The following is a 113,239-nucleotide window of genomic DNA, read 5'->3' as shown; positions in this document are numbered from 1 at the left end:
CACGCCGAAGTGCTCGATCGACCACAGCTTGCCGGTGCGCCAGAAGCCCATCTGGATTTCATCGACGACCATCAGGATGCAGTACTTGTCCAGCACGCGCTTGAGGCCGGTGAAGAAGTTGCGCGGCGGGATGACGTAGCCACCGGTGCCCTGGATCGGCTCGACGTAGAACGCGGCGTACTCGGCCTGGCCGACCTTGGGATCCCACACGCCGTTGTACTCGCTTTCGAACAGCCGCTCGAACTGCCACACGCAGTGGTCGGAGTACTCGTCCGGGGTCATGCCCTTCGGGCGGCGGAAGGGGTACGGGAACGGGATGAACATCGCGCGCTCGCCGAAGTGGCCGTAGCGGCGGCGGTAGCGGTAGCTGGAGGTGATCGACGACGCACCCAGGGTGCGGCCGTGGTAGCCGCCCTCGAAGGCGAACATCAGGCTCTTGCCGCCGCGCGCGTTGCGCACGATCTTCAGCGAGTCCTCAATGGCCTGCGCACCGCCGACGTTGAAGTGCACGCGGCCGTCGAGGCCGAACTTCTCGTGCATGTCCACGGCAATGGTCTTGGCCAGCTGCACGCGGGTCGGGTGCAGGTACTGGCTGGCGACCTGCGGCAGGGTGTCGATCTGGTCCTTCAGTGCATCGTTCAGGCGCTTGTTGCTGTAGCCGAAGTTGCACGCCGAGTACCACATCTGCAGGTCGAGGTAGGGCACGCCCGCGCCGTCGAACATGTAGCTGCCTTCGCCGCGCTGGAAGATCTTCGGCGGATCGACGTAGTGGACGGTGTCGCCGAAGGAGCTGTAGCGGGCTTCGTCGGCCAGCAGCTGCGCATCGGAGGCAGCGGCGTCGGCGTTCTTGTCAAAAATATTCATGCAGTTCGGTTCCGTGAAGGACGTTCGAAAGGGGTAACAGGGGAGCGCGCATGGAAGGGAGTGCTCAGGCGGTGGCAAGCAGCAGGGGCAGTGCGGCGGGCTGCGGGCTGGCGTCGGGGTGACGTGGCTGCAGCAGGCTGCCATCGAGCAGGCGCGGCAACAGTGCGATTGCATCGTGGAAGGTATCGATGGCGGCATGCGCGATGCCGGCCTTCGTGCAATGGGTAATCAGACGGCGCTTGGCGAACACGAAGTCGGCGTCTTCAGAGACGCAGAAGTCCGAGCTGCCGTCGCCGATCATCAGCACGCGCGGTGCTTCGTTGGCGCGCGCCTGCGCGGCGCAGGCGCATTTGCAGGTGCCACTGCGGCAGCCTTCGGCCTGGTAGGGCGATTCCAGTTCCCAGTGGTCATCGCACCAGCGCAGGTGGTTGGCCACCACCGGCAGCTGCGCCAGGCCGTGGTTGGCGAGGATGCGATGGATCGCATAGTCCAGGCCGTCGCTGACGATGCGCAGTGGCAGGCCCAGCTGCTCGGTGCGAGCGACGAAGGCGACGAAACCTGGATCGATCTGCACCTGGTCCAGATGGGCATCAAGCGTGGCCGGATTCAGTTCCAGCAGCCGCACCTGGCCCTGCATGCATTCACGCGAGCCGATCTTTCCCGCCTTCCACTGGTCTTCCAGTTCCTGCCAGCCCGGCTGGCCGTACTTTTCCAGCAGCGAGTCGATGACATCTTCGAGGCTGATGGTGCCGTCGAAGTCACACAGGATGCTCCAGTGCATGGGCAGGTCCGTCGATGAGAAAGGCGTCCGGCACATTGCCGGGGCAGGCTCAATGTAGGCAGGCCGCCTTTCTCGTTCCTTTCCTGTTGAAAGGCGCTTTTGACGGGCTGGGAAAGCGTTCAGGAAAGTACATGGATGAATGCGCGGAGCGCAGGCCACGCATGCACGTGCCGGTCAGGCGCGGGCCAGGACCTGCAGTATTTCGCCCGTCTCCTCACGGGTCTGCCAGGCGCTGTTGCCAAGGGTGAGCATGCGTGCGGCGAAGTCGCGTGCGTTGGGCATGTCGTCCTGCGGCACGATGCCGCGCAGGTACGCGTAGTCGGGCAGGGCATGGATGAACATGCGGCTGGCGCCGAGCCCGCGTGGCCACAGGTCTTTCAATACGGCATCGCGGGCGCGCTGACTGGGCAGCAGCAGCATCAGCATCGGCCAGGTGCCACCGCTACCGGCAAGGCCGTCGACCACCTCAACGGCTGGCAGCTGTGCCAGCTGCACGCGCAGCTGCAATGCACGCAGGCGCCCTGCCTGCAGGAAGGCCGGCAGGCGCCGCGCGGCATGGGCACCGATGTTCTGCCGCCATCGGCTGACCTGGTGCTGCGGTATGTCCAGCGGGAAAATGTCACCGACCGCGTCTTCCAGATCGCCACGCTGCAGTGCGCTGCGCAGCGGATTGCCGTACACCAGCGACAGCAGCGAGGGGCGATAGCAGGCGGCAAGGCCAAGCAGCTGCACACTGCGAAGCAGCTCCCAGCGCAGGTTGAAGCGCACGTGTTCGGCGGCATGCTCGGCCAGTTCGGCGCGCAGTTCGTCATCGCGGCTGACCAGCAGGCCGCCTTCGTGCAGGCTCAGTCCCTTCCCTGCAGCGAGGCTGAAGAATCCGATATCGCCACGCAGGCCGACACTGCTGTTGCCCACCCGTGCACCCAGCGCCTGTGCGGCATCTTCGATGACCCGGGTGCCGGCGCCGCGTGCGATGTCGCAGGCCTGTTCGACATCGGCGATGCGCCCGCCCAGGTGGGTCGGCAGGATCGCCAACGTACGCGCATCGGCCAACCGTTTGAGCTGGCCGGGATCGAAGTCGAAGTGGCCGTGCCGGGTATCGCACAGCTGCACGCGCAGGCCGAGGCTGTGCACCGCGATCGGCACCAGCGGGCAGGTGTAGGCCGGCATGATCACTGTGTCGCGCTTTGGCGCACGCTTGCGCAGCGTGCGCAGCGCGATCAGCAGCGCGTGGGTACCGGAACAGGTCAGCTGCAGCGGCGGTGTGCCGAGCTGGTTGGCCAGGATCTCGCGCAGGTCGCCGCCACCGGGAAGGAAGTCGCTGGCCTGCATCGGCAGGCCAGCCGTCGGCGGCAGTTCGCGCGCGAACAGGCTCATCGCCGCGCGCTCATGGCGTGCTTGCGGCGGGGCTGTGCGGATCGTCTGCTTCGGCGCGACCGAGGCAGGCGATGCCGGCCACGATCAGGACCGCACCGACCAGGTGGTGCAGAGTCAGTGGTTCGTTCAACAGCCACGCCGACAGCAGCAGCACGCTGATCACTTCCAGGTGCGAAGCCGCGAACGCCGGACCGATCGGCGCATGCCGCAGCAGGCTCATCCAGGTGAAGAACGCCCCCACGTAGCCGAGGATGGCGCCGTACACCCACGGCTGCGACAGCACGCGCAGCAGCCACGCCGTGTTGGCCTCCACCGGCAGCGCGGCGTCGCCGGCGTATTTGAAGCACAGCTGGGCCAGTGTGTCGAAGGCCATCAGCAGCGGGAAGCCGATTACATACAGGCGCCTCATGAGCCGGCCCCCACCACCGCCACGCCCGCCGTGACCAGCAGCATGCCGGTCACCCGCAATGGCGTGAGCTTTTCGCGGAACAGGATGCGGCCGGCGATCATCAGCGCGACGATGTTGATCGAGCCAAGCAGCACGCCCTTGGACAATGGAACCAGCGACAGGAACGCAATCCAGGCGACGAACTCAAACACGTAGCAGGCGATGCCGATCCACAGCCAGGGGCGGCTGAGCATGTGTTTCCAGCGTTGCAGTCCCTCACCCTCCTGCGGATCGCTGGCGGCGGCCTTGAAGGCGAGCTGGCCACCGGTATCGAGTACCACATTGGCCAGCCACAACAGCGTGGCAAGTGCCCCCATCTCAGGCCACCGCCTTGAGCGCGCCGCTGCGTTCGCCGATCCCGGCGAAGAAGCGCGCGCTGCGGCGGATCACCTCTCGACGTTCGCGGTCGATGGTGATCATGTGGTAACTGTCCTCCAGCACCACCAGTTCCTTTGGGCCGCTGACCCGCGACATCACCAGTTCGGCATTTCCCATGCTGGCCACGTCGTCCTCGCGGGCGTGCATCACCAGGCATGGTGCGGTGACCTGGTGCAGGTGGCGGCGGGTCCAGTTGCTCAGCGCACGCATCTCGGCCAGCGCGTGCCAGGGATTGCCCGGCAGGCCGGCGGCGGCGCTGTCGCCGGACAGCATGGCGGCGCTGACCTGCGCACGCAGGCGCTCGTCGCGCAGGCCGTACGGCGGTTCTTCCATGAACATGCGGTCGCGGCCGATGTTGAAGCGTTTGAACCAAGGCAACAGGAACGAGAGGCGGGCGACGGCGGGAATGTTCCAGCCGTCGTAGCGGAACGTGGCGCCATATACGCCGACGCCGGACACCCAGTCCGGTCGTCGGGCAGCAAGTGCCAGCGACAGCACCGCGCCCATCGACAGGCCACCGACGAACAGCTGGTCGACCTTGCCGCGCAGGCTTGCCGCCGCATCTTCCACGCCCTGGTACCACTGTTCCCAGGTGGTCGCCAGCAGGTCATCCACGGTGCCACAATGGCCGGGCAGCTGCACGCCGTGTACGGTGAAGCCGGCGTTGTTCAGCCCTTTGCCCAGCATGCGCATTTCCGCCGGGGTACCGGTCAGGCCGTGAACCAGCAGCACGCCCTGCGGGCCACCGGGGAGGAAGAAGTCGTGCGAGTCGGTCACCTGGCGGCTCCGGGACGGCAGTGGAGAGGGTCAGGATCGCAAGCGCGATTTTCGCCAGCCTTTCAGCGTCCCGGCCGGGTCAGGATGCCTTCAGCAGCGGCAGCGAGATGGCGACCTTCAGTCCACCACCGGGCCGGTTGAGGAAGCTCAGGCGGCCGCCGAAGTGCTCCACCGCCTCGTGGGCGATGGCCAGGCCCAGGCCGGTGCCGCTGGCGGTGGTGCCGGGGGCGCGGAAGAAGCGCTCGCCCAATCGTGGCATCAGCTCCTCGGGTACGCCGGGTCCGTTGTCCTCCACATACAGTTCGACGTCATTGTCATCCAGCGCATGCACGCCGACGGTGACGGTCGCACCGCGGCCGGCATAGCGCAGCGCATTGTCGATCAGGTTGTCCAGTGCCTCCTGCAGCTGGGCACCGTTGCCGAGCACGCGCAGAGGGTGGGGACTGCCGAGGTAGCCCAGGTCGATGCCGTCGCGGATCGCTTCGGGCACGCGCATGCCGACCCACTGTGGCACCCGTTCGCACAGGTCCAGTGCCTCCACGGTATCGGGCACGGTCTGCGCCCGGCTCAGCGCCAGCAGCTGGGTGCTGACCCGCGCGGTGCGCTGGTTGAGCCGACGGATGTGCTGCAGTGCCTCGCGCACCGTGTCCGGGTCGCCATGCGCCAGTGCCTGGTCCACGTGCAGGGCCATGCCGGCCAACGGCGAGCGCAGCTGGTGCGCAGCGTCGGCGATGAAACGGTTCTGCAGGGTGATCATTTCCGCCTGGCGGGCAAACAGATCGTCGATGGTGCTGATCAGCGGCTGGATCTCCTCCGGCACGTCGGCGTCGGAGATCGGCGCCAGTTCGCCGCGGCGCTGTGCCAGGCGGGTCCTCAGCGGGGTCAGGATGCGCAGGCCATGGGTCACCCCGAACCAGACCAGCGCGGCGGTGCCCAGCGCCAGCATGGTCATCAGCGGGATGATGATCATCAGGATCTCTCGCGCGCGCTGGCGTCGTTCGGCCATGCTTTCGGCCACCGTCACCGCCAGCTGGTCCTGCGGATCGTTCATCGCACGCGTGCAGACGGTGGCCATGCGCACCGGCTGGCCGTTGAGAATGCCGTCGTACAGGGTGGGGTCCACGCCGGTGCATTCCTGCGAAGGCGCGTAGGCACTGAAATCCGCATTGCCGCTGAGTGTCCCCTGGCGGCTGCTGTCGACGTTGAAATAGCGATGGCCGTCGGGCTCGTACTCGATCAGGAAGCGCGCCTGCGGTGACAGCTCGCTGGTCACCGGCATGCCGCTCAGCATCTGCGCGAAGGAGTGCGTGTCGTCGATGAGGTTGCGGTCGTGGATGCGGTTGGAGTAGTCCAGCGCAACGTAGTAGGCCAGGATCGTATTGAAAGTGAGCAGGGCCAGCATCGGCAGCGCCAGGAAGGCAAGCAGGCGCCGGCGCAGGCTGGGCGGTCCACTGATCACGGGGCGCTGTCGTCCTGCGCGTCTTCCAGCATGTAGCCCAGCCCGCGCACGGTGCGGATGCCCATGCCGCCGGGCTGCAGCTTGCGGCGCAGGCGGTGCAGGGCGATGTCCAGGCCGTTGTCGGTCAGGTCCTGGCCCCAGTCGCACAGCGCTTCCACCAGCTGCGCGCGCGATACGATGCGCTCGGCGCGAACGGCCAGCGCCGACAGCAGGCCGAACTCGCGTGCGGTCAGTTCAAGTGATTGGTCGTCGATCCAGACGCGGTGCCCGGCCAAGTCCAGGCGCAAGCGGCCGACGCGCAGGTCCGGATTACCGTTGCTGGTGACCCGCCGCAGCTGTGCTCGCACGCGGGCTTCGAATTCGTCCAGTGCGAACGGCTTGACCAGGTAGTCGTCGGCACCGAGGTCGAGCACGCGCACCCGCTCGGCCAGGCCGTCACGCGCGGTCACCACCAGCACCGCCAGGCCATCGCCACGCTGGCGCAGTCGTTGCAGCACGTCGCGGCCATCCAGTTGCGGCAGCCCCAGGTCCAGCACCAGCAGTGCGTACTGGGTCGAGCCCAGTGCTGCATCGGCGTGCGCACCGTTGTCGACGTGGTCGACCACGTGCCCCTGCCGGCGCAGCGAGGCGCACAGGCCGGAGGCGATGTCCGGGTCGTCTTCAGCAATCAGAACGCGCATGCGCGGGGGCTCCTGTAACGGTCAGGCCCACCGGCTGGGCGGGGTGGGCCTCTCGGCTGCCGAAGGGTAGCCGCAAACCGGGTGAAGGTGGAGCGCGCCGGCACCTCCCGGCGCCGTCGCGCTGTCCCTCCATTCAGTCCTGCAGGCCCGGCTCACCCAGCGCCAGCGGCACCCGCGAACCATCCAGCAGGCCACGGCTGAGCTTGCCCTCCTCGATGAACAGCAGTTCGCCGTTCTCGCCGTTCTTGATGCTGCTGTCGATCGCGATCACGCGGTCGCCGTGGAAGCTGCTGACGTGTGGCATCGAGGTATGGCCGACCACGATGCGCTTGAGCTGCAGGCGGTCGAGCACGGCCTGCACACCCGCAGTGTCGAGGCGGCCATCGAAATAGCCGCGGTACCAGATCGGGCTGGTCTTGCCGTCATACAGCGGTGCCGTGGCCGGGTCGGCCTTCACTTCGGCCTTGGGCAGGCCCAGCGAGGCCTGGTAGGCCGCGTTGGTGCGTGCCGGGTCCAGCGCCAGCTGCACCGCCTCGGGCGAGATGCCGCCATGCAGGAACAGGGTATCGCCGATCTTCAGCAGCACCGGGCGGGTGCGCAGCCACTGCCCGATCACCGAATCGGCACCATACAGCTGCGGGTAGCTGCGGCCCAGCAGCTGGGCGCTGCGCAGGTACTTCGGGTTGACGTAGCGCAGGTCGTCGTACAGCACCATGGTTTCGTGGTTGCCGAGCACGAAGTGCACGGCGCCACCGGCGGCGGCCGCCTGCTGCTGCAGGCCGTAGAGCAGCCAGAACGCCTCGGTCACCTGCGGGCCGCGGTCGAACACGTCGCCGGCGATGACCAGTGTGTCCTTGCCCAGCGCCCAGCGATCCTCCGCGTCGATCACGTGGTGGGCGCGCAGCAGGCGCACCAGCAGGCCGTACTGCCCGTGGATATCGGACAGGGCAACGATGCGCGGTACCGACGGCAGCACGGAGACCGACGGTGCGTTGGGTGCGGCGACATGCACGGTGTGTTCGTAGCCGCAGCGCGGCGGGATATCGGTGCTCGCCGCGTTGATCGGCAGCGCGCGCGACTCGACCTTGTCCGCGCAGATCCATTTCGCCTTCAGCTGCTTGCCGTCGCGGAACACGTACGGGCCATCGGCCTGTACATGGTCAGCAGGCGCGGCGACCTCGCGGGCCTGCGTGGCTCCAGCGGCACAGGCCAGCAGGGCCAGCGGCAGCAGGCGGGCAAGGCGGAACAGGGCGCGATGCGGCATGGGATGTTTCCTTGGCGGGCAATGAAGAGGCAGGCCCGAAGGCCCGCCCTTGATGCTACGCCGTCGCTGCGCCAGCCGCATTGCCGTTCCGGTCTGCCCGGCATGCGGCCGTCGGCTCAGAACTTCGCGCGCAGGTTGAACAGCACGCGGCGCGGTTCGCCCCAATAGCCGGAGTTGAAGAAGCCGACGTTTCGGTAGTAGACCTTGTCAAACAGGTTGGTGACCGTCACGCCCACGCTCAGGTTGTCGTTGATGCGGTAGCGGCCCATCAGATCGAACAGCACGTAGCCGCCCTGGCTCATCCGACCGGTGGCCGTGACCGGCGCACCGCTGGCGGTGAAGCGGCCGGTGGGAATGGGCTGCATCTGGTAGATCTCGCTCTGCACGCTGACACCGCCGCCCAGCGTCCACTGGCCATGGGTCCAGGTGGTATTGAAGCGGGCCAGGTGCATCGGGCTGGTGCTGGCGAAGCGGCTGCCATCGGGGTTGCTGCTGTAGCTGTAGGTGTAGCCGCCGGTCATGCTCCAGTGGTCGTTGATCGAACCGGAGACTTCGAACTCACCGCCCTGGGTGGTAATGCCACGGCTGGCGATGTACGGCGAACTGCCATCGGGCAGCTTGATCTCGCCACCGTTCGGGTCCAGCTCGGCCACGTTGTCCTGCTTCATGTAGAAGCCGTTCAACGCCGCGTACAGGCGGCCGCCGAAGAAGTCGGCCTTCAGGCCGTACTCGTAGTTGCCACCGGTGGTGGGGGCCAGCAGCTGGTTGTTGATGTCGCGCCGCGCGGTGGCCTGGAACACGTCCGAATAGCTGGCAAAGGCGGTGATGGTGCTGCTCAGATCATACAGCACGCCCACGTATGGGGTCAGCTCATGGGCGGTGGTGCGCGCGCTGCGGCTGGTGAACACGCCGTCGGTGTTGTAGTTGTCGGTGGTGGTGCGGTAATCGGAATAGCGCGCGCCGGCGATGATCTTCAGCGGATCGATCGGGTTCAGGCGCACGGCGGCGTAGTAGCCGGTCTCGGTGGTGTTCACCGTGCTGGACGGAATGCCGTAGTTGTACGTGGTCGGCTTGCCGATGTTGCCGTCCCAGCTGAAGATGCTGGGGAAGGCGGCCACGTTGTACGGGCGCGAGGTGATGCCGGCGCGGATGGTGTCCAGGTCACGGTCGTAGTGGTTGATGCCCACCACCAGCTCGTGCGAACGGTCGAACAGCTGGAACGGACCGGACGCGTACAGGTCGAAGGCATCCTCGCGGGTTTCCGACACCGAATAGGTATCGGCAATGCGCAGGCCCAGACCGGTGACCGGGTCGGCCCAGTTGCCGGTGTTGGAGCCGGCCAGCAGCAGCGAATCGGTATCGGTGGCGCGGTGGTTGTACGCCAGGCGGCCACTCCAGCCGGCGCCGAACTGCTGTTCCAGGGTGGCGAAGTAGTTGGTGCTTTCGCGGTTCCACTCGTTCCAGCGCGCTGCGGCGCTGTAGGAACGCGGCATGTGCGCGCGGCTGCCATCGCGGAAGTACAGCGGCGAGGCGCTCCAGGCGCCGCCATCGGAACCGGTCTTCAGGTAATCGATGCCAGCACGCAGGCGGGTGCTGTCGGTCAGGTCGGCTTCGATCACCCCGTACAGGCTGGGCGACTTGTCATGCTGGAAACGTACCCAGCTTTCCTTGTCGGTGTAGGCGCCGACGAAACGCCCGCGTACGCGGCCACTCTTGCTGAGCGGGCCGGACACATCCACTTCGGCACGCTTGTAATCCCACGAACCGGCGCTGAGGCTGGTGCTGGCCTGGAAGGTTTCGGTCGGGCGCTTGCGCACCATGTTCACCGTGGCCGACGGGTTACCCGAGCCGGTGACCAGGCCGCTGGCACCGCGCACCACTTCAATGCGCTCGTAGATGGAGGTGTCGCTGAGGATCGAGTTGCCGCCGGCACCGGTGGTGTAGTTGGTGGGAATGCCATCGAACATGAAGTTGTTGATGGCAAAGCCGCGCGCATTGAACAGCGTGCGGTTGCTGTCATACGACTGGATGGTCACGCCGGGCGTCTGCTGCAGCACCTCGGAGATCGTGATGAGGTTGAAATCCTCGATGCGCTGGCGGGTGAACACGGTCAGCGACTGCGGGGTCTCGCGCAGGGTCAGCGGCAGCTTGGTGGCGGTGTTGGTGCCATAGACCTGGTAGCCCTCGGTGCGCTGGGTCACCATCACCCGGTCCAGTTCGGTGGTGGTCGGCGCACTGTCCTGGGCAAATACCGGCGCGGCGGCGCAGGCGAGCGACAAGGCGAGGGCGTTCCGGCGCAGGGCGCCAGAGTGCGTGTGCTTCATGCAATGACCTTTCTAGTTCAGGAATGGGAAGACGGGCGTGGCGCCGGCTTGGCCGGGCTGCGGAAACTGAGCCAGAGCACCATGGCCCCGGCGCCTGCGGCGAGCACGCCACACCAGCCCACGAAGCCCTGGGCAACGCCCCAAGCCGCGATGCTCGGTGCCAGGCTGGCCGCCAGCGCGGCCGCGCCCAGCAGGCGCAGCAGGCGGCGGCGCGGCGCGGCGGGGGCATGACCGGTGACGTCGCGATGGTGGCGTTCCATCGCCAACGCCAGACATACGAAGCCGACGGTCGCCAGCAGCAGGGCGAGCGCGCTCATGCGCTGGCCTCGGCAGCCGGGGCGGCGCGTGGCTTGCGTTGCGCCGGCACGAAACGATGCACCTTGCGCGCTGCCCACAACAGGCTGGCGCCGATCAGCAGCAGGCCGATGTCGATGCCGGCCCGGGCGCCATCACCGTTGGCCAGCGCAGTGACCGCGCCCCCCTGCCAGGCCGCCAGGTTGTACAGCGGCAGGCCCAGCGCCAACACGCCGGCCAATGCCAGTTGTTCCACCCAGCCGCGACGGGCCGGACGGAATAGCGCGTGCAGCAGGCAGGCCGCCCACGCGTAGAAGAACACCTTCACTTCGGCATCGCTGCGGTTGGCCAGCTCCACCGGCCGCAGGCGGTTGCCCCACAGGAATGCCAGCATGGCGACCGGCAGGCCGCTGACGAAGCCGATGTTCAGGCGTTCCACGATGCGGAAACCCAGATGCGGACGCGCGGGGTCGGGCAACTGGGTGCGGCGCTTCACCGTCCACAACACCAGCCCGGTGGCGACCATCAGCGTGCCGGCCACGCCGGACAGGAAGAACAGCCAGCGCATCGTGGTGGGCGCGAAACGTGCCGCGTGGAGTCCGATCATGCCGTCGCGGGTGACCACGGCGGCCGAGCGCGGCGGGGCAGCATCGAGCAGTTCGCCGCGCGCGTCGAAGGTGAGGGTGTCGTTGGCCCCGGCAATCTGGTCGGCCTGCTGGCGGCGCACGGCAATGCGCATCGACGCATCGCCTGGCTGGTCGATCTGCAGCGACGCGGCATGGCCACCGCCCCACTGCAATTCCGCACGGCGCAGGACCTGGGCCAGTGCGGGCGGCGCAGCGGCTACGCCACTGGGTTCGACCTTTTCCGCGCGCGGGAACAGGTCGGCGAAGAACGCATCGCGTCCACCGGGGTAGTTCGCGTCCACCGCCCACGGCATGTACAGCGTCATCAGGGTGATCAGGCCGGTGTAGGTGATCATCAGGTGGAACGGCAGCGACAGCACCGCCAGCGCGTTGTGGCCGTCCAGCCAGGTGCGTTGGCCCTTGCCGCGGCGGAAGGTGAAGAAGTCGGTGAAGATCTTCTTGTGGGTGATGACCCCGCTGATGATCGCCACCAGCATCAGCATGGAACAGGCACTGATGAACCAGCGCGCCCACAACACCGGTACGTAGTGCAGATCGGAATGCAGGCGATAGAAGAAGTTGCCACCGCGTGTCTCGCGCACCTGCACCGGGGTGCCGTTGGCATCCAAGGTGGCTTGGTTGGGATTGCGCTGGCCACGCCGGCGTTCCTTTTCGCCCTTCGCCTGCCAACTGACGGTGGTGGCACTGCTGCGCGAATCGGGCAGTTCGATGCTCCAGCGCTGCGCGTCCGGTGCAGTGCGGGCCAGGAACTGCTGGGCCTGGGTGACGGCGGTCGTGGCCTCGGCGGGCAGGCCGATTTCTGGCTGCATCCAGCGGGTCAGTTCTTCCTTCCAGTACGATGCGGTACCGGCAATGAAAATCAGGAACAGCACCCAGCCGACCACCAGGCCCGACCAGGTGTGCAGCACCGATTGCGATTGGCGGATGCCGCCCAGGTTGTCGGCGCTGCTCATGCGTAGTTCCCGCGCAGCAGCCAGGCGATCAGTGCAGCGAGGGCGCCCGCGGCCAGCAGGCCCACAGCGGCACGCAGGGTGCTGCGCGCGGCGTAGGCCCAGATGGCGGCCAGTGCGTAGACCACGAACGCGGCCATGGTCGCCACCAGGGTGGCATCGGCCTTGGCGCCCGGCAGCAGACGCGCCAGTGCGGCGGCCCAGCAGGCAGCCACGGCGTAACCGCCCAGCAGCGCCAGCAGACCGCGCGCCCACAGCAGGCCATGACCGTTACCGCGCGCCACGCGCTTGGCCGGCGCAGCGCCGGCAGCAGAAGGAGAGGTAGGAGCGGCCATCGCCGATGTCAATGAGAACCGTGTGCAATTGCAATTGAATGCTATTTGACACCGGTGACCCTGTCGAGTCCCCCATTCGGGGGGGGGCGCCGTTTACAGCTTGCGCACCACGGTAGCGTGCGCCGGCAGTGGCTGTCCGTGGGTGTCCAGCGGTTGCATGTAGGGCACGGTTGAGCCGTTGTCACGCTGGACCAGGGAAGAGTGGGCTTCGCCAGCGCCGAAGCGATGGCGTTCGCCCCACTGGCGCAGCGCGACCAGCAGCGGGAACAGCTCCTGGCCGGCGGCGGTGAGCACGTATTGCTGGTAGGCCGAGCCATCGGAGGCCGGTTGCAGTTGCAGGATGCCGGCCTCGACCAGCCTGCGCAGGCGATCGCTGAGGATGTTGCGCGCCGCGCCGAGGCTGCGCTGGAAGTCGCCGAAGCGGGTGATGCCATCGAAAGCATCGCGGATCACCAGCAACGCCCAGCGGTCACCGAGCAGGTCGGCGCTGCGGGCGACGGGGCAGGGGCTGTTGGCGTGCATGCTGGGGCCTCCGAATGTGGTTGCAGTTTAAAACCAATGGCGATAGCCTGCATCAAGTTTCAAATTGCAACTACATCATGAGCGCATTGATGTCCCGCCCATTGCTGACCCTGCTCGCGGTCGCGGCCGGCGCCAGCGTGGCCAACGTCTATTACGCGCAACCGCTGCTGGACCAGCTCGCGCGCGCCTTCGCGCTGGACCGGGCGGTGGCGGGTGCGGTGGTGTCTGCCACCCAGGCCGGCAGCGTGCTGGCGCTGCTGGGCCTGCTGCCGCTGGCCGATCGTGGTGACCGTCGACGCCTGCTGCGGTTGCAGTTGGTGGCACTGGTGCTGGCGTTGCTGTGGCTTGCCGCGGCACGCACGGCAGTCTGGTTGTTGTCGGGCATGCTGCTGGCCGGTTTGCTGGGCACGGCGCTGACCCAAGGACTGATCGCCTACACAGCCACGCTGGCACCGCCCGAGCAGCGCGGTCGCATGGTTGGCGTGGTGCAGGGTGGGGTGTTCATCGGGCTGCTGCTGGCGCGTGTGCTGTCCGGCACGGTGGCGGCCATTGCCGGCTGGCAAGCGGTCTATCTGCTTTCGGCAGCGCTGATGGCGGCCTTGGCCGTACTGCTGTGGCGGCGCCTGCCGGCCGTGCCGATACCCGCAGTGCCGCCGCGCTGGCGCGACCTGATCGGCTCGATGCTGGGCATGCTGCGCCGCGATCGAACGCTGCGCGAGCGCGGGCCGCTGGCATTGCTGCTGTTTGCCGGCCTCAATGTGTTCTGGGCGGCGGCACCCTTGCCGCTGTCGGCACCGCCGCTGCACTGGTCGACCGCAGCCATCGGTGCGCTCGGCCTGGCCGGGGTGGCAGGTGCATTGATGGCGTCGCGGGTCGGGCACTGGATGGACCGCGGTTTCGCGCATCGGGTCAGCCTCGGCGCGCTGTTGTTGATGCTGGTCGCGTGGTGGCCGCTGCTGGGCCTGCCGCGTTCGCTGTCCTTGCTTTTGCTGGGTGTGGTCGTGCTCGACCTCGGCGGCCAGGCACTCCATGTCTCGAACCAGGCATTGTTGCTGCGTGCACCGGCAGAACAGCATGGGCGCCTGGTGGCGTTGTACATGTTGTTCTATGCAGTTGGCAGTGGGGCGGGTGCGGCTGCGGGGCCTTGGGTGCAGGCCCGGCATGGCTGGCCAGCAGTGTGCCTGTTGGGCGCCGGCATCGCGCTGCTGGCGCTGCTGTGGTGGGCAGCATGGCGGGTGGTGGCGTTCAACGCATCGGCTGGCGCGCGAACCGGTAGAGTCGACTGTCGGTAGAGTCGACTGTCAGTCGACTGCTCTTCGCCCCGCGTGCGAAAAATCCCGCGCTGCGCGCGATAGTCGACCAGCGGTCGACTCTACCTGTCCTGTCGTCATCGCTGCAGTGCACGCCGCCCCGGGGCTTCCTGCAGGTCCGCGCTGGCCACCACCACGCGGTTGCGGCCGCTGCGCTTGGCCTCGTACATCGCCGCGTCGGCACGTGCCATCAACCGTTCGTAGTCCGGATGACCATCGTGACCGGCCACGCCGATGCTGGCGGTCAGCTCCAGCACCTGGCCATTGGCTAGTGCTACCGGTGATTGTGCGATCTGCCGGCGCAGGCTCTCGGCGATCACCGAGGCCTGTGACTCGCTGGCGGCCACCAGCACCACCACGAATTCTTCGCCGCCATAGCGGAACAGGTAGTCACTGCCGCGCGTGAGCTGGCCGAGCAGGCCGGCCACATGCTGCAACGCGCGGTCGCCGGCGTCGTGGCCATGGCCGTCATTGATCGCCTTGAAGTGATCCAGGTCGAGCAGCAGCAGCGAGAACGGTGTGCGGTTGCGCGTGGCCAGCTCGATTTCCCGGCGCAGCACGGTGGGCAGGAAGCGGCGGTTGAGCAGGTTGGTCAATGCGTCGCTGCCGGCATCGAGTTCACCGATACGCTCGAACAGCAGCGTCATCAGGGTGCGGATGCTGGCCAGGTCTTCACGGATGGCCGGCAGCACCGCCAGCCGCTGCGCCGGGACATCGTTGCTTGCCTGTTGCAGGTTCCCGTCGATGCGGGCCATCAGCTGGCCGACCTGCTGGGTTTCGCTGCTCTCGCCGAAGCTGGGGATGCCCTTGTGGGTGAACCACAGGCCGAATTCGGAGGTGGCCAGGCTGGCACTGTCGCTACCCTGCACGTGGCCGGCCAACGCGTAGAGCAGGGCGTTTTCCCAGTCCAGCAGCAGTGCACGCTGGCGCTCGCGTTCGGTGCTGACATTCTGCACCAGCGAAAACAGCCGGTAGGCCGCATCGGCACGGGTGGATCGTTCGCGCGCATGGGTGTAGGCCAGGGTCATGCCTTCCATGGCGATGTCCATGATCGCGCTGAGGCAGTCGATGGCGGCGAACGCGGTGGCACTGTCGGGTGCGTCGTCGCGCAGGCGCACGAACAGCTCGTGCTTGAGCACGCGCGCGCCGCGGGTGACCAGGTCGACCGGAATGCCGACCCGGGCATGCACATCGCCGATCACCCGTTGCGAGGCCACGGCACTGGCGATCCTGTCGCGATCAGTGGTCAGCAGTTGCACCAGCCAGCGCTGCATGGCCGGCTGCAGGCGCTGCTTGACCTGGTCGTGGGACAGGAAGCGGCGTGCACGCCCGTCCTGCAGCAGCACTTCGTAAAAGCGCTGTGCCAGCACGGCTGGGGCATCGGTGGCAGCGGCCTTGAGCAGCGCGGTGGCGGCAGGGCCAGCCTGTTGCAGGCAGTGCTGCCAGGCTTCGGCCAGCGGCTGGCTGGCATCGTCCAGTTGCGGTGTTTCCACGTCGATCTCTGACTGCGTACGACAAACCACGGGTATCGGCCGTGGCGGCGTGCGGTTGATGGCGGGTTAGCCGGCCAGTTTACGCGCGGTGCAGCGTTGCACGGTGCGCAAAGCACATCCGTGCCCCTGCGGCAATGAGTGAACGCATTTGAGAATCACTCGCATTGATGGGAGAATGTACGCACGGATCGGGCCGCAGGCGACTGCAGCGACGCTCCGCCTCCCCCTTGTCGTTGCCTCAAGCCCTTTGCCAGAGGCCCCGTTGCCCTGCCAGAAGGTCCAGATCATGTCTCCTGCCGTTGTCCTTTCGCCGCGCCCGCTGGCGCTTGCCGTTGCCGCCCTGCTGGCGGGCAGCGCCCTGACCGCCCAGGCCGGAACCGACGCCACCGATATCGACACGGTGCATGTCACCGCCTCGCAGATTGCCCGCCAGGCGTTGGGTACCTCGACCATCACCGCCGAGGACATCGCCAAGCGCCCGCCGGCCAACGACATCGCCGAACTGCTGCGCACCATGCCGGGCGTCAACCTCACCGGCAACAGCGCCTCGGGCCAGTACGGCAACAACCGCCAGATCGACCTGCGTGGCATGGGCCCGGAGAACACCCTGATCCTGGTCGACGGCAAGCGCGTCGGTGCGCGTGATGCCGTGCGCATGGGCCGCAGCGGTGAGCGCAATACCCGCGGTGACACCAACTGGGTGCCAGCGGAAATGATCGAGCGCATCGAAGTACTGCGCGGCCCGGCGGCGGCGCGCTATGGCTCCGGTGCGTCCGGCGGCGTGGTCAACATCATCACCAAGCGCCCGACCGGCGACCTGACCGGTGCGGTCGACCTGTATGGCCTGGTGCCCGAGCACAGTGCCGAAGGTGGCAGCGAGCGTGTCGGCCTGCAGCTGAGTGGGCCGATGACCGACACCCTGTCGTTCCGCCTGTACGGCAACCTCAACAAGACCGACGCCGACTCACTGGACCTCAACCGCCAGTACGCCACCAACCCGAACGCAGTGCCGCCAGCTGGCCGCGAGGGCGTCAAGAACCGCGACGTCAACGCGCTGCTGCGCTGGGACGTGACCGCCAACCAGGTGGTGGAGTTCGAAGCCGGCACCAGCCGCCAGGGCAACATCTACGCTGGCGATCGCGCGGTCAGCACCACCGGTACCTCGACCGGTGTCGACCTGGCGGCACTGGCCGAAGGCCAAGCGGAAACCAACCGCATGTACCGCAACACCGGCGCGATCACCCATCGCGGTCGCTGGGGCGACGTGACCTCGCGGGTGACCGCCGCGGTGGAAGCGGTGAACAACTCGCGCATCAACGAAGGCCTGGCCGGTGGCCCGGAAGGCAGCTTCAACGGCACCGACTGGTCGACCTCGCGCCTGCGCAACTACCAGCTGGATGGCGAAGTGAGCTTCCCGACCGCGCTGGGCGGCGCAGAGAACATCTGGACGCTCGGCTTTGAATACCTGGACAGCCGCCTGACCGATCCGTATTCGATGAGCCAGTCCAGCAGCAGCGGCGGCGGTATTCCAGGGTTGTCGGCCGACCGTGCGCGGGGCAAGGCCGACGCGCAGACCACGGCGGCGTTCGTGGAAGACAACATCTACCTGGGCGAGCGCTGGATCGTTACCCCGGGCCTGCGCTTCGACCACCACAGCCAGTTCGGCAACAACACCAGCCCCAGCCTCAATGCGCAGTTCCGCATCAACAGCGACTGGGTGGTGAAGGGCGGCATTGCCCGCGCGTTCAAGGCGCCGAACCTGTACCAGTCGAATCCGGACTATCTCTACTACACCCGCGGCAACGGCTGCCCCAATGCGCTGCCGAGCCTGGGCGCTGGTTGCTACATGCGCGGCAACGCGGACCTGAAGGCGGAAACCAGCCTGAACAAGGAACTGGGCATCGAGTGGGCACCGCAGAGCGGCTGGCAGGCGTCGTTGACCTACTTCCACAACGATTACAAGGACAAGATCCAGGCCGGATACACCCAGATCGGGTTGACCGCCGACACCAAGGGCCGCATCTTCCGCTGGGAGAACGCGCCGAAGGCGATCGTGCAGGGGCTGGAAGGCAACCTGGTGATCCCGTTGCTGGGCGAGCAGGGCAGCCGCCTGAAGTGGAGCAACAACTTCACCTACATGGTGGAGAACGAGAACAAGACCACGCGCCAGCCGCTGTCGGTGATTCCGAAGTACACGATCAACACCATGCTGGACTGGCAGGCCACCGACAGGCTGTCGCTGCTGCTGACCGGCACGTTCTACGGCAAGCAGGAACCGGCCACCACCAACATCAACAATGATCCGCGCTGCACCGGCAGCTGCGATGCATCGATCGCGCTGCAGGACCGGGGTGCCTACAACATCTGGGGCGTGAGCGCCCGCTACAGGGTGACCGAGACCGTCAGCTTCGGCTTCGGCGTCAACAACCTGGCCGACAAGCGCCTTTTCCGCGAGGCCAACAGCAGCGATGCCGGCGCGGCGACCTACAACGAGCCGGGCCGCGCATACTGGGCCAGCCTGCGCTTCGGCTTCTGACCGCGGGCGGTCGTCGGTCTGCAGCCCTCGCCGGGCCATGCCCGGAGGGCTCGTGTGGCCTGCAATGTTATAAACATCGTAATAGTCTCCCCCGCCGGCACCGCGTAGCCTGCACCGCATCGCAAAGGAGCTGTTGCCATGGGCCACGACCACGACCACCTGCCATCCCAGATCCGCCACGAGAAACCCCTGTGGTGGGCACTCGGCCTGACCACCACCTTCCTCGTCGTCGAAGTGGTGGGCGCGTTCTGGACCAACAGCCTGGCGCTGCTGTCCGACGCCGCGCACATGGCCACCGATGCGCTGGCGCTGATGATCGCGCTGGTCGCGGTGCGGCTGAGCCGGCGCCCGCCGGATGCGCGCCGCACCTACGGCTATGCACGGCTGGAAGCGTTGGGCGCGATGATCAACGGTGCCATGCTGTTCGTGGTCGCCGCCTACATCCTGTGGGAGGCGGTCGGCCGTTTCCGCGAGCCGCAGGAGATTGCCTCCTCCGGCATGCTGGTGATTGCTGCGGCGGGCCTGGTCATCAACCTGATCTCGATGCGCCTGCTGCAGGCGGGCAGTGGCGAGAGCCTCAACGTGAAGGGCGCCTACCTGGAAGTATGGGCCGACATGCTCGGCTCGGTGGCAGTGATTGCGGGCGCATTGTTGATCAAGTGGACCGGATGGAAACCGATCGACCCGATCCTGGCGGTGCTGATCGGCCTGTGGGTGCTGCCGCGTACCTACGTGCTGATGCGTGAGGCGATCAACGTGCTGCTGGAAGGCGTGCCCAAGGGCATGGATGTGGCCAGGGTGCGCGACAGCCTGGCCGGCCACGCCGCAGTCCTGGACGTGCATGACCTGCACGTGTGGGCGCTGGCTTCAAGCACGCCGGCGCTGACCGCGCACATCGTGATGCGCGACGGCACCGACGCCGATGCATTGCGCCGCGAGCTGGGCGGTCGCCTGCATGATGACTTCGGTATCGAGCACGTGACACTGCAGATTGAAGCGGACCATTGTGGCGAAGCCTGTGGCGGGCCGGCGCCGGCCAAGGGCGGCGGACACGAGGGCCACGAGGGCCACGACCATGGCGAGGACGCGCAGGGCCATCGTGGCCACGTGCATCGTTGAATGAAAATGAAGGCCGCACCGGGGAATGCCCGGTGCGGTCATTCGTCGCGTCGCGAGGCCAGCCGATCCGCCAGCCGGGTCGGTTCCGGCAGCCGGTAACCGCGCAGCGTGCGCTGCACCCAGTCCAGCGCGGTATCGGCACTGACCCGATGGCCACCGGCCACGAACAGCGGCTTGCAGCGCACCTTGCTGCGCAGCACCCAGCCCAGTTGCTCGTCGCCATCCAGCAGCGGTGTATGCGCACCAGCTTCGGCGGCCGGTTCGACGAACCTTCCCACCAGTTTCGATTTCGCCACGCCGATGCTCGGCAGATCGGTGACCACGCCAAGATGCGCGGCGACGCCAAGCCGGCGCGGATGGCTGATGCCGTGGCCATCGACGAACACCAGGTCCGGCGTTCGTGGCAGCAGTGCCAGTGCGGCCAGCAATGCCGGCAGCTCGCGGAAGCTGAGCAGGCCCGGGATATAGGGCATCAGTGTGGGAACCCGCGCGATCTCCTGCGCCACGGGCTGCAGCGTCTTTGCATCCAGCAGCACCGCCGCGGCGCGGGTAATGGCACCGTTGTCCTCGAAGCCGACGTCCAGCCCGGCCAGCCAGCGCACGTCACGGAGCAGGCGGTCCTGGCGTTCCACGCGGGCGGCCAGTTGCAGCTGTTGCGCGCGGGCAGCGGTGACGCTGCCTTCCCAGCGCCCGGGATCGATCACCGTATTCATGGGTCACAGCATCGCACGGGCGGCGCCACGGCCCGGTGAGCGGCGGCCGGGCTACAATGGCGGCCTGCCTATCCTCGCGTTGGAGACCCTGCAGTGACCCGTAGACTCGTACTGTTGCGCCATGGCCAGAGCCAGTGGAACCTGGACAACCGCTTCACCGGTTGGGTCGATGTTGACCTGACCGAGCAGGGGCGTCGCGAAGCGGCCGCCGCCGGTCGCCTGATGCGCGAGGAAGGCCTGCAGTTCGACGTCGCCCATACCTCCGTACTGAAGCGCGCCATCCACACCCTGCAGGGTGCGCTGGCCGAGCTGGAGCAGGACTGGCTGCCGGTGAACAAGTCCTGGCGCCTCAATGAGCGCCACTACGGCGGCCTGCAGGGCCTGGACAAGGCCGAGACCGCGGCCAAGCACGGCGAGGAGCAGGTCAAGGTGTGGCGTCGTTCGTACGACATCCCGCCGCCGCCGATGGAACTGGAAGATCCGGGCCACCCGATCCATGACCGCCGTTACGCCGGTCTGGACCGCAACGCGCTGCCGGGCACCGAGTCGCTGGCCACCACCCTGGATCGCGTGCTGCCGTACTGGCACGACGCCATCGCCCCGCAGCTGAAGGACGGCAAGACCGTGCTGGTCACCGCCCACGGCAACTCGCTGCGCGCGCTGTACAAGTACCTCAACAATGTCTCGCGCGAGGAAATCCTCGAGCTGAACATCCCGACCGGCATCCCGCTGCTGTTCGAACTGAACGATGACCTGACCGTGCAGTCGTTCCGCTACCTGGGCGACCCGGAAGCGGCGCGCAAGGCCGCCGAAGCCGTGGCCAACCAGGGCAAGGCGAAATAAGAAGCAGAAGGCCGGCGCAAGCCGTCCTTCGCTTTTGTAGAGCCGAGCCCACGCTCGGCTGCTTTGGGCTTTTGCCGCACGAAGCATGAACCCGGAACGGAGAGCAGTCGCGCATGGCTCGACTCTACAGAAGGCCGCTCTGTGACCTTTGGCCGGTCCCCAACCTCACGCCCCCGGCTACCCTGTGAAATTACCCGCAGGAGAGCCTCATGAACGTCCGCAACCTGGTCCCGCTGGGCCTGACCATCGCCATCGCTGCTTCGCTGGCGGCCTGTGGCAAGAATGACGCCGCACCGGCGGCCAGCGCCGACGCCAAGCCAGCCTTCGACCTGTCGCAGATCAAGACGCCGCTGATTTCGCTCAACAGCGCTGATCTCGATCCGTCCATCTCCGCCTGTACCGACCTCAATGGCTTCGTCAACAGCAAGTGGCTGAAGGCCAACCCGGTGCCGGGCGATCAGACCACCTGGGGCAGCTTCGAGATTCTGCGCGAGCGCTCGTTGGAAGTGCAGCACGCGCTGGTCCAGCAGGCCGCCGCCAGCCAGGCCAAGGCCGGCTCGGTGGAAGCCAAGATCGGTGACATCTGGAAGACCGGCAACGACGAAGCGAAGATCGAAGCTGCCGGCCTGGCGCCGCTGCAGCCGCAGCTGGACAAGATCACCGCGCTTAACGACACCGCCGCCATCACCCGGTACCTGCGCGACAGCCAGGCCGAAGGCAAGGGCGTGCTGTTCTCGCTGTTCGCCAATGCCGACTACAAGGATTCGGCCAACGTCATCGCCTACGTCGGCCAGGGTGGCCTGGGCCTGCCGGAGAAGGGCTACTACTTCGACGATGCGCAGGCCAAGATCCGCGACGCCTACGTGGCCTATATCGCACAGGTGCTGACCCTGTCCGGCGTGGACGCGGCGCAGGCCGCCGAGCAGGCCAAGGCCGTGATGGCCTTCGAAACCCGCCTGGCCAAGGCCTCGATGTCGCGCATCGAAATGCGTGACCCGGCCAAGCGCTACAACCCGCTCAGCGCGGCTGAGGCCGACAGACTGACCCCGAACTTCAGCTGGACCGCGCTGTTCGACACGCTGAAGGTGCCGGCCGCGCAGAAGTTCTCACTGGCCCAGCCGGGCTTCTTCGGTGAAATGGACAAGATGCTGGCCGACGTGCCGGCCAGCACCTGGCAGGCCTACCTGCGCTTCCACACCATCGACGATGCCGCGCCGTACCTGAGCAGCCAGTTCGAGAAGGCCAACTTCGAGTTCTACGGCACCACCCTGCGTGGCCAGAAGGAAATGCAGCCGCGCTGGAAGCGCGTGCTGGAGTCGGTCAACGGTGGCATGGGCGAAGCCCTGGGCCAGCTGTACGTCGACGCCGTGTTCCCGGCCGAGTCGAAGGTGGCCATGCAGCACCTGGTGGAGAACCTGTCGCAGGCATTGAAGGCGCGGCTGGAGCAGCTGCCGTGGATGGGCGAGGAAACGAAGAAGAAGGCACTGGAAAAGTGGGCCAGCTTCACCCCGAAGATCGGCTACCCGGACAAGTGGCGTGACTGGTCGGGCCTGCAGACCAACGGCGACAGCTACCTGGGCAACATGCAGGCGGCGCGTGCGTTCAACTACCGCTACATGCTGGACAAGATCGGCAAGCCGGTGGACAAGACCGAATGGGGCATGACCCCGCAGACCGTCAACGCGTACTACAACGCCACCAAGAACGAGATCGTGTTCCCGGCAGCGATCCTGCAGGCGCCGTTCTTCGACGCCAAGGCCGATCCGGCGCTGAACTACGGCGGCATCGGTGCGGTCATCGGCCACGAAATGATGCACGGCTACGACGACTCGGGCAGCCAGTTCGCCGCCAACGGCAACTTCGACAACTGGTGGACCGACGCCGACCGCAAGGCCTTCACCGAGCGTACCGACCAGCTGGTCGCGCAGTTCGACGGCTACGAGTCGGTGCCGGGCGTGTTCGTGAAGGGCAAGCTGACCCTGGGCGAGAACATCGGCGACCTGGGCGGCCTGACCGTGGCCTATGACGCGCTGCAGATGGCGCTGAAGGAAGACCCGAAGGCGAATGTCGAGGTCGATGGCCACAGCCAGGACCAGCGCTTCTTCATGAACTGGGCCACGGTGTGGCGCCGCAACTTCACCGATGGTGAGCTGCGCGTCCGCCTGAACACCGATCCGCACGCCCCGGCCAACTTCCGTGCCAACGGTGCGCCGTCGAACATGCCGTCCTATGCCGCTGCATTCCAGTGCAAGGCCGGTGATGCGATGGTGCGTGCCGACGACAAGCGCGTGGTGATCTGGTAATCGATCATCCGTGATGCATGATGCGAAAGGCCCGGCGAATGCCGGGCCTTTTGTTTTCCAGGCCGGCAGCGCAGCGCCGGCTGGTAGAGTCGACTGTTAGTCGACTATCGCGCGCAGCGCGGGATTTTCTCGAGCTGAACGAAGAGCAGTCGACTAACAGTCGACTCTACCGGCGGGTCGTTTCATCGTCGGGAAGATCTCAGGCCAGCGCAGGTTCCCGCGCCAGCATGCGATGGAAGCGCTGCAGCACGTAGGGGTCCACCAGCCCGCCGGACTGCGCTTCGATGATCCGCAAGGCGGTTTCGTGCTCCATGGCGTCGCGATACGGGCGTACGCTGGTCATCGCATCGTAGGCATCGACGATGGTGACGATGCGCGCGCCCAGGGGAATGGTCTCACCGCGTAGCCCGTCGGGATAGCCGCTCCCATCGAACGCCTCGTGATGGGCACGGATCAGCTGCGCGACCGGCGCGGCGTCACTGCGACCGGTCGCCAGGAAGATGTGTTCGCCGCGCACCGGATGCTCACGCATGATCGCGCGTTCCTCGTCGGTATGGCGGCGCGGGGCCAGCAGCACCTCGTCGGGAATGCCGATCTTGCCGATGTCATGGAAGCGCGCGGCCAGGCCGACCTGTGCACAGGCCTCCTGACCCAGGTCGCAGTGCGCGGCCAGGCACTGCGCGAGCAGGCCGACGCGGTCGCAGTGGTGGCGGGTGTAGGCGTCGCGCATCTGCAGCGACATCGAGAGCGCATCGATCAGGCAGGACTGCGCGTGCAGCAGGTCGGGGGCGGGTACGGCGTCAGGGAGCATGGTCATCCGCCCGCACCGGGTGGGGACCGGTGCGGGGTGTTCGGGGGGGGCGATCAACCCGGGGCGAGGGTGGTCAGAAGGGCGCGGGCCGCATTGAAGCGGTCTTCCGGCAACGGCAGCGGGTGCTTGATGCGCAGCTTGTCGGGCCCTTCCATGGCGTAGAGGTTCGGTTGTTTCTGGATCAGCTGGATCACCGCCATCGGGTCGATGTTCGGCTTGGACTCGAACACGATGCGGCCACCGTTCTCGCCCAGGTCCAGCTTGCGGATGCCCAGCGTGTTGGCCTTGAGCTTCAGCTCGGCGATGGCGAACAGGTGCTTGGCCGCATCCGGCAGCAGGCCGAAGCGGTCGATCATCTCCACCTGCAGCTCGCGCAGCGCATCGCTGTCGCGCGCGCTTGAAATGCGCTTGTACAGGGTCAGGCGCGTGTGCACGTCCGGCAGGTAGTCTTCCGGGATCAGCGCCGGCACATGCAGCTCGACCTCGGCACCGCGCACTTCTTCACCGGCATCCAGGTCGGGCAACTTGCCCTGCTTGATGCTGCGTACCGCGCGTTCCAGCAGCTCGGTATACAGGCTGAAGCCGACCTCGGCCATCTGCCCGCTCTGGTCCTCGCCAAGCAGTTCACCGGCGCCGCGGATTTCCAGATCGTGGGTGGCCAGGGTGAAGCCGGCGCCCAGCTCGTCCATCGAGGCGATCGCTTCCAGGCGCTTCTCGGCGTCGGGGGTGATCGCGCGACGGTCGGGGGTGATCAGGTAGGCGTAGGCACGGTGGTGCGAACGACCGACGCGGCCACGCAGCTGGTGCAGCTGGGCCAGGCCGAAACGGTCGGCACGGTTGATGATGATGGTGTTGGCGTTGGGGATGTCGATGCCCGATTCGATGATCGTGGTCGACAGCAGCACGTTGAAACGCTGCTTCTGGAAATCCAGCATCACCTTTTCCAGTTCGCGCTCGGGCATCTGCCCGTGGGCGATGCCGATGCGTGCCTCCGGCACCAGCTCGGACAGCTCGCGCTGCATGCGGCCGATGCTCTCCACGTCGTTGTGCAGGAAGTACAGCTGGCCACCGCGCGCGAGCTCGCGCTGGAAGGCTTCGCGCAGCAGCGCGTTGTCCCACTGGGTGATGAAGGTCTGCACCGCCAGCCGGTTCGGCGGCGGCGTGGCGATGATCGAAAGGTCGCGCAGGCCGGCCATGGCCATGTTGAGCGTGCGCGGGATCGGCGTGGCGGTCAGCGTCAGCAGGTGCACGTTGGCGCGCAGCGCCTTCAGCGCCTCCTTCTGGCGCACGCCGAATCGCTGCTCCTCGTCGACGATGACCATGCCCAGGTCCTTGAACTTCACGTCCGGCTGCAGCAGGCGATGGGTGCCGACGATGACGTCGATGGTGCCGGCAGCGACCTTTTCCAGTTCGGCCTTGATTTCCTTGCTGGTCTTGAAGCGCGACAGCACCTCGACCTTCAGCGGGTAATCGGCGAAGCGGTCGCGGAAGTTGCGGTAGTGCTGTTCGGCCAGAAGCGTGGTCGGCACCAGCACGGCCACCTGCTTGCCGGCACTGGCGGCGGCGAACGCGGCGCGCACCGCCACCTCGGTCTTGCCGAAGCCGACGTCGCCGCAGACCACGCGGTCCATCGGCTGGCTGCTGGCCAGGTCGCGCAGGGTCGCATCGATCGCGGCCAGCTGGTCCGGGGTCTCCTCGAACGGGAAACCGGCCGCGAACGGCTCGTACATCGCGCGGTCGACCTGCAGTGCCAGGCCGGCACGCGCCTGGCGGCGCGCCTGGATCTCCAGCAGCTCGGCAGCAACGTCGCGTACTTTCTCGGCGGCCTTGCGCTTGGCCTTGCTCCACTGCTCGCCACCGAGCGAATGCAGCGGCGCGGTTTCCGCCGACGCACCGGAATAGCGGCTGATCAGGTGCAGCTGGGCGACCGGCACATACAGGCGGTCGCCCTTGGCATATTCGATTTCGAGGAACTCGCCGGGCATGCCGCCGACGTCCATCGCGATCAGGCCACGATAGCGGCCGACGCCATGATCCTCGTGCACGATCGGCGCGCCCTCGGTCAGTTCACCGAGGTCGCGGATGATCGCTTCCGGCTCGCGGCCGGCACGGCGCGTGCGCCGGGTGCTGCCGGCGCGCTCGGGGAACAGCTGGCGCTCGGTCAGCACCGCGATGCGCGGATCGTCCAGCGCGAAGCCATCCTCCAGCGGTGCCACCGCGATCGCGAAGCGCGCGTCGTCGGCGAGGAAGCTGGGCAGGTCGGCCACCACCGGCGGCTTCAGCTCGGCGGCCTGCAGCACTTCCAGCAGCGCCTCGCGGCGGCCGGGTGAATCGGCGGCGATCAGTACCCGGCCCGGATAATGGCCGAGGAAGGATTTCAGCGCATCGCCGGCGGGGGCTTCGCGCGCGGCCACCGGCAGCGGTGGCAGCGGCTGGTCGCCCAGCGCGTGCGCGTCGGCGATGCGCGCATGGTCAGCCGCCCACACCTCGATGCGCGGGGCATCGTTCAGGCGCTCGCGCAGCAGCTCCGGCGACAGGTACAACGCCGAAGGCGGCAGCAGCGGCCGTTCCACATCGTGGCGGCGCTGCTCATAACGCTCGCCGGTCTGCGCCCAGAACGCCTCGGCGGCTTCGCCGGCACCGGCACAGACCACCGGCAGGCTGCCGCTGGGCAGGTAGTCGAACAGGGTCGCGGTGCGCTCGAAGAACAGCGGCAGGTAGTACTCGACGCCGGCCGGGGCCAGCCCGGACTTCAGATCCTGGTACAGCGAACTGCGCCGGGTATCCACATCGAAACGCTCGCGCAGCGTGGCCAGCACGCGTGCGATGCTGGCCTCGTCCATCGGCACTTCGCGGCCGGGCAGCATGTGCACCGCCTCGACCTTGTCCAGCGAACGCTGGCTTTCCGGATCGAAGGCACGGATCGAGTCGATGTCCTCGTCCAGTAGTTCTACCCGCAGCGGCTCGTCGGCGCCCATCGGGAACACGTCCAGCAGGCCGCCGCGCACGGCGAAGTCGCCCGGGTCCATCACCTGCGGCACGTTGCGGTAGCCGGCGCTTTCCAGGCGGCGCTTCTCGGCCTCCAGGTCCAGGCGCTGGCCGACCTTCAGGTCGAAGCTGCCACCGATCACATAGCTGCGCGGGGCCAGCTGCTGCAGCAGGGTCTGCACCGGCACGATCACCAGGCCGCGCTTCAGCGTGGGCAGGCGGTGCAGGGCAGCCAAGCGCTGCGAGATGATGTCCGGATGCGGGCTGAAGCGGTCGTAGGGCAGGGTTTCCCAGTCAGGGAAGGCGACCACCGGCAGGGCCGGGTCGCCGCCAAGCAGGGTCTGCAGGTCGGCTTCAAGCTGGTTGGCACCGTGGTTGTCACGGGCGATCACCAGCAGCGGGGCGTCGTGCGCGCGCGCGGCCTCGGCCAGGTACCAGGCCAGGGCGGTCGGCGAGGCGGGGGCGCGCCACCAGGCGCGGAGCTGGCCGGCACGCGGCAGCGGCGGGGCGGGGTATGAGGTACGCGACATGGACTCCGGATTTTAGCAGAAGCCCCTGCCGGGCCCATGATCGTGACGTGAGCGGGTGTAGCGCCGGGCCAAGCCCGGCGAGCGCGGCGGTTGAATCAACGTCGCCGGGCATGGCCCGGCGCTACCTTCAGTTGTCCAACTCCAGCACCATCCGCACCAGGCCTTCGGCACCGTTCGGATGCGGCACCGGCTTGAAGCCCAGCGAGGCGGCCAGCTGCTTCATCGGCTCGTTCTCGGCGGCAACGTCGCCGTACAGGCGGTCCAGGTACTTGCCGCGGCCCCACTTCACCAGCTTGCGCATCAGCTGCCGGCCCAGGCCCTGGCCGATCAGGAAGCGGCTGATCAGGATCGCGTACTCGGCTTCACGGGTGCCGGGGATGATCGAGGCCCGGGCAACCGCGCCGACCACCGCTTCGCCAGCGGGCAGGGACTCGGCTGCGACCAGGGTGATCTCGGTCTTGGGGTTCGGGTGGGTCAGGCGCTGGGTAGTCTCCGGCGACAGTTCGGTCACCGCCTGCAGGAAACGATCACGGATTTCTTCCGGCCCGAACAGGCTGAATGCCGCTTGCAGCGGTGCGCCATCTTCCGGGCGGATGGGGCGGATCAGCAGCTCGTGGCCGCTGGGAGCCTTGAAGATCTCATGCCAGGGCGGCATGCGGTTGCGAGTGGCCATACCGGGTGATTCCTTGGTGGTCCATCGATTGTGGCATCACCGGGGCTGCATTCCGTGAACGGAAGGCTCACGGCGGTACAGCCTCGTGAAGGCCGTTATTCGGGGGCTTTGAGCCAATCCAGGCGGGTGCTGGCACCGGGTTCGCCCAGGTGCTGGCGCAGCGCCGGCAGGGCCGGGCCGACCACCCGGTCGAACTGCCAGGGCGGGTTGAGCAGCAGCATGCCGCTGCCGTTGAGCCGCAGCGGCGAGTCGTCAGGGCGCACCAGGAACTCGATCGTCATCGCCGACTTGACCGGCAGGGCGGTGGCCTTGCGCAGGAAGTGCAGGATGGTGCGCCGCTGCTTGATCGGGAACCAGACCGCACAGGTGGCCTGCGGCCAGCGTGCCAAGGTCTCGGCCAGGGCGGCCAGGACGTTCTGGTATTCCGCGTCCTGGGCCTCGTACGGCGGGTCGATCAGGACCAGGCCACGGCCGATCTTGCTGCCGTTGAACTTCGGCGGCAGCAGCGAGCGCAGCAGGGCATAGCCATCGCCGGCGCGCACGTCGACGCGGCTGTCATGGGCGAACAGGGCCTTCAGCGTGGCCGTTTCGGCCTCCTGAAGTTCACAGACCGCCATGCGGTCCTGCGCGCGCATGGCCTGTGCGCTCAACAGCGGCGAGCCCGGGTAGTTGGTCAGCGCGCCCACCGGATTGTCGGCCTGCACCGCCTTCAGGTAGCGCTCGACCACCTCGGGCAGCTTGGGCTGGGCCATCAGCCGCATGATTCCGGACTCGGCCTCCAGCGTCTTGCGGCTCTCTTCGCTGGCCAGCAGGTAGCGGCCAGCACCGCCGTGGGTGTCGAGCACGAAGAACGGGCTGTCCTTGCGCTTGAAGCTGTCGATCAGGGCCAGCTGCACGATGTGTTTGAGCACGTCGGCGTGGTTGCCGGCATGGAAGGCGTGGCGATAGTTCATGGGCCGCAGTGTACGGGGCGGCGGCCGCAGCGGCTATGCTGCGCGCCATGACAGCTCCTGTTGCCCATGTCCTGGTGGTCGAGGACGAAGCCGCCATCGCCGAAACCGTGCTCTATGCGCTGCGCAGCGAGGGCTATGCCGCCAGCCACTGCCTGCTCGGTGGCGAGGCGCTGCAACGGCTGCAGGCCGGGGATATCGACGTGGTGGTGCTGGACGTGGGCCTGCCCGACCTGGGTGGCTTCGAGGTGTGCCGCCGGCTGCGCGCGCAGCCCGGGCCGGCGGCGCAGCTGCCGGTGATCTTCCTGACCGCCCGCAACGATGAAGTGGACCGCGTGCTGGGCCTGGAACTGGGCGCCGACGATTACATGACCAAGCCGTTCTCGCCGCGAGAACTGGTGGCGCGGGTGCGTGCGCGCCTGCGCCGCGCGGCACCGGTCAACGCAGGACCCAGCGCCGATGCGGGCTGGCAGGAACATGGCGCCTTTGCCATCGACCGCGAAGGTCGGCGTATCCGCTTCCGCGGCCAGGCACTGGACCTGACCCGCTACGAGTACGCGCTGCTGGAAGCGCTGCTGCAGCGCCCGGGCGCCATCCTCAGCCGTGCCCAGCTGATGGACCGTGGCTGGGACAGCAGTGCCGACAGCGCCGACCGCACCGTTGATACGCATGTAAAGACGCTGCGCGCCAAGCTGCGCGCGGCCGGTGCCAGCGAAGACCCCATCCGCACCCACCGTGGCCTTGGCTACGCGCTGGAGGTCTAGCCGATGCGCCTGGTATTGAAGCTGTTCCTCGGCTTCTTCCTGATAACCGGCATCGCCGCGTTCTTCGTGATGCGCGTGTTCGTCAACGAAGTGAAGCCCGGCGTGCGCCAGGCGATGGAATCGACCCTGGTCGATGCGGCCAACGTGCTGGCCGAGATGGCCGCCGCCGACGTCAAGGCCGGCACCATCGGCAGCGGCAGCTTCACCCGCAACCTCGCCAAGGCGCGGCAGCGTGACCTGAAAGCGATGGTCTGGCGCTTTCCCAAGCGCTCACTGGACTACCGGGTGACCATCACCGATGCCAAGGGCATCGTCATCTACGACTCGCTGGGCCGCGACCTGGGGCGCGACAACTCGCGCTGGAATGATGTCTATCGCACCCTGCGTGGCGAGTACGGTGCCCGCTCCAGCCCGGAAACGCCGGGCGAGGAAGGCAATACGGTGATGCATGTGGCGGCGCCGGTATACGACCCGGACGATGGGCGCACGCTGATCGGCGTGCTCAGCCTGGCCCAGCCCAACCGCAGCATCGATCCGTTCATCGCTGCAAGCCAACGCGCCATCATCGAGCGCGGCGCCTGGCTGATCGGATTGTCGGCGCTGGTCGGCGTGCTGGTGACGATGTGGCTCACCACGGGCCTTGGCCAGCTCAGCCGCTACGCGCGTGCGGTCAGCGCCGGCGAACCGGTGCCACCCCCGCGGCGGCGCCGCGACGAGATCGGCGACCTGGGCCAGGCACTGGAAACGATGCGCCGCAAGCTGGAGGGCAAGGCCTACGTCGAGCAGTACGTGCAGTCGCTGACGCATGAAATGAAGAGTCCGCTGGCGGCGATCCGCGGTGCCGCCGAGCTGCTGCAGGAGCCACTGCCGGAGGCCGACCGCGTGCATTTTGCACGCAGCATCGTCGATCAGCAGGAGCGGCTGACCGAGACGATCGACAAGCTGCTGGCGCTGGCCGAAGTGGAACAGCACGGCTGGCTGCAGACCCGCGATCCGATCGCGCTGCCAACCTTGCTGGCCGATGCGGCGGCGGCCGCGCAGGTGCGTGCGCAGGCGGCCGGCGTGCAGGTGCGCATCGGCAGCGTACCCGACATGCGCGTGCAGGGTGATGCCTATCTGCTGCGGCAGGCGTTGCACAACCTGATCGACAACGCCATTGCCTTCTCACCGCCCGGCGCGGACATCGCGCTGCAGGCCGAGGTGGACGGGCAGGGCGTACGCCTGCAGGTAGCGGATCGCGGTGCCGGCATTCCCGACTACGCGCGCGAACGGGTGTTCGAACGCTTCTATTCGCTGGCCCGCCCCGGCAGCGGCCGGCGCAGTTCCGGCCTGGGCCTGCCGTTCGTGCAGGAAGTGGCTCGCCTGCATGACGGACGCGCCAGCCTCGACGCCCGCGATGGCGGTGGCACGGTGGCCAGCCTGTGGCTGCCGTTGGGTGCTGCGGGCCAGCGCCCGCGCCGCTGACTTCACACTCGCTTCAAATTCGCCACAAACCCTGCTCACCGCAGCGGTCCATCCTGCAGCCCTCTCCAACGAGGATGGACCATGAAATCCCTGAAGATGCTGCTGCGGTTCGCCATTGTCGGCGGGCTGATCCTGTTGTTGCTGGTGCCGCTGATGATGATCCGCGGGGTGATCACCGAACGCAGCCAGTACCGCGACGAGGCCTTTGCGCGGGTGGCCGACAGCCGTGCCGGCACGCAGCAGCTGGTGGGCCCGGTGCGGGTGGTGCCGTGGGTGGAACGCAAGCAGGTTGAACTGGTTGACCCGCTGGGCGTCAAGAAGACCGAGGTGCAGGTCACCGAGGGGCACTGGCTGCAGATGCCGGCGTCGCTGGAGGTGGGCGGCGAAATGCTGCCGAGCCAGCGCGAGGTGGGGCTGTTCAAGGTGCCGGTGTACAGCTGGAACGGCCAGATGAAGGCGACCTTCGCCGCAGACGATTACCCGGTGAAGGCGGGCCGCAGTTACGGCCAGCCGTATGTGGCGGTGGGGGTTTCCGATGTCCGTGGCCTGGTCGGCACGCCGAACCTGCGCGTGGATGGCAAGCAGCTGCGTTTGCTGCCGGGTGTTGGTGCGGCCAGCGAGATCGGGCGGGGCCTGCATGCACCGGTGGCCGGTTTCGATGCGGATCAGGGCGGCACGCTGGCCGCCAGCACCGTTGAACTGGAGCTGCGCCTGGATGGCAGTCGCATGCTGTCGGTGGTGCCGGTGGGCGATGACACCCACATCGCGCTGCGTTCGAGCTGGCCGCATCCGTCGTTCAGCGGAGCTTTCCTGCCCAACGAGCGCCGCGTTGATGCGCAGGGATTCGATGCGCGCTGGGCGGTGTCCTCGCTGGCCTCCGACGCACAGCGGCAGTTGCGCAATGACGGTTCGGTGGACTCGCAGGCGGTGACGGTGTCGCTGGTCGATCCGGTCGATACCTACACCCAGGCCGACCGTGCCTCGAAGTACGGCGTGCTGTTCGTGCTGCTGACCTTCCTCGGCTTCATCCTGTTCGAGCTGATCAAGTCGCTGCGCATCCACCCGCTGCAGTACCTGATGGTCGGCCTGGCGCTGGCGATCTTCTTCCTGCTGCTGATCAGCCTGTCCGAGCACATCGCGTTCTGGAAGGCCTACCTGGTTTCGGCGGTGGCCTGCATCGGCCTGCAGGCGGTGTACCTGGCCAATGTGCTGGGCCACTGGAAGCGCGGCTTCGGCTTCGCGGCGCTGCTGACCGTGCTGTACGGCGCGCTGTATGGCCTGCTGGTGTCGGAGAACAATGCGCTGCTGATGGGTTCGCTGCTGCTGTTCGTGATCCTGGCGCTGGCGATGTGGGTGACCCGTCGGGTGGACTGGTACGCGCTCGGCGCGGACCTGAAGTAAGGAGCAGGCCATGAGTTGGCGCCAGGGATTGCGGCAACGGGCACGGCAGGGTATTCCGGCCCTGTTGGAAGTGGATGCACTGCTGCAGGCACATGGCGTGCTGGCGGCCCTGCCGGGGGCACGGATCGCCCCCGGCCTGGTCCGCTTCCAGCTGGCGGCGGCGACCTGCCAAGGACTGCGGGGCAAGGGCCTGGGCTGGTTGCAGGGTGCGCGGCAGGGACGTGGCGCAGTGGCCGGACGGGTGCCGCGCTACCGGCCATGGAAGGCCGGGGCGGAAGCGCTGGCCGAAATCGGCATCGACGGCCTGCCCGATGACTGGCCCGCGCATGCGGCGGTGTACGGCTGCTGCAGCGTCGACCGGCGGCACTGGTTGTTGTTGCTGCCGGAGCGGGCGCAGTTGTGGTTGGGGTGGAGGGGGTGATCGGGTTGTTCATCCACGCATGGCGTGGATCTACTGCTGTCCATGACCGATGGGACGGTATCGGCGCGCCCCTGCTGGCTAGACTCGATGGGTTGAAGATCGAGCCGAAGGGCAGGGGTGCGATGTGTTGAAGTGGGGCGTGCTGGCCGCAGCGCTGGTGATGGGTGGCAATGCAGGGGCGCAGCAGCGCGAGACGGTGGACCTGGACATGGTCAGCCGCATCCGCCAGGAGGCCTTCCACCGGTCGCAGGTAATGGACACCTTCAGTTACCTCACCGAACGCATTGGACCGCGGTTGACCAACTCGCCGGCGATGGGCCGCGCCAATGCGTGGACCCGCGGCAAGTTCAACGAATGGAAGCTGGACAACGTCCACGACGAGGCCTTCGATGATTTCGGCCGTGGCTGGGAATTCACCTCGGCGAGCGTGGAAATGCTGGGTGACCGCGTGCAGCCGCTGCATGCGCTGCCCAAGGCCTGGACCCCCGGTACGAAGGGCCCGGTCGAAGGCGAGCTGGTGCAGGTCGACATCAAGAAGCCCGAAGACATAGAGAAGTACCGCGGCAAGCTGCGTGGCAAGATCCTCCTGCTGGGCGAGGCACGCGAATACAAGCGGGGCACCGAGCCCGATTCGCACCGCCACGACGCCACCTCGCTGGAGGGCCTGCAGGAGTTCACCCTGCCCAAGGACAAGGACGCCACCGCCGAGCGCGCCAAGCGGGTCAAGGAATACCAGGAACGCCAGCAGCTGGCGGCCAAGGTCAATGCCTTCTTCGTGGAAGAGGGCGCGCTGGCCTCGATCGGCATCAGCAGCTGGGACAACGGCATCATCCGCGTTGCCGGTGGTGGTTCGCGCAAGGCCGGTGAGTCGGTGGGCATTCCCGAGCTGGCGATGATCAGCGAGCACTTCAATCCGCTGGTACGCGCGCTGGAGGCCAAGCAGACCGTGCGCCTGCGCGTGGATGTGGCCGCACGCTTCACCGACGAGGCCGACCAGCCCGGCTACAACACGCTGGCCGAGATCCGCGGCAGCAGCAAGCCCGATGAAGTGGTGATGATCGGTGCGCACCTGGATTCGTGGCACAGCGGCACCGGTGCGGCCGACAACGCGGCCGGCGTGGCGGTGATGATGGAGGCGATGCGCATCCTCAAGGCCACCGGCGCCAAGCCCAGGCGCACCATCCGCGTGGCGCTGTGGAGCGGCGAGGAGCAGGGCCTGATCGGCTCGCAGGCCTACGTCGCCAAGCATTTCGGTCGCTTCCCCGAACCCACTGACGCGGCGCAGAAGGCGCTGCCGGCGTCGCTGCGCGAGCCGACCGGTGCACTGCAGAAGACCCGCGATTACAGCAAGTTCCAGGTTTACTTCAACATGGACAACGGCTCGGGCCGCTTCCGTGGCATCTACGCGCAGGAAAACCTGGCGGCGATGCCGATCTTCGAAGCCTGGCTGGCGCCGTTCCATGACGTGGGCGCCACCACCGTGGCCACCCGCAACACCGGCAGTACCGACCACATCAGCTTCGATCGCATCGGCCTGCCGGGCTTCCAGTTCATCCAGGACCGGCTGGACTACTTCACCAACGTCCACCACAGCCACCTGGACACCTGGGACCACGCCGAACCGGAAGACCTGAAGCAGGCCGCGGCCATCGTCGCTTCGTTCGCCTACAACGCCGCAATGCGCGAGCCGTCCTTCCCGCGAAAGGCAGAACCGTAAAAGGGGACGGAGGGGATTAAGTCGTATCTCCCCTCCGCTTCCCGGTTGCAGCACCCCAGGGCTGGGCAATCGCGACTTAATCCCCTCCGTCCCCTTTTTCCGTCGGGGGCGGTGGGCTGGTAAAATCGGGGGATTCCCGTTCCTCGAGCCGTCCATGACCTGCCGCACCCGCTTCGCCCCCAGTCCCACTGGCTACCTGCACATCGGTGGTGCCCGCACCGCGCTGTACTGCTGGCTGGAGGCCCGTCACCGCGGCGGTGAGTTCGTGCTGCGCATCGAGGACACCGACCGCGAACGCAGCACCCAGGGCGCAATCGACGCCATCCTGGAGGCGATGGAGTGGCTGGGCCTGGACTACGACGAAGGCCCGATCTACCAGACTGACCGCGTCGCCCGTTACCAGGAAGTGGCCGAGCAGCTCATCGCCGAGGGCAAGGCGTACTACGCCTACGAGACCCGCGAGGAGCTGGATGCCATGCGCGAGGCCGCCATGGCCAGGCAGGAAAAGCCGCGCTACAACGGCGCTGCGCGCGATCTGGGCCTGCCCTACCGGGACGACCCGAACCGCGTCATCCGCTTCAAGAACCCGCTGGAAGGCACGGTGGTGTTCGATGACCTGATCAAGGGCCGCATCGAGATCGCCAACAGCGAGCTGGATGACATGGTCATCTTCCGCCCGGACGGCTACCCCACCTACAACTTCGCGGTGGTGGTGGACGACTGGGACATGGGCATCACCGAGGTCATCCGCGGCGACGACCACATCAACAACACCCCGCGCCAGATCAACCTGTACGAAGGCATTGGTGCGCCGGTGCCGAAGTTCGGCCACATGCCGATGATCCTGGACGAGCAGGGCGCCAAGTTGTCCAAGCGCACCGGCGCGGCCGACGTGATGCAGTACAAGGACGCCGGCTACCTGCCCGATGCGCTGCTGAGCTACCTGGCCCGTCTCGGCTGGTCGCACGGTGACCAGGAGCTGTTCAGCCGCCAGGAGCTGATCGAGCTGTTCGACGTGAAGGACTGCAACTCCAAGGCCTCGCGACTGGACATGGCCAAGCTGGGCTGGGTCAACCAGCACTTCCTGAAGACCGAGGATGTGGCCGCGATCGTGCCGCACCTGGTCTACCAGCTGCAGAAGCTGGGGCTGGACGTGGCTGCCGGACCGGCACCGGAGGACGTGGTGATCGCCCTGCGTGAACGCGTGCAGACCCTGAAGGAGATGGCCGAGAAAGCCGTGGTCTGGTACCAGCCGCTGACCGAGTACGATGACGCGGCGGTGGCCAAGCACTTCAAGGCCGGTGCCGAGGTGGCGCTGGGCAAGGCCCGCGAGCTGCTGGCGGCGTTGCCGGAATGGACCGCCGAATCGGTGGGCCTGGCCCTGCATGACGCGGCCGCAGCGCTGGAGATCGGCATGGGCAAGGTGGCCCAGCCGTTGCGCGTGGCCATCACCGGTACCCAGGTCAGTCCTGACATTTCCCATACCGTGTACCTGGCTGGCCGCGAGCAGGCCTTGAAACGCATCGATGTGGCCATCACCAAGGTAGCAACGGCCTGAGGCATCCTTGCCAGGCCCGAACCGGAGAACGCGCATGTCCGCCAAGACCGCCACTGCTTGTACCGCCCCGCACCACCACGTCCACGACGCATCGGATTTCGTGGCGGTGGTCGAGCGTGTCTCGCGCGAACGCGGGCTGCGCCTTACCCCGATCCGCGCCAATGTACTGAAGCTGATCGCCGAGGCCGGCAAGCCGGTCAAGGCCTATGAGTTGCTGGAATGGGTGCGCAACGGCAAGGGTGTGGGTGCTGATGCCCCGCCCACCGTGTACCGCGCCCTCGACTTCCTGATGGCCAATGGTTTCGTGCACAAGCTGGAATCGGTGAATGCCTTCGTGGCCTGCCACCACCCCAGCAGCGCCGCGCATTCGGTGCCGTTCCTGATCTGCAACAGCTGCCACAGCGCGGTGGAACTGGAAGACCGGGAAATCGTCAGCCAGCTGGAAAAGCGCGCCAAGGAACTGGGCTTCCAGCCGCAGGCACAGACCCTTGAAGTGCACGGTCTCTGCGCGCGCTGCGCGGGGTAATGCAATGGTAGTGCCGGCCGCTGGCCGGCATCCTGAGTGGGGTCAGATTCCTTTGCCATTGGCAAAAGGGATCTGACCCCGTTTCATGACAAGGGCTAGTCCTTCGGTTTGCCTGCCGTATCCACCCGCACGATCACCGACATGCCGGGCCGCAGCCGCGCCGCCAGTGCCTGACCCGGATCGATCGAGATCCGCACCGGCAGCCGCTGCACCACCTTGGTGAAGTTGCCGCTGGCATTGTCCGGGCGCAACACGCTGAACTCCGACCCGGTGGCGGGCGCGATCTCTTCGACACGGCCCTTCAGCACCTGCCCCTGGAACGCGTCCACCGAGAACGTGGCCGGCTGGCCGATCGCCATCCCCCAGGTCTGGCCTTCCTTGTAGTTGGCCACCACCCACAGCGTGTCAGGTACCAGGAACAGCAGCTGCGAGCCGGCCGCGACGTACTGGCCCACGCGTACGCTGGCTTCACTGATCTGGCCGTCGCGCGGTGCGTGGATCACCGTATTGGCCAGATCGATGCGGGCCAGCTCCAGCTGCGCCTGCGCGCTTTCCACCTGGGCCTCCAGGCTTTTGCGCGCGACCTGGGTCGACACCAGCGTTTCCTCGGCGATGCGGATCTGCGCCTGCGACTGCTGCACGCTGGCCTGCGCCGAGGCCTGGCTGGTGCGGAACTTGTCGCGGTCATTGATCGACACGAGTTGCTGTGCGGCCAGTTCCTCGTAGCGCTTCAGCTCGTTGCGCGAGCGCTGCAGTTCGGCCTGGCCGGCCGAGAGCGTGGCGCGCGCCGAGGCGATCTGCGCACGGTTTTGCGCCTGCGACTGGTCGGAGTTGGCCAGCGCCGCGCGCGCGCTGTCCAGCGTTGCCTGCGCCTGGGCGACACGCTGCGCATAGATGCGGTCATCGATGCGCAGCAGCGGCTCGCCTTCCTTCACGTGCTGGAAGTCCTTCACCAGCACCTCGGTCACATAGCCGTTCACCTGCGGCGCCATCACCGTGATCTGGCCGCGCACATAGGCGTTGTCGGTCACCATCACGCTGCTGGTGAACGGCCACAGGTGCCAGGCACGCAGGATCAGCGCAATGCCCAGCAGGGCGACAATCACCATCACCGCCACGCTGCGCGCGCTGGGCTTGAGGTACTTCGGCGCGACCGCGGGTTCTACCGGCGTGGACGCGGGCGCCGCGTCGGTGGGCGGCGGCGGGGTGACGTTGTCGGCGTCGTCGGGTCGGGGCGGCACGGGAGGCATGGGGGGACTCAACGGGATGCGGCCGGCGTGGCCGCGGTGGACACGGGCGGGTGGCGCTTGCGCCATTGCTTCAGTACGGCGGTAGGCAGCGACAGCAGCAGCAACCAGCACAGGAAACCGATCGCCAGCCAGCCGCTCAGGGTGAACACATCGTTGAAGCCACGCACGTTGGCTTCTCGGCGCGTGGTCTGTGCCAGCTGCGCGCTGCCCTGTGCGCTGCGCAGGACCGGGTCGGTGATCTGGGCGCTGTACAGCTGCTGCTGGAGACGCAGGCGTTGCGCTACCACCGGATCGGCCGGATCGAGCTGGCTGGTCAGCGCGCTGGAATACAGTTGCTCGCGATGCAGCTGGAAGGTGCCCAGCACCGCCGAGCCGGCCAGGCCGCCCAGCGTCTGCGTGATCGACAGCGTCACCAGGAAGGTGATCATGTGGTCCACGCCCTGTTTCAGCGCAGCAGAGATGCCAAGCATGATCAGGGGCCCCATGAACATGCCCGCACCGACCGAGGCCAGGAACTGGCTGGCGTAGAAGTCGTGCGGCCGATCCATGCTGGTGCGGTGCTGGTCGAAGAACGCGGCGGCGCCCAGCAGCAGGATCGCCATCAGCAGCTGGGCGATCAGCCGCTTCGGGCCGAAGGTAAGCGAGGCACCGGCGATTCCGGTGATCACCCCGGCCAGGATCACCACGAACAGCGGCCGCATCTGGTCCGGTCCCATGCCCAGCGTGCGCATCAGGTTGACCACGCCGTAGGACTGCTCGGTGGTCAGGAAGCGGATCAGGAAGGCGCCGACGATGAAATGCAGCACCGGCAGCGTCGACAGCCAGCGGATCTGCAGCAGTGGGTTACGCCGGTAGTGCTCGATGATCAAGGCGGTGGTGGACAGCACGATCGAAGCGATCAGCGCCCAGCCCAGCCACGCTGTATTGAGCCACCAGCGCGTGTAGCCCTGCGCCAGCACGATCACCAGCAGGGCGACGGCCGGGGCGAGCAGCGCGAACGTGAGGAAGTCCAGTGGCTCGAACGCCTTCACCTGGATGCCCGGCGGCAGCTTCAGCACTACCACTGCGGCGAAGGCGCACAGGGCCAGGCCGGCCTCGAACGAGTACAGTTGGTGCCACTGGCCGGTATCGACCAGGCCCGGGGAGACGATCCAGGCGATCGGCACCGCCAGCTGGGAAAGGCCGACGCCGACCACCAGCAGATTGCCGGTGAAGCGCCGCGGCAGCGCCTGCAGCATGTACAGCGTGCCCAGCGTTGAACAGGCCGCGCCGGCGAAGCCGCTGGCGGCACGGGTCAGCATCGTGGTCTCGAAGCTGCCGACGAACAGGTGCAGCACCGCCAGCGCCGCATACAGCCCCAGCCCGATTTCGGCGAACAGGCGGATGCCGTATTGCTGGCGGAACTTGAAGGCCAACAGGTTGGCGGTGACATTCACCATCGCATAGGCCGCTACCAGCCAGCTGCCCTGGGTCGGGGTCAGCGCCAGCTGGCCCTGCAGGAACGGCAGGTTGGCGGTAACCAGCGCATTGCCGAGGCCGCCGGTGATCGCCACCAGCAAGGATACCAGCGCATAGGCCGCGCGCCGGTACGGCGGGTGCCAGGGCATCGACGCCGAGCCGGGCATGGTCGGCTTCTCATGCTCCTCCCAATCCGGAACCGGCTTCAGATACGGCTGGACCATCAACGGGCCTCGCTGGCAGCTCCCTGGAGACCCCCACGCAGCAGCTGCAGGGCGCGCCCGGCCAACTGGGCGCGCTCGTCGCGGGTCTTGCCGCGCAGGGCCGCACCCAGCATGCCCGAGATCAGTGAAATATCCGTCTTTTCCAGGTCGGCACGGCACAGCCCGGCGGCCTTGGCGCGCGCGATCGGTTCCTCCAGCAGGTCGCGCACGGTCTCGCGCGCGGCGCGCATGGACGGCACGTCCGAATCGACCGCACGCCAGTAATCGGCCAGTGCCGGCGAATCGATGATGCGCTGGGCCATGCCCTCGAACACCTCGAACAGGGCGTCGTCGCGGTCGCCGAGCTGTTCGACCTGGCGCCGGATGCGGTCGACCGTGCGCTGCAGCAGCGCCTGGATCAGCGCGGTGCGGTCGGGGAAGTTGCGGTACAGGGTGGCGCGGCCCACCTGGGCGCGTTCGACCACCAGATCCAGCGGGGCGGTGACGCCATGTTGGCCGAAGACATGATCGGCGGCGTCGAGGATGAGGGCACGGCGGGCAGCAGCATCGGCACGTTGGGCAGTCATGGGTATATTTTCGGACATTAGTGTCCGGTTGGCGAGACATTGAGTGACGGGATTGTCCGCTTGTTGTCGTACGCACATCTTTGTGACGGATACGTGATGGTGAGAATCTGAACGAAAGCGGGGCCCGAAGGCCCCCCGCTGGAGTTGCTGTAGATCCACGCCATGCGTGGATGAAAAGGCTTGGCGCCGGAACGGATGCGGCTAGCCGGTGGCTGATCCGCTCATCTGGCCTTCTTCCTGCTCTTGATGAAATCAATGAACCCCTTCTCATGGCCCTCAAAGGCACGTGTGCCGTACTTGCGGTGCTGCGGTTCGAACAGCGCGTAGGCTGCATCAAGGTTTCCCGATTCGAACTCAATCGTTGCAAGGAGCTCGTCCATGTACTCGCTTGAGGCTTCTCCTTGTCCATAAATGTCGCTGGCGACCATCGCCCACGCTCTGGCCTTCTCAAACTGGGCGGTATCGCGATAGAAAACTGCTATTCCATACGATGAACTCTGGGCGTGGTCATAGGATGACTTGGGCTCTGGAATCATGTCCCAGCTTTCAAGGAAGCGATGCTCTGCCTCCGCGATGTCACCGGCCAGCCAAGCGGTTCTCCCGCATTTGGCGATTGCAAGGATGCGTTCTTTCAGTTCGGCATCGAGACTCAGGGCCGTGCAAGTGTTTCCGCTCAGTTTTTCTATTGGATTGATACCGGGCTGAGTCTAGCCGCGTAGTAGATGGTGACGCATTGGTAGTGCGCCGCTTTCACCAGTTCATGCCATATACGACAAAAAAAGGGGGCCTTTCGGCCCCCTCAGGTAATGTTCCGACGGCGCAGGCCGATCAGAAGAACGCGCGGATGCCGAATGCGACGCCACGGCCCGGCAGGGGCGAGTAGTCGCGCAGCAGCGAGGTGTGCGGACGGACTTCGCGGTTGGTCAGGTTGCTGCCATCCAGGAACACCTCGTAGCTGTTGCTGGCGTTGCGGTCCCAGCGGTAGGCCAGGTGGGCGTCGACCAGGGTGTAGCCATCGCTCGGCTCCTCGTTCTGCGCCACGTCCTTCTGGCGGCTGTAGCGCACCGCACCGACCGAGGCGCGCCAGCCGTCCTTCGACCAGCGCAGGTCGGCGCCGACGCGGGCCGGGGCAATACGCGGCAGGTAGCCGGTGTTGGCCAGTTCCACGTTGTAATTGTGGTTGTGGTCGCCGTGCGGCACGGCGATGTCGAGGTTGCGGCTGCCGCTGCCATCCAGCTTGGCTTTCACGTAGTCACCGAACAGGCGCAGGTCCCAGTCACCGGCGCCGCCCTCGAACAGGTGCACCAGGGCCTCGGCCTCGGCACCGCGGAATACCGCGTCCTGCTGGGTCCACGCACGAACTGGCAGGCCCTCGGTAACGCCGGTGTCGGCCAGGTAGATGAAGTCCTTGAACCTGGTCTGGTAGACCGACGCGGAGAAGTCCAGGCGCTCACTGTGAGTGTGGATACCCAGTTCCACGCGCTGGCCGCGCTCGGTCTTCAGGTTGGCGTCGCCGATCTCCAGCGAACGGGTGGCGATGTGGGCGCCGGCGGCATACAGCTCCTCGTTGGTGGGTGCACGCTCGGAGCTGTCCACGCCGATACGCAGGTCAACGGCGTCGTTGAGCTTCCAGATGCCGGCGGCAGACAGGTTGGTGGCGCCGAACGTGCGGCGCCGGTAATCACCGGTCGGGTCCAGCTTGACCTGGTCGTGGCGGCCGCCCAGTTCCAGCTTGAACGGTCCGAACTGCTTTTCCTGCAGCACGAACAGGCCGATGTTCTTCGTGCCTGTATCCGGAACGAACGCCTCTTCGCCCTTGGCACCGAAATCACTGTTGCCGAACTGCAGGCCGAAGGCACCGTCCCAGCCACCGATCTGCTGCTGCACCGCTTCCAGGCGCGCTTCGATGCCACGGTTGGTGAAGCGGGTCGACGGCGTGCCGGCCTCCAGCTCCACGTGCTCGTAGTCGGTATAGGCCACGCGTGCGTTGATGTTCTTCAGGAACGAGACCGGGTCATAGATGCCGGCCTTGGTCTCGAAGCGGTTCTGCACCATGTCGATGCGCACGTCATGCTCGTCGCCGCCTTCCTCTTCGTCGCCATGGTCGTGGCCGTGGTCATGGCCGTGATCGTCGCCATCGGCGTGCACGTGTGCGCCGTTGGGAATGCCGTAGTTGGTGCGGTAGGTGCTGGCCGACACGCCGAAGTAGCCGCCTTCGCCCAGCCAGGTCGCACCGACGCCACCGGCACGGGTGCGGATCGAGCTGTTGTCGAGGCGGCCGCGACGCGGCTCTTCGCCTTCCTCGCCCGCGTGGTCATGGTCGTGGTCGTCATGGTGGTCTTCCAGGCTGTCGATCACCGCGTAGCCAGGGATACGGTAGTCGTCGCCATTGCGCACCAGGCCGTCCACATGAAGCACGACATTGCCGCTGACGCCATCGAGGCGGAACATGCCGCTGCGCTCGTTGTTCACCGAATTGCCACGCAGCTCGGCGCGGCCGCTGAGCGGGCGCTCGGGTAGCTCGCGCGCGATGCGGCCGTCGACCACATTGACCGCACCACCAATGGCGCCGCTGCCGAACAGCAGCGTGGCCGGGCCCTTCAGCACTTCGATCTGGTCGGCCAGGAACGGCTCGATGCTGGTGGCGTGGTCGGCACTGACGGTGGATGCATCCATGTTGCCCATGCCGTTGGACAGCACGGCCACGCGCGGGCCTTCCTGGCCGCGGATGATCGGGCGGCCGACGCCGGGCCCGAAGAAGGTGCTCTGTACGCCGGGCAGCTTGGCCACGGTATCGCCGAGGGTGCCGGCCTTCTGCTCGTCGAGGCGGTCACCGGCCAGAACCTCCACCGGGCGGGCCAGCGATTCGGCATCGCCCTGCAGTGGCGACGCGGTGACCTGCACCGACGACAGTTCAGTCAGGTGGCGGTCACGATGGGAATCGTCTTCGCTGGCGGCGAAGGCAACGGTCGGAAGCAGGGCGGCGAGGGCCAGGGCCAGGGAATGCGGCTTGAGCCGTGGGGTGTGGGCAGGCATGGATCGGTCCTTTGTTACAATGTATCAATCGCAGGGCGCACGAATCCCGCCGATGGGAGAGGGGGAGGGGAAACCGTGCGGTTCGGGAAGGGATGTTATATTATTCCATAACGATTCGCCGACCCTGCTGGAAGTCATGTCCCTGTCCTCACGCCTGCGCCATCTGCTCGACCGTTTCGGCGCTACCGGTTCGATGCTGTGCGCGGTGCACTGCGCGGTGATCCCCGTACTGCTGGCGGCGGCGCCTTCGCTGGGCCTGTCGTTCTGGCTGGGCGACGGCGTGGAGCAGGCGCTGGTGGTGTTCGTGACCCTGCTCGGGCTGTTCAGCCTGGTATGGGGCTACCGCCGCCACGGCGCGCTGCGCGCGCTGGGCTTCCTGATTCCCGGCCTGGTCGCGTTGTGGGCCGGTGTGCTGTACGACCCGCTGCACCACAACGCCGTGCCGCATGCGGTGGTGATGACCATCGGCGGCCTGCTGGTGGGGGTGGCCCACCTGGTCAATCTTCGCCTCAACCACGGCCACGTGCACGACGCCAGCTGCGCGCACTAGGCGCTCCGTGATAGGATTTTCGATCGTGCGCGGGGGCGCCCAGCAAGGCGGCCCCGCCGAACCCGTGTCAGTACGGGGTAACCAGATTTCACACTTGAGGAGTTGAAGACATGGGTAAGGGTGACCGCAAGACCGCCAAGGGCAAGCGCTACAACGCCAGCTACGGCAACGCCCGTTCGCACACCGCGAGCAAGGTCGCCGTAGGCGCCGCCGCCCCGGTTGCCAAGAAGACCGTGGCCAAGGCTCCGGCGAAGAAGGCTGTGGCGAAGAAGGCCGTCGCCAAGGCCTGATCCGGCCGACCGACCGGTCCAAAGAAAAACGCGGCGCCTGGCGCCGCGTTTTTTTTATGCACGTTCTTGTAGAGCCGAGCCCACGCTCGGCGCAATGCAGCCGAGCGTGGGCTCGGCTCTACAATCGGATCAGCGCAGGGTCTTCTTCAACGTTTCCGGATTTCCGTCGTTCGGCGCGGCCGGCACCCGCAGCAGGTGCGCCAGCAGCGGGTAGACGTCGACATTGTCGAAGCCATCGATCACCAAACCCTGTCGGAATGACGGGCCGCTGGCCACGAACACGGCACGCATGGAGGGCAGGGCATTGTCGTAGCCATGCGAGCCGCGATCCTGATGGTCGCGTTTGGCGATTTTCTCCTGATGCAGGGCATCCCAGCCTTCATCCATGGCACAGACGATGGCCGGAACCCGCGGATGCGTGCCATAGTGCCAGCGTGCCGGCAGGTTCTCCTTCTTCCAGCATTCGTAGTGCGCGTGGCGTCCGAGCAGGGCGCGTTCGGCTTCCGCTTCGCGGCCGGCGACCGGCGCAAAACCCACCGACTGGCCCTGGCTGATATTGCGCGCGATGGCCGGGTCGGCCATCGACTCGGTGGAGATCACCTGGCCGACCGGCACGCTGGCCATGCCATGGTCAGAGACCACGATCACGTTGGTGGTCGCGGCCAGGCCGCGCTGCTGCAGCCCATCGAGCACCTGGCCGACGATCTGGTCGGCGCGCACGATGGCGTCGGCATACTGCTTCGACTCGGGGCCGTAGTTGTGGCCGGCCTTGTCCACGTGTTCCATGTACAGCGTGGTGAGGCGCGGTGCATCAGCATCGGTCTGCGCCAGCCAGTCGAGCACGATGCCGGCCCGCTGTTCCAGCGGTTGCTTGCCGTCGTACACGCGCCACTTGCTGGGGCGCACGCCGCGGATTTCAGACTCACTGCCCGGCCACGCCGTGGTGGCCGAACGTACGCCAGCGTTCTCGGCACTGACCCAGATCGGTTCGCCACCCCACCAGCCGCTGGTGGTGACCGCGTCGCGGTTGCTCAGTTCGAAACGGCCCAGGGTTGCATCGTCCATGCTGTTGTTGACGATGCCGTGGTGGTCCGGACGCAGGCCGGTGACGATGGTGTAGTGGTTGGGGAAGGTCAGCGACGGATAGGACGGCGTCATCCAGCGTGCACGCACGCCGCCGTCGATCAGTCGCTGCAGGTTCGGGGTCAGGCCGCGGTCCAGCGCGTCGGCACGCAGGCCATCGATGGAGATCAGCAGCAGCTTGGGCGGCGCAGCCGCAGCGACGGGTGTGGGAACGGAGGCGGAAGGGGCGGGCGCGGTGGTGCAGGCGGCCAATGGCAGCAGCAGCGCCAGCGCGCAGGTCAGGCGTACGGAAGGCATCCGCGCATGATAGTGCGAGGTAATGACGCGCCCAAGACACGGCGCACTATTGCGCGCCGTGTCCGCGCATTTTTCCTTATCCCCGCGCCTGTCGGCGCGCCCCCTTCAACAAGAAGGGGGCTTTTCTCCAGATGTATTCCTGATGCTTCCATTCACGCACGGCGTGGATCTACCGTGTCGACCAAGGTCGACACCTACCAACAGTTGCGCAGAATGACGTTCGGACAGATCGCCGGAACCTGTCGAATGCGGGGTGGGTCCGGTTGCGGGGGCGTGAGCGCCATGGATGGCGCGACCGAGCTTACAGGGACGGGTTGACGGCGTCCCTCGCAACCGGACCCACCGCGCCATGCCTCGGAACGCTGCTGTTGCTTCGGCCGTTGCGGTTGCCTCTGCGGGTGCCGGGCGCAGCCCGGCCAGCCCTCTCAGGCGAACAGCGGGGCCTGGCGTTGTTCCAGCCGCAGCAGCGCCGCCTTGGTTTCCAGGCCGCCGCCGAAACCGGTCAGTGCGCCGTTGCTGCCGATCACGCGGTGGCAGGGCAGGATGATCGGCAGCGGGTTGCGCCCGTTGGCTGCACCGACCGCACGGGTCGCGCTGGGTTGGCCCAGGTGCTGCGCCAGCTGCAGGTAGCTCCAGGTCTGGCCGAACGGAATCAACGCCAGCGCCTGCCACACACGCAGCTGGAACGGCGTGCCGCGTGGTGCCAGCACAAGGTCGAAGCTGCTGCGTTCGCCGTGCAGGAACTGCAGCAGTTGCTCGCGCGCTTCCGGCAGCGCATCCGGTGCGTAGTGCCAGTCATCGCGCCCGCGTGCCGGATGGCGGTTCTCGGGGAAAAGCACATGTGACAGGCCACGTTCGTCACCGGCGATGGTCAACACGCCGATCGGGCTGTCGAAACGGTCGAACAACAGGGTCATGTCGGTTCTCCAACGAACGTGCCGGACAGGTGCCACAGGTGCAGCACCGCGTAGGCGCGCCACGGCCGCCACGGTTGCGAGCGCGCTTCGGTTGCACGTTCGCTCAGGCGCTGGCCCTGCGCGTGGCCGAGCACCTGCTGCAGTACAAGATCGCCGGCCGGGAACGCATCGGGCTGGCCGAGCCCGCGCAGGGCGATGTACTGCGCCGTCCACGGGCCGATGCCGGGCAGCGCGACGCAGCGCGCAACGAATTCCTCCAATGCCTGCCCGGGCGCGAAGTCGAGCTGGCCGCTGGCGCAGGCGGCCGCCAGCGCACGCACGGTGGCGGCGCGGCTGCGCGGCAGGCCGATCGATTCCAGGGGCGCTTCGGCCAGCACCTCGGGCGCCGGGAACTGGCGATCGAATTCCGATGGCATGCCCGGCAGGTGCGCGCCATAGGCGTCGACCAGGCGCCGCGCGAAGGTGGTGGCTGCGGCCACGCTGACCTGCTGTCCGAGCACGGCGCGTACGCCCACCTCGAAGCCATCCCAGCCGCCGGGTACGCGCAGCCCGGGGCGTTCGGCGATACCGCGCGCCAGCAAGGGTTCTTCGCTCAGCGCGGCGTGCACCTGCTGCAGGTCCGCGTCCAGATCGAATACGCGGCGCACGCGGCGCACGATGTCCGGAATCAGACGCGGATCGACCGCGCCCAGCTGCAGGCGCAACTCCGGGCGCTTCGGGTCGGCGGTGACCCGCAGCAGGGTGGGGCGTTCGGGCGTGCCCAGCACACGCTGGTAGCTGTCTTCGCCGATCAGTTCGATGCCAGGCAGGCTGCGTTTGCGCAGGAAGGCCAGCATGCGCGGGAAGTCCAGCGGCGGGCGATACACCAGGCGCAGCACCAGGCCGCCGTCATCGGCGGCCAGCGGCTGGTGCTGGCGACGCAGCGCCGTCGGTGCCATGCCGCAACCCTGCAGGAAGGCGGTGTTGAAGCGGCGCAGGCTGTTGTAGCCGGCGGCCAGCGCAACGTCGGTCACCGGCAGCGTGGTCTCGGTCAGCAGTTGCTTGGCCAGCAGCAGGCGATGGGTGGCGTGGATCTGCGCCGGCGTCGCGCCCAGGTGTTCAACGAACAGGCGCTGCAGCTGGCGCGCGCTCAGGCCGATCTTCTGCGCGAGGTCCGCGACGGGCTGCTCCTGAAGGAAGCCGCCATGGATCAGGGCGAGTGCGCGCTGCACGGTCTGCCCGGCCAATGCCTGCTGGGCCTGCGGTGCCAGTTCAGGACGGCAGCGCAGGCATGGGCGGTAGCCGGCAGCTGCGGCCGCAGCGGCGGTGGGGTAGTAGGTGATGTTGCGCGGCTTCGGTGGCGGTGCCGGGCACACCGGGCGGCAGTAGATGCCGGTACTGCGCACGGCGGTGAAGAACACGCCGTCGAAGCGCGCGTCGCGGGCCAGGCGGGCACGGTCGCAGGCGGCGGTGTCGAGGGCGAGGGCGGTATCCATGGCGCCAGTCTAGGCGTGTGCGGCTGGAGATACTCGCCACATTCGGACATGGATGCTGAAGAGGCTTGGGCAGGGCTGCGCCCTGCACCCGCAGAGGCAACAGCAACAGCAGGCTTCCTGCGGGAGGGCGGGGTGGGGCCGGTGGCAGGGGGCGCTGCAAGTACGTCCCTGTAGCTCGGTCGCGCCATCCATGGCGCTCACGCCCCTGCCACCGGACCACCCCGCCTTCGACAGTTTCCCGCGGCCTGCCGGAACGGCATCCCGCTCTGGGTGTCGACCTTGGTCGACACGGTAGATCCACGCCATGCGTGGATGGAGTGGTGCAAGACGCTGTAATGAAAAGGTTGGAGCCAGAGGGTCAGAAGGGGTTCAGTGCCACGCGCTGAACGGGTGCCCCGGACGGGTAGACTGTGGCTCCTGCTCACGTGAAGACTGGTTGCCCGATGTCCGCCAAACGCCGCTGGTTGCCCCTGTTGTGCCTGGCCCTGGCGGGCTGCAGCCAGCTGGAAAATCCGGGCAATGTGACTGCTGCCGACAAGGCGGCGCGGGCACCGGCCAGCGATGGCGAGAACATGGTGTCGATCAATGCGGCCGATGCACCGCCACCGCCAGCGCCGCCGCGCAGCCAGGCGGATCGGCCGTGGCCGCAGGCGCAGCTTGAGAATGGCCGTGCCTGGGTCAGCTGCAGCACGGAATATGCTGGCGATGCCGGCGACGGTGTCGAGCTGGAAGGCCTGCAGCGCGAGCAGATCACTCAGGCGCTGGCGCCGTGCGCCGAGCGCGGCCTGATGCGCGTGCGTTACGCCGGCAAGATCAATCCGGGCTTCGCCGAGATGATGTGGCGGTTGGCGGTGGTCGCCGACCAGCAGAAGATCCACAAGCGCATCCTCGATCTGGATTCCAGCGGCGGCCAGGTGGAATCGGCGATCGTTGCCGGTGACAGCATCGGTGAATCCGGCTGGACCATCTGGGTGCGCGAAGGCTCGATCTGCCACAGCGCCTGCGTGTTCGTGCTGGCCGCCGGTGACAACCGCCTGCTGTCGGGCAAGGTCGGCATCCACCGCATGATGCGGATCAGCTCCAAGGCCACCTCGCGCGCGGAACTCAACCGCGAGCTGCACGAGGTCTACGACAACGTGAAGGACTATCTGCAGCGCAATGGCGTGGCGGTGGGCGTGGCCGATCTGATGATGACCGTGCCCAACCGCAGCCTGCGCCTGCTGACTCCGGACGAGCTGCGCCAGTACGGCCTGGATGGGACCAATGCGGTGCAGGATGATCTGGAACGGATCAAGCAGATGCGTGCCTGCGGCGATGATTTCGTGCAGCGCAAGGACGCGTTCCTGGTCGCCTTCGACCAGCAATGCAAGCGCGAAGGCGCCGACATGGAGTCGATCAACAGCTGCGGCCAGGCGTTGAAACAGCGCTTCGGCTTTCCCGACGCGGTGTGCCCGGACGAAAGCCCGCTGTCGGAGATCGATGTGGCGACGCTGCCCCCGGCACCGCCGGAACCGCCGATGGCCGAGCAGGCAGCCGACGATGCAGGCAAGTCTGCGGCGCAGGCCGATGCGGCGGCGGTGGAAGGCAACGCCCACGCGCGCTGACGAACCGCTCACCGCGCTGGCGTAGACTGCGGTCCTTTCCTCGAGAACCGGCGGTGTCCATGAAGCGCGCGCTCCTGCTGCTGTCCCTGCTGCCCCTGACTGCGTTGGCGCAGGCACCTGCGCCGGCCACGCCGGCACCGGCACCCGCGCGCCCGGCCCCGGCATCGCCGGCGGCTGCGAAACCGGCCACCGCCGGCGCTCCGGCATTGACCGCCGCGCAGCAGACCCAGGTGCAGAAGCAGGATGCCGAAATGGGCGCGGCTGCGTTGAAGGCGGCGCAGCTGGTCGATGCCAACCGCGCCGGCGAACTGTGGGATGGCGCTTCGGCCGTCGCCCGTCGTGCGGTGCCGAAGGCCGCCTTCGTCAGCCAGCTGACCACCGAGCGTGCGCGCCTGGGTGCGTTGGCCGGGCGTGGCCAGCCCACCATCACCCGGGTCAAGTACAGCGCCGGTGCTGCGGTGCCGGAAGGGCTTTACATCAACGTCAGCTTCCCGACCCGTTTCGCCAACAGCGCGCAGCCGGTGCGCGAGCTGGTCTCGTTCCGTTTCGACGAAGACCAGGTGTGGCGCCTGGCCGGTTACAGCCTGCGTGCGTCGGCACCCTGAGGAGATGAGCGATGGCAACTGAACTGGCAATGCTGGCCTGGTCGATCGTGCTCGGCTTCGTGTACATCTTCGCCACCTCCACCGTGGTCACCCGCGAGCGCGGGATGAAGTGGAATGCCTCGGCACGCGATGGCGATGCAAAGCCGCTCAGCCCGCTGGCCGGCCGCCTGCAGCGGGCCCAGGCCAACTTCCTGGAAACCTTCCCGTTCTTCGCCGCTGCCGCCATTGCAGTAGTCGTGTCCGGTCGCGGCAACGGCACCACGGCGCTGGCTGCGCAGGCCTACTTCTGGGCGCGTGTGGTCTATCTGCCCCTGTACGCGGCCGGCGTGCCCTACCTGCGTAGCCTGGTGTGGCTGGTGTCGCTGCTGTCGATCCTGGCGCTGGTGTTCGCGTTGTTGTGACCCGCGCCTGATCCAGATCAAGGACGGTCAGGCGCACGGCGCTATGCTGGCCCGGACTGAATCAACGGCAGGAGACGCGCATGCGCAGGATGGACGTGGTGGTGGTCGGCGCCGGACCGGCGGGCCTGTGCTTCGCTCGGGCGCTGGCCGGCAGTGGCCTGCAGGTCGGGCTGGTCGAAGTTCAACCGCGCCAGGCGCTGGCCGAGGCCGCCTTCGATGGCCGCGAGATCGCGTTGACCCATGCCTCGCGGCAGAGCATGGAGCAGCTGGGGCTGTGGCAGCGCCTGCCGCCGGCCGAAGTCGCTGAACTGCGCGATGCCAAGGTGATGAACGGCGGTTCGCCGTTCGCGCTGACCTTCGCCAGCAGCCAGGTCGACGGCCAGCCGCTGGGCTGGCTGGTGCCCAACCATCTGATCCGCCGCGCTGCATGGGATGCCGTGCAGGACCAGGATGGTCTGGACCTGTTCGACGGGCGCAAGGTGCAGCGCGTCCAGGCCGATGCGCAGGGCCACGTGGTCAGACTCGATGACGGCAGCCAACTGCACGCCCGCCTGCTGGTCGCGGCTGACAGCCGCTTCTCCGCCACCCGCCGCATGCTTGGCATCGGTGCGCAGATGCGCGACTTCGGCAAGTCGATGCTGGTGTGCCGCATGCAGGTCGAGCGCGACCATCACCACACGGCCTGGGAATGGTTCGGTTACGGCCGCACCATGGCGCTGCTGCCGCTCAACGAGGGCCAGGCATCGGCGGTGATCACGCTGCCGCCGCGGCAGATCGAAGAACTGCTGGCGATGGATGAGGTGGCCTTCGGCGATGCCATCAGTGCGTGCTTTGAACATCGCCTGGGCCGCATGCAGCCGGTGGCGACGCCGCAGGCGTACCCGCTGGTGGGTGTGTACGCGCACCGTTTCGTCGGCGAGCGTTCTGCGCTGATCGGCGATGCCGCAGTCGGCATGCATCCGGTCACCGCGCATGGCTTCAACCTGGGCCTGGCCAGCGCACAGCGGCTGGCGCAGGGCATCGTCGCGCAGCAGCGTCGCGGTGCCGACATTGCTGCCGCCGGCATGCTGACCAGCTACCAGCGGGGCCATCGGCTGGCGTCGCGGCCGCTGTACGAAGCCACCAATGCGATCGCCAGCCTGTACACCGACGACCGTCGCCCGGCGCGCCTGCTGCGTGCGGCTGGCCTGCGCCTGGCGCAGGGCGTGGCACCGTTCAGGCAGCTGATCGCCTCGCACCTGACCCAGCGCGTGGCCTGAACGGCTTCAGATCAGCCGGCAGCCAGCACCCGGATCTGGCTGCCGGAAAATTCGACCACCTGGCCCGCGCGGATCTTGCAGGCCTTGCGCAGCTCGATTTCGCCATCGACCCGCACCTGGCCTTCACTGATGACCATCTTGGCCTCGCCGCCGCTGGTGACCAGGTCGGCCAGCTTGAGCAGCTGCTTGAGTTCGACGTAGTCACCGTCGAGGTCGAATTCGAGAATCTGCATGGAGCGGGTTCCTGGGAAGAGGGCGCAGGCCAGCGGCCGGGCCGGGAAGCGGGCGCGTATTGTGCGCCAGCACGGGCTCGACGGCACGCGCACGGAAAGCTGTACGCCTCGTTCAGGATCAATGCGGTATCATCCCGCTCTGAGCGAGTGAAATCTCCTCCGACCGAGCAGCGCCAGGGCACGCGATAAGAAGGGCGCCCAAAGCGCGGACCATCCCTTTTTTATCGCACTGCCAGGAAGACGGCAGTGCCTTCGGAGTTCCCCATGTCCCAAGATTCCCAAGCGCCGCTGCAGTTCGCGCAGCTCGGCCTGTCCGAGCCCGTGATGCAGGCGGTCACCGCCATCGGCTACGAAACCCCGTCGCCGATCCAGGCCGCTACCATCCCCGCGATGCTGGAAGGCCGCGACGTGCTGGGCCAGGCCCAGACCGGCACCGGCAAGACCGCTGCGTTCGCACTGCCGGTACTGTCCAACATCGACCTGCAGCAGATCAAGCCGCAGGCCCTGATCCTGGCGCCGACCCGCGAACTGGCCATCCAGGTTGCCGAGGCGTTCCAGTCCTATTCGTCGAAGATCCCGGGCTTCCGCGTGCTGCCGGTGTACGGCGGCCAGCCCTACGGCCAGCAGCTGTCGGCGCTGCGCCGTGGCGTGCACATCGTGGTCGGTACCCCCGGCCGCGTGATCGATCACCTGGACCGCAGCACCCTGGACCTGTCCGAGCTGAAGACCCTGGTGCTGGACGAAGCCGATGAAATGCTGCGCATGGGCTTCATCGACGACGTCGAAGCGGTGCTGAAGAAGCTGCCGGAGCAGCGCCAGGTGGCCCTGTTCTCGGCCACCATGCCGCCGCAGATCCGCCGCATCGCGCAGACCTACCTGCATGATCCGGTGGAAGTGACCATTGCGGCCAAGACCACCACCTCGGCCAACATCCGCCAGCGTTACTGGTGGGTGAGCGGCATGCACAAGCTGGATGCGCTGACCCGCATCCTGGAAGTCGAGCCGTTCGACGCGATGATCATCTTCGCGCGCACCAAGGCCGGCACCGAAGAACTGGCCAGCAAGCTGCAGGCCCGTGGCCTGGCCGCTGCCGCCATCAACGGCGACATGCAGCAGGCCCAGCGTGAGCGCACCATCGCCATGCTGAAGGAAGGCAAGCTGGACATCCTGGTTGCCACCGACGTGGCCGCGCGCGGCCTGGACGTGGAGCGCATCAGCCACGTGCTGAACTACGACATCCCGTACGACACCGAAAGCTACGTGCACCGCATCGGCCGTACCGGTCGTGCCGGCCGCAGCGGCGAGGCGATCCTGTTCGCGACCCCGCGCGAGAAGGGCATGCTGCGCCAGATCGAGCGCGCCACCCGCCAGCCGATCGAAGAGATGCAGCTGCCGAGCGTGGAAGCGGTCAACGACACCCGCATCAACAAGTTCACCTCGCGCATCAGCGAAACCCTGGGTGCCGGTGGCCTGGACTTCTACCGCCAGCTGCTGGAGCGCTTCGAGAACGAGCAGAACGTGCCGGCCATCGAGATCGCCGCCGCGCTGGCCAGGATGCTGCAGGGTGACACCCCGTTCCTGCTGCAGCCGCCGGTGCGTGCCCCGCGTGAAGAGCGCGCCCCGCGCGAGCGTTTCGACCGTGGCGACCGTCCGGAGCGTGGCGATCGCTTCGACCGCAACGAGCGCGGTCCGCGCTTCGAGCGTGGCCCGCGTCGCGACGACGCCGAAGGTGGTTTTGAGCAGCGTCCGCGCCGTGAGGTTCCGCCGCGTGGTGCACCGGAGCAGGGCATGGAGACCTACCGCATTTCGGTGGGCCATCAGCATGGCGTGAAGCCGGCCAACATCGTCGGCGCCATTGCCAATGAAGCGGGCCTGGAAAGCCGCTTCATCGGCCGCATCGACATCCACGACGACTTCTCGCTGCTGGACCTGCCGGCACAGATGCCGCCGGACGTGCTGTCGCACCTGCAGAAGGTGTGGGTGTCCGGCCAGCAGCTGCAGATGCGTGCGCTGGCTCCGGGTGAAGACACCAACCCGGCCCCGCGTCCGTTCAAGCCGCGCTTCGACAAGCGTGGCCCGGGCGGCCCGGGTGGCCCGCGTCGTGGTGGCCCCGGTGGTCCGGGTGGCCATGGTGGCGACCGCGGCGGTGACCGCGACAGCCGCCCGCCGCGTCGTGACGGCTTCAAGCCGCGCGGCCCGCGCAGCTTCTAAGCCGCACCCGCAGCCGTCCATAACAACGCCAGCCCCGGGCTGGCGTACAGGAAAAGGGGACGGAGGGGATTAAGTCGTAAATGGCAGGCCATGCGCTTATGCCGAAAACGACTTAATCCCCTCCGTCCCCTTTTTCGCATGGCCCACACATTGCCGGTCATAGGCTGGGCCGGTTCCAAGGCAGGTTGTCACCGCAGCACATTCGGGGGGATCCGGGATGGGTAGAAGTGGCACGGACCAGCAGAGCCGGCGGGTGCCGATGACCCGTGGGCTGGGATTGCGCTTTGCGTTGTTGACGGGCATGGCGATCGGGCTGGTCGCATTGTCCGCGTTGATCCAGGAACTGCAGGCGGCTTCGACGGCCTGGATCGCCGGGCAGGGTTACTGGTCACGCGGGCAGCAGGATGCCACTGCTGCGCTGAGCCGCTACCTGGCGCGCGGCCATGCCCAGGACCTGGAGGACGCGCGCCAGGCCCTGCGGATTCCGTTGGGAGATCTGCAGGCCCGGTTGGCGCTGGAACAGGCGGTACCGGACGAGGAGAAGGCCCGGCAGGGCTTCCTGCAGGGTGGCAACGCGCATGCCGATATCCCGCGTCTGGTGTTCTCGTTCCGCTATGCACGCGACATCGGCGCCTTCCGCGAAGCAACCGCGTTGTGGCGGCAGACCGACGATGACCTGTTGGCGGTGCAGCGGCTGGTCGCCGAGCTGCAGTCGGCGCACGCCGAAGGCACGCTGCCAGTGGCCGACCGCGACCGTTACCTGCAACAGCTGCGCGATCTGGACCGGCGGCTGCAGGTGCAGGCGCAGTCGTTTTCCCGAGCGTTGCTGCGCATGGCCACGATGGTGCGGATCGCCACGCTCGTGGTTGGTGGGCTGTCGGTGCTTGCGATCAGCCTGATGGCGGTGGCCCTCGCGCGCCGCGTCGGCAAGGACCTGACCGAACATGAAAGCCGCTTCCGCGCCGCCTTCTATCAGGCCAATGTCGGCATGCTCAAGCTCGACACCGAAGGCAAGGTGATCGAAGCCAACCAGGCGATGGCCGATATCCTCGACTACCGGCGCGACGTGCTGCTGCAGATGTCGTTGGGCGATCTGCTGATGGACGGCGAGCTTGTCATCGATGGGGTGGGCCGTATCGACTGGGACCGGCAGCTGCGGCCGAGCGAACTGCGCTTCCGCCGTCGCGATGGCAGCCTGGTCTGGGGCCGCTGGAGCGGCACCGGCGTGCGCAGCGCCGCCGGTGGCCTGTCGGTGTTCGCGATCATCGAGGACGTCAGCCAGAACCATGCACTGGCGCGCGAGATCGAGCACCACGCCAGCCATGACCCGCTGACCGGCCTGATCAACCGCCGCGAGATCGAACGGCTGCTGGAACGCGCGCTGTTGCAGGTGCGCAGCGAAGGCGGCACGCACGCGCTGTGCTATATCAACCTGGACCATTTCAAGCTGGTCAACGACAGCTTCGGCCACGCCGCTGGTGACCAGATGCTGCGCGCCTTCGCCGAGTACCTGGTGGCGGCGGTGCGTGATGGTGACTGGGTCGGCCGACTGGGTGCGGACGAGTTCGCGGTGTTCCTCGCCCATGCCGGGCAGGACGAGGCCAAGCGCGTGCTGCAGCGGGTGATCCGCAACCTGGGCCAGGCCACGTTTCCGATCAGCGAGGGCAGCCCGCAGCTGAGCTGCAGCATCGGCGTGGTCGAGGTCAGTGCAGATGCGCCGGACGTGAACTGGTTGATGAGTGCCGCCGACAGCGCCTGCTATGCCGCCAAGCAGGCCGGGCGCAACCGCGTGCACTGCTTCAATGAGAACTGCATGGCGCTGGAGGAGCGGCGGCAGGAGGCCGAGCGCCTGCAGGGCGTCAGCTTGGCGATGGCCGAGAATCGCATGCTGCTGTATGCACAGCGCATCGCCCGCGTGGGGGATCCGTCCTACCTGCACTACGAGGTGCTGGTGCGCATGCGTGGCACCGATGGCAGCCTGCATCTGCCCGGCCAGTTCATGCCGGCGGTGGAGCGCTATGGCATGGCGGTGGCGCTGGACCGGCACGTGCTCGGGCTGCTGTTCCGCCACCTGCAGGTGTGCCCGGCGCACGTGCGCCAGCTGGGCCTGTGCAACGTCAACGTGTCCGCGCAGTCGATCGCCGAGCCGGGATTCCTCGCCTTCGTCTGCGACCTGCTCGAGCGCAACCGCGCGCTGGCCTCCAAGCTGTGCTTCGAGATCACCGAGACTGCGGCGATCAGCAACCTCAGCCAGGCCCGCGCCTTCATCGATGCGGTAAAGGCACGGGGGTGCCGGATGGCGCTGGATGACTTCGGCTCCGGCCTGTCTTCCTTCGGCTACCTGCGCCAGTTGCCGGCGGACATCCTGAAGATCGACGGCGCCTTCGTGCGCGACATGGATACCGACCCTGTCAGCCACGCCACGGTGCGCGCGATCAGCGAGCTCGGGCGCGAGCTGCAGATGGAAGTGGTGGCCGAGTGGGTGGAGACCGCCGAGGTTGCCGGTGCGCTGACCCGGCTTGGCGTACAGGGGCTGCAGGGCTATGCCATCGAACGGCCGCAGCCGCTGGAGCGGCTGACCCTGGTCGATCTGCGCCCGGTACGGCTGGTCGCGGTGAAGGGGCCGCCGGCGGCTGGCTGAACCGCGGGCGCCGACTTTGGTGTACACATGCGTGGCGTGCCCGGCTGCGATAATGCGCGTCAGGGGCGGCGCGCAGTGGGCGCGGACGTAAGCAGGAACAGGACGTGGCGTGGGCGGCAGGCAGTGGCGGTATGGAACAGGAGCGGTGCTGGCCGTCCTGATGGTGTGGTTGGCGTTGCCGTGGCCGCTTCAGGCTGCAGAGGCCGTGTCGGGCCATGATTATCTCCTGGTCGGCGGCGCTACCGACGAGCCGACGCCGCACCGCGCATGCACGCCGCAGATGCTGTCCGGCGCCCGCCAGCAGGTGCTGGTACCGGCTCCGCCGCAGGGCTGGTCAGGCCAACCGCAGGCGCTGGACGTGTTCAACGTCTTTGCCGGTGAAGTGCGCGTCCAGCATGGTGACCGCGAGATCTGCGGCAACATGCACGACGCGCGCACCCGCGATTCACGTTTCCGGGCTGGCATCGGCCTGGTGGCGGTACCGCCGGCCGGCAGCCATGAGCCGTTCCTGGTCTCCTGGCAGACACCGCTGAAGACACGTTGGGTACCGACCCTGCGGCTGGGCGCGCCCAGCCCGGTGCAGCAGAACGACACCGCCCGCCTGCTGGTGCGCGCGGCCTGCATCGCGGTGGCGATCGCGCTGGCGCTGTCGGCGTTGATGGCCTTCCTGACCACCCGGGACCGCAGTTTCCTGGTCTACATCGCCGGCACCACCGTGATGGTGCTGTGGCAGGCAATCCTCGGCGGGCTCAGCGGCTATCCGGAACCCTGGCTGCCGGTGGGCGGGCACGGCGCATGGTGGCTGCTGGCGCTGACCGCTGCGACCCAGGCACTGGTGCTGCCGGCGCTGTGGCGGCTGAACGGAGGCGATCGCGTGCTGCCTCGATCGCGCCCGGCCCAAGTGGCGGTGTTGTGGGCCCTGATGGCGCTGGCCGTGCTGGTGCCGTGGCTGCGCTGGGAGCATCTGGCCTGGGTCGCGAAGGGCTTGCAGGTGTCCTATCTGTCCGGATGTGGCCTGGCACTGATGGTCGGCGTCTGGGCACGCTGGCGCGGCGACCGTTGGGCGCAGGCGGGTCTGGCCGCGCTGGCACCGATGCTGGTACTGATCATCGCCGATGCCTGTGGTGCGGCGTGGCTGCTGGAATACCGGGTGGAGGCGCTGCAGCTGGCGGTGACCTGGCTGTTGATGATGGCCGCGTATGCGTTGAACCAGCGGCTGGGCCGGCTGCGCCAGCAGCGTGATGAACTTCGCCAGCTGGCCGAGACCGACGGCCTGACCGGGCTTCCCAACCGTCGCGCCGGACTGCAGCAGCTGGCCCGCCATCTGGAACGGGTGGACCGTGAGCGCGGCTCGCTGGTGATCGGCTTCCTCGACATCGACCTGTTCAAGGACATCAACGACCGCCATGGTCACGCCGTGGGCGACCTGGTGCTGGTGGCGGTGGCGCGTGCCCTGCGCATGGCAGTGCGCAGCCAGGACGAAGTGGTACGGATGGGCGGCGAAGAGTTCCTGCTGCTGATGCCCGGCATGCCGCGTGTGGCGGCGTCGGCACGGCTGGACCGCCTGCGCCAGCGCATCACCGAGGCTGGCCAGGCCCTGCAGGTGCCGGGGCTGGAGGTGACCGCCAGCATCGGCCTGGCGCAGTGGCGACCGGGCGAGGACGATCTGGCCGGGCTGCTGCGGCGCGCCGACCATGCCATGTACGTGGCAAAGCGGGCGGGCCGCAACCGGGTGTTCGACGGCGAGGAGCTCGATCCGCCCGCCCTGGCATGAAGCGCAGCGGGCGGCGATGCCGGATAATGGGCCGATGACCACCCGACTCAACAAACATATCGCCGACACCGGCTTCTGCTCCCGCCGCGAGGCCGATCGCCTGATCGCCGCGCGCCGCGTTACCGTCAACGGCCATCCGGCCGGTACCGGCGCGGTGGTAGGCGAGGAAGACCAGGTGCTGGTCGACGGCCAGCCGCTGCGCGCCCGCGTGGCACGCAAGCCCGGCGCCCGCCGCCACGTCTACATCGCACTGAACAAGCCGGTAGGCGTCACCTGCACGACCGAAACTTCGGTCAAGGGCAACATCGTCGACTTCGTCGGCCACGAACAGCGCATCTTCCCGATCGGCCGCCTGGACAAGGACTCCGAGGGGTTGATCCTGATGACCAGCAATGGCGACATCGTCAACCAGATCCTGCGCGCCGAAAATGGCCACCAGAAGGAATACCTGGTGGCGGTGAACAAGCCCGTCACCGATGAGTTCCTGCGCGGCATGGCGCGCGGCGTGCGCATCCACGACCAGATGACGCTGCCGTGCAAGACCTCGCGCATCGCCAAGTTCGGTTTCCGCATCACCCTGCAGCAGGGCCTGAACCGGCAGATCCGCCTGATGGCTGCCGAGTTCGGCTATCGCGTGACCCAGCTGCGCCGCGTGCGCATCGACAACATCAAGATCGGCGCGCTGAAGCCGGGCCAGTGGCGCAACCTGACCGAGCAGGAGCTGCAGGGCCTGCTGCCGAAGCAGCTGGACTGGTAACGCGCGGTAGTGCCGGCCGCTGGCCGGCTACTCCAGGCATCGAATGCGCGCGGGATGCCGGCCAGCGGCCGGCACTACCCGTTGTGCGGATTACGCGCCGGCATCAGCTAGACTTTGCAGTGACCTGCCGGAAGTGACGCTGCATGATCAAGCCCGACAAGCCTGCCAACGAAGCCCTCCGGCTCGAGGCGCTGTACCGCTACCGGATCCTTGATTCGCAGCGCGAGAAGTCATTCGACGACCTGGTGGCGATCGCCAAGGCGGTCTGCGGTACCTCGATGGCGGCGGTGACCCTGATTGACGTCGAACGGCAATGGTTCAAGTCGATCCAGGGCATCGACGCGGCGGAAAACCTGCGCAGCGAATCGATGTGTGGCCACGCCATCCTGCAGCCGCACGAGGTCATGGTGGTCGAGGATGCGTTGCAGGACATCCGCTTCCACGACAACCCGGTGGTGACCGGCGACCCGCACATCCGCTTCTACGCCGGTGCGCCGCTGATCAGTTCCGATGGCCTGCCGCTGGGTACGCTGTGCGTGTTCGATGCACAGCCGCAGCACCTGCCAAGCGACAAGGCCGAGGCGCTGGCCGCGCTGTCGCGGCAGGTGATGCTGGTGATGGAGCTGCGCCGTTTCGCGCTCGACATCCAGAACCACATGCTGGAACGCGATGATTACGAGCGCCTGCTGTCGGAGTACCACGACGTGCTGCTGGCGCAGAACGCCGACCTGGCCGAGCAGAGCCGCACCGATGCGCTGACCGGCCTGCCGAACCGCCGCGCGATGGCGGCGGCGCTGGACGAGGCAGTGGCGGTGACCGGGGATCAGCCCGATGTGGCCTGCGTCGCGCTGCTGGACATCGACCACTTCAAGCACATCAACGATTTCCAGGGCCACGCCACCGGCGACCGGGTGCTGGCCGAGCTGGGCACGCTGCTGCGCTCGCACTTCGCCGGCCGTGGCATGGCCGCGCGCTATGGCGGCGAGGAGTTCGTGGCGGTGATGCCGGCGACCGACCTGCAAACCGCCGAACTTCAGTGCGAGTTCCTGCGCCTGGCCGTTGCTGATCTGCCGCTGGGGTTCCCGGTCACGATCAGTATTGGAGTGGCCCAGCACCAGCCCGGTGAAAGCGTGGATGAGACGCTGGCACGTGCCGACAAGGCGCTGTACCGGGCCAAGGGCAAAGGCCGCAACCGGGTGGAACGGGCGGACTGAAACACGGCGGTTCGCGCGTTGAACGCATGCGACGCGTGGATGATTCGATGCCGCTCCAGTAGATCCACGCCATGCGTGGATGCTCTTCCCGTTTCACTTGGCGTCGCAGCTCCTGCGATCAGAACCGGCCAGCATGACGCCCTGTTTCCCCGGACGCCGCCCATGCTGCAGACCCTGGCCATCGCCCACTATCGTTCGCTGCACGGGCTCGTACTGCCGCTGCAGCAGTTGAATGTGGTGACCGGTGACAACGGCAGTGGCAAGTCCAGCCTGTACCGTGCCCTGCGCCTGCTGGCCGAGACCGCGCAGGGCGGCGTCGCGGCGGTGCTGGCCCGCGAAGGCGGGCTGGGCTCGGCGCTGTGGGCGGGTCCGGAAAAAATGGACCGTCGGGTTGCTGCCGGCGAAATCACCCTGCAGGGCGGCCCACGCCAGGAATCGGTGGGATTGAAATTGGGCTTCGCCACTGACGAATTCGGCTACGCCATCGATCTGGGCTATCCGCCGCCCAGTCGATCGGCCTTCGCACTGGACCCGCAGATCAAGGCCGAGGCGATCTGGGCCGGCCCGTTCCTGCGCAGCGCCAACCTGCTGGTTGATCGCCGTGGGGCAATGGTTCGGCAACGTCATGCGCGCGGTTGGGATCTGGTGGATGACCGGTTGTCGCTGTTCGACAGCCTGTTCACCCAGGTCGGCGATCCGCAGCGCCTGCCGGAAACCATCGCCCTGCGCGAGTACATCCGTCGCTGGCGCTTCTACGACCATTTCCGCAGCGACGCCGATGCACCGGCGCGGCAGCCGGCGATGGCCACGCGCACGCCGGTGCTGCATCACGACGGCCGGGATCTGGCGGCAGCCTGGGTGACCATTATCGAGATCGGAGACCCGGTCGCGTTGGCACGCAGCGTCGGCGATGCGTTCCCCGGTGCCACGGTCGGCTTCGAGGAGCTGGACGGTCGACTGGCCCTGCGCTTCCACCAGCCGGGGTTGCTGCGGCCGTTGTCGATGGCCGAACTGTCCGACGGTACGCTGCGCTTCCTGCTGCTGGCTGCTGCGCTGCACACGCCGCGTCCACCGCCGCTGCTCGTGCTCAACGAGCCGGAGACCAGCCTGCATCCGGACCTGCTGCCGGCGCTGGCGCGGCTGATCATCGCAGCCAGTTCGCGCAGCCAGGTATGGGTGGTGTCACACGCCAGCCGCCTGATCGCGGCGCTGGAACAGGCGCCAGGGTGCCATTCGCTGCATCTGTACAAGGAACAGGGCCGCACGCTGTTGAGCGGGCAGGGCCTGCTGGATGCGCCGGCCTGGCATTGGCCGCAGCGTTGATGCGGCCATCCACGCCATGCGTGGATGCACTCAATCGGCGATGTTGCGCGCTTCGGCCGTGCCAAGGATTTCCGGATGCTGCACCGGCTTGCGGCGGTTCAGCAGCGGATGCAGGAACACCGCGCCGACGATGATCGCCACGCCCAGGTAGAACCACGGGGTGACCTCGTGCTGCTCGCGCAGCAGCACCACCGCCAGTACCACCGCATAGACCGGCTCCAGGTTGGTCACCAGCTGCACCGTGTAGGCACTCAGGTGGCGCAGCGCGACCAGGGCCAGGGCGAACGGCAGCAGCGTGCAGAACCCGGCCAGCACCAGCAGCAGGATGCCGTCGTGCAGGTCCGGGACCACCCACAACGGGCTGGCCAGCGCAGGAAGCAGGTAGGGCATCAGCGGCGCCAGCAGGGTCAGGGTGAGGGTGCCCGCACCCAGCTCCAGCGCGGTGACCGTGAGCGGATCGGCGTGGCTGACCATGCGCTTGTTGAGCGAACCGAACACCGCCACCAGCAGCGCTGAGATCGCGCCGATCAACACACCCAGGCGCATGCCATCGGGCACGCCACCGACCACCAGCGCAACACCCGGCAGCACCGCCAGGCCGAACGCCAGCTCACGCAGCTGGAACGGCCGCTTGGCCACCCACGGCTCGATGATCGAGGTGAACACCGGTGCCAGTGCGATGCAGGTGGCAGCCACCGAGGCATTGGCCAGCTTCACCGCGCCGTAGAACGTCAGCCAGTGCAGGGCGACCAGCCCGCCGATGCCGGCGTAGCCGGCGACCAGCCGAGGGGGCAGGGTGCGCAACCCGCGCCAGACCCGCGGCAGCAGGGCCAGCATCGCCGTCACCAACAGCATGCGCCACCACACCAGCGGCAGTGCGGGCAGGGTGATCAGCTTGCCGAGGATGGCCGTGATGCCCCACAGCAGGACACAGAAATGGATCTGCCACAGCGCTTTGCGGGTATCGGGTGTGCTCATCGGCCTATTGTGAGGCAATCGCGCGGCTGTCGGCGATGACTGTGGCATGCTCGCGGAAACCCCCCAAGGGAACCCTGCAATGGCTGCCAACCGCTCCGCCCTGCGTGCATGGGCAGCCCTGACTGCACTGGTGGCCGCCACCTCGCTGCTGCTGCAATACCTGTTGTTGCTACGCGGCCCCGGGGCGGCTGCCGGGGTCGGCATGGCGACGCTGCGCTTCGTTGGTTACTTCACGATTCTCAGCAACCTGGCGGTGTGCCTGGGATGCGTCAGGCTGATCCGTGCGGGTGTGCTGAACACCACTGTCGCCGCGGTGATCGGGTTGTGCATCGGGGTGACCGCGTGCATCTACGTGCTGGCGTTGCAGGGGCTGTGGCAGCCCACCGGGCTGCAATGGTGGGTCGATGCCGGCCTGCACTACGCTGTGCCGGCGCTGTACCTGCTCGGGTGGTGGTGGCTGCTGCCGCATGGGGCGCTGCGCTGGCGCGCGCTGGGCGGCGTGCTGCTGGTACCACTGGTCTACCTCGGCTGGGCGATGCTGGTCGCTGCAATGACCGGACAGGCGCCGTATCCATTCCTCGAACTGCAACGCCTGGGCCTGGCGGCCTTCCTGCTCAACGTGCTGCGCGTTGCGGGCGTGTTCGTGGTGGGCTGGACCCTGCTGTGGGGGCTGGACCGCTGGCGCCGTCGATGAGGCGCTGCAGGGCCATCGCTGCCGCCGGGTTGCGGGCCTTGCCGGCACCGATGCACAGCAGGTAGACCTCGCGCGGGGTTTCCGGGGCGTGCCCGGCCAGACAGGGCAGGTCGTCCACCGGCTCGCCGCGTGACCAGCGTCGCGCGCGTTCAGCCCAGCGCTGCTGCACGGGCGCAGGCAGGCCCTCTTTCAAGCGGGCCTGGCTGCGCTTGATCCGCGCGTAGACGAAGCCCGAACTGACGTCGCCGTGCAGCGGCGCCTCGTCGCTGTCCTCGATCACCAGTGCCACGCCGTGGCGGCGCGCGGCGGCGACCAGTGCGGGGCCATGTGCTGCGGCATTGCGGACCTCCAGCGCATGCTGCAGCGGCACCCCTTCCAGCTGCTTCGGCAGCTGCGCCATCAGCGCGTCCAGTGCATCGGCGTCGGCCGGGTGGCGTGGATCGAACTGCCACAACAACGGGCCAAGCCGGTCACCGAGCGCGATCGCTGCCTGCAGGAAGGGCGCGGCTGCCTCCACCGTGCTGGACAGGTCGCGGCGCTGCACCAGGTAGCGTGGTGCCTTCATCGCAAAGCGGAAGCCTTCCGGCGTCTGCGCGGCCCACTGCGCGCACTGTGCGGCGGTGGGCGTGCGGTAGAAGGTGCCGTTGATTTCGATGCAGCGCAGGGCGCGGCTGGCATGGGCCAGCTCTTCACGCTGCGGCAGGCCCACGGGGTAGAAAACGCCGCCGCGCCATTCGGGAAACACCCAGCCACCGATGCCGCAGCGGATCTCCGCCTGCCGGGCGGTCGCGGTCACTGGCCGTGGTCCGTGCGCCACGGGTCGTAGCTGCCGAACCACCACAGATAGCCTTCCGGGTCGGCGCAGGCATAGCCACGGCCGCCGTAGTCCTGGTCGGCGATGTCGATGACGATGCGGGCACCGGCGGCCTTGGCCCGGGCGTAGTGCGCGTCGGCATCGGTGACGATCACGCAGGCACTCTGCGTCTGGCGGCCGCCGACCTCATCAGGCAACGCCGCATGCTCGCTCCACGCGCTCTGGTTGCTGGCCGAGCCCAGCATGATCATGCCGGTGCCGAAGGTCAGCTGCGCATGGAACACCGTGTCGCCGTCGGCATACACGGCCTGGGCATGGAAGCCGAAGGCGCGCTGCAGCCAGTCGATGGCGGCCTGCGCGTCGCGATAGCGCAGGCACGGAATGATGGTGGAGCCGTTGCTCGGTTGGCCGTTTCCGCCCATGACACCCCTCCAATGGCACAGGGCAGGGTGCGCCGCAGACCGTTACCATCCCGCGAAACCCCGGTGACGGCCTGCACATGGCCGCTACCCCTGTTCGGAGATCGTGCTGGATGAAACCCTGGATTGGAGGAGCCGTGCTGCTGGCGTGCACGACCATGGCGAGCGCTGCCACCCCGGCGCAGCTGCAGGAGCTGGATGCGACCGTCGAGCGCGTGCGCGCGCAGTTCGACGTGCCCGGTATTGCGGTGGCGGTGGTCAAGGATGGCGAGGTGGTGCTGGAGCGCGGCTGGGGCGTGCGCGAGCAGGGCAAGCCGGAACCGGTGCAGGCCGATACGCTGTTTGCCATTGCGTCCAACACCAAGGCGTTCACCGCCACTTCGCTGAACCTGCTGGCCGAGGACGGCAAGCTGAAGATGGATGACAAGGTGATCGACCACCTGCCGTCGTTCCGCATGTCCGATCCGTTCGTGACCGGGCAGATGACGATCCGCGACCTGCTGTCGCACCGCAGCGGGCTGAGCCTGGGTGCCGGCGACCTGCTGTTCTGGCCGGCCACCTCCTACAGCAATGCCGAAGTAGTCGAACGGCTGGGCAGGGTGCCGCTGAAGGGCGGTTTCCGCGAGAGCTACGCGTACGACAACATCCTGTACGCGGTTGCCCAGCAGGTGATCGAGCATGTCTCGGGCATGAGTTACCAGCAGTTCCTGCAGACGCGCATCTTCGACAAGGTGGGCATGACCGGCACGCGCTACAACGCCGATCACCTGAAGCCGGGCGACAAGGCCGCGGTCGGCCACGCCAAGTACGATTTCAAGGACCTGCGCACCGTTGCGCCGCTGACCTGGTCGAACAATGCCGGCGCCGGCGGCATCTATTCCAGCGCGCACGACATGGCGCGCTGGATGCAGGTGCAGCTGGCCGAAGGCAAGCTGGCCGACGGCACGCCGTTGTTCAGCGAGAAGAGCCAGCAGCAGATGTGGCGGATGATCACGCCGCAGTCGATCCCGGCGCCGAGCGTGCCGGAGCTGGCACCTGCGCGGGCCAACTTCGCCGGCTATGGCGAAGGCTGGAGCCTGAGCGACTATCGTGGGCAGAAGCTGGTCTGGCATACCGGTGGCTGGCCGGGCATGGTTTCGCGGCTGACCCTGGTACCGGGCGAGAAACTGGGCGTGGTGGTGCTGACCAATCAGGAAGTGGGCGCGGCGTTCAATGCGATCACGCTGAGCGTGCTTGATGCCTACCTGGGCGGTGAAAAGCATGACTGGGTGGACGCCTATGCCAAGGCCGTGGCCAAGGGACAGGACAAGGCCGACGAGGCCTGGGCCAAGCACCAGAGCGCACGCGACAAGGGCAGCAGGCCATCGCTGGCGCTGGCCGGCTACACCGGCAGCTTCCGTGACCGCTGGTATGGCGACATGCAGATCAGCGCCGAAGGCAAGGGCCTGCGCCTGCGCTTTGCGAAGACCGCGCAGCTGAGCGGGCGCCTGGAGCACTGGCAGCACGACACCTTCATCGTGCGCTGGGACGACCGTTCGCTCAACGCCGATGCGTTCGTGAACTTCAGCCTGGACCCGGATGGCAAGGTGCGCGAGGTGCGCATGCAGCCGATTTCCGACCTGACCGATTTCAGTTTCGATTTCCAGGACCTGCTGTTCACCCCGGTCAAAGAATGAGGGTAGTGCCGGCCGCTGGCCGGCAACCTCATGATCTCTGGAAACGTAGCGAGGTTGCCGGCCAGCGGCCGGCACTACCGGCGCCGCGGCATCGTCGGCCGGCGTACACATGCGGCGTGGGATACTCCGCCGGCTAAGATGGCGAGGGAATGCGATGTTCCGTTGGTTTGAATCCCTGATTCCGGTGTTCCCGCCCGTGGATGGGCGCATGCCACCGCGCAAGGTGCTGCCGTTCTACCTGCACTACCTGCGCCCGGTGTGGCCGGTGCTGCTGGCCACGCTCATCGCCGGCCTGCTCCTGGCGCTGGTGGAAGTGGCCATGTTCGATTACCTGGGCCGCATCGTCGACATGGTCGCCGAGCAACCCGGTGCCGATTTCTTCAAGCGCCATGCCAATGAACTGGGCTGGATGCTGTTCATCACGCTCATCGCGCGGCCGATCCTGGTCGGCCTGCACAACCTGCTGGTCAACCAGGCCATCGTGCCCGGCCTGAGCAACCGCTCGCGCTGGCTGATGCACAACTACGTGGTTCGGCAGAGCCTGAGCTTCTTCCAGAACGACTTCGCCGGCAGCGTCGCCAACCGGGTGATGCAGACCGGTACCTCGCTGCGCGAGTCGGCGGTGCAGATGGTCGACTCGCTCTGGTACATCGTGGTCTATACCGGCACCGCGCTGTACCTGTTCGCGCAGGCCGACTGGCGGCTGATGGTGCCGCTGATCCTGTGGCTGCTGGCCTACGTGGTGATCATGGTCTACTTCGTGCCGCGCGCGAAGGAGCGGGCCTGGATCGCCTCGGAAGCACGTTCGAAGGCAATGGGCCGCATCGTCGATGGCTACACCAACATTCCCACGCTGAAACTGTTCGCCCATGGCGGGCGCGAGCAGGCCTACGTGGCCGAGTCGATCCAGGAGCTGGCAGTCAAGCACCGCGCGCAGACCCGGGTGACCACCGGCATGGACCTGACCATCGCCATCGTCAACGGTTTCCTGATTGCCGGTACCTGTGGCCTGGCCCTGTGGCTGTGGAATGGCGGCCACATCACTGTCGGCGCGATCACGCTCGCGACCGGCCTGGTGATCCGCATCCACAACATGTCCGGCTGGATCATGTGGACCATCAACGGCATCTTCGAGGACATCGGTACGGTACAGGATGGCATCACCACCATTGCCCAGCCGCTGACCGTGCAGGACCGCGAGGACGCGGTGCCGTTGCAGGTGACCCGCGGTGGCGTGCACTTCCAGGACATCCACTTCCACTACGGCAAGAAGGGCGGCGTGATCGCAGGCCTCGACCTGGTGGTGAAGCCGGGCGAGAAGATCGGCCTGGTGGGTCCTTCCGGTGCCGGCAAGTCGACCCTGGTCAACGTGCTGCTGCGCCTGTACGACCTGGAAAGCGGCCGCATCCTGATCGACGACCAGGACATTGCCTACGTCACTCAGGAAAGCCTGCGCCAGCAGATCGGCGTGGTCACCCAGGATACCTCGCTCCTGCATCGCTCGATCCGCGACAACCTGCTGTACGGCCGGCCGGACGCGACCGATGAGCAGTTGCGCGCTGCGGTGGCCAAAGCACGTGCCGAGGCCTTCATCGATACGCTGGTGGACGGGCAGGGGCGTCGTGGCTACGACGCGCATGTCGGCGAGCGCGGCGTGAAGCTGTCCGGCGGCCAGCGCCAACGCATCGCCATTGCCCGCGTGCTGCTGAAGGACGCACCGATCCTGGTGCTGGACGAAGCAACCTCGGCACTGGACTCGGAAGTGGAAGCGGCGATCCAGGACAGCCTGGATGAGCTGATGGGCGGCAAGACGGTGATCGCGATCGCGCACCGGCTGTCGACCATCGCGCGCATGGACCGGCTGGTGGTGATGGACCAGGGCCGCATCGTCGAGACCGGCACCCATGCCGAGCTGATTGCTGCCGGTGGCCTGTATGCGCGCTTGTGGGCGCGGCAGACCGGTGGCTTTGTGGCTGCCGATCAGTGACTTCGATGTGACCGCGTTGCAAGGTGCCAAGTTACATCGTCACCCGTCCGGATGATTTGAGGTTTCACTTGCTCCGATGTTTGGAGGTCGCGGCTGATCGCCAAAGAACACCCTGGCATCGGGGATGTATCCCTCGTCCACGAGTACCGCGGCCATGCCTCTTGAATGCAGAAGATCATCCAAGGGCAGAGTGGTGAAAACCGTACTGTGCCGCGAAGTAGTTGAGCGGAGCACTGCAACCCAGTGAGTTCGTCTCTGGATATCAAGGTCAATATTCATCGTAGTGGCGATCCCGTCGTTGGTCAGACGAGCCCAGCACCGGGAGGGCGATGGAGGGGCATGCAGGAGCGCGCCCGATTCAATATCTCCCTCTGCCCACGCATGACCTAGCTCATCTAGGTTATCGAGCCAGGGCCGCAGGCTTGATGTGGCATCCGAGAAGCATTTGCGGTCTTTCACGGAGTCAATGTGAAAATTCTGGATAGTTTCCCTGGCGCCTCTCACCAGCATCGGGAAGCGGGCGTTGATCATCGGGATCCCATGATCGCGGGCCATGCGGTCAATGGCTCGAGAAAGTGGCTCACCGGCTCGGGCTCCACTGAATTGCAGTGCAGCATCATGAATTTTCCAAGCCGCGTACATTGGGCGCATCCTCTCAATGCTCGCGTCATGCAGGCCATAGAGAATCTTGAGATCGCTCAATCGCGTGTACTCTTCTTCGGTGAGCTCGTCACGAAGCGTTCTTCTACCTGAAAGGAACTTGAGCTTGCGGATGGCGGGCCACAGAATGAGGCTGCGAAATACCCCGCCATCGTGCTCCACGGTCACGCCCGGAGGGCTCAGAATTGCATCAGACGTCGAGATTGCTGCTTCAACGCTGCGAGTATCGATGGATAGGCTCTTTCTTAGGGGTTGAATCGTGCCCAGTACAAGCAGCGTTGAAGAGCCTTTTCTGAACTGCCAGATGCGCGGGCCGGGGGCTGAGTGGACCGCGTGGATCGCAGGGAGATGAGTTGCATCGGCATTCTCTTGATCCGTTGCGTATCCATTGATGGGCGCCATCGCCATCAGGGCGATGGCCGCCAAGGTAATGGAAGGAGAATGAAATTGATCCATGTTCAATCCAGGCATGCCGTATAACGCGTGTGTGGCTTGGTTCGCGGGTCATTGGAGAACATGTGCCAAGCTTCATCGATTGTTTCGGGGTGGAACATCGGGAACTTGGAGGATTTCATGAAGTGTTGCCTGATGTACTGCCAATAGATGGCCTGAGGTCCCATTGCACGCTCAAGGAAACGATAGACTTCAGCCATCGTCCAGTAGTCAGCTACTTCAGATGGAAGCGATGCTCGCGTCGGTATAGGCTCGATGGCATCTCCGAAAGTAATAGTTGCTCGAAGATCCCGGTCAACGACGGAGATGGCTGGCAATATGCAACTTCCGGTTTTGCGCGCCATTGCGGCGGTTCCCAGCATGATGTCCAAGGGGCGCCCCAAAAATGGAATGCAATAGGCTTCTTCGCGAAAGCGGTGGACATCGGGCATCATGATGACTGCAGCTCTATTTTTCAGTGCGCGAAGCGCTATGCCTATCCCTCTGGCATTCGAGTGGATGATGCTCGCGCGGCATCCGGCGTGATTGAAGAGCCGGTGGTACAGGTCGTCGAACAATTCGTTGCCTGCATGGTTCTTTGGGTCGCCATAGAAGATGTAGATGTCACGCAGATGGCGAATGTGCTCCATCAGACGGACCGCAGACAGGATATAGTGGCCGTGATGCGGCAGTGCGATCACAACTCCCCTGTCGGCAGGGAGCTTTCCATCGATTGAGGAGTAGTCGGAACGGTCGATGCAGTGGACCGCCTCCAACAGTGACGGGCGGCAAAGGTCAGCCAACTGGGAGCTGATGGAGGCTTTCGATTGATACCAGCTGTAGTAGGAATCCATATCGAGTCCGCTGACTTCGCATGCGGAGAGGATGGCTTTCCTTTCCCTATCGGAAAGGGTCAATCCAAGCTGTTGCTCTGTCTGGACGCTGTGCCGAAAGGTGGCCTCCGGGGCAGGCTGACGACTCTCATGTGCTTGACTTTCGTGCATCCTGGACCTCCTTTGCTGGCTGCGATGCGCGGTAGAGGTTCTTGAGCTGTCCATGGAGCCAATCGAAATGCTTGGGATTGAAGTCAGGATGCTTCCAGTACATGTGCATCAGAGCTGAGTGAAAGACACGCTGACGGAATCTGCTCTCGGCTAGCCGTGTAGCAGGCCATCGCCTTGTCTGAACTGGTTGCGCGAGCCAGTCTCCTCCAAGCTTCTGGTTGGAATCCAGATGGTTCGAAATAGTGCGCAGAACGGAAGTGATGGGTGAGCAGGGTGGCAATTTGATCGTGTCATCGCATGTGCCTGTCATGATTTGAAATTCGTGGATGCTGTTGAGGACTCCTTCCACCAGAGGCAGGTAGCGCTGCTGCCCGTGGTGGGACGTCAAGACAGGAGCGTCAAGGCTGGATGTAAGCTGGTCACTGAACACGATAATGGTGTGAATTCCCGCATCACCCTCCAGTTTACGAAGCGCGTCGGATGGCGTTGTCGAGTAAGCGGGATCTGTGCCAATTATCTCGGTGATCAATCCCCTTCTGCGGAGTTCGATAGCGCGATTAATATTGGATCGAGTCGTCGCGGCAATGATTGCGGTCGATGATGATGTGTCGTTTGGTAAGGGGAATGTTCCATCGCATCGCATGCGGCTTTGTTATGGGCTTTGTGCTATTCGGCTCATGCCGTCATGACTGCGAGTCATCGTGATTCTGATCCTGTTTGATAGTGTTGATGACACGCATCCACGCCGCGTGCCATCAACGGAGTCTGTCAGCGCTCTTCGTAATTGTTCGATCCGCAGCAGTCACTGCTGAATGCGGCTACTTTGATTTCGTCGGCCTCGGTTTCAAACACTGCGTCGAGGGATCTTGCATTTGCGCTGGATGATTTCATCCATGCGGCGACGGCGTTTGGATCTGAAATGGTTGCGGATGCGTGCATGACGTATTTCCTTTTATAGATGTGTGTTGATGACCAGGGCACATTCCTTGGTCGGCATCAAGAATGCGCCGTCCGTATGGCTGCTTGCTGTCAGTGGTAGCGGGTTCGTTGCGTAGGACTTCTCTTTTAATTTCTGCATCAGTCTCGTAGTCGAGCAAGCTGCTCTGCGCGTTGTGTCCGTGGCTTGTTCTGATGCCTGGAGCTTCTCTTGAATGTCGGGGCCGGGGATGTAGCGCAGGGCGGCGTCGAGATCCTGGATCGGTTCGGCGCTCGCGTGTATCAATCAGACGAGGACGTGACTCAGGGAGCATCCTCGAGTGGGAGGCGATCACTGGATATTTCACGACTGGATGCGTTTGCATCGCGTGTCGGGGAGGTCATGGGTTGACGGTGCTACCATCCCCATTCGGTAGCTCGGAGAACGGTCTGTTCACCGTTTTGACATTGCCGTGCCGACCGTTGATCAGCAGACATGGGCTCGAGACTCTATCTGCACTATAGGAGCAGTGATGCAGGTTCAATCGTGCTCAAAGACTCGGATGCACTTCCGTATCTTTCGTTGCCTATCGCTGGTGACGAGCCTTGTGACCGCTGTTCCAGCCATGGCGGACAATGGCGAGGTGAGCGGAACACGTGAGGGCTCACTTGAGCAGGTCATCCTGCTCAGCCGCCACAACCTGCGCGCGCCGGTGGTGGCGTCGGGCGCGCTGGCCAATGCCACTCCGGAGCGCTGGCCAATGCCACTCCGGAGCGCTGGCCAGGCTGGGACGTGGGCGCAGGCGAGCTCACCACCAAAGGCGGCGTGCTGGAGGTCTATATGGGCCGTTACATGGGCCAGTGGCTGCGTCAGGCGCAGCTGTTGCCGGCTTCGGGTTGCCCGCAGTTGGCTGACTTCCACGCCCATGCCAACAGCCTTCAGCGCACCCAGGCCACCGCGCAGTTCTTCGTTGCCGGTGCCTTCCCGGGCTGTCATGTCGCGGTCGAGCAGCGCATGGCGCTGGGCACGATGGATCCGATGTTCAATCCGGTGATCCACAACAGAGACACGGTCTTCCGCGAGCGCGCTATGTCGGCAATGCAGCGAGCGCTGGCCGCATCGGAACTGGCACCGGCACTGTCCGTGGTGGAGCAGATCACCCGCTACCCGCAGTCGGCGGCCTGTGCGGGGCACAGCGAGTGCCATCTGATGCTGGCCGACACGATCTTCAATGCGGAACCGGGCAAGGAACCACGCGCGTCCGGTTCGCTGGCCCTGGCCAGCGGGTTGGTCGATGCCTTGTTGATGGAGCACTACCAGGGCAGTGGCATCCCCCGCGAAGGCTGGGGCCGGTCGACCACCGAGGCGCAATGGCAGGCGCTGGCGCAGATCCGCAACCGCTACCAGGACATCCTGTTCGGAACGCCCGAAGTGGCGCGCGATGTGGCCGCCCCGCTGCTGGCAAGAGTGAATGCGTTGTTCGAGGACCCGGCATCGCCAAAGGTGAGCCTGCTGGTCGGCCACGATTCCAACATTGGTTCGGTGCTGGTGGCGTTGGGAATCACGGACTACAGCCTGCCGGGGCAGTACGAGAAGACGCCGATCGGCGGCCTGCTGCAGTTCGAGCGCTGGCGTGATCGTGGGGCCGGTGAAGTGCGTTACCGGTTGGTGTATGTCTATCCCACGCGCGAGCAGCTACGTGGTGCGATCCCGTTGACCGACGCACAGCCGCCGGGCCGGGTGGAGCTGATGCTGCCGGGCTGCGCGCAGTCGGGTTGCAGTGAAGCGCAGTTCAACAACCTGTTGCATTCACCTTGAATCCGGGATGGGTGGCGGCGTCGCAGTGTGATGAGACGGAAGCAGCTTCGCGCCCCTTATGCTCGGATTCGAGTAGTCTCCAGCAATCAACCAAGCGATCCCGGTGAATCATGAACATCACGGACTTTCTTGTAATGGACGGTGATGGAGATGAAATATGGGCCGACCCCCATGGCAGCAACATTGCCTTTACGTGTTTTGATTGTGGATATCCGGTGGTGGCTGATGCCTCGGAGAACCAACGTGGGAGCGATGAGGATTGTCCCGCTGCCTGCCGCGGGTGTGGTGTGGAGTACTTCCTCGATTTGAGACTGGACTCGAGGAAGCTGTATATCCACATCGTCTGATTGAGTGGCGGCAGAAGCGGTGCGAACCAAGGTTCGCACCCACCAGGATGGCAGTTCGCACCACCAGGATGGCAGTTCGCAACCGCCAGAACAGAAAACGGCCCGGGTTTTTCCCCGGGCCGTTATCATTCAGCTCACACCGGCGCGATCACTCGATCGGCTGGTCCAGCATCAGCTGGCGTGCGAAACGCACCGGCGGTGCGCCGTAGGACAGTACCTGGTCGTGGTACGCCTTCAGGTTGAACTTGTCGCCCAGCTTCTCCTGCACCGCCTTGCGGGTGTCGAAGTGTTCCTGCGCACCGACGAAGTAGGTCGGCAGCTGCGCCGAGGTCAGCTGCGCGCGCACCCACTTGCCGGCCGCTTCGCTTTCCTGCTGGAACGCGTCGTGGGTCATCAGGTGCATCGCCTTCTCGCGATCCCAGTTGTCCACGTGCACGCCCTGGTCGAGGATCGCGTTGGAGATCGTGCGCAGGTAGAACTTCAGCTGCACCAGGTGGAACAGCGGGTCGTTGTTGAGGTAACCCTGCTCCTGCATCATGCGCTCGGTGTAGACCGCCCAGCCTTCGGCGAACAGGCCCGAACGCAGCACCGCACGCAGGGTGGAAGGGAACTTGGCCGAATGCCAGCCCTCCAGGTAATGGCCCGGGGTGCCTTCGTGGATGCTCAGCAGGTGGATCATGCGCGAGTTGTACTCACGCAGGAACGAGTCGACCTGCTTGTCGTTCCAGTCGTCCGGAATCGGCGACACGGCGTAGAAGGTCTTCAGGTTCTTGTCCAGCGGACCCGGCGAATCGCAGTAGGCCACGGCCACGCCACGTTGGAATGCCGGCATCAGGATGATGTCCACCGGCGCATCGGGCAGCGTCATCAGGTCGTGCTCGCGCACGAATGCGGTGGACTGCTCCAGCGCGGCCTTGGCATCGTCGACGACCTTGTCGCGTGCCGGCTTGTCGGCGTAGGCCAGTTCCAGCGCAGCTTCGATCGCCTTCTGCTGCTGCTCGTCGGTCGGCTGGGCCGGCATCTCCGGCGCACCCGGCTTGTCCTTCAGCACGGTCTGCGCGATGCCGTACATGTCCTCGCGCACACGCTTGAGTTCGGCGCGCGCACGGTCACCGATCTCCTGGCGCGACAGCGAGGAGCTGAGCGCGAACTTCAGCTTCTGGTCGTACTTTTCCGCACCGATGCGGAAGTCGCCCTTGGCGTTCGGCACCAGGGTCTTGTCCAGCCAGGTCTGCTGCTCGTCCACCGCCTTCTTCAGGCCGTCGATGGCCGCTTGCAGACGCTGCTGGTCGGCCTGCGGCAGTTCACCGATGTGCGGGGTGATGAAGGTATCGACGATGCTGAGGATGCCCTTGTTCTGCTTGGCCACCGTCTCGGCGTGGATCTTCGGCACGCGCGCCGGATCCAGGTTCTCGCGGGCCTGGGCGAAGATCGCCGGCAGCTTTTCCATGCGCGCGGTGGCCGACTTCAGGCGCTCCGGCAGTGGCGCGAACTCGCGCGCCATCAGGCCGTAGATCGCGCTGCCGGCGATGCCGTTGTACAGCTGCGGGTCCCACTTGCCGGACTGCAGCACTTCGGCGTTCCAGATTTCCGACTGCAGCTGGTTGCGCAGGATCGCCGCGTCCACCTGGTTCTCGCGGCCCAGCTTGGCCACGTCGATCTTGTCCAGCTCGCCCAGCAGCGCCTTGTAGGCGGCCACGGTCTTCTGCTGGCCGGCGGCACTGAGGTCGTCCAGTTCGCTGTCGTAGCGGTGGTCACCGATCTGGGTGGCGCTGACCGGCGACAGCTGCATCCAAGTATCCAGCGCGCGCTTGGAGAGATCGGCGAAGGCGGCATCGACCGCCGCATCACCGGCCTGCTGGCTGGCGGCCGGGGTGGAAGCGTTGGTCGGGGCGTCGGCCGGCTGGCAACCGGCCAGCGCAGCGACCAGGGCGAGGGCAAGAAGATGCGGGCGCATCGGCATTCCTGTACGGGGTCAAACCCTGAGCATAGGGCCCCGTCGCTGCTTTGTCCCCGTGCCATAGGATTACCATGGGCGGATTCAAGGACCCTCCAAAGGAGCGCAGGACATGGAATACCAGGGAAGCTGCCATTGCGGCAGGATCGCATTCAACGTACAGGCCGAGGCGCCGATCAGCGACGTCATCGACTGCAACTGTTCGATGTGCCGGCGTCGCGGCAGCCTGCTGTGGTTCGCCCCGCGTGCGGCGTTCCAGCTGACCACCGATCCGGCTGACGTGGCCACCTACCACTTCAACAAGGCCCACATCGACCATCACCACTGCCGCGAATGTGGCGTCGCCCCCTACAGCGAAGCGGTCGATCCGCGTAGCGGCACACCGATGGTGGCGGTGAACGTGCGCTGCGTGCCGCAGGTCGATCTGGCTGGCCTTTCGGTGACCTCCTACGACGGAGCCGCACTGTGACGGGCGCGCGCGCCTGGACGCGCAGCCTGGCGATGCCGGTGGTGCTGCTGGCATTGGCGGGCTGCGCCAAGCAGGGCGACATGGCCGCGGATGCGGGCGCCCCGGCCGCCGAAGCGGCCGTCGCGTCGCCAGAAGGTGCGTTCCTCGCCTATGAACATGACGTGCAGGTGCAGCTGGAGGCGGCAAAGATCGCGCCGCGCATCCAGCAGATCGCCCAAGCCTGCCAGAGCGCGAAGTTCGGCGACTGCGCGGTATTGCAGGTCGACCAGCGCAGTGGCGAGCAACCCAGCGGTGAGGTCAAGGTGCGCATCGCGCCGAAGGGCGCCGAGCCGCTGATCGCGATGGCCGGTGAGGGCGGAACGCTGCAGTCGCGCACCACCCGCGCCGAGGATCTGGCACAGGCCGTGGCAGACACGGCGCTGACCAAGGCGCGGCTTGAAAAGGAGCACGCCCGCCTGCTGTCCTACCAGGACCGCAAGGACCTGAAGATCGAAGATCTGATGGCGATCACCACGCGCCTGTCAGAGATCGAGGCGGGTGTCGAGCAGGCCAACAAGGACGCCGCGCAGCAGCGCCGGCGCATCGATACCCAGCTGGTGACGCTGCACTTCGAGACCACTTCGGGCCAACGCAGCCGAAGTGAGATCGGCGAGGCGCTGAGCGAGTCGGGCAGCATTCTCAGCACCAGCGTGGCGTTCCTGATTCGTGCTGTTGCCGCGCTGCTGCCGGTGGCGGTGCTGGCCCTGGTCGCAGCCTGGGGCGTGCGCGCATGGTGGCGTCGCCACCGTCGCAAGCTGCCGCCCAACCGCTGAGGTCAAGGCTGATGCCGGCAGCCCGCCGGCATCAGCCCTCGTCGGTTTCGTACTCGACGAACACATCCAGTTCCAGCGCCAGATCCTGCACGGCGTCGCGCACCTTCTGCGCGGTGCTTTCATTGCCCACTTCCACTTCCAGCTCGTGGATGCCCGGGCCGATGTCATCGGACAGCCCGGCCGAGCTGGAGTCGTCGTCGTCCATGTGCGGCATCAGGTCGTCGGTTTCCTCGACATGCTCGATGCCATCCAGGCCGAGCAGCAGGTCGCTGATGGCACGGGCGTCGTCTTCGGTTCCGGTAATGCGCAGTCGCAGCATGGCCATGGCGTAGGTACGTTGTGGAGTTGCCTGCAGCCTAGCCAGCATCGGGCAAAGAATGGGTGAGGGCGAAGTCAGGTGGGCGTGGCCGGGCGCCCGAGCAGGCTGTCCGGCAATGCCGGAATCGGTGTGCGTTCGTCCTGCGCCTGTTCCAGCAGCCAGTCGATGAACAGGCGTGCGGCCGGGCTGGGCGGTTGTCCTTCGGCATGCACTACGTGATACGCATAGCGCGCCTTCAGCGCCGGGCCGGGCAGGCGCACCACCTCGTAGCGCTGCAGGTAGGGCTGGGCGATGTGGGTGCGCGCCAGCACCGCGCCCATGCCATACACCGCTGCACGCATCGCGTCGGTGCTGTCGGCGAAGGTGTGCATGGGTGGCAGCGGCGACGGCGTGCGCACGCCGGCGTGGCGGAACCAGTCGCGCCAGCCCTGCGGCGACAGGTCGGTCAGCAGCGGCAGGTCGGCGATGCGCGCCGGATCGACCAGCGTTTCGACGCCGGCCAGTGCCGGTGAGGCGACCGGGAACAGGTAGTCATCCATCAGGTGCTGCGCACGCAGGCCGGGCCATTGGCCCAGGCCGTAGCGGATGCCCACTTCCGGGCCGTTGTCGTCATAGCGATCCAGCCCGCTGCCGGTATGCAGCTCGATGCGGATGTGCGGGTAGGCCTGGGTGAAGCGCGGCAGCCGTGGCAGCAGCCAGCAGTAGGACAGCGAGCGCAGCGTGGTGATGCGCAGCGGCACGCTGTCGGCATCCGGCTGCAGGTGATGGGCGACGGCCGCGACATCGGTGAAGGCGGCGCTGGCAGCGTCGGCCAGTTGCCGGCCCTCGGCAGTCAGGCGCACGCCGCGGGCGTGGCGTAGGAACAGCCGTACTTCCAGCACTTCTTCCAGGCGGCGGACGTGGTGGCTGACCGCGCTGGCGGTCAGGTGCAGCTCCTGCGCGGCCTGGGCGAAGTTCTGGTGGCGCGCCGCGACCGCGAACACGGCCAGTGCGGGTAGCAGGGAAGGGCGTAGCAGCATGTCGAGCCTCAAACCATATTTGTGGCTGGCAGCGATACTACGCGCTTGTGCCGCGGGCGTCTGCGCCTGATCCTGTCCGCATTGGCGAAGAATTGACGATGTACGGAGGCAAGGCATGAATGCGGTCCCACAGGCGGCCGAGCGCGATTGGCGCACGCCGCTGGAATTGACCCTGCTGGGCGCCATCTGGGGTTGCTCGTTCCTGTTCATGCGGGTGGCGGTGCCGTCGTTCGGCCCGTTCGCGCTGGTCGAGGTGCGGCTGGTGCTGGGTGCGCTGGTGCTGCTGCCGTTCCTGTGGCGCGCCCGCGCGCAGTTCCCGCCGCGGCGCTGGCTGTGGCTGGCGCCGATCGGCCTGATCAACTCGGCGTTGCCGTTCGTGCTGTTCGCCTATGCAGCGGAACAGGCGCCGGCGGCGATCGGCGCGATCTGCAATGCGATGACGGTGCTGTTTGCCGCGCTGATCGCGTTCCTGTTCTTCGGCGAGAAGATCGGCATGCGCCGTGCCGGGGCGCTGCTGGTCGGCTTCGCCGGCGTGGTGGTGCTGGCCACGGCCAAGGTTTCCGGCCTGAGCATCGGCACCGCAGTGCTGGCCGGTGCGGCGGCATCGCTGCTGTACGGCCTGGGCGTGAACCTGGTGAAGCGGCACATGACCGGGTTGCCGTCGGCCGCCGCCGCGGCGGCAACGCTGTCGTGCGCCTCGCTGTGGATGCTGCCGATGGCGGTCAGCCACTGGCCGCAGGCGGCGATTCCGTTGAAGGCCTGGGGCGCGGCGATCGCATTGGGCGTGGCCTGTACCGGGCTGGCGTTCCTGATGTTCTATCGCCTGATCGGTCGTATCGGCCCGTCGCGGGCGTCGACGGTGACCTACCTGATTCCGTTGTTCGGCGCGGCGTTCGCGTGGTTGTTCCTGGGGGAGGCGGTGACGGTACAGATGTTGGTGGCGGGGGCGTTGATTCTGGGGAGCGTGGCGGTGAGTCAGAAGGGCTGAGGCGTTGGCGTTTTGCGCGTGGCGCGTGCTGAAGGTGCTTCATTGTTCATGGGCGTCACTTTTCTTTTCGCGCGAAAAGAAAAGTAACCAAAAGAAACGCGCCGCCAGGTCGCGAACCGCCGCGCTTCGCACGTCGGTCCCCTGCGCTTCTCGGTGAATCAGGGGACGGTGCCGAACTCGCTGCGCTCAGACATCGGCACCTCTTCGCCCCTGATTCCCCTGCGATGCTCGGCTCGCTCAAGGCGGACCCAGATCAAAGGCCACAGCTGCACCCAGTAGATCCACGCCATGCGTGGATGCTCTTGCTGTTGATCTTGACCTTCCAGTCCGCCTTGAGCGAGCCGAGCACCGCAGGTCCGGCGAGGGCGAAGAGGCGCGGGTGTCTGAGCGCAGCGAGTTCCCGCGCCGTCCCTCGACGGGCCGAGGAGCGCAGGGCACCGGTGCGCAGCACCGGCTCGCGGCCGGCGGAACGTTTCTTTTGGTTACTTTTCTTTGCGTACAAAGAAAAGTAACGCCCATGAACAGTGAAGCACCTTCAGCACGCGTCACGCGCAGGAAACCATCAGCGCACCGGCACCGGAATATTGCACAGATCGATATGCCCCGCCGGGCGCTTGTAGAAATCATCCACGCGATTGCGCCGCGCCTCCACCGTATCGGCGAAGGTCTTCGAGTCGGTACGCAGTACCTGGATCGGTGTGCGCTCGGCCGCCGGCACGTCGCTGGCACGGCGGATCGACACGATCGGCGTGCGCAGCTTCGGGTCGGTGTAGAAGCCCATCGGCGCCGGCCCGCGCGGGGTCGCGCTGAGCAGTTCCATGCCCTTCAGCACACGACCCACCAGGGTGATGTTGCGGTCCAGCTGGCGCGGCGACTGCCCGGTCACCACGTACAGTTCGGCACCGATGCTGCTGTCTTCCTCGTTGCTGCGGCCGGCGCCCAGCATGCCGTAGCAATGTGCCAGCCAGGCCTTGCCGGCCTGCGGGTCCTGGCCGACCGGGAAGCCGTCGACGAAACCGGTCTGCGCGGCCCAGCCATCGCGATCCGGCAGCACGCTGGCCTTCAGGCCGGCGCTGGCGCGCTCGAATTCGGCCGGCAGCTTGCGGGCGGCGCTGCCGAACGGCTTGGCCTTGGCTGCGTCATCGGCGTCGGCATCGCCGAACTGCACCACGAAGTTGTCCTGCGAGCGGTAGATGCTGGTGCCGTCCCAGAAGTGCTCGTGGGCGAAGGTCTGGATGTTGGCGACATGGCGCGGGGCGAACTGCGGTGCCAGCTCGATGATCACCCGCCCGGCGGGCAGGTCCATGTACAGCAGGTTGGCCGGGTCCGGGGTGCGCCAGTCGCTGGCCGCCGAAGCATCGAGGATCTGCTGCGGGCTGCGGTAAGGCGTGGCCGCGCTGGCCAAGGCGGGCAGCAGGCAGGCGAGGACGGTCAGGGCAAGGCGACGACGGTGCGGCATGGGAACCCCGGAACATGAACGAGGCTTCGATTCTGCGCGAGAGTACGCGCCTGCGCCACGTTGGCGTGCTGGCCCTGTCCATGCAGGTGCGGCACGATGGTCATTGTCCTTGATGGAAGCAGATGATGGTGATGCCGCAACCGGAAGCGCCCGAAGCCGCACTGCGCGCGATGATCGACCAGATCCTGAAGGGGTTCGTCGATGAGGGGGTAGATCGTCTTCATTGGTTGCAGACGCTGTCGCCACGAGGGTTGTTCGATCTTGATGAGCGTCGACGCAGCTGGTGGGCCCCCAACGACGATGGCCTGCTCGCCTGCCTGAAGGCCTGCGCCGCAGCGCCGGCTGATGTGCAGACGGCGGCACTGTTCCTTGCGGGCTCGGATGGCAATGGTCACACGCGCGAGGCCGCGTTGCAGCGGATGCGTTCGGTACCCAGCCATCTGACGTTGTCCTGCGCCTTGCTCCGCTGCAATGACTGGGTGCCCGAAGTGCGCGCGGTGGCGCGGGATGTCGTGATGTCCCTGCTCGAACAGTGCGCGGTGCACCACGTGCTGAAGGCATGGCCGATCGCTGTCCGCTTGCGCGATGCACAGCGGGTGCAACGGGAATGGCTCGATGGCGGCCTGTCCGCCTGGCTGTCGTCGCCAGCCGCTCACCCCGTTCTTGAAGGACTGCTGGGCCACCCCGAGGCAAGAACCCGGTTGGCGGCCTTCACCATCGCCCTGCAGATCCATCCAGACCCGGAGGAACTGCGCTCGCTCGCGCTGCTGGACAACAGCCCGCAAGTCTCGCACCTGGCACTTGCACATCTCTTGACGAACGGAACGCCTGGGGAGGTCGAGGCGCAATGTGTCATGGCGTTGGCCGCGCCCTCCAGCGGGGTGCGTGCCGCGGCGTTGCGTGCACTGGTCGAACGTAACGTGCCGGGTCTCGATGCCCACATCGAAGCTGCCGCATTTGACCGTTCGCGCAGCGTGCGCAGATTGGCGGCGTGGCTGCTTCAGCAGCGGGATGCGCCCCCCGCGATCACGTTGTGGCGCGATGAACTTCAGCAGCGTACCCGCGGGCGCTGGCGCGAGGCATTGGCAGCGCTGGGCGATCACGCCGAAGCTGCAGATGCGACCGCGCTTCGCGCGTTGCTGCCCCAGGTGTCGGCGCGCCATCGACGCAGCTGCCTGCGAGGTTGGCTGCGGGCCGAAGACGGTGCACGTCTGGAGTGGCTGCGTGCCGCACTGGAAGAGCCTGGGCGGACTGTGGACGAGTTGCTGGCCCGTGCCACGCCCCTGTGGGCCGGCGAACTGGATCCGGTCCGGCTGATGGCGTTCTGCCACGATGGTCCTTCGCACGTGGCACAGGTCGGCCTGCTGAGCCAGTTGCGCAGACTACCCCTTTGGCAGCACCTCGATCTGCTGCTGGACGCGGTGCCGCTGCGCGCCGAGGAGCGAGCTTGGCACCTGCGACTGGTGGAGAACTGGCTTCAGGCGAGCCAGCACTACTCACCCCTGGGGGCCGCCCGCCGCCAGGCTCTGGTCAGCCGGCTTGGAGAGGGCAGGCACACCCTGCCGGAGACCGTCGGCGCGCAGGTGCTGGCAGCCATACGCCAGGCCTGAATGCGTCTCGCCAACCGGCAGAGTGACTAACGACACATTCGCTATATCGAACTTCGCACTACTGTGGACTTCAACGTAGTGGAGGGCAGGTCATGGTCGAAGACGATGTCCACCTGAAGAAGTTCCAGAAGGAGCTCAGCGCCGGAACCGTGTCGCTGGCCCTGCTGGCGGTGCTGGCCCGGGCCGGGGAGCCGCTGTACGGCTATCTCATTGCCAAGGAGCTGGAGCGGGTGGGCGAGGGCGTGCTGAGCGGCAAGCAGAGCGCGCTGTACCCGGTGCTGCGCAACCTGGAGGGCGCCGGGCTGCTGGAAAGCCATGTGGAGCCATCCAGCAGTGGTCCGCCCCGGCGCTACTACCGCATCAATGAACGTGGCCGCGAGGTGCTGGCGCAGTGGCGCCAAGCCTGGCAGGCCACCCGTGATTCCGTCGATTCCGTGTTGGAGGGGGTACCGCAATGAACGACCCGAGCCTGGCAGGCCGAGCCCTGCCGACCACCATCCCGCAGTATCTGGCGCGGCTGCGCGCGGCGCTGGAAGGTGCCGATCCGGCGATGGTGCAGGACGCGTTGTACGACGCCGAGGAATACCTGCGCTCGGAGCTGGCGGCGCAGCCCGGCCGCAGCGAAGCCGAGGTCATCGCGGACGTGGCCGGCAGCTATGGCGCCCCGGACGAAGTGGCCGAGATCTACCGCGAGACCGAAGTGACGGTGAACCGCGCGCTGCGCACGCCGCGTGCGGATACCGCGCCGGTGCTGCGTGCAGCGGCCGAAGCCAGTGGCGTCGAGCCGGCCTCACCGCCGCAGGCGCCGGTGCAGCGTTCGCTGCTGGCGCGCTTCTTCGGCGTGGTGACCGATCCGCACACCTACGGTGCGCTGTTCTACATGCTGCTGTCGCTGGCCACCGGCATCTTCTTCTTCACCTGGGTGGTGACCGGCCTGTCATTGTCGCTGGGCCTGCTGATCCTGATCATCGGCATTCCGCTGACCGTGCTGTTCTTCGGCTCGGTGCGCGGGCTGGCGCTGCTGGAAGGGCGGTTGGTGGAAGCACTGCTGGGCGAGCGCATGCCGCGCCGCCCGCGTTACACCGACCGCAGCCGCACCTGGCTGCAGCGCATCGGCGACATGTTCACCGATGGCCGTACCTGGCTGACCCTGCTGTACTTCGTGCTGATGCTGCCGCTGGGCGTCATCTACTTCACCATCGCGGTGACGTTGCTGTCGCTGTCACTGGGGTTCATCTGGGCACCGGTGGCCGCACTGTTCAGCGGTGACATTCCGGGCGTGTACGTCGACGGCGTGAACGTGTTGCCGATGGCCGCTTCGCCGCTGGTGGGCATCGTGATCGCCGCCGTGGGCGTACTGCTGCTGTTGTTGACCATGCACCTGGCACGCGGCGTCGGCAAACTGCATGGTCTGATCGCCAAGAACCTGCTGGTGCGGTTGTAAGCGGGAGCCCAGGCTTCGGTAGGTGCCAACCTTGGTTGGCACGATCGATCAGATGCCGGGATCCATGGTAGAGCGCCAACCAAGGTTGGCATCTACCAGGGCCTGGTTACCCCGCCTTTCGCCGCAACGGGGTGACGTTGCTCTTCTTCTTCGTAGCCTTCGCCGCCGGGGTTTCGGCATGCGCGGCGAAGAAGTCGCGTACCTTCGGGTACACCACTTCGCGCCAGCGACGGCCACTGAAGATGCCGTAGTGGCCGGCGCCTTCGACGATGAAATGCTCGCGGCGGTCAGCAGCAATGCCGGTGCACAGCGCCTGCGCGGCTTCGGTCTGGCCGAGGCCGGCGATGTCGTCCAGTTCGCCCTCGATGCTCAGCAGCGCGGTATCGCGGATCGCCGACGGGTCGACCTTCTCGCCATTGACCACCCACTCGCCACGCGGCAGCAGGAAGTCCTGGAACACCACGCGGATGGTGTCCAGGTAGTACTTGGCCGGCATGTCCAGCACCGCGTTGTACTCGTCGTAGAAGCGACGGTGCGCGTCGGCGTCTTCCAGGTCGCCCTTGACCAGGTCGGTGTAGAAATCCCAGTGCGAGCTGAAGTGGCGGCTCGGGTTCATCGACAGGAAGCCGGCGTGCTGCAGGAAGCCCGGATACACGCGGCGGCCGGCGCCGGGGTAACTGGCCGGCACGGTGTGGATGACGTTGTTCTCGAACCACGACAGCGGGTTCTGCGTGGCCAGGTTGTTCACTGCGGTCGGGCTGCAGCGCGCATCGATCGGGCCGCCCATCATCACCAGCGTGCGCGGCGTCGGCTCGCCACGGCTGGCCATCAGTGAAACCGCGGCCAGCACCGGCACGGTGGGCTGGCACACGCTGACCACGTGCAGGCGCTCGACACCCAGGTGGCGGATGAACTCCTGGATATAGGCGATGTAGTCGTCCAGGCCGAACTCGCCTTCGCTGGCCGGTACCATGCGCGCGTCAACCCAGTCGGTGACGTACACGCGGTGGTCGCGCAGGAGCGTGCGCACGGTATCGCGCAGCAGCGTGGCATGGTGGCCGGACAGCGGTGCCACCACCAGCACGAACGGCTGGTTGAGCATGGTGTGCAGCTGGTCGGCTTCATTGCTGTGGCGCTTGAAGCGCAGCAGCTTGCAGAACGGCTTGCTTACTTCCTCGTGCACGACGATCGGCACGCGCTCGCCTTCGACCTCGATTTCGTTGATGCCCCACTCGGGCTTCTCGTAATCCTTGCCGATGCGATGGAACAACTCGTTGACCGCCGCCAGGCGATCGGCACCCGGCATCTGCGACCACCAGTGGCCCGGGTTGGCGAAGAACTTGGCGTTGGCCTGGGCCTGGTGCACCCAGGGGGCAAGCAGGTTGCGGGTCAGTTCGTGCAGTTGATAGAGCATGACGACCGAATATGTATGGTCATATGTTGCCGCGCAGCATATCCCATCCGGGTGTCCCGCAGGTTAAGTTGCCTGAAAATAATGAATCCGGATTCACATCCGTTCCAGCGCGGCGGCATCGCCTGCCAGGGCGGGGCCGAGCCAGCAGTGCGACCCCACCGGCTGCAGGCCGTGCCGGGCCAGCGTGCGGCGGTACCAGCGCGCCGGGCGGGCGTGGAAGCCCTCGTGGTCGCCGTCGAATTCATCCTCGGCGGCGAAGGTCTCCAGGAAGGCCACGCCACCGGTCAGCTCGGCCACCCCGGCCAGGCCGGCGCGCAGTTCACGGTCGGGCACGTAGTGCATCACGTCCGAGCACACCAGCAGGTCGACCGGGGCGCAGGGCCGCAGCCAGGCGAAATCACCGAAGGCGGCCAGGTGCAGGTTGCGGGTCCTGCCGTAGCGGCGCACAGCGTACTCGCTGCTGTCGAAGCCGAGATATTCGACCTTCGGACGCAGCTTCAGCAGCGGCGCGCGCCAGGCGCCTTCACCGCAGCCGATATCCAGCACGCTGCGGATCGGCCGCTCCAGGTAGTACTCGGCGCTGGCCACGGCCAACGCAACCTTGCGCGCCAGGCGGGCGCTGCCGCCGATGTCGGCACGGCGGTACCAGCGTTGGAAGTAGGCGGCGTCGTAGGTCTTGTCCATGGGGCGGTGCGCGATCGGGGAAAACGGCGCCTATCGTACGGTGTTGCGGCGCGCCATGCGTCGATGTGTCGCGGCGGGCGTGCCTGCGGCGGCTTCGCCACGGCATGCGAGAATGGCCGCCAACCTACGCCAGCCGCCGGAGCGAGCGCATGCAGAGCTACTACTGGGTCAAGACCTTCCACATCGTGTTCGTGGTGGCGTGGATGGCCACGGTGTTCTACCTGCCGCGCATCCTGGTGAACCTGGCCGAGACCGCGGGCCAGCCGGCGGTGAGCGAGCGCCTGCAGCTGATGGGCCTGCGCCTGTACCGCTTCGGCCACTCGATGTTCGGCCTGGCGTTCCTGCTCGGCCTGGTGCTGTGGCTGGGCTACAAGGTCATCCCCGATTTCCCGACCATGGTGGCTTCGGGAGCTGCCGGCTGGCTGCACGCCAAGCTGGGGCTGGTGGTGCTGCTGCTGGTCTATTTCGGCTGGACCGGTCGCCTGCTCAAGGGCGCGGCCAAGGGCAGGGCGCTGCCGTCGTCGCGCGCGCTGCGCTGGATCAACGAGATCCCGTTGCTGGCGTTCATTCCGATCGTGTGGCTGGTGCTGGCCAAGCCGTTCTGAACGGGGCGCGCTGCGCGCGCGGCGCATCGCACAGATGCATCCACGCATGGCGTGGATCTACTGGGTGCAGCTGTGGCTTTTGATGTCCAGGTCCGCCATGAGCGAGCCGAGCATCGCAGGTGAAACAGGGGCGAAGAGGCGCCGATGTCTGAGCGCAGCGAGTTCGGCGCCGTCCCCTGATTCACCGAGAAGCGCAGGGAACCGGTGCACAGCACCGGTTCGCGTTCGGCGGCGTGTTCTTTGGTTACTTTCTTGCAAGAGCAAGAAATTAACAAGCCGATGAATCAGGCTGCCTCGTACGTGCCGTAACTGCGCAGGCGCGTGTAGCGCTGTTCCAGCAGCTGTTCGGTGGACAGCTTGTCCAGCGCGTCCAGCTCGTTCAGCAGCACGGCCTTCAGGCGCTTGGCCATCTGGGTCGGGTTGCGGTGGGCGCCACCGGTCGGCTCGCGCACGACCTTGTCGACCAGGCCCAGGCTCTTCAGGCGCGGGGCAGTCAGGCCCAGTTGTTCGGCCGCTTCCTTGGCCTTGCCCGCGTCCTTCCACAGGATCGAGGCGCAGCCTTCCGGCGTGATGGTCGAGTACACCGCGTATTCCAGCATCACGGTGCGGTCGCCCACACCCAGTGCCAACGCACCGCCGGAGCCGCCTTCACCGATCACGGTGCAGATGATCGGCACCTTCAGCTCGGCCATCTCGATCAGGTTGCGCGCGATCGCTTCGGACTGGCCGCGCGACTCGGCGTCGATGCCCGGCCAGGCGCCGGCGGTGTCGATCAGGGTCAGCACCGGCAGGCCGAAGCGCTCTGCCATCTTCATCAGGCGCAGTGCCTTGCGGTAGCCCTCCGGCTTGGGCATGCCGAAGTTGCGCTTGATCTTTTCCTTGGTGTCGCGGCCCTTCTGGTGGCCGATCACCATTACCGCGCGGCCATTGATGCGGGCCAGGCCGCCCATGATCGCCTTGTCGTCAGCGAAGGCGCGGTCACCGGCCAGCTCCTGGAACTCATCGAACATGACGCGGATGTAGTCGGCGGTGTACGGACGCGATGGGTGCCGGGCCAGCTGCAGCACCTGCCACGAGGTCAGGTTGCGGAAGATCTGCGCGGTGCGCATGCGCAGCTTGTCCTGCAGCGCGTGCACTTCCGCCTCGACATTGACCGCCGGCCCGGCACTGGCGTTGCGCAGTTCCTGGATCTTGGCTTCCAGGTCGGCGATGGGTTGCTCGAAGTCGAGGTAGTTCGGATTCATCGGAAGCCGTCGTGTAAAGAAGGGGGCAATTCTAGCCGAATGCGTGCAAACCACCCGTACGCCTTCGTCTGGAAGGCGACGGTAACGCAGCCGGGCAGGCGGCGCCAGTCAGCTCAGGGCACCACCAGGGCGCTGCGGCCCATCAACTGGCTGCGCTGGGAAACGAAGTCGTTGTAGGCCTCGTTGGCCTCCCGGCCCAGGCCGCTGCCCAGGGTGGCGGTGGCCGAGGTGAAGGCCATCTGCGCGTCGAAGTCCTGCTTGCGCAGGGCCTTCTGTTCATCGGCGGTGGTGGCCTTCAGCCAGCGCGCATAGACCTCGCGCAGCGGCGCGGCGTGCGCCTCGAAGGCGGGGTCAAGGGCCGGCAGGCTGGCCGGGGCCGGCTCCAGGCTGAATGCCGGCGCGACGTAGCCGGCCGGCTGTTGGCGCTTGAATGCACCGGGTTCGCCCATGCCTTCTTCGACGTAGGTGATGAAGTCCGGGGCCGTGAACACCTTGGCCACGATCTGGCCGCCGCTGGAATCGACATGGGCCACCACCTTTTCCTTCGGGAACGGCTCGCGCACGCCGTAGGTCCAGGTCTTGTCGATGAACAGGTCGTGGCGCTTCTCGAAGGGACCTTCGAAGCTGACCCCGCCCAGTTCGATCCCGTTGTTGCCGACGCCGAAATTCTTCAGCTTGCTCTCGTCGGTGACATAGACCTCGCGAGCAATCACGTACTCGCTCAGGGTCGGGTTGATCAGGCCGCCACGACCGTCGACGTAGACGATGAAGCGCACGTCGCCAAGCGCGTCTGTGTGCAGGCGATGTTCGCCAATGGCGAGCGAGATCGGGCGCGAGCCGTGCGCGGCCACTGGCACGTCCTGGCCGTCGATGCTCAGCGCCAGCGGCGCGTCGGTCGGGTTGTCGATCTGGAACTCGATCTTCGACGGCGAGCAGGCGGCCAGTGCCAGTGCGGCAACGAACGGAAACAGCAGGGTCTTCATGGGCGATCGTCCTTGATGGTTGGAACGGGAAAACAGGAACACGAAGGAGCCAGCCTCAGCTGGCCCACGGCGGGCTGTAGCGCACCTTCAGCGTGCGTACGGCCGGGTCGGCGCGCAGCGCCTCCATCAGCTTGGAATCGATGCGTACCGCGTTCTGCCCGGAGACATCGAGCATGCCGGCGACACCGCCGTGCGGGCCCTTCAGCAGCAGGTCCAGGCGCAGCGGCGTGCGCCCCGGGCGATGGCGGTCGAGCAGGGCATTGATGCGCTCCCAGACCGGGCGCTGCTGGCGCAGGTCCAGGCGCAGCGACAGCCGCGTGGCGTAGTTGGCGCAGACTTCGTCGAAGTCCCAGCACTGGCGGATGCGCAGCGCGTAGCCACCGTTGAACTCGTCCTCGCGCAGGCCGCCCTTGACCACCAGGATGCGGTCCTTGGTCATCAGGTGGCCGAACTCGGCCATTGCATCAGAGAACGCACTGCACTCGACGCGGCCGCGGCCATCCTCCAGCTGGATGAAGATCTGGCTTTCGCCCTTGCGGCGCACGCCGACCACCTGGCCTGCCAGCACGGTCTGCACCTCCGGGCGCCAGCGCTTCTCGCCGCCACCGCCGCCACCGCTGTTGGCGCTCCAGATTTTCTCCACCGAACCCAGGTCGTTGCCTACCAGATCGCGCACATCGTCGCGCCAGGGATCGAACGGGTGGCCGCTGAGGTAGAAGCCCAGCGTGTCGCGCTCGCCGTTGAGGCGCTGCAGCAACGGCCATTCTTCGGCTTCTGGCAGGTCCAGCTGGATCGAAACGGTGCTCGGGTCGGGCCCGCCAAACAGCGAGTTCTGTCCGGACGCACGCTCGCGTGCCATCTGATCAGTGGCCTTGATCACTTCCGGCAACTGCAGCATCAGCGAGGCACGGTTGCGGCCGAGCTCATCGAGCGCGCCGCAGTTGATCATCGCTTCCAGCGTGCGCCGGTTGAGCTTGGCCGAGCCGACGCGGGTGCAGAAGTCCAGCAGATCCTTGAACGGGCCGCCCTTCAGTCGTTCCTCGACCACCGCTTCGCAGGCGCCCTGGCCCACGCCCTTGATCGCGCCCAGGCCGTACTGGATCGTGTCCGGGGTGACCGCTTCGAACATGAAGGCCGACTGGTTCACCTTCGGCGGCAGCACGGTCAGGCCGAGGTTGCGCACCTCGTCGAGGAAGCCGACCACCTTGTCGGTGTTGTCCAGGTCCGAAGACAGCGTGGCCGCCATGAATTCGGCCGGATAATGGCGCTTCAGCCACGCGGTCTGGTAGCTGACCAGTGCGTATGCAGCGGCGTGTGACTTGTTGAAGCCATAGCCGGCGAACTTCTCCATCAGGTCGAAGATCTCGTCGGCCTTGGGGCCATCGACGCCGCCCTTGGCCGCACCTTCGCGGAAGATCTCACGGTGCTTGGCCATTTCCGCCGGCACCTTCTTGCCCATCGCGCGGCGCAGCAGGTCGGCGCCGCCCAGCGAGTAGCCGCCGACGATCTGCGCCATCTGCATCACCTGCTCCTGGTACACCATGATGCCGTAGGTGTCCTTCAGGATCGCTTCGGTGCGCGGATCGGGATAGATGATTTCTTCCTGGCCGTGCTTGCGCGCGTTGAACGAAGGAATCAGGTCCATCGGGCCAGGGCGGTACAGCGACACCAGCGCGATCAGGTCTTCGAAACGGTCGGGGCGCGCGTCCTTCAGCAGGCGGCGCATGCCCGAGGATTCGAACTGGAACACCGCGCCGGTGTTGCCGTTGGCGAAGATGTCCTTGTAGGTGGGCGCATCGTCGAGCGGGATCGCGGCAATGTCGACCGGCGGAATGCCCGCGCGTTCGTGGCGCTTGTTGATCGCCTTCACCGCCCAGTCGATGATGGTCAGCGTGCGCAGGCCGAGGAAGTCGAACTTCACCAGGCCCACTTCTTCCACGTCGTTCTTGTCGAACTGGGTGACCGGGTTCTTGCCGAGCCCATTTTCGTCGTGTTCCGCATACAGCGGGCAGAACTCGCTCAGCGGCTCGGGCCCGATCACCACGCCGCCGGCGTGCTTGCCGGCGTTGCGGGTCAGGTCTTCCAGCTGCAGCGCCAGGTCGATCAGGTCGCGGACATCGTCCTCTGTCTCGTAGCGCTGGATCAGTTCCGGCGACGCCATTTCCGAGCTCGGGCCTTCCTTGCCCCTGCCCAGCGCATCCTTCAGGTGGATACCCAGGATGTTCGGGATCAACTTGGAAACGCCGTCGACCAGGCCGTACGGGAACCCGAGCACGCGGCCGGAGTCGCGCACCACCGCCTTGGCGGCCATGGTGCCGTAGGTGATGATCTGGCTGACGCGCTCGCGCCCATACTTGCGCGCGACGTAGTCGATCACCTCGTCGCGGCGGTCCATGCAGAAGTCGATGTCGAAGTCGGGCATCGACACGCGTTCCGGATTGAGGAAGCGCTCGAACAGCAGGTTGTACGGCAGCGGATCCAGGTCGGTGATCTTCAGCGCCCACGCCACCAGTGAACCGGCACCCGAGCCGCGGCCGGGGCCGATCGGAATGCCCTGGTTCTTGCCCCATTGGATGAAGTCGGCCACGATCAGGAAGTAGCCGGGGAAGCCCATCTTGATGATGGTGTTGAGCTCGAACTCCAGGCGTTCGAAGTACTCTTCCCGGGTCTTGCCCGGCGCCAGCGGATTCTTCTCCAGGCGCTCTTCCAGGCCCTCGCGCGACATCTTCTGGATCCAGGTATCCAACGTTTCGTCGTCGGGCACCGGGTAGTTGGGCAGGAAGTAGGTGCCCAGCCGCATCTCGATGTTGCAGCGCTCGGCCAGCGCCAGCGTGTTGTCGATCGCGTCGGGGATGTCGGCGAACAGCGCGCACATCTCCTCGGCCGACTTCAGGTACTGCTGGTCGCTGTACTCGCGCGGACGCTTGGGATCGTCCAGCACGCGGCCGGTGGAAATGCACACGCGCGCCTCATGCGCGCTGAAATCGGAGGGCGACAGGAAGCGCACGTCATTGCTGGCCACCACCGGCAGGCCACGCTGGCCCGCAGCCATCAGCGCGAACTGGTTGAAGGTTTCCTCGCCCTCGCGGCCGGTGCGGGTCAGCTCCAGGTGCAGGCCATCGCCGAACACCCGTTGCCAGTCGGCCAGCTGCTGCTCGGCCAGCTCATGCTTGCCGTCCAGCGCCAGGCGTCCGGCCAGGCTCTGCCGGCCGGCCAGCGCGAACAGGTTGGCGTTGCCGGCCTTCAGCCAGTCCGGGTGGATGGCTACGCCGCCTTCGGGGCGATGGCCTTCCATCCAGGCGCGGGTCAGCAGCCGCGACAGGCTCAGGTAGCCTTCGCGATCACGGCACAGCAGGGTCATCCGCCACGGGTCCTGGCCTTCCTCGGCGATCAGCACGTCGGCACCGGCGATCGGCTTGATGCCCACGCCTTCGGCGGCCTTGTAGAACTTGACCAGGGCGAACAGGTTGTTGAGGTCGGTCACCGCCAGCGCCGGCAGGCCGAGCTCGACCGAGCGCGACAGCAGGTTGGCCTGCTTGGCCTTCTTCGGGTCCGCCTGGTCCGGCTTGGCCGGCACACGGATGGTGGAGTCCGCCAGCGAGAACTCGGTGTGGACGTGGAGATGTACGAAGCGGGAGTTGGACATGCCGGACCAGGTTGGAGCGCGCGGGCCCCGGGTGCTGACGGAGGTTCGTCGCCGGGGTCGGGAAGCGCTGGAATGCCCGGTCAGGGTAGCGAGGGCAGGGGGTTGCCACAAGGCTTGACAGGGGCACGGCGTGGCGCCGGATTCAGGCGTGCGGGAGACCGCCTTCTGTAGAGCCGAGCCCATGCTCGGCTGTCCACAGCAGCCGAGCATGGGCTCGGCACTACAACTCCAGCTGGCTCAGGCGATGGCCGCCGCCTGCGTCAGGTCCAGACACTCACGCACCGGAGCGAAGCTGCGGCGGTGCTCCATGCAGGGGCCGTGCTCGCGCAGGGCGGCCAGGTGGGCCGGGGTGCCGTAGCCCTTGTGCTGTTCGAAGCCGTACTTCGGATGGCGGGCATGCACCTCCTGCATGTAGCGGTCGCGCGAGACCTTGGCCAGGATCGAGGCGGCCATGATCGCGCGGTCGATGCCATCGCCGCCGACCAGCGCCTGCGCCGGCAGTGCCAGGCCCTTGGGCACCACGTTGCCGTCGATGCGCGCGAAGCCGGCCACATGGGCGACCGCTGCAACGACGTCACGCATGCCCTGCAGGGTGGCCTGGTAGATGTTCAGGCGGTCGATGGTGTCCACGTCCACCAGCACCACATGCCAGGCCAGGGCGCGCTCGATGATGCGGTCATGCAGCTGCTCGCGGCGGGCCGCGGTCAGCTGCTTGGAGTCATCCAGGCCGTTGATCCGTGGTCGCGACGGGTCGAACACCACCGCTGCCACCGCGACCGGCCCGGCCAGTGGGCCACGGCCTGCCTCGTCGACGCCAGCGACCAGGCGCTCCGGCTCGACCACGGGCGCACCGTCGAACAGGGTCAGGCTGGCTGCGGCGGCGTGACGGCGGCTCATGCCTGTGCCTGGTCGCGAATCAGCAGTTCGCCAACGGCGTCGGCGGCACGCGCCGAGGCGTTGCGGCGCAGCCGCTCGTGCAGGCGCACGTAGGCATCCTGCAGATCGGTCACCCGCTGCGGGTGGTCGAACCACTGCTGGATGGCCGCGGCCAGCTTGTCCGGCGTGCAGTCGTGCTGCATCAGTTCCGGTGCCAGGTCCTGCCCGGCCAGGATGTTGGGCAGGGCGAAGCGGTCGACCTTGATCAGGCCGAGCGCCTTCACCAGTCGATAGGTCAGTTCGTTGACGCGGTAACCGACCACCATCGGCCGCTTCACCAGCATGGCCTCCAGGGTCGCGGTACCGGAGGCCAGCACCACCACGTCGGCGGCGATCATCGCGTTGCGCGCCTGGCCATCCAGCACATGCGAATAGGCCACCGGCAGCGCCGAGCGCGACAGCTGTTCCTCGATCAGTTCCCTGCAGGCCGGGTTGGCGGCAGGCACCACCACATGCAGGCCCGGAATGCGTTCGGAGACCTGCCAGGCGGCTTCGAAGAACGGTTCGCCCAGGCGCGAGATCTCGCCCAGGCGGCTGCCCGGCAACACTGCCAGCACCTTGGCCGAGGCCGGCAGTCCGAGCGCGGCGCGTGCTTCCTCGCGATTGCCCTGCAGCGGAATGTCATCGGCCATCGGGTGGCCGACGAAGCGCGCGTCGATGCCGTGCCTGGCATAGATCGGTGGCTCCATCGGGAACAGGCACAGCACCAGGTCGGCGCTGCTGCCGATCTTCTCGGCGCGCTTTTCGCGCCAGGCCCAGACCGAGGGACTGACGTAATGCACGGTGCTCACGCCACGCTGCTTCAGCCAACGCTCGATACCCAGGTTGAAGTCGGGGGCGTCGATGCCGATGAACACGTCCGGCTGCCAGTCAAGCGCACGCTGGCGGAACGCCGAACGCAGCTTGAGCAGGCGCGGCAGGTGGCGCAGCACTTCGGTCAGGCCCATCACCGCCAGCTCGCTGGCATCGTGCCAGGTCTGGCAACCCGCGCTGCGCATGGCGTCGCCACCGATGCCGGCGAACTCGGCATTCGGGAAGCGCGCTTTCAGTTCGCGGACCAGGCCCGCACCGAGCAGATCGCCGGAGGCCTCGCCGGCCACCAGCGCGATCCGCAACGGGCGCTCGCTGAGCACCCGTTGCGCCGGGACGCTGCCGGTCATCGAGGCCAGCGGGATCACTGCGGCGCCGGCCGGCGCCTGGCCGGTCGTGCTGCTCATCGCAGCAGGGGCCTCTCGGCGTGCTCGATGAAGTCCAGCATCGCCTTTACGTCGTCGCTGTCACGCGCCTGCTCGGTCAGCTGCACCTTGGCCTCTGCCAGCGGCAGGCCCGCCACGTACAGCGTGCGGTAGGCACGCTTGATGGCCGAAATGCGGTCAGCGTCGAAGCCACGTCGCTTCAGGCCTTCGCTGTTGATGCCGCGCGGGCGTCCCAGCGAATCAGTACCGACCATGGTGAACGGCGGTACGTCACCATTGGTCAGCGCGCCCATGCCGAGGAAGGCATGCGCGCCGATGCGGCAGAACTGGTGGGCACCGGCGAAGCCGCTGATGATCACGTAGTCGCCCACGGTCACATGGCCGGCCAGGGTGGTGTTGTTGGAGAACACGCAGAAATTGCCGACATGGCAGTCGTGCGCCACGTGCGTGTAGGCCAGCATCCAGTTGTCGTTGCCGATGGTGGTGATGCCGCCGCCGCCGCCGGTGCCACGGTTCAGGGTGACGAACTCGCGGAACACGTTGCGGTCGCCGATCACCAGTTCGGTGCGCTCGCCGCCGAACTTCTTGTCCTGCGGCTCGCCACCGATCGCGGCATGGCCGACGAAGCGGTTGTCGCGGCCGATCCGGGTCGGGCCGTGGATGCTGCAATGGGGGCCCACCACCGTACCGGCACCGATCTCAACGTCGGGGCCGATCAGGGTGAAGGCGCCCACCTGGACATCGTCGGCCAGGCGTGCGGCCGGGTCGATGACGGCGGTGGGGTGGATCCGCGGTGCGTTGTCAGTCATTGCTGCCTCCAGTGGATCAGCCCTTGGCGCCGGCACACATGACCTCGGCCGACGCGACGACTTCGCCGTTGACCTTGGCTTCGCCGTAGTACCAGCCCATGTTGCGGATCAGGCGCTTCATCTGCACGTCCAGCATCAGCACGTCGCCGGGGACGACCTGCTTGTTGAAGCGGGCGTTTTCCACCTTGACCATGTAGAACAGCTTGGACTGCGCATCGCGGCCAAGCGTGAGCTGGGTCATCACGCCGCCGGCCTGCGCCAGCGCTTCGATGATCAGTACGCCGGGCATGATCGGGCGGCCCGGGAAGTGGCCCTGGAAGAACGGCTCGTTGATGCTGACGTTCTTCTGCGCCAGGATCCGCTTGGCCTCGACGTCGAGTTCAAGCACCCGGTCCACCAGCAGGAACGGGTAGCGGTGTGGAAGCAGTTCCTGGATCTGGCAGACGTCGATCGGAAGCTGCAGCGAATCGTTCATTCTTTCTCCTTGCCAGCAGCCAGGACGCGGCGAGCCAATGCGTCCAGCTGCTTGAAACGCGCGGCGTTCTTGCGCCACGTACGGTTGTCGGTCAACGGGGTGCCGGATGAGTACTCGCCCGGCTCATGGATGGAATTGCGGACCACCGACTTGCCGGTGATCACGACCTTGTCGCAGATCTCCAGGTGGCCGACAACGCCGACGTGGCCGCCGAGCAGGCAATAGCGGCCGATCTTGGCGCTGCCGGCGATGCCGGTGCAACCGGCGATGGCCGAATGCGCACCGATCTGCACGTTGTGCGCGATCTGCACCAGGTTGTCCAGGCGTACGTCTTCGTCCAGCACGGTGTTTTCCAGCGCGCCACGGTCGACGCAGGTGTTGGCGCCGATTTCGCAATCGTCGCCGATGCGCACGCCGCCGAGCTGCGGCACCTTGATCCACTTGCCGGCGTCCATCGCCAGGCCAAAGCCGTCGGCGCCGAGCACGGCACCGGGATGCACGCGCACGCGCTTGCCCAGCCGGACCCGGGTGACCAGGGTGACCCGGGCGATCAGCTCACAGCCGGAATCCAGGCTGCAGTCCTCGCCGATCACGCTGCCGGCGCCGATGATGCAGTTCTCGCCGACCACGCTGCGCGCACCGACCGAGACGAACGGACCGATGTGCGCGCTGGCCGCAACCTGGGCACTGGGGTCGATCACCGCGCTGGGGTGGATGCCCGGCGGACGGGTCGGCGCGATGTCGAACAGCGCGGCGATCTTGGCGAAGGTGGTGTACGGGTCCTTGGCGACGAGCGCGGCGCCGGGAGCGGACTCGGCGTCTTCGGCACGCAGCACCACCAGCGAGGCCTGGCTGTCGGCCAGCTGGGCGCGGTAGCGCGGGTTGGCAAGGAAGGTCAGCTGGCCAGGACCGGCATGGGCGAGGGTGGCCACGCCATGGATGGCGGTGGCGGGGTCGCCATGGACCTGCAGGCCGAACTGCTCGGCGAGTTGCTGGGCGGTGTAGGTGGGAGTATTCACGGCGGGAGTTTAACGTGTGACGCCATTGCGGTCATGCGGGGTCAAAAGCGGCGCCTGGCTGATGTCCCGGGGTGATGGCGCAGGGGGCTGCCCAGGACACGCCGTAGACCCATCCCTGGGGGCTCGATGGCGCCTTGCTCGTGTGCGCTGTCCTGCGCACACGGCAAGACCGGGGTTGGGGGTCCTGCCCAACCCGCCCGAGGCATGCCTCGGGCCCATGGCGCCAACGGTCCTGGTCAGCCCCCTGCGCCATCACCAGATGATTTCACGCGAGCGCGGGAAGTAACGGCGGCGGCGAGCAAGTAAAACGAAAACGCCGGGCAATGCCCGGCGCTTCGCGCCCCGTCTGGTGGAGAGCCCCCCTTTGTTAAGGGGGGCGCGCCAGCGGCGCGGGGGATAGGTGAAATGCGCGGGCAATTCACCGGAGGTGGATCAGTTCTGAGGAACAGAGTTCCTCAGAACTGGCCACCGAACGTGAATTGCAGGCGCTCGATCTTGTCATCGTCTTCCTTCTTCAGCGGGAAGGCGTAGCTGATCGAGATCGGGCCGACCGGGGCGCGCCACAGCAGGGCCACACCGGTGGACACGCGCAGCTCGTTGGCCTTGAAGTTGTCCACGCCGGTGTACACGTTACCGAAGTCGACGAAGGCCGACACACGCGCCGACGGGCTGTCGAACAGGCGCGGGAAGTAGGCCTCCACCGAGCCGACGGTCTTCAGCGAACCACCCAGCGGCTGGCCTTCCGGATAACCGGTGGTGACTTCGCGCGGGCCGAGTGTGTTGTCCTCGAAGCCGCGCACCGAGTTGGTACCACCGGCGTAGAAGTTCTCGAAGAACGGCAGGCCGCTGGCGGTGACGGTGCGGGTGGTGCCATCCGGATTGGTCAGCGTACGGGTGTAGTCGTTGCCGTAGGCATCACCGTAGCCGATTTCGGCACGGGTGTTGATCACCAGCGACGGCATGATCGGCCAGTACTTGCTGATCTGGTAGTTCAGCTTGTAGTACTCGATGGTCGAACCCGGCAGCGTGGTTTCCAGGCCGATGCGCTGGTAGGTACCGCGCGTGGGCATGAAGTAGTCGTTGCGCGAGTCGCGCGCCCAGCCCAGCTCGGTGCGCCATGCGTGGAAGGTGCGCTTACCGACTGCGTTGATGTAGTCGATGATCGACTGCGGGGTCGAGCCCTGGTAAGTGGTGATCTGGTTGCTGTCGATGCCGAACATCAGCGAGACGGTATCGGTCTCGGTCAGCGGCACGCCAAACACCACCTGCGCGGCACCGTTGGTGCTGTTGTACTGCGCGGTGTTGAAGTCGGAGTAGTCCAGTTCGCGCCAGGACAGGTTGTAGCCCAGCGAGACGCCATCATCGGTGAAGTACGGGTTGGTGTAGCTGAAGCCGTAACGCTGCAGGTAGCTGCTGCGCGAGGCTTCGACCGACACGCGGTTGCCGCCGCCGAGGAAGTTGTTCTGCGACAGCTGCACCGACGTGGTCATGCCGTAGGACTGCGAGTAACCCAGGCCGAACACGAAGCTGCCCGAGGTGGTTTCCTTGACGTTGTAGACGACGTCGACCTGGTCGTTGCTGCCGCTGACGGCCGGGGTCTCGACGTCCACCGATTCGAAGTAGCCCAAGCGCTGCAGGCGGATCTTGGAACGATCGATCGCGGCCTGCGAGTACCAGCTGTTCTCGAACTGGCGCATTTCGCGACGCATCACTTCGTCGGACGTACGCGTGTTCCCGCGGAACAGGATGCGACGCACCGACACGCGCGGGCCGGGCACGACCTGCATGTTGATCGCCACGGTCTGCTCGGCGCGGTTGGTGGTCGGGATCGGGTTCACCTTGGCGAACGCGTAGCCGATGTTGGACAGCGAATTGGTGATGGTGTCCGAGCTGAACTCCAGCAGCGCACGCGAGAACGTATCGCCGGACTTCTGGATCACCATGCGCTCGACGTCCTCCTGCGGGAGGATGGTGTCGCCGCTGACCTTGATCTCGGAGATCTTGTACTGCGCACCTTCGGTCACGCCGGCGGTGAGGAACATGTCGCGCTTGTCGGGGCTGATCGACACCTGGGTCGAATCGATGCTGAAGTCGACATAGCCGCGGTCCAGGTACCAGGAATTGAGCTTTTCCAGGTCGCCGGACAGCTTTTCCTTGGAGTACTGGTCGTCACGGCGGTACCAGGACGCCCAGTTGTGCTCCTTGGACTCCCAGGTTTCCAGGATGTCCTTGCTCTCGAACTTTTCGGTGCCCACCAGGTTGACGTGGCGGATCTTGGCCGCCTTGCCTTCCTTGATGGCGATGGCGATGTCCACGCGGTTGCGGTCCAGCGGGCTCACCGTGGGGGTGATCTCGACGTTGTACTTGCCGCGGTCGTTGTACTGGCGGCGAAGTTCCTGGGTCACGCGGTCCAGGCTCAGCCGATCAAAGGTGCCGCCCTCGGTCAGGCCGATGTCGGACAGGCCCTTGAGCAGCTGCTCGGACTTGATGTCCTTGTTGCCGGTCACGGTCAGCTTGTTGATCGCCGGGCGTTCCTTGACGGTCACTACCAGGATGCTGCCCTGTCGGTCCAGCTGCACATCCTCGAAGAAGCCGGTCTTGTACAGGGCGCGGATCGTCTCGCCGACCTTGCTGTCGGTGACCGTCTCGCCACGTTCCACCGGCAGGTAGGTGAACACCGTGCCCGAGCTGATGCGCTGCAGGCCGTCGACGCGGATGTCGCTGACAGTGAAGGGCTCGGCTGCCTGGGCCAGGGCGGGGGCGCCGGTGACGGCGGCAAGGGCGAGGGCCAGCAGGCGGCGATTGGGGAGTCGCGTCATGTCACGTCCGGTAGGAAGGTCGATTTCATTGGTGCGGGATGCCGACGCTGTAGACGGCAACAACGTGGAAAAGTTCATCGCGGGACCAGGCCGAGGATGTCGTTGTAGAACGCCAACCCCATCAGCCCGGCCAGCAACGCCAGGCCGATGTACTGGCCGGCGGCGATGGCACGCTCGCTCAGCGGGCTGCCCTTGACCAACTCGATAAGGTAATACAGCAGGTGGCCGCCGTCCAAGATCGGGATCGGCAGCAGGTTGATGATGCACAGGCTGAGGGACAGCAGGGCAAGGAACTGCAGGAACCAGTCGAGGCCGCGCTTGGCCGAGACATTGGCCACCCGGGCGATGGTGACTGGCCCGGACACGTTCTGCAGCGAGGCCTTGCCGGTGACGATTCGGCCCATCATGCCCAGCGAATCTGCCGCCAGGCGGCCGGTTTCGCGCACAGCCACGGTGACCGCGTCGAGCGGGCCATAGCGAAGCAGGGTGTCGTAGGGAGGGCTGAACGAAGTCGGGAACTGCACGCCGATCTGCCAGGTCGGTTCACCCCTGGAATCCTTGCCCTGGCGCGGGGTGACTTCCAGCGCCAGGCGTTCACCGCCGCGCAGGACCTCGATCATGCCAGGGCCGCCGGCGCGGCCCAGCGTCTGGATCTCGCCGATGACCTGATCGGCACCATCGATGCGCTGGCCATCAATGGCCACGATCAGGTCCCCCGGCTGCAGCTGCCCGGCCACCACCGAATCCGGCGTCAGCGAGTCGACCAGCGCCGGCTGCAGCCACGACTGCCAGTACAGGCCGGCCAGGATCGGCACCCGCCGCTCATCGAAACCTGCCGGCAGCTGCGACAGCGGCAGAGTGCGCATGCGTACCTGGTCAGCCGTATCCAGCACCTCCAGCCTCACGTCGCGGCGGTCCATCGCGGCCGCGGTCAGCGCCATGCTGGCTTCACCGAGGGTAACGACCGGGCGCTCGTCCACGCGCAGCACGCGGTCACCGCTGGCCAGCCCGGCACTGGCAGCGATGCCGCTGACACGGCCGATCGTCGGCGAATAATCCTGCTTGCCGATCACGAACATCGCCCACAGCAGCAGGATGCACAGCAGCAGGTTGGCGATCGGGCCGGCGGCAACGATGGCAATGCGCTGCCAGACACTCTTGTGGTTGAAGGCCTGGCCGCGCTCGTGGGGGTGGACTTCAACCTCGCGTTCGTCGAGGAACTTCACGTAGCCGCCGAGCGGGATGGCGGCAATGGCGAACTCGGTGCCGTGCCTGTCCCGTCGCGACCACAGCGGCCGGCCGAAGCCGACCGAGAAGCGCAGGATCTTGACCCCGCACAGGCGCCCGACCCAGTAATGCCCGAACTCGTGGAACGTGACCAGCAGCCCGAGGCTGACAATCATCCACCAGACCGATCCGATGAAGTCAGTCATGCAGGCTCACAATGGCGGGCAGGGGCGGCGGCGTCATGCTGGGCGAGGCAGTCGTTCAGGCGGCGTCGATGGCGTTCAGGGTGAGCTGGCGTGCCCGCTGGTCGGCGCACAACAGGACCTCCAGTGTATCGGCTGGCTGGGTCGGCAGTGTTGAAAGAGCGTTAGCAACCAGCTTCGGGATGGTCAGGAAACCGATCCGGCCCTGAAGAAACGCTGAAACCGCCTCTTCATTGGCGGCGTTCAGCACCGCCGGTGCGGTGCCGCCGGCCTGCATGGCCTGCCAGGCCAGCGCCAGACAGGGGAACGCGTCCGTGTCCGGGGCCTCGAAATCCAGCCGGCCCTGGACCAGCAGATCCAGCCCGGCCACGCCCGATTCGATGCGTTGCGGCCAGCCCAGGCCAACGGCGAGGGTGGTGCGCATGTCCGGCAGGCCCATCTGTGCCAGGGTCGAACCATCAACGAACTCGACCAGCGAATGGACCAGGCTCTGCGGGTGCACCAGTACCTCGATGCGTTCGCCGGGTACGCCGAACAGGTGGTGGGCCTCGATGACTTCCAGGCCCTTGTTCATCAACGTCGCCGAATCGACCGAGATCTTCGGCCCCATCGACCATTTCGGGTGGGCAACGGCCTGGGCCGGGGTGACCTGGGCCAGTTCGTCGCGGCTGCGGCCACGGAATGGGCCGCCGGAGGCGGTCAGCAGGATCCGGCGCACGCCGGCGCCATCAACGCTGGCATCGCGTGAGCGCAGGCACTGGAAGATTGCGCTGTGTTCGCTGTCGATCGGGATGATCTCGGCGCCCGCGCGTTCAGCGGTGCGGGTCAGCAGCTCACCGGCCAGTACCAGTGATTCCTTGTTGGCCAGCAGGATGCGCTTGCCCGCGGCGGCTGCGGCCAGGGTGGAAGACAGCCCGGCCGCGCCAACGATCGCGGCGACCACGGTGTCGCAGGCGTCACTGGCGGCCAACTGGTCCAGCGCGGCATGGCCGGCATGCGCCTCGGTGGACAGCCCGGCATCGCGGAGGCCGTCGCGCAGTTCGGTGAACAGCGCTTCGTCGGCGATGACCGCGTGCGCTGGCCTGTGCTGGCGGCACAGTGCCAGCAGCGCCTGCACCTGGCGGCCGGCAGCGAGCACCGTGGCCTGGTAGCGGTGCGGGTGGCGGGCGATCACGTCCAGCGTGGAAGCACCGATCGAGCCGGTGGCGCCGAACACGGCGACCCGGCGCAGGTCTGCGACAGCATTCATGGTCAGAATCCGAAGATTTCCTTGCCGAGTGCGAACACCGGCACGGCAGCCAGGACACCGTCGACACGATCGAGCACACCACCATGGCCCGGAATCAGGTTTCCGGAGTCCTTGGCACCGGCGTGGCGCTTGATCAGGCTTTCGAACAGGTCACCCAGCACCGAGGCGAACACGGCCACCACCGAGGTGATCAGCAGGCCTGGCAGGTGCCCGGCGTCGATGCCGGCCAGCCAGCCCAGGCCGAGGGCCACGGCGACACCGGCCAGCAGGCCGCCGAACAGGCCTTCCCAGGTCTTGTTGGGGCTGATCCGTGGGGCCAGCTTGTGCTTGCCGAAGTGACGACCGGCGAAATAGGCGCCCGAATCGGCCGCCCAGACCAGTGCCAGCGCAGCCAGCAGCCACAGGTGGCCCTGCCTGCCCGGCGGATCGCCGCCGGCATGGATCAGCACCAGCGCAGCCCAGGCCGGAACGATGGCCAGCGTACCGGCCAGCATCTTCACGATGCGCGAGGGTGCCGACGGCTGCGCACCGAAGTTGAAGAAGCGCAACCAGACCAGCGCGGCCAGCCACCAGGCCACGCCGGCCAGGGTGGTGATCTGGAACAGCACCAGCGTGCTGCCATCGGCCCAGACCAGCAGCACCATCAGCAGCAGGTTCAGTACCAGCAGCACGGTACGCGCCAGGGTGTCTTCGATGCCGGCCAGCTTCAGCCATTCCCACAGGCCGATCAGCAGCACCGCAGCGGCCGCCGCTGCCAGCCACTGGGTCGGCAGCAGCAGGATCGCGGCAATGGCGACCGGCGCCATGATCAGCGCGGCAAGGACTCGGATCTTGGTCATGGGCTGGAAGTCTCGGTGGCCAGTGCGGCGATCTGGGCGCTGGTCAGGCCGAAACGACGCTCACGTCTGCCATAGGCGTCCAGCGCCTGCTGCAGCTGCCCGGCATCGAAGTCCGGCCACAGGGCATCGGTGAACCACAGCTCGGTATAGGCCAGCTGCCACAGCAGGAAGTTGCTGATGCGGGTGTCGCCACCGGTGCGGATGAACAGGTCCGGCGGTGGCAGGTCGGCCAGGGCCACCTGGCTGCCCAGCAGCGATTCATCGATCTGCTCGGGCAGAAGGCGACCGGCCGCCACTTCGACGGCCAGGGCGCGCGCGGCGCGGGCGATGTCCTGGCGGCCGCCGTAGCTGGCGGCGATCGACAGGGTCAGGGTGGTGTTGTCGGCGGTGCGCTGCTCGGCCAGCTGCATGCGGCTGACCAGCCCTGCACCGAAGCGCTCGCGTTCGCCGATGAAGCGAACGCGCACGCCACGCCGATGCAGCTCGTCCACTTCACGGTCGAGCGCGCCGAGGAACAGCTTCATCAGGGCATCGACTTCTTCCTGCGGCCGGCCCCAATTCTCGCTGGAAAACGCGAACAGGGTCAGCGCCGGTATGCCCAGTTCAAGGCAGCGCTCGATGGTGCGGTTGACCGCGCGCGCGCCGGCCCGGTGGCCGATCACGCGCGGACGACGGCGCTGCTGTGCCCAGCGCCCATTGCCATCCATGATGATGGCGATGTGGCGGGGCAGGGCGGCCGGCAACGGAGGTGGGACTGAAGGCATCGACTTCAGACCGACAGCAGTTCTTTTTCCTTGTCGGCAACGACCTTGTCGACGTCCTTGATGTTGGTGTCGGTCAACTTCTGGATGTCGTCTTCACCGCGCTTCTTCTCGTCTTCGCTGATCGCCTTGTCCTTGACCAGCTTGGCGATTTCCTTGTTCGCGTCCTGGCGGATGTTGCGGATCGCGATCTTCGCGCCTTCGCCTTCCTTCTGCACCTGCTTGACCAGCTCCTTGCGGCGCTCTTCGGTCGGCGGCGGCATGTTGATGCGGATCGCAGTGCCCAGCGTGTTCGGGGTGAATTCGGCGTTGTAGAGACCCTTTTCGATCTCCTTGATCATGCCCTTGTCGAACGGCGTGACCAGCAGCGAGTGCGCGTCGGCGTTGGAGATCGACGCGACCTGGTTCAGCGGGGTGCTGGCGTTGCCATAGGCGCTGACCGTGACACGGTCCAGCAGGGCCGGGGTGGCGCGGCCGGTGCGGATCGAGGTGAGGGTGTGCTTCAGAGCGTCGATGCTCTTGGCCATGCGCGTCTGCGCGTTGTTCTTGATGTCGTTGAGCATCGCCGGGTCCTGGGTGTAACTGGAATCGGGCGATTATAGGCGAATACGGGACGCTGCCGGGCCTGAATCGGCCCGGAGCTCGCCTGGCGCTCAGGCTCAGGCCGGGTCGCGGCCCTGGACCAGGGTGCCGATGTTCGCGCCGCTGAGGATCTTCAGCAGCTCACCCGGCTGGCCCATGTCGAACACGCGCATCGGCAGGTCGCTGTCGCGGGCCAGCGCGAAGGCCGCCGTATCCATCACTTCCAGGCCGCGGCGGATGACTTCGTCGTAGCTCAGGCTGTCGAAGCGGACCGCGTCGCTGTGCTTGTTCGGGTCCTTGTCGTACACGCCATCGACCTTGGTGGCCTTCAGCAGCAGGTCGGCGCCGATCTCGATCGCGCGCAGCGCGGCGCCGGAGTCGGTGGTGAAGAACGGGCTGCCGACGCCAGCGGCGAAAATCACCAGGCGGCCCTTTTCCAGATGGCGGATGGCGCGGCGGCGGATGTAGTCCTCGCACACGTCGTTGATCTTGATCGCGCTCATCACGCGGGCCTTGGCGCCCAGTTTCTCGAGGGCGTCCTGCATGGCCAGGGCGTTGATGACCGTGGCCAGCATGCCCATCTGGTCGCCGGTGACCCGGTCCATGCCGCCAGCGGCCAGGCCGGCGCCGCGGAAGATGTTGCCGCCGCCGATCACCAGTGCCACTTCGGCACCGGCCTGCTGGGCTTCGATGACCTCACGGGCCAGGCGGTTGATGACCTTCGGGTCGATGCCGTAGTCCTCATCTCCCATCAGCGCCTCCCCGGACAGTTTCAGGAGGATGCGGCGATAGGCGAGCTTGGACATGGGGACCTCGGGTGCGTGGAAATCGCGGGGGATTCTACGCGCATGCGGCGTAGGGCCAAAGTGTTTTGTGCACTGCGGCGCGAAATCCTGCCATCCGCCCCGGTCATGCAGGGCGTCCCGTTCAGCCCAGCTCGGCGCCGGCGGTGGCTGAAAGCTCGTCGTGGCCGAGCGCACCGGGGGAGCGGGCGATCACCCGGTTACGGCCCAGGTTCTTCGAGCGGTACAGCACGTCGTCGGCGGCGCGCAGCAGGTCCTGCACGTCGGCAAAGCGCTCGTAGCCGCCCTGGGTAGCCACGCCGGCGGAGAAGGTGACGAACAGCGGCCCTCCCTCCAGTTCGGCCATCGGCGTGGCGACGATGTTGGCCAGTACGCGCCGGATTACGTCAAGGGCCACGGACTCACTGGTATTGGGCAGCAGCGCGACGAATTCCTCGCCGCCGAAGCGGGCCACGGTATCGCTATGGCGCAGCTGGCCCTGCAGCTTGCCGGCAAAGGCGCGCAGCACCTCGTCGCCGGTCAGGTGGCCGTGGGCGTCGTTGATCTTCTTGAAGTCATCCAGGTCGATGAAGGCCACCGACAGCGGCCAGCCCTGACGCCCGGCGCGCAGGAACTCCTGCTCGAGCACCGCCTCCAGCTGGCGCCGGTTGAGCACGCCGGTCAGGGCGTCGCGGTGGGCCTGGTCAGCCAGGCGCTTGGCCCGCGCCTCGAATTCGTCGGCGCGGCGGCGTGCCTGCTCGGCATCCTGCAGCTCGCGCAGGTTGCGCAGGGTGGCCAGCTCCTGCGCGTGGTCGATCAGCTCGCGGACCCGCGAGGGCGAGTTCAGGCCGGCCTCGAACAGGCTGGCGATATCCGGCAGGGCCTCGCTGATGCGGGTCAGCACCTGGTCGAAACGGGCGCTGTCGAGTTCCAGCCGCTCATGCACCTGGTGCAGGGCGCGCTCGCGGGCGGCATCGGCGTCATCGTCCAGCCAGATGTCGGCAACGGCGCCGGACAGCTGCACGCAGGCCTGGAACGGCGAATCGGCGGCGTCGTCGTCCTCGCTGTGGCTGATGCTCTCAACCAGATAGCGTGGCAGGCCCCATTGCTCGGCCACCCAGGCGCCGACATCGGCGTGGCTGCAGCCGAGCGCGTCGCGTTCGCGGGCGACCAGGTCCGTGTTGTCACGGGCTTCGCGCAGCAGCGGCAGGTAACGCTCCGATTCGGCCTGGGCCAGGCACAGCACGCCCAGGTCCTGCAGCAGCCCGGCCAGCATCAGTTCCTCCAGCCGGCGCAGGCCGCGGGCCTGGCCCAGCTGGCTGGCGGCCAGTGCACTGAGAATGCTGCGCTTCCACGCGCGCTGGCGCAGGTCGTGGTCGGCGCCTGCGCCGCCGGTCAGGCCCTGGGTGACGGTGAAACCCAGGGCAAGGCTGATTGTGGCGTTAAGGCCGAGCATGGTCAGTGCCTGGCCAAGGTTCTCGATGCGGCGGCGGCTGGCGTACAGCGGCGAATTGGCGATGCGCAGCATGCGAGCGCTCAGCGCCATGTCGATGGCGATGATGTCGGCGGCGGTGGCGATATCCGCTTCCGGGTCCTGTGCCAGCTCGATGATGCGCAGGGCAATACCGGGCGGCGAGGGCAGGTTGCGGCAGAGCGCCAGGGCAGCTGTCAGCTCGGGAGGCATGTCGGGTCGTTCAATTCCATTAGGACAAGAATACCTAGGAATGCATCACAGTCCGCGATTTTCCTTCCTGCTACGCGACTGTGGATTCCCTGCGCCGAGTATCGGCTTGATTCGCGCGCAACGCAAAGAGCCCTGATATCGGGCTGTGCCTGGCGTCAGTGCGCGCACCAACGGTGCCCACCCACCGATGCAGTGGGTACAAAAAAAGAGCCGCGGTTTCCCGCGGCTCCTTCTGGTCGCTTCACAGCCGGAGGGCTGGAATCAGACCTGCATCGCCTTGGCAACTTCGGCGGCGTAGTCTTCCACCACCTTCTCGATGCCTTCGCCGACGATCAGCAGCTTGAAGCCAGCCACATCGGCGCCAGCGGCCTTGACCACCTGCTCGACGGTGGTGTCGCCCAGCACGTAGGTCTGGCCGTACAGGGTCACGTCGCTGACGATCTTGTTGATCTTGCCGCTGATGATCTTTTCCAGGATCTCGGCCGGCTTGGCCTTGTCCTTCTCGGACATCTTGGCCAGCTCGATTTCCTTTTCCTTTTCGACGAAGTCGGCCGGAACGTCCGCAGCCTTGTTGTGCGGCGGCTTCAGCGCGGCCACATGCATGGCCAGGCCGCGGGCCAGCTCGACGTCGCCGCCGATCAGGTCAACCAGCACGCCGACCTTGCCGTTGGTGTGGACGTAGGCGCCGATGTTGCCGGTGGTGTCGACCTTGACCATCCGGCGGATCTGGATGTTCTCACCCAGGGTCTGCACGGCGGTGGCGCGGGCTTCTTCAACGGTGCGGCCATCGGCCAGCGTGGCAGCCTTCACGGCTTCCACGTCGTTGGCGCCCGATGCCAGGGCGGCAGCGGCGACGGCGTTGACGAAGGTCTTGAAGTTGTCGTCGTTGGCGACGAAGTCGGTTTCCGAGTTGACTTCGACCAGCACGGCCTTGCCGCCATCCTGGGCCAGGCCCAGGCGGCCTTCGGCGGCCACGCGGTCAGCCTTCTTGTCGGCCTTGGCAGCGCCGGACTTGCGCATGGCTTCAGCAGCGGCGTTGATGTCGCCGTTGGCTTCGGTAAGCGCCTTCTTGCATTCCATCATGCCGGCGCCGGTGCGCTCGCGCAGTTCCTTGACCAGGGAAGCAGTGATTTCCACGGGATTACCTCACGAAAGAAAGGGGTTGGGCCGGCATGGTGGCCGGCCCGTGTGACACGGTCCTGTCACGCGCCAAGGGCTGCGTGCAGGAGGGTGGACGCCGGGCGTCCACCCTGTGGCCTGGATCAGGCCTGGGCGTCGTCGCCCTTCTTGGCAGCCTTCTTGGCCGGAGCGCGGCGGGCCGGCTTCTCTTCGCCTTCGGCAGCGGCTTCAGCGAACTCTTCCTCACGCACCGAAGCGGCGTGCGGAGCAGCAGCCTTGCCTTCCAGCACGGCGTCGGCAGCGGCGCGGGCGTACAGCTGCACAGCGCGGATGGCGTCGTCGTTGCCCGGGATGGCGTAATCAACCAGTTCCGGGTTGTAGTTGGTGTCGACCACGGCGATGACCGGGATGCCCAGCTTCTTGGCTTCCTTGATCGCGATGTCTTCGTGGCCGATGTCGATCACGAAGATCGCGTCCGGCAGGCGGTTCATGTCCTTGATGCCGCCCAGCGAGGCTTCCAGCTTGTCGCGCTCGCGACGCAGGCCCAGCACTTCGTGCTTGACCAGCTTCTCGAAGGTGCCGTCGGTTTCACCGGCTTCCAGTTCCTTCAGGCGGGCAACCGACTGCTTGACGGTACGGAAGTTGGTCAGGGTGCCGCCCAGCCAGCGCTGGTTCATGAACGGCATGCCGCAACGCTCGGCTTCTTCCTTGATGGTTTCGCGGGCGCTGCGCTTGGTGCCCAGGAACAGGACGGTGCCGCGCTTCTGGGCAACCGACGAGATGAAGTTCATCGCGTCATTGAACAGCGGGACGGTCTTTTCCAGGTTGATGATGTGGATCTTGCCGCGGGCGCCGAAGATGTACGGAGCCATCTTGGGGTTCCAGTAGCGGGTCTGGTGGCCGAAGTGGACGCCGGCTTCCAGCATCTGACGCATGGTGACCTGGGGCATTGCAATACTCCTGATATGGAACCAGCGATTCCGCCCGCGGGAATAGGTATGCGGGACGCGTGGAAGCGCGATCGGTTCCGGGGTTGGGCTTCCCTGTTGCCTCCGTGGCCGAACTCCTTGCGGAGCACCCCGGCACGGATGGGGGCAGCAGGTGTGGATTCACCGGTGACGTCCGGTGTGGACGGGTTCCCGCGCACGCAGGCGGCAGGAATCCCGACGATTATAGCCCGCTGCGGGCGCTCGCTGCAATTGCGGGGTCAGATGCGGCCAGATCGACCTCGCGGCCGTCCTGCAGGCGTGCCCGGAAGCGGCCACCTGCGTAACTGTCCGCGCGGGCGGGCAGGGGCCAGCGTCGTTCATGGCCGGCGAGGATGTAGCCGGCCAGCCCGCCCACCAGCACTGTCGATTGGCCGTCCGCCGCGATGAAACGCAGGTCGTGCAGGCGGCCGTGCAGCGTACCGCAGTTGCTGAGTCGCAACGCAGGCTGCGACCCCAGGGCCTCGATCCGACCCTGCAGGCGGGCGTGCAGCACTGGCGCCGCGGCGCCCCGGAACAGCGGTAGCGAGTAGCGCGGCAGCCCTGCCAGCGCCGGCGTCAGCACGATCCTGTAGGCCTGTTCACCCATTGCCGCGGCCGGATCGCGTGGCAGCAGCCAGACGCGCTGCGTACCGCCCGGGGCGAGATCCAGCCGCGCCGGGCTGACCCGGATCTGGTCGCTGGGCTGCAGTCGTTCGGCGTCCAGCTGCTGATCCCAGGCCAGCACCTGCACGTGGCCCTGCCAGCGGCCGGGCCCGGGATTGCGTAGCCACAGCTCGGCGCGGCCGCCTTCGGCCGGCAGCTGCAGGGTGGTAGGCAATACCTCAAGCGCAGCAGCCGGCCGCGCCAGCAGTGCAAGCAGGATCAGCAGCGCGCGCATCAGTAGATGAGGGTCACGGCGGGTGTTGCGTTCTCGTCCGTCGCCGGTGGTGCGAGCTCGCGCACCTGGGATGGCAGCTGGGGTGTATCGCTGCGCTGGTGCGGCGCCGTACAGCGCGCGCCACCGGTGTCGTCGCTGCAGGAGTCGACCACGGTCAGCCGGATCTGCAGGGAGCTGCTGGGTTCGGCCAAGGCCGGCGTACTGGCGACCAGCATCGCCGCGATCGAAAATGTGCGAACCACCTGCCATCCACCATGCTGAAAGACCTGCTGCGCGGTATCGGCGGGATGTGCCGGAACTGTAGCGCCGAGCCGGCGCTCGGCACGGCCTTCGTCCGGTGGGTGCCGACCGTTGGTCGGCACGCCGGTCAATAGGTGATCGTCACCGTCACCAGGTCGTTGTAGGTACCAGCCGGGGGCTGGCCGGTGACCGGCGGCACCCGGCCGTAGATGGTCAGCTGCTGTGCGCTGCCGGTGCCGGTGCCGCTGGCCGTGTCGACAGTCAACGTATTGCCCCAGCGCAGGCTCCGAGCCGAGTCCCGGTACAGCTCGTAGGGAAGGTAGTAGGTACTGCCGCCGATGGTGGTGGCCATGCGGCGGATGCTGGTCGCGGCAGGGTTGTTCCGGCCGTTGTTGAGTCCGACCTGGAAGGCGGTGTTCTTCAGGCAGGTCAGTGTCAGAGTGGCGGTCCGGTCGATGTTGGCGGGAATGCCGCCGGTGACGTTGCCGAAGTTCATGTCGGTGGTGACGTAGCTGCCGCACTGCGGCAGCACATTGGCGCTGGCGGTGAAACTGAAGGCTGCGCTTGCGCTGTTGGTGCCGGTGGCGCCGCCGTTGCAGGTGGCGGGCACTGTGGCATTGCCGAGCAGGACCTCGTTCCAGGCCCAGGTCAACACCACGTCGGCGCCGCTGAAGGTGCTGCTGTAGGCGCCGGAGGCCAGGATCTGGTTGGCCGGAATCTGCCCGAACAGCTGCACGGACTGCGCACCGCTGCCGCCGGCGACCAGCGGCACGCTGTAGGTCATGGTCAGTTCCTGTGCCGGGGGCGTGCCGCGCGGGACCAACCCCGTCACCTGGCTGAAGTTCGAGGAGTTGTAGAGCTGGAAGTTCATGCTGTCGCTGCTGCTGGTCTTCATCGTCCGCCAGCTTGAACTGCTGCCGCCACCACTGCCTGCGCCGATGCCGACGCAGACGCGCACACCGGTTGTGGCCAGCGCGCTCAGCGCGGCGGTGGTGCATGTCACCGTGATGTTGAGGTTGGCCGTGCTCGGGCCAGGCGCATTGCTGTTGATGTTGCCGAACGGCAGCGTTGGATTGGCGACCGCGGTGCAGACCGCGACGGCGCGGGCCGGTGCTGCCGCCAGCAGGCCAGCGAACAGCAGCAGGCCGAGCAGCAACGTCCTCATGGCGCCACCTCCGGAATGCACTGCAGCGGCGCCGGTTTCGGCCGCGCGCCGGTCGCCACCACCCTGGGCGGGTCGGGGGCCTTCACCCGGCAGGGGCCGCGGCTGGTGGTGACGTACAGCACGCTGCCGGCGGCAACGTCTTCCAGGTACAGCAGGCCGTCATAGCCGACCGTGGCCTGGCGGCCATCGGGCAGCTGCACCTCGCTGCCCACCTCCAGCGGCTGCCCGTCCATTGCCAGCAGGGTCAGGCTCAGCGACGGTCGCGAGCGCAGCTCGAAGGCAATCCGGGTGCCGGCGCGCTGGCGCGGGGTCACCCAATTCTCGATGCGGTCGGCACGCATGTCCTCGGGCAGGTCCAGGGTGTCGATCGAGACCCGGTTGCGCTGCCAGGACAGCAACGGGCTGACCAGCAGCAGGCCGCGATCATCGGTGACGCCGATCAGGCGGTTTTCCAGCCGCACCGGCACGCCGCCGACGCCACTGGTGCTGATCACCGCGAACGCGTCCGACACTTCGCGCGTGGCGAAGGTGTGGCCACCCATCCACACCACGCTGCCGCTGGCGCTGGCGTAGGCATAGTTCAGCCCGCCCTGGCGCGAGGCGCCGAACGAATAGCGGCCGGTATCGTTGAGGATGCCGACCTCGGCCAGGCCGCCATTGCCGTCCTCGCCATGGCGCAGCTGTGCGCGCCAGCCGACGCCGCCGGCACTGCCATCGCCGGGCACCGGCTGGGTCACGTCCGCGACCCAGCTCTGGCTGTCGCCGTTGCGTTGGCTCGAGAGGCTGGCCTGGCGGTTGTTGCCCAGACTGGCGGTCAGCGACAGGTAGATGCTGCGGTCGTCGCTCTGGTCCAGGTTCTGGTTCAGCGACAGGTAGGCCGACCAGCGCTGGCTCCAGCTGCGCGACCAGAACAGGCTGGCGTAGCGGTTGTCGTCGCCGTCGGGGTAGCGCAGGCGCAGGTAGCTTGCGCTGAGCGTGCCCAGCCGCAGCAGGTCCAGGCCGAGGGTGGCCTGCTCGCTGATGCTCGGTGGCAGGTTGCCGTGCAGTGCGCCCAGGTCGCGGTAGTCGCCGTGGCTGCGCACGCTGCGCAGATTGACGTTGAAGCGGCGGTTGTTCCAGCTGTAGCCCAGCGCCCATTGCCCGCCCTGCAGGCCGTGGTAATCACTGCGTGCATAGGCCGCATTGAACACGCCGGCAGCGCCGAGCAGCCACCAGCCGCCGATGCCGGCCTGGGCCAGGCCGCCGCCGCCTTCGGCATGCGCCTCGCCAGTGAAGGCATCGCTGATGCCGCCGCGCCAGCTGGCACTGGCCACCGTGCGATCGTCGTAGCCGAAGGAGCGCTGGCCGAAGTCCTCGCGCAGCTGGCCGACGCCGACCGACCAGTCCGAAAGGCCCTTGGCCAGCAGTTGCTGGGTGCCATAGAAACTGAAATCCAGTGTCTGCATGCGGCCGAACGCATCGGTTATCACCACCTGCGCATTG

The 113,239-nt window shown here is 66.7% G+C and carries 98 protein-coding genes (2 of these 98 cut by a window edge); 36 read left to right on the top strand and 62 right to left on the bottom strand.

Annotated elements, in window-relative coordinates; all coding sequences use genetic code 11:
* The 14 genes from AC5P6A_RS01005 to AC5P6A_RS00940 all read right to left on the bottom strand — a co-directional run.
* Window positions 1-864: the 5' portion of an aspartate aminotransferase family protein gene (locus AC5P6A_RS01005; RefSeq protein WP_346714673.1), read on the bottom strand. It extends 537 nt beyond the left edge of the window; 864 of the gene's 1,401 nt are visible here — the first part of the coding sequence; the start codon lies at window positions 862-864; its stop codon lies off the left edge, out of view.
* A 64-nt stretch (window positions 865-928) separates the two neighbouring features.
* On the bottom strand, window positions 929-1,645 hold the full coding sequence (locus AC5P6A_RS01000; RefSeq protein WP_180882667.1) for an MtnX-like HAD-IB family phosphatase: 717 nt from the start codon (window positions 1,643-1,645) through the stop codon (window positions 929-931).
* A gap of 174 nt (window positions 1,646-1,819) precedes the next feature.
* A complete protein-coding gene (locus tag AC5P6A_RS00995) occupies window positions 1,820-3,022 on the bottom strand; it encodes a DegT/DnrJ/EryC1/StrS family aminotransferase (protein ID WP_180876036.1) in 1,203 nt (400 codons plus the stop codon).
* 10 nt (window positions 3,023-3,032) lie between these two features.
* Window positions 3,033-3,431 (bottom strand): DMT family transporter, encoded by a 399-nt coding sequence (locus AC5P6A_RS00990; protein ID WP_019659193.1) that lies wholly within the window; start codon window positions 3,429-3,431, stop codon window positions 3,033-3,035.
* Window positions 3,428-3,787 carry an EamA family transporter gene (locus tag AC5P6A_RS00985; protein WP_019659192.1) on the bottom strand — a complete coding sequence of 120 codons (360 nt, stop codon included), beginning with the start codon at window positions 3,785-3,787 and terminating at the stop codon, window positions 3,428-3,430. The genes AC5P6A_RS00990 and AC5P6A_RS00985 overlap by 4 nt, the downstream gene beginning before the upstream one ends.
* 1 nt (window position 3,788) lies before the next feature.
* Window positions 3,789-4,625: an alpha/beta fold hydrolase gene (locus AC5P6A_RS00980; RefSeq protein ID WP_164144631.1), complete on the bottom strand. Its 837-nt coding sequence runs from the start codon at window positions 4,623-4,625 to the stop codon at window positions 3,789-3,791.
* Window positions 4,626-4,704: 79 nt separating this feature from the next.
* Window positions 4,705-6,084: a sensor histidine kinase gene (locus AC5P6A_RS00975; protein ID WP_019659190.1), complete on the bottom strand. Its 1,380-nt coding sequence runs from the start codon at window positions 6,082-6,084 to the stop codon at window positions 4,705-4,707.
* Entirely contained in the window at window positions 6,081-6,764 is a 684-nt protein-coding gene (locus AC5P6A_RS00970; RefSeq protein WP_019659189.1) for a response regulator, read from the bottom strand. The genes AC5P6A_RS00975 and AC5P6A_RS00970 overlap by 4 nt, the downstream gene beginning before the upstream one ends.
* Before the next feature lie 133 nt (window positions 6,765-6,897).
* Window positions 6,898-8,028, bottom strand: a complete 1,131-nt coding sequence (locus tag AC5P6A_RS00965) for a metallophosphoesterase (protein WP_180876033.1) — start codon at window positions 8,026-8,028, stop codon at window positions 6,898-6,900.
* 116 nt (window positions 8,029-8,144) lie between these two features.
* Window positions 8,145-10,352, bottom strand: coding sequence for a TonB-dependent siderophore receptor (locus AC5P6A_RS00960; RefSeq protein ID WP_180876030.1), 2,208 nt, complete (start codon window positions 10,350-10,352; stop codon window positions 8,145-8,147).
* A gap of 17 nt (window positions 10,353-10,369) precedes the next feature.
* Window positions 10,370-10,669: a DUF3325 domain-containing protein gene (locus AC5P6A_RS00955; RefSeq protein WP_346714674.1), complete on the bottom strand. Its 300-nt coding sequence runs from the start codon at window positions 10,667-10,669 to the stop codon at window positions 10,370-10,372.
* Window positions 10,666-12,246 carry a PepSY-associated TM helix domain-containing protein gene (locus AC5P6A_RS00950; protein ID WP_346714675.1) on the bottom strand — a complete coding sequence of 527 codons (1,581 nt, stop codon included), beginning with the start codon at window positions 12,244-12,246 and terminating at the stop codon, window positions 10,666-10,668. Before AC5P6A_RS00950 ends, AC5P6A_RS00955 begins: the two co-directional genes overlap by 4 nt.
* Window positions 12,243-12,578, bottom strand: coding sequence for an iron transporter (locus tag AC5P6A_RS00945; RefSeq protein ID WP_167692757.1), 336 nt, complete (start codon window positions 12,576-12,578; stop codon window positions 12,243-12,245). Before AC5P6A_RS00945 ends, AC5P6A_RS00950 begins: the two co-directional genes overlap by 4 nt.
* A 93-nt stretch (window positions 12,579-12,671) precedes the next feature.
* Window positions 12,672-13,100 (bottom strand): winged helix-turn-helix transcriptional regulator, encoded by a 429-nt coding sequence (locus AC5P6A_RS00940; protein ID WP_346469441.1) that lies wholly within the window; start codon window positions 13,098-13,100, stop codon window positions 12,672-12,674.
* An 89-nt stretch (window positions 13,101-13,189) separates the two neighbouring features.
* Between AC5P6A_RS00940 and AC5P6A_RS00935 the strand changes: the two genes are divergently transcribed.
* A complete protein-coding gene (locus tag AC5P6A_RS00935; RefSeq protein ID WP_478427973.1) occupies window positions 13,190-14,392 on the top strand; it encodes an MFS transporter in 1,203 nt (400 codons plus the stop codon).
* A gap of 95 nt (window positions 14,393-14,487) precedes the next feature.
* Here the strand turns inward: AC5P6A_RS00935 and AC5P6A_RS00930 are convergent, their stop codons facing one another.
* On the bottom strand, window positions 14,488-15,903 hold the full coding sequence (locus AC5P6A_RS00930; protein ID WP_346714677.1) for a GGDEF domain-containing protein: 1,416 nt from the start codon (window positions 15,901-15,903) through the stop codon (window positions 14,488-14,490).
* Window positions 15,904-16,189: 286 nt separating this feature from the next.
* Here AC5P6A_RS00930 and AC5P6A_RS00925 point away from each other — a divergent pair, with 286 nt between their 5' ends.
* Both AC5P6A_RS00925 and AC5P6A_RS00920 read left to right on the top strand, forming a co-directional pair.
* Window positions 16,190-18,439, top strand: coding sequence for a TonB-dependent siderophore receptor (locus AC5P6A_RS00925; RefSeq protein ID WP_346714678.1), 2,250 nt, complete (start codon window positions 16,190-16,192; stop codon window positions 18,437-18,439).
* 138 nt (window positions 18,440-18,577) lie between these two features.
* Complete coding sequence (locus AC5P6A_RS00920; RefSeq protein WP_478427975.1) at window positions 18,578-19,558, top strand: cation diffusion facilitator family transporter; 981 nt, start codon at window positions 18,578-18,580, stop codon at window positions 19,556-19,558.
* A gap of 38 nt (window positions 19,559-19,596) precedes the next feature.
* On the opposite strand, the gene nfi is transcribed toward AC5P6A_RS00920, so the two are convergent.
* Complete coding sequence (gene nfi / locus AC5P6A_RS00915; RefSeq protein WP_346714680.1) at window positions 19,597-20,271, bottom strand: deoxyribonuclease V; 675 nt, start codon at window positions 20,269-20,271, stop codon at window positions 19,597-19,599.
* Between the two features lie 93 nt (window positions 20,272-20,364).
* Here nfi and gpmA point away from each other — a divergent pair, with 93 nt between their 5' ends.
* Window positions 20,365-21,114 (top strand): 2,3-diphosphoglycerate-dependent phosphoglycerate mutase, encoded by a 750-nt coding sequence (gpmA, locus tag AC5P6A_RS00910; RefSeq protein WP_019659181.1) that lies wholly within the window; start codon window positions 20,365-20,367, stop codon window positions 21,112-21,114.
* 209 nt (window positions 21,115-21,323) lie between these two features.
* Window positions 21,324-23,417, top strand: a complete 2,094-nt coding sequence (locus AC5P6A_RS00905; RefSeq protein WP_308305468.1) for a M13 family metallopeptidase — start codon at window positions 21,324-21,326, stop codon at window positions 23,415-23,417.
* Window positions 23,418-23,616: 199 nt separating this feature from the next.
* Here AC5P6A_RS00905 and AC5P6A_RS00900 read toward each other — a convergent pair whose 3' ends face one another.
* The 4 genes from AC5P6A_RS00900 to AC5P6A_RS00885 all read right to left on the bottom strand — a co-directional run bounded on the left by AC5P6A_RS00900 (window position 23,617) and on the right by AC5P6A_RS00885 (window position 29,372).
* Window positions 23,617-24,234 carry an HD-GYP domain-containing protein gene (locus tag AC5P6A_RS00900; protein ID WP_058983344.1) on the bottom strand — a complete coding sequence of 206 codons (618 nt, stop codon included), beginning with the start codon at window positions 24,232-24,234 and terminating at the stop codon, window positions 23,617-23,619.
* Between the two features lie 47 nt (window positions 24,235-24,281).
* The gene (gene mfd, locus AC5P6A_RS00895) at window positions 24,282-27,746 is read right to left on the bottom strand and encodes a transcription-repair coupling factor (protein WP_206621639.1); all 3,465 of its coding nucleotides are present in this window, start codon (window positions 27,744-27,746) and stop codon (window positions 24,282-24,284) included.
* 127 nt (window positions 27,747-27,873) lie between these two features.
* Window positions 27,874-28,419, bottom strand: a complete 546-nt coding sequence (locus tag AC5P6A_RS00890) for a GNAT family N-acetyltransferase (RefSeq protein WP_019659177.1) — start codon at window positions 28,417-28,419, stop codon at window positions 27,874-27,876.
* A 95-nt stretch (window positions 28,420-28,514) separates the two neighbouring features.
* Complete coding sequence (locus AC5P6A_RS00885) at window positions 28,515-29,372, bottom strand: 23S rRNA (adenine(2030)-N(6))-methyltransferase RlmJ (protein ID WP_021202507.1); 858 nt, start codon at window positions 29,370-29,372, stop codon at window positions 28,515-28,517.
* A 35-nt stretch (window positions 29,373-29,407) separates the two neighbouring features.
* On the opposite strand from AC5P6A_RS00885, the gene creB reads away from it, so the two are divergent.
* The 7 genes from creB (at window position 29,408) to AC5P6A_RS00850 (ending at window position 37,220) form a co-directional block, all read left to right on the top strand.
* The gene (gene creB, locus AC5P6A_RS00880) at window positions 29,408-30,133 is read left to right on the top strand and encodes a two-component system response regulator CreB (RefSeq protein ID WP_019659175.1); all 726 of its coding nucleotides are present in this window, start codon (window positions 29,408-29,410) and stop codon (window positions 30,131-30,133) included.
* Window positions 30,134-30,136: 3 nt separating this feature from the next.
* Window positions 30,137-31,597: a two-component system sensor histidine kinase CreC gene (gene creC / locus AC5P6A_RS00875; RefSeq protein ID WP_227844000.1), complete on the top strand. Its 1,461-nt coding sequence runs from the start codon at window positions 30,137-30,139 to the stop codon at window positions 31,595-31,597.
* 81 nt (window positions 31,598-31,678) lie between these two features.
* Window positions 31,679-32,998 carry a cell envelope integrity protein CreD gene (gene creD / locus AC5P6A_RS00870; protein ID WP_346714682.1) on the top strand — a complete coding sequence of 440 codons (1,320 nt, stop codon included), beginning with the start codon at window positions 31,679-31,681 and terminating at the stop codon, window positions 32,996-32,998.
* 10 nt (window positions 32,999-33,008) lie between these two features.
* Window positions 33,009-33,419 (top strand): hypothetical protein, encoded by a 411-nt coding sequence (locus AC5P6A_RS00865; RefSeq protein WP_019659172.1) that lies wholly within the window; start codon window positions 33,009-33,011, stop codon window positions 33,417-33,419.
* A 124-nt stretch (window positions 33,420-33,543) separates the two neighbouring features.
* A complete protein-coding gene (locus AC5P6A_RS00860; RefSeq protein WP_346714683.1) occupies window positions 33,544-35,136 on the top strand; it encodes a M20/M25/M40 family metallo-hydrolase in 1,593 nt (530 codons plus the stop codon).
* Between the two features lie 154 nt (window positions 35,137-35,290).
* Window positions 35,291-36,694: a glutamate--tRNA ligase gene (gltX, locus tag AC5P6A_RS00855; RefSeq protein ID WP_134732486.1), complete on the top strand. Its 1,404-nt coding sequence runs from the start codon at window positions 35,291-35,293 to the stop codon at window positions 36,692-36,694.
* A 34-nt stretch (window positions 36,695-36,728) separates the two neighbouring features.
* On the top strand, window positions 36,729-37,220 hold the full coding sequence (locus AC5P6A_RS00850) for a Fur family transcriptional regulator (RefSeq protein WP_021202513.1): 492 nt from the start codon (window positions 36,729-36,731) through the stop codon (window positions 37,218-37,220).
* 95 nt (window positions 37,221-37,315) lie between these two features.
* On the opposite strand, the gene AC5P6A_RS00845 is transcribed toward AC5P6A_RS00850, so the two are convergent.
* From AC5P6A_RS00845 to AC5P6A_RS00825, 5 genes are all read right to left on the bottom strand, one after another.
* A complete protein-coding gene (locus tag AC5P6A_RS00845) occupies window positions 37,316-38,470 on the bottom strand; it encodes an HlyD family secretion protein (RefSeq protein WP_021202514.1) in 1,155 nt (384 codons plus the stop codon).
* An 8-nt stretch (window positions 38,471-38,478) separates the two neighbouring features.
* Window positions 38,479-40,152, bottom strand: a complete 1,674-nt coding sequence (locus AC5P6A_RS00840; protein ID WP_346714684.1) for an MFS transporter — start codon at window positions 40,150-40,152, stop codon at window positions 38,479-38,481.
* Window positions 40,152-40,718: a TetR/AcrR family transcriptional regulator gene (locus AC5P6A_RS00835; RefSeq protein WP_019659167.1), complete on the bottom strand. Its 567-nt coding sequence runs from the start codon at window positions 40,716-40,718 to the stop codon at window positions 40,152-40,154. The genes AC5P6A_RS00840 and AC5P6A_RS00835 overlap by 1 nt, the downstream gene beginning before the upstream one ends.
* 221 nt (window positions 40,719-40,939) lie before the next feature.
* The gene (locus tag AC5P6A_RS00830) at window positions 40,940-41,254 is read right to left on the bottom strand and encodes a hypothetical protein (protein ID WP_180875998.1); all 315 of its coding nucleotides are present in this window, start codon (window positions 41,252-41,254) and stop codon (window positions 40,940-40,942) included.
* A 292-nt stretch (window positions 41,255-41,546) separates the two neighbouring features.
* Entirely contained in the window at window positions 41,547-43,754 is a 2,208-nt protein-coding gene (locus AC5P6A_RS00825; protein WP_180875994.1) for a TonB-dependent receptor domain-containing protein, read from the bottom strand.
* A 136-nt stretch (window positions 43,755-43,890) separates the two neighbouring features.
* Between AC5P6A_RS00825 and AC5P6A_RS00820 the strand changes: the two genes are divergently transcribed.
* Both AC5P6A_RS00820 and AC5P6A_RS00815 read left to right on the top strand, forming a co-directional pair.
* Window positions 43,891-44,304: a MerC domain-containing protein gene (locus tag AC5P6A_RS00820; RefSeq protein ID WP_021202517.1), complete on the top strand. Its 414-nt coding sequence runs from the start codon at window positions 43,891-43,893 to the stop codon at window positions 44,302-44,304.
* Window positions 44,305-44,414: 110 nt separating this feature from the next.
* Window positions 44,415-44,594, top strand: coding sequence for a 30S ribosomal protein THX (locus AC5P6A_RS00815; protein WP_004150462.1), 180 nt, complete (start codon window positions 44,415-44,417; stop codon window positions 44,592-44,594).
* Between the two features lie 129 nt (window positions 44,595-44,723).
* Here AC5P6A_RS00815 and AC5P6A_RS00810 read toward each other — a convergent pair whose 3' ends face one another.
* From AC5P6A_RS00810 to AC5P6A_RS00800, 3 genes are all read right to left on the bottom strand, one after another.
* Complete coding sequence (locus AC5P6A_RS00810; RefSeq protein WP_180875991.1) at window positions 44,724-45,974, bottom strand: alkaline phosphatase family protein; 1,251 nt, start codon at window positions 45,972-45,974, stop codon at window positions 44,724-44,726.
* A gap of 425 nt (window positions 45,975-46,399) precedes the next feature.
* Complete coding sequence (locus AC5P6A_RS00805; protein ID WP_021202265.1) at window positions 46,400-46,891, bottom strand: methylated-DNA--[protein]-cysteine S-methyltransferase; 492 nt, start codon at window positions 46,889-46,891, stop codon at window positions 46,400-46,402.
* On the bottom strand, window positions 46,888-48,366 hold the full coding sequence (locus tag AC5P6A_RS00800; RefSeq protein ID WP_019659161.1) for a DNA-3-methyladenine glycosylase 2: 1,479 nt from the start codon (window positions 48,364-48,366) through the stop codon (window positions 46,888-46,890). The genes AC5P6A_RS00805 and AC5P6A_RS00800 overlap by 4 nt, the downstream gene beginning before the upstream one ends.
* 443 nt (window positions 48,367-48,809) lie before the next feature.
* Here AC5P6A_RS00800 and AC5P6A_RS00795 point away from each other — a divergent pair, with 443 nt between their 5' ends.
* From AC5P6A_RS00795 to ubiM, 4 genes are all read left to right on the top strand, one after another.
* Complete coding sequence (locus AC5P6A_RS00795) at window positions 48,810-49,970, top strand: COG3904 family protein (RefSeq protein WP_111098978.1); 1,161 nt, start codon at window positions 48,810-48,812, stop codon at window positions 49,968-49,970.
* 59 nt (window positions 49,971-50,029) lie between these two features.
* Window positions 50,030-50,575 (top strand): DUF4019 domain-containing protein, encoded by a 546-nt coding sequence (locus AC5P6A_RS00790; protein WP_180875985.1) that lies wholly within the window; start codon window positions 50,030-50,032, stop codon window positions 50,573-50,575.
* Between the two features lie 11 nt (window positions 50,576-50,586).
* Window positions 50,587-50,976, top strand: a complete 390-nt coding sequence (locus AC5P6A_RS00785; protein WP_021203642.1) for an MAPEG family protein — start codon at window positions 50,587-50,589, stop codon at window positions 50,974-50,976.
* A gap of 80 nt (window positions 50,977-51,056) precedes the next feature.
* Window positions 51,057-52,235 (top strand): 5-demethoxyubiquinol-8 5-hydroxylase UbiM, encoded by a 1,179-nt coding sequence (gene ubiM, locus AC5P6A_RS00780; protein WP_021203643.1) that lies wholly within the window; start codon window positions 51,057-51,059, stop codon window positions 52,233-52,235.
* Window positions 52,236-52,246: 11 nt separating this feature from the next.
* Here ubiM and AC5P6A_RS00775 read toward each other — a convergent pair whose 3' ends face one another.
* Window positions 52,247-52,468, bottom strand: a complete 222-nt coding sequence (locus AC5P6A_RS00775) for an RNA-binding S4 domain-containing protein (protein WP_019659156.1) — start codon at window positions 52,466-52,468, stop codon at window positions 52,247-52,249.
* A gap of 264 nt (window positions 52,469-52,732) precedes the next feature.
* Here AC5P6A_RS00775 and AC5P6A_RS00770 point away from each other — a divergent pair, with 264 nt between their 5' ends.
* From AC5P6A_RS00770 to AC5P6A_RS00745, 6 genes are all read left to right on the top strand, one after another.
* Complete coding sequence (locus AC5P6A_RS00770) at window positions 52,733-54,679, top strand: DEAD/DEAH box helicase (protein ID WP_180875982.1); 1,947 nt, start codon at window positions 52,733-52,735, stop codon at window positions 54,677-54,679.
* Window positions 54,680-54,896: 217 nt separating this feature from the next.
* A complete protein-coding gene (locus AC5P6A_RS00765; protein WP_180875981.1) occupies window positions 54,897-57,320 on the top strand; it encodes an EAL domain-containing protein in 2,424 nt (807 codons plus the stop codon).
* 109 nt (window positions 57,321-57,429) lie between these two features.
* Window positions 57,430-59,094, top strand: a complete 1,665-nt coding sequence (locus tag AC5P6A_RS00760; RefSeq protein WP_495222197.1) for a sensor domain-containing diguanylate cyclase — start codon at window positions 57,430-57,432, stop codon at window positions 59,092-59,094.
* A gap of 34 nt (window positions 59,095-59,128) precedes the next feature.
* A complete protein-coding gene (locus tag AC5P6A_RS00755) occupies window positions 59,129-59,851 on the top strand; it encodes a pseudouridine synthase (RefSeq protein ID WP_019659152.1) in 723 nt (240 codons plus the stop codon).
* A 143-nt stretch (window positions 59,852-59,994) separates the two neighbouring features.
* Window positions 59,995-61,065, top strand: a complete 1,071-nt coding sequence (locus AC5P6A_RS00750; protein ID WP_134729404.1) for a sensor domain-containing diguanylate cyclase — start codon at window positions 59,995-59,997, stop codon at window positions 61,063-61,065.
* A gap of 162 nt (window positions 61,066-61,227) precedes the next feature.
* Window positions 61,228-62,388: an AAA family ATPase gene (locus AC5P6A_RS00745; RefSeq protein ID WP_171952273.1), complete on the top strand. Its 1,161-nt coding sequence runs from the start codon at window positions 61,228-61,230 to the stop codon at window positions 62,386-62,388.
* Window positions 62,389-62,418: 30 nt separating this feature from the next.
* Here AC5P6A_RS00745 and AC5P6A_RS00740 read toward each other — a convergent pair whose 3' ends face one another.
* The gene (locus AC5P6A_RS00740) at window positions 62,419-63,366 is read right to left on the bottom strand and encodes a DMT family transporter (protein WP_346714687.1); all 948 of its coding nucleotides are present in this window, start codon (window positions 63,364-63,366) and stop codon (window positions 62,419-62,421) included.
* A 79-nt stretch (window positions 63,367-63,445) separates the two neighbouring features.
* Between AC5P6A_RS00740 and AC5P6A_RS00735 the strand changes: the two genes are divergently transcribed.
* On the top strand, window positions 63,446-64,060 hold the full coding sequence (locus tag AC5P6A_RS00735; protein WP_346714688.1) for a Pr6Pr family membrane protein: 615 nt from the start codon (window positions 63,446-63,448) through the stop codon (window positions 64,058-64,060).
* On the opposite strand, the gene AC5P6A_RS00730 is transcribed toward AC5P6A_RS00735, so the two are convergent.
* Together AC5P6A_RS00730 and AC5P6A_RS00725 are read right to left on the bottom strand one after the other, a co-directional pair.
* Entirely contained in the window at window positions 63,981-64,856 is an 876-nt protein-coding gene (locus AC5P6A_RS00730; RefSeq protein ID WP_021203650.1) for a DUF72 domain-containing protein, read from the bottom strand. The genes AC5P6A_RS00735 and AC5P6A_RS00730 overlap by 80 nt on opposite strands.
* A complete protein-coding gene (locus AC5P6A_RS00725) occupies window positions 64,853-65,296 on the bottom strand; it encodes a VOC family protein (RefSeq protein WP_134729408.1) in 444 nt (147 codons plus the stop codon). Before AC5P6A_RS00725 ends, AC5P6A_RS00730 begins: the two co-directional genes overlap by 4 nt.
* Before the next feature lie 110 nt (window positions 65,297-65,406).
* Between AC5P6A_RS00725 and AC5P6A_RS00720 the strand changes: the two genes are divergently transcribed.
* Window positions 65,407-66,969: a serine hydrolase gene (locus AC5P6A_RS00720; RefSeq protein ID WP_021203652.1), complete on the top strand. Its 1,563-nt coding sequence runs from the start codon at window positions 65,407-65,409 to the stop codon at window positions 66,967-66,969.
* A 154-nt stretch (window positions 66,970-67,123) separates the two neighbouring features.
* Window positions 67,124-68,956: a multidrug efflux ABC transporter SmrA gene (gene smrA / locus AC5P6A_RS00715; protein ID WP_346714689.1), complete on the top strand. Its 1,833-nt coding sequence runs from the start codon at window positions 67,124-67,126 to the stop codon at window positions 68,954-68,956.
* Window positions 68,957-68,995: 39 nt separating this feature from the next.
* Here smrA and AC5P6A_RS00710 read toward each other — a convergent pair whose 3' ends face one another.
* The 3 genes from AC5P6A_RS00710 to AC5P6A_RS00700 all read right to left on the bottom strand — a co-directional run bounded on the left by AC5P6A_RS00710 (window position 68,996) and on the right by AC5P6A_RS00700 (window position 71,991).
* The gene (locus tag AC5P6A_RS00710; RefSeq protein ID WP_346714690.1) at window positions 68,996-70,072 is read right to left on the bottom strand and encodes a TraB/GumN family protein; all 1,077 of its coding nucleotides are present in this window, start codon (window positions 70,070-70,072) and stop codon (window positions 68,996-68,998) included.
* A gap of 2 nt (window positions 70,073-70,074) precedes the next feature.
* A complete protein-coding gene (locus AC5P6A_RS00705; RefSeq protein ID WP_164145274.1) occupies window positions 70,075-71,052 on the bottom strand; it encodes an LpxL/LpxP family acyltransferase in 978 nt (325 codons plus the stop codon).
* Between the two features lie 768 nt (window positions 71,053-71,820).
* Entirely contained in the window at window positions 71,821-71,991 is a 171-nt protein-coding gene (locus tag AC5P6A_RS00700) for a hypothetical protein (RefSeq protein ID WP_157999904.1), read from the bottom strand.
* Between the two features lie 730 nt (window positions 71,992-72,721).
* Here AC5P6A_RS00700 and agp point away from each other — a divergent pair.
* Window positions 72,722-73,786 (top strand): bifunctional glucose-1-phosphatase/inositol phosphatase, encoded by a 1,065-nt coding sequence (gene agp / locus AC5P6A_RS00695; protein ID WP_346714800.1) that lies wholly within the window; start codon window positions 72,722-72,724, stop codon window positions 73,784-73,786.
* 495 nt (window positions 73,787-74,281) lie between these two features.
* Here agp and AC5P6A_RS00690 read toward each other — a convergent pair whose 3' ends face one another.
* Window positions 74,282-76,090, bottom strand: coding sequence for a DUF885 domain-containing protein (locus AC5P6A_RS00690; RefSeq protein ID WP_495222196.1), 1,809 nt, complete (start codon window positions 76,088-76,090; stop codon window positions 74,282-74,284).
* A gap of 112 nt (window positions 76,091-76,202) precedes the next feature.
* Here AC5P6A_RS00690 and AC5P6A_RS00685 point away from each other — a divergent pair, with 112 nt between their 5' ends.
* Window positions 76,203-76,559: a GFA family protein gene (locus AC5P6A_RS00685; RefSeq protein ID WP_134729418.1), complete on the top strand. Its 357-nt coding sequence runs from the start codon at window positions 76,203-76,205 to the stop codon at window positions 76,557-76,559.
* Between the two features lie 32 nt (window positions 76,560-76,591).
* Window positions 76,592-77,371 (top strand): DUF4349 domain-containing protein, encoded by a 780-nt coding sequence (locus tag AC5P6A_RS00680; protein WP_155030420.1) that lies wholly within the window; start codon window positions 76,592-76,594, stop codon window positions 77,369-77,371.
* Between the two features lie 31 nt (window positions 77,372-77,402).
* Here the strand turns inward: AC5P6A_RS00680 and AC5P6A_RS00675 are convergent, their stop codons facing one another.
* Both AC5P6A_RS00675 and AC5P6A_RS00670 read right to left on the bottom strand, forming a co-directional pair.
* Window positions 77,403-77,696 (bottom strand): hypothetical protein, encoded by a 294-nt coding sequence (locus AC5P6A_RS00675; RefSeq protein WP_021203661.1) that lies wholly within the window; start codon window positions 77,694-77,696, stop codon window positions 77,403-77,405.
* Between the two features lie 68 nt (window positions 77,697-77,764).
* The gene (locus AC5P6A_RS00670; protein WP_171952267.1) at window positions 77,765-78,709 is read right to left on the bottom strand and encodes a LysR substrate-binding domain-containing protein; all 945 of its coding nucleotides are present in this window, start codon (window positions 78,707-78,709) and stop codon (window positions 77,765-77,767) included.
* 115 nt (window positions 78,710-78,824) lie between these two features.
* Here AC5P6A_RS00670 and AC5P6A_RS00665 point away from each other — a divergent pair, with 115 nt between their 5' ends.
* Complete coding sequence (locus AC5P6A_RS00665; RefSeq protein ID WP_180877845.1) at window positions 78,825-79,697, top strand: DMT family transporter; 873 nt, start codon at window positions 78,825-78,827, stop codon at window positions 79,695-79,697.
* Between the two features lie 562 nt (window positions 79,698-80,259).
* Here the strand turns inward: AC5P6A_RS00665 and AC5P6A_RS00660 are convergent.
* On the bottom strand, window positions 80,260-81,156 hold the full coding sequence (locus tag AC5P6A_RS00660; protein ID WP_134955426.1) for a peptidylprolyl isomerase: 897 nt from the start codon (window positions 81,154-81,156) through the stop codon (window positions 80,260-80,262).
* Between the two features lie 170 nt (window positions 81,157-81,326).
* Here AC5P6A_RS00660 and AC5P6A_RS00655 point away from each other — a divergent pair, with 170 nt between their 5' ends.
* The 3 genes from AC5P6A_RS00655 to AC5P6A_RS00645 all read left to right on the top strand — a co-directional run bounded on the left by AC5P6A_RS00655 (window position 81,327) and on the right by AC5P6A_RS00645 (window position 84,210).
* Window positions 81,327-82,766, top strand: a complete 1,440-nt coding sequence (locus tag AC5P6A_RS00655; protein WP_346714691.1) for a hypothetical protein — start codon at window positions 81,327-81,329, stop codon at window positions 82,764-82,766.
* 92 nt (window positions 82,767-82,858) lie between these two features.
* Window positions 82,859-83,224 (top strand): PadR family transcriptional regulator, encoded by a 366-nt coding sequence (locus tag AC5P6A_RS00650; RefSeq protein ID WP_021203665.1) that lies wholly within the window; start codon window positions 82,859-82,861, stop codon window positions 83,222-83,224.
* Window positions 83,221-84,210, top strand: coding sequence for a sensor domain-containing protein (locus AC5P6A_RS00645; protein WP_180877843.1), 990 nt, complete (start codon window positions 83,221-83,223; stop codon window positions 84,208-84,210). The genes AC5P6A_RS00650 and AC5P6A_RS00645 overlap by 4 nt, the downstream gene beginning before the upstream one ends.
* 106 nt (window positions 84,211-84,316) lie before the next feature.
* On the opposite strand, the gene AC5P6A_RS00640 is transcribed toward AC5P6A_RS00645, so the two are convergent.
* Together AC5P6A_RS00640 and AC5P6A_RS00635 are read right to left on the bottom strand one after the other, a co-directional pair.
* Window positions 84,317-85,624 carry a polyhydroxyalkanoate depolymerase gene (locus tag AC5P6A_RS00640; RefSeq protein ID WP_155029199.1) on the bottom strand — a complete coding sequence of 436 codons (1,308 nt, stop codon included), beginning with the start codon at window positions 85,622-85,624 and terminating at the stop codon, window positions 84,317-84,319.
* A 93-nt stretch (window positions 85,625-85,717) separates the two neighbouring features.
* A complete protein-coding gene (locus AC5P6A_RS00635; protein WP_019659136.1) occupies window positions 85,718-86,308 on the bottom strand; it encodes a class I SAM-dependent DNA methyltransferase in 591 nt (196 codons plus the stop codon).
* 149 nt (window positions 86,309-86,457) lie between these two features.
* Between AC5P6A_RS00635 and AC5P6A_RS00630 the strand changes: the two genes are divergently transcribed.
* Window positions 86,458-86,913 (top strand): HemJ family protein, encoded by a 456-nt coding sequence (locus AC5P6A_RS00630; protein ID WP_171952263.1) that lies wholly within the window; start codon window positions 86,458-86,460, stop codon window positions 86,911-86,913.
* A 284-nt stretch (window positions 86,914-87,197) separates the two neighbouring features.
* Here the strand turns inward: AC5P6A_RS00630 and AC5P6A_RS00625 are convergent, their stop codons facing one another.
* The 19 genes from AC5P6A_RS00625 to AC5P6A_RS00535 all read right to left on the bottom strand — a co-directional run bounded on the left by AC5P6A_RS00625 (window position 87,198) and on the right by AC5P6A_RS00535 (window position 110,352).
* Complete coding sequence (locus AC5P6A_RS00625) at window positions 87,198-88,157, bottom strand: acetyl-CoA carboxylase carboxyltransferase subunit alpha (protein ID WP_019659134.1); 960 nt, start codon at window positions 88,155-88,157, stop codon at window positions 87,198-87,200.
* A 113-nt stretch (window positions 88,158-88,270) separates the two neighbouring features.
* Entirely contained in the window at window positions 88,271-89,140 is an 870-nt protein-coding gene (locus tag AC5P6A_RS00620) for a hypothetical protein (protein WP_155029200.1), read from the bottom strand.
* Between the two features lie 55 nt (window positions 89,141-89,195).
* Window positions 89,196-92,786 carry a DNA polymerase III subunit alpha gene (gene dnaE / locus AC5P6A_RS00615; RefSeq protein WP_155029201.1) on the bottom strand — a complete coding sequence of 1,197 codons (3,591 nt, stop codon included), beginning with the start codon at window positions 92,784-92,786 and terminating at the stop codon, window positions 89,196-89,198.
* A gap of 237 nt (window positions 92,787-93,023) precedes the next feature.
* A complete protein-coding gene (gene rnhB / locus AC5P6A_RS00610; RefSeq protein ID WP_021203671.1) occupies window positions 93,024-93,683 on the bottom strand; it encodes a ribonuclease HII in 660 nt (219 codons plus the stop codon).
* A complete protein-coding gene (lpxB, locus tag AC5P6A_RS00605) occupies window positions 93,680-94,882 on the bottom strand; it encodes a lipid-A-disaccharide synthase (protein ID WP_229301618.1) in 1,203 nt (400 codons plus the stop codon). Before lpxB ends, rnhB begins: the two co-directional genes overlap by 4 nt.
* A 53-nt stretch (window positions 94,883-94,935) precedes the next feature.
* Complete coding sequence (gene lpxA, locus AC5P6A_RS00600; protein WP_005415844.1) at window positions 94,936-95,727, bottom strand: acyl-ACP--UDP-N-acetylglucosamine O-acyltransferase; 792 nt, start codon at window positions 95,725-95,727, stop codon at window positions 94,936-94,938.
* Window positions 95,728-95,743: 16 nt separating this feature from the next.
* The gene (gene fabZ, locus AC5P6A_RS00595) at window positions 95,744-96,202 is read right to left on the bottom strand and encodes a 3-hydroxyacyl-ACP dehydratase FabZ (protein ID WP_005415845.1); all 459 of its coding nucleotides are present in this window, start codon (window positions 96,200-96,202) and stop codon (window positions 95,744-95,746) included.
* Window positions 96,199-97,221 carry a UDP-3-O-(3-hydroxymyristoyl)glucosamine N-acyltransferase gene (gene lpxD / locus AC5P6A_RS00590; protein ID WP_180877842.1) on the bottom strand — a complete coding sequence of 341 codons (1,023 nt, stop codon included), beginning with the start codon at window positions 97,219-97,221 and terminating at the stop codon, window positions 96,199-96,201. Before lpxD ends, fabZ begins: the two co-directional genes overlap by 4 nt.
* Window positions 97,222-97,676: 455 nt before the next feature.
* On the bottom strand, window positions 97,677-100,040 hold the full coding sequence (gene bamA / locus AC5P6A_RS00585; protein ID WP_021204147.1) for an outer membrane protein assembly factor BamA: 2,364 nt from the start codon (window positions 100,038-100,040) through the stop codon (window positions 97,677-97,679).
* 74 nt (window positions 100,041-100,114) lie between these two features.
* Complete coding sequence (rseP, locus tag AC5P6A_RS00580; protein ID WP_021204146.1) at window positions 100,115-101,473, bottom strand: RIP metalloprotease RseP; 1,359 nt, start codon at window positions 101,471-101,473, stop codon at window positions 100,115-100,117.
* A 55-nt stretch (window positions 101,474-101,528) separates the two neighbouring features.
* Window positions 101,529-102,719, bottom strand: coding sequence for a 1-deoxy-D-xylulose-5-phosphate reductoisomerase (locus tag AC5P6A_RS00575; protein WP_346714692.1), 1,191 nt, complete (start codon window positions 102,717-102,719; stop codon window positions 101,529-101,531).
* 2 nt (window positions 102,720-102,721) lie between these two features.
* Window positions 102,722-103,558, bottom strand: coding sequence for a phosphatidate cytidylyltransferase (locus tag AC5P6A_RS00570; protein WP_019659125.1), 837 nt, complete (start codon window positions 103,556-103,558; stop codon window positions 102,722-102,724).
* On the bottom strand, window positions 103,555-104,322 hold the full coding sequence (uppS, locus tag AC5P6A_RS00565; RefSeq protein ID WP_019659124.1) for a polyprenyl diphosphate synthase: 768 nt from the start codon (window positions 104,320-104,322) through the stop codon (window positions 103,555-103,557). The genes AC5P6A_RS00570 and uppS overlap by 4 nt, the downstream gene beginning before the upstream one ends.
* Before the next feature lie 5 nt (window positions 104,323-104,327).
* Window positions 104,328-104,882 carry a ribosome recycling factor gene (gene frr, locus AC5P6A_RS00560; protein WP_019659123.1) on the bottom strand — a complete coding sequence of 185 codons (555 nt, stop codon included), beginning with the start codon at window positions 104,880-104,882 and terminating at the stop codon, window positions 104,328-104,330.
* A gap of 96 nt (window positions 104,883-104,978) precedes the next feature.
* The gene (gene pyrH, locus AC5P6A_RS00555) at window positions 104,979-105,707 is read right to left on the bottom strand and encodes a UMP kinase (protein ID WP_019659122.1); all 729 of its coding nucleotides are present in this window, start codon (window positions 105,705-105,707) and stop codon (window positions 104,979-104,981) included.
* 121 nt (window positions 105,708-105,828) lie between these two features.
* Window positions 105,829-107,367: a sensor domain-containing diguanylate cyclase gene (locus AC5P6A_RS00550; RefSeq protein ID WP_021204144.1), complete on the bottom strand. Its 1,539-nt coding sequence runs from the start codon at window positions 107,365-107,367 to the stop codon at window positions 105,829-105,831.
* Between the two features lie 261 nt (window positions 107,368-107,628).
* Window positions 107,629-108,504 carry a translation elongation factor Ts gene (tsf, locus tag AC5P6A_RS00545; protein WP_019659120.1) on the bottom strand — a complete coding sequence of 292 codons (876 nt, stop codon included), beginning with the start codon at window positions 108,502-108,504 and terminating at the stop codon, window positions 107,629-107,631.
* Window positions 108,505-108,629: 125 nt separating this feature from the next.
* The gene (rpsB, locus tag AC5P6A_RS00540) at window positions 108,630-109,436 is read right to left on the bottom strand and encodes a 30S ribosomal protein S2 (RefSeq protein WP_005408748.1); all 807 of its coding nucleotides are present in this window, start codon (window positions 109,434-109,436) and stop codon (window positions 108,630-108,632) included.
* Between the two features lie 220 nt (window positions 109,437-109,656).
* Window positions 109,657-110,352, bottom strand: a complete 696-nt coding sequence (locus AC5P6A_RS00535) for a fimbrial biogenesis chaperone (RefSeq protein ID WP_171952261.1) — start codon at window positions 110,350-110,352, stop codon at window positions 109,657-109,659.
* 6 nt (window positions 110,353-110,358) lie between these two features.
* Here AC5P6A_RS00535 and AC5P6A_RS00530 point away from each other — a divergent pair, with 6 nt between their 5' ends.
* Window positions 110,359-110,613 (top strand): hypothetical protein, encoded by a 255-nt coding sequence (locus AC5P6A_RS00530; protein ID WP_164143964.1) that lies wholly within the window; start codon window positions 110,359-110,361, stop codon window positions 110,611-110,613.
* 106 nt (window positions 110,614-110,719) lie between these two features.
* Here the strand turns inward: AC5P6A_RS00530 and AC5P6A_RS00525 are convergent, their stop codons facing one another.
* Both AC5P6A_RS00525 and AC5P6A_RS00520 read right to left on the bottom strand, forming a co-directional pair.
* Window positions 110,720-111,757: a Csu type fimbrial protein gene (locus tag AC5P6A_RS00525; RefSeq protein WP_134734957.1), complete on the bottom strand. Its 1,038-nt coding sequence runs from the start codon at window positions 111,755-111,757 to the stop codon at window positions 110,720-110,722.
* Window positions 111,754-113,239: the 3' portion of a fimbria/pilus outer membrane usher protein gene (locus tag AC5P6A_RS00520; protein ID WP_346714693.1), read on the bottom strand. Its footprint extends 881 nt past the window's final position; 1,486 of the gene's 2,367 nt are visible here — the last part of the coding sequence; its start codon lies off the right edge, out of view; the stop codon is at window positions 111,754-111,756. The genes AC5P6A_RS00525 and AC5P6A_RS00520 overlap by 4 nt, the downstream gene beginning before the upstream one ends.

This window comes from Stenotrophomonas sp. YJH_SMC_20 (assembly GCF_059367845.1).
This window is presented reverse-complemented; position numbering and strand designations above follow the sequence as displayed.

What these genes read in the sequence shown, in the direction of transcription:
- AC5P6A_RS00740 (WP_346714687.1), bottom strand. Translation starts at nt 63,366, where the DNA reads ATGAGCACACCCGATACCCGCAAAGCGCTGTGGCAGATCCATTTCTGT.
- AC5P6A_RS00680 (WP_155030420.1), top strand. Translation starts at nt 76,592, where the DNA reads ATGCCGGTGGTGCTGCTGGCATTGGCGGGCTGCGCCAAGCAGGGCGAC.
- AC5P6A_RS00575 (WP_346714692.1), bottom strand. Translation starts at nt 102,719, where the DNA reads ATGAATGCTGTCGCAGACCTGCGCCGGGTCGCCGTGTTCGGCGCCACC.
- AC5P6A_RS00815 (WP_004150462.1), top strand. Translation starts at nt 44,415, where the DNA reads ATGGGTAAGGGTGACCGCAAGACCGCCAAGGGCAAGCGCTACAACGCC.
- AC5P6A_RS01000 (WP_180882667.1), bottom strand. Translation starts at nt 1,645, where the DNA reads ATGCACTGGAGCATCCTGTGTGACTTCGACGGCACCATCAGCCTCGAA.
- AC5P6A_RS00995 (WP_180876036.1), bottom strand. Translation starts at nt 3,022, where the DNA reads ATGAGCCTGTTCGCGCGCGAACTGCCGCCGACGGCTGGCCTGCCGATG.
- AC5P6A_RS00790 (WP_180875985.1), top strand. Translation starts at nt 50,030, where the DNA reads ATGAAGCGCGCGCTCCTGCTGCTGTCCCTGCTGCCCCTGACTGCGTTG.
- bamA (WP_021204147.1), bottom strand. Translation starts at nt 100,040, where the DNA reads ATGACGCGACTCCCCAATCGCCGCCTGCTGGCCCTCGCCCTTGCCGCC.
- AC5P6A_RS00970 (WP_019659189.1), bottom strand. Translation starts at nt 6,764, where the DNA reads ATGCGCGTTCTGATTGCTGAAGACGACCCGGACATCGCCTCCGGCCTG.
- AC5P6A_RS00620 (WP_155029200.1), bottom strand. Translation starts at nt 89,140, where the DNA reads ATGAAGACCCTGCTGTTTCCGTTCGTTGCCGCACTGGCACTGGCCGCC.
- AC5P6A_RS00965 (WP_180876033.1), bottom strand. Translation starts at nt 8,028, where the DNA reads ATGCCGCATCGCGCCCTGTTCCGCCTTGCCCGCCTGCTGCCGCTGGCC.
- gltX (WP_134732486.1), top strand. Translation starts at nt 35,291, where the DNA reads ATGACCTGCCGCACCCGCTTCGCCCCCAGTCCCACTGGCTACCTGCAC.
- AC5P6A_RS00745 (WP_171952273.1), top strand. Translation starts at nt 61,228, where the DNA reads ATGCTGCAGACCCTGGCCATCGCCCACTATCGTTCGCTGCACGGGCTC.
- AC5P6A_RS00950 (WP_346714675.1), bottom strand. Translation starts at nt 12,246, where the DNA reads ATGAGCAGCGCCGACAACCTGGGCGGCATCCGCCAATCGCAATCGGTG.
- AC5P6A_RS00925 (WP_346714678.1), top strand. Translation starts at nt 16,190, where the DNA reads ATGTCTCCTGCCGTTGTCCTTTCGCCGCGCCCGCTGGCGCTTGCCGTT.
- AC5P6A_RS00940 (WP_346469441.1), bottom strand. Translation starts at nt 13,100, where the DNA reads ATGCACGCCAACAGCCCCTGCCCCGTCGCCCGCAGCGCCGACCTGCTC.
- pyrH (WP_019659122.1), bottom strand. Translation starts at nt 105,707, where the DNA reads ATGTCCAAGCTCGCCTATCGCCGCATCCTCCTGAAACTGTCCGGGGAG.
- AC5P6A_RS00570 (WP_019659125.1), bottom strand. Translation starts at nt 103,558, where the DNA reads ATGACCAAGATCCGAGTCCTTGCCGCGCTGATCATGGCGCCGGTCGCC.
- AC5P6A_RS00865 (WP_019659172.1), top strand. Translation starts at nt 33,009, where the DNA reads ATGAGTTGGCGCCAGGGATTGCGGCAACGGGCACGGCAGGGTATTCCG.
- smrA (WP_346714689.1), top strand. Translation starts at nt 67,124, where the DNA reads ATGTTCCGTTGGTTTGAATCCCTGATTCCGGTGTTCCCGCCCGTGGAT.
- AC5P6A_RS00985 (WP_019659192.1), bottom strand. Translation starts at nt 3,787, where the DNA reads ATGGGGGCACTTGCCACGCTGTTGTGGCTGGCCAATGTGGTACTCGAT.
- AC5P6A_RS00935 (WP_478427973.1), top strand. Translation starts at nt 13,190, where the DNA reads ATGTCCCGCCCATTGCTGACCCTGCTCGCGGTCGCGGCCGGCGCCAGC.
- AC5P6A_RS00820 (WP_021202517.1), top strand. Translation starts at nt 43,891, where the DNA reads ATGTCCCTGTCCTCACGCCTGCGCCATCTGCTCGACCGTTTCGGCGCT.
- AC5P6A_RS00665 (WP_180877845.1), top strand. Translation starts at nt 78,825, where the DNA reads ATGAATGCGGTCCCACAGGCGGCCGAGCGCGATTGGCGCACGCCGCTG.
- AC5P6A_RS00525 (WP_134734957.1), bottom strand. Translation starts at nt 111,757, where the DNA reads ATGAGGACGTTGCTGCTCGGCCTGCTGCTGTTCGCTGGCCTGCTGGCG.
- AC5P6A_RS00685 (WP_134729418.1), top strand. Translation starts at nt 76,203, where the DNA reads ATGGAATACCAGGGAAGCTGCCATTGCGGCAGGATCGCATTCAACGTA.
- AC5P6A_RS00845 (WP_021202514.1), bottom strand. Translation starts at nt 38,470, where the DNA reads ATGCCTCCCGTGCCGCCCCGACCCGACGACGCCGACAACGTCACCCCG.
- AC5P6A_RS00630 (WP_171952263.1), top strand. Translation starts at nt 86,458, where the DNA reads ATGCAGAGCTACTACTGGGTCAAGACCTTCCACATCGTGTTCGTGGTG.
- AC5P6A_RS00890 (WP_019659177.1), bottom strand. Translation starts at nt 28,419, where the DNA reads ATGGCCACTCGCAACCGCATGCCGCCCTGGCATGAGATCTTCAAGGCT.
- lpxB (WP_229301618.1), bottom strand. Translation starts at nt 94,882, where the DNA reads ATGACCGGCAGCGTCCCGGCGCAACGGGTGCTCAGCGAGCGCCCGTTG.
- AC5P6A_RS00905 (WP_308305468.1), top strand. Translation starts at nt 21,324, where the DNA reads ATGAACGTCCGCAACCTGGTCCCGCTGGGCCTGACCATCGCCATCGCT.
- AC5P6A_RS00800 (WP_019659161.1), bottom strand. Translation starts at nt 48,366, where the DNA reads ATGGATACCGCCCTCGCCCTCGACACCGCCGCCTGCGACCGTGCCCGC.
- uppS (WP_019659124.1), bottom strand. Translation starts at nt 104,322, where the DNA reads ATGCCTTCAGTCCCACCTCCGTTGCCGGCCGCCCTGCCCCGCCACATC.
- rpsB (WP_005408748.1), bottom strand. Translation starts at nt 109,436, where the DNA reads ATGCCCCAGGTCACCATGCGTCAGATGCTGGAAGCCGGCGTCCACTTC.
- creC (WP_227844000.1), top strand. Translation starts at nt 30,137, where the DNA reads ATGCGCCTGGTATTGAAGCTGTTCCTCGGCTTCTTCCTGATAACCGGC.
- AC5P6A_RS00650 (WP_021203665.1), top strand. Translation starts at nt 82,859, where the DNA reads ATGGTCGAAGACGATGTCCACCTGAAGAAGTTCCAGAAGGAGCTCAGC.
- lpxA (WP_005415844.1), bottom strand. Translation starts at nt 95,727, where the DNA reads ATGACTGACAACGCACCGCGGATCCACCCCACCGCCGTCATCGACCCG.
- AC5P6A_RS00825 (WP_180875994.1), bottom strand. Translation starts at nt 43,754, where the DNA reads ATGCCTGCCCACACCCCACGGCTCAAGCCGCATTCCCTGGCCCTGGCC.
- AC5P6A_RS00660 (WP_134955426.1), bottom strand. Translation starts at nt 81,156, where the DNA reads ATGCCGCACCGTCGTCGCCTTGCCCTGACCGTCCTCGCCTGCCTGCTG.
- AC5P6A_RS00670 (WP_171952267.1), bottom strand. Translation starts at nt 78,709, where the DNA reads ATGCTGCTACGCCCTTCCCTGCTACCCGCACTGGCCGTGTTCGCGGTC.
- AC5P6A_RS00700 (WP_157999904.1), bottom strand. Translation starts at nt 71,991, where the DNA reads ATGCACGCATCCGCAACCATTTCAGATCCAAACGCCGTCGCCGCATGG.
- AC5P6A_RS00755 (WP_019659152.1), top strand. Translation starts at nt 59,129, where the DNA reads ATGACCACCCGACTCAACAAACATATCGCCGACACCGGCTTCTGCTCC.
- AC5P6A_RS00835 (WP_019659167.1), bottom strand. Translation starts at nt 40,718, where the DNA reads ATGACTGCCCAACGTGCCGATGCTGCTGCCCGCCGTGCCCTCATCCTC.
- nfi (WP_346714680.1), bottom strand. Translation starts at nt 20,271, where the DNA reads ATGAATACGGTGATCGATCCCGGGCGCTGGGAAGGCAGCGTCACCGCT.
- AC5P6A_RS00645 (WP_180877843.1), top strand. Translation starts at nt 83,221, where the DNA reads ATGAACGACCCGAGCCTGGCAGGCCGAGCCCTGCCGACCACCATCCCG.
- frr (WP_019659123.1), bottom strand. Translation starts at nt 104,882, where the DNA reads ATGCTCAACGACATCAAGAACAACGCGCAGACGCGCATGGCCAAGAGC.
- AC5P6A_RS00655 (WP_346714691.1), top strand. Translation starts at nt 81,327, where the DNA reads ATGATCGACCAGATCCTGAAGGGGTTCGTCGATGAGGGGGTAGATCGT.
- AC5P6A_RS00830 (WP_180875998.1), bottom strand. Translation starts at nt 41,254, where the DNA reads ATGATTCCAGAGCCCAAGTCATCCTATGACCACGCCCAGAGTTCATCG.
- AC5P6A_RS00945 (WP_167692757.1), bottom strand. Translation starts at nt 12,578, where the DNA reads ATGGCCGCTCCTACCTCTCCTTCTGCTGCCGGCGCTGCGCCGGCCAAG.
- AC5P6A_RS00885 (WP_021202507.1), bottom strand. Translation starts at nt 29,372, where the DNA reads ATGAACTATCGCCACGCCTTCCATGCCGGCAACCACGCCGACGTGCTC.
- creB (WP_019659175.1), top strand. Translation starts at nt 29,408, where the DNA reads ATGCTGCGCGCCATGACAGCTCCTGTTGCCCATGTCCTGGTGGTCGAG.
- mfd (WP_206621639.1), bottom strand. Translation starts at nt 27,746, where the DNA reads ATGTCGCGTACCTCATACCCCGCCCCGCCGCTGCCGCGTGCCGGCCAG.
- dnaE (WP_155029201.1), bottom strand. Translation starts at nt 92,786, where the DNA reads ATGTCCAACTCCCGCTTCGTACATCTCCACGTCCACACCGAGTTCTCG.
- AC5P6A_RS00705 (WP_164145274.1), bottom strand. Translation starts at nt 71,052, where the DNA reads ATGCACGAAAGTCAAGCACATGAGAGTCGTCAGCCTGCCCCGGAGGCC.
- ubiM (WP_021203643.1), top strand. Translation starts at nt 51,057, where the DNA reads ATGCGCAGGATGGACGTGGTGGTGGTCGGCGCCGGACCGGCGGGCCTG.
- AC5P6A_RS00900 (WP_058983344.1), bottom strand. Translation starts at nt 24,234, where the DNA reads ATGACCATGCTCCCTGACGCCGTACCCGCCCCCGACCTGCTGCACGCG.
- AC5P6A_RS00640 (WP_155029199.1), bottom strand. Translation starts at nt 85,624, where the DNA reads ATGCTCTATCAACTGCACGAACTGACCCGCAACCTGCTTGCCCCCTGG.
- AC5P6A_RS00775 (WP_019659156.1), bottom strand. Translation starts at nt 52,468, where the DNA reads ATGCAGATTCTCGAATTCGACCTCGACGGTGACTACGTCGAACTCAAG.
- AC5P6A_RS00635 (WP_019659136.1), bottom strand. Translation starts at nt 86,308, where the DNA reads ATGGACAAGACCTACGACGCCGCCTACTTCCAACGCTGGTACCGCCGT.
- AC5P6A_RS00840 (WP_346714684.1), bottom strand. Translation starts at nt 40,152, where the DNA reads ATGGTCCAGCCGTATCTGAAGCCGGTTCCGGATTGGGAGGAGCATGAG.
- AC5P6A_RS00690 (WP_495222196.1), bottom strand. Translation starts at nt 76,090, where the DNA reads ATGCGCCCGCATCTTCTTGCCCTCGCCCTGGTCGCTGCGCTGGCCGGT.
- AC5P6A_RS00725 (WP_134729408.1), bottom strand. Translation starts at nt 65,296, where the DNA reads ATGGGCGGAAACGGCCAACCGAGCAACGGCTCCACCATCATTCCGTGC.
- rnhB (WP_021203671.1), bottom strand. Translation starts at nt 93,683, where the DNA reads ATGAGCCGCCGTCACGCCGCCGCAGCCAGCCTGACCCTGTTCGACGGT.
- AC5P6A_RS00770 (WP_180875982.1), top strand. Translation starts at nt 52,733, where the DNA reads ATGTCCCAAGATTCCCAAGCGCCGCTGCAGTTCGCGCAGCTCGGCCTG.
- AC5P6A_RS00920 (WP_478427975.1), top strand. Translation starts at nt 18,578, where the DNA reads ATGGGCCACGACCACGACCACCTGCCATCCCAGATCCGCCACGAGAAA.
- AC5P6A_RS00960 (WP_180876030.1), bottom strand. Translation starts at nt 10,352, where the DNA reads ATGAAGCACACGCACTCTGGCGCCCTGCGCCGGAACGCCCTCGCCTTG.
- AC5P6A_RS00710 (WP_346714690.1), bottom strand. Translation starts at nt 70,072, where the DNA reads ATGGATCAATTTCATTCTCCTTCCATTACCTTGGCGGCCATCGCCCTG.
- AC5P6A_RS00765 (WP_180875981.1), top strand. Translation starts at nt 54,897, where the DNA reads ATGGGTAGAAGTGGCACGGACCAGCAGAGCCGGCGGGTGCCGATGACC.
- creD (WP_346714682.1), top strand. Translation starts at nt 31,679, where the DNA reads ATGAAATCCCTGAAGATGCTGCTGCGGTTCGCCATTGTCGGCGGGCTG.
- AC5P6A_RS00720 (WP_021203652.1), top strand. Translation starts at nt 65,407, where the DNA reads ATGAAACCCTGGATTGGAGGAGCCGTGCTGCTGGCGTGCACGACCATG.
- AC5P6A_RS00625 (WP_019659134.1), bottom strand. Translation starts at nt 88,157, where the DNA reads ATGAATCCGAACTACCTCGACTTCGAGCAACCCATCGCCGACCTGGAA.
- AC5P6A_RS00795 (WP_111098978.1), top strand. Translation starts at nt 48,810, where the DNA reads ATGTCCGCCAAACGCCGCTGGTTGCCCCTGTTGTGCCTGGCCCTGGCG.
- AC5P6A_RS00785 (WP_021203642.1), top strand. Translation starts at nt 50,587, where the DNA reads ATGGCAACTGAACTGGCAATGCTGGCCTGGTCGATCGTGCTCGGCTTC.
- AC5P6A_RS00735 (WP_346714688.1), top strand. Translation starts at nt 63,446, where the DNA reads ATGGCTGCCAACCGCTCCGCCCTGCGTGCATGGGCAGCCCTGACTGCA.
- AC5P6A_RS00850 (WP_021202513.1), top strand. Translation starts at nt 36,729, where the DNA reads ATGTCCGCCAAGACCGCCACTGCTTGTACCGCCCCGCACCACCACGTC.
- fabZ (WP_005415845.1), bottom strand. Translation starts at nt 96,202, where the DNA reads ATGAACGATTCGCTGCAGCTTCCGATCGACGTCTGCCAGATCCAGGAA.
- AC5P6A_RS00805 (WP_021202265.1), bottom strand. Translation starts at nt 46,891, where the DNA reads ATGACCCTGTTGTTCGACCGTTTCGACAGCCCGATCGGCGTGTTGACC.
- AC5P6A_RS00990 (WP_019659193.1), bottom strand. Translation starts at nt 3,431, where the DNA reads ATGAGGCGCCTGTATGTAATCGGCTTCCCGCTGCTGATGGCCTTCGAC.
- AC5P6A_RS00810 (WP_180875991.1), bottom strand. Translation starts at nt 45,974, where the DNA reads ATGCCTTCCGTACGCCTGACCTGCGCGCTGGCGCTGCTGCTGCCATTG.
- rseP (WP_021204146.1), bottom strand. Translation starts at nt 101,473, where the DNA reads ATGACTGACTTCATCGGATCGGTCTGGTGGATGATTGTCAGCCTCGGG.
- AC5P6A_RS00750 (WP_134729404.1), top strand. Translation starts at nt 59,995, where the DNA reads ATGATCAAGCCCGACAAGCCTGCCAACGAAGCCCTCCGGCTCGAGGCG.
- AC5P6A_RS00955 (WP_346714674.1), bottom strand. Translation starts at nt 10,669, where the DNA reads ATGAGCGCGCTCGCCCTGCTGCTGGCGACCGTCGGCTTCGTATGTCTG.
- AC5P6A_RS00550 (WP_021204144.1), bottom strand. Translation starts at nt 107,367, where the DNA reads ATGCCTCCCGAGCTGACAGCTGCCCTGGCGCTCTGCCGCAACCTGCCC.
- AC5P6A_RS00530 (WP_164143964.1), top strand. Translation starts at nt 110,359, where the DNA reads ATGAGGGTCACGGCGGGTGTTGCGTTCTCGTCCGTCGCCGGTGGTGCG.
- AC5P6A_RS00675 (WP_021203661.1), bottom strand. Translation starts at nt 77,696, where the DNA reads ATGGCCATGCTGCGACTGCGCATTACCGGAACCGAAGACGACGCCCGT.
- AC5P6A_RS00535 (WP_171952261.1), bottom strand. Translation starts at nt 110,352, where the DNA reads ATGCGCGCGCTGCTGATCCTGCTTGCACTGCTGGCGCGGCCGGCTGCT.